We start from the raw sequence: 96,913 nt of genomic DNA on the forward strand, positions 1-96,913 counted from the left end.
ACCGAGACTCCTGTCGCGGTCGTCGGTATCGGGGCCGACGGCTGGGGCGGGCTCGGAGAACTGAGCCGCAGCGCGATCGCGGACGCGGAGGTGATCTTGGGTTCGGCGCGGCAGCTGGCACTGGTGCCGGAAGAGGTGAGCCAGCCCCGGCGACGGGCGTGGCCGTCGCCGCTACTGCCCGCACTGCCGGAACTGCTTGCGGCGCATCGCGGTTCGCGGGTGTGCGTGCTCGCCAGCGGGGATCCCATGTTCTACGGGATCGGGGTGACACTCGCGAAACTGGTGGGACCGCAGGCACTTCGGGTGCTGCCGCAGCCGTCGTCGGCGACGCTGGCCTGTGCGCGACTGGGCTGGCCCGTCGCGGAAACCCCCGTGGTCAGCGTGGTGGGGCGGCGACTGCAGACGGTGCTGCCGGAGCTGGTGGACGGCCGCCGGGTCCTGGTGCTAGCGCCCGACGAGTCGTCCCCGGCGCGGCTCGCGGAGCTGCTGGCGCGCAACGGCTTCGGTGGATCCACCCTGACGGTGCTGGAACAACTGGGCGGGCCGGGTGAGCGGGCGGTCTCCGGAACCGCCGGGACGTGGGCCGAACCGCCCGGGGACCCGCTGAACATCGTCGCTCTCGAATGCGTCGCCGATCCGGGCACCTCGCGGCTGACCCGGATGCCCGGGCTGGCCGACGGGGAGTACGGCGGCGACGGCCAGCTCACGAAGGCGGAGGTGCGGACGCTGGCCCTCGCGGCCCTCGCCCCGTCGCCGGGCGAACTACTGTGGGACGTCGGCGGCGGTTCGGGCACCATCGCCATCGAATGGTGCCGCACGCATCCCTCCTGCCGCGCCGTCGGCTTCGAGCGAGCCGAGTCGCGGCGACAGCAGATCGCCGAGAACGCAACGACATTGGGGGTGCCCGGCATCGATATCCGGGGCGAAGTGCCCGCCGCACTGCGCGAGGGCGATCTCGCCGATCCCGACGCCGTCTTCCTGGGCGGCGGACTGACCCACCCCGGTGTATTCGAAACCTGTTGGGCCCGATTGCGATCCGGTGGCAGGCTGGTCGCGAACGCGGTGACGGCGGAATCGGAGGCGCTACTGCTGGGGTGGGCTGCCGAGCACGGGGGCGCGCTGCGAAAATTTCAGGTCTATCGCGCCGAACCGCTGGGCGGTTTCACCACGTGGCGGCCACAGCTGCCGGTCACCCAGTGGTCGGTCACCAAAATCGTTCCTGATCGGGGAGATAAATGAAGTACACGAAGTGCGCCGCCGCCGCGGCCGAGTCCGTGCTCCCCGCGGTCACGGACGTCTCCGCGCCGACCGACGCCGGTGCGGTGCATTCGAGCGGGCAGGGGTCCTGAAAGCCCTGATTCTCGGCGGCACCGGGGAAGCCAGGGAGCTCGCTGAGACCGCCACCGGCGAGCCAGGTTTCGAGATCGTGTCGTCGCTCGCCGGACGAGTTCGTGCGCCCGTACTGCCCGCGGGCGCTGTGCGCGTCGGGGGTTTCGGAGGAACCGACGGCCTGCGGACCTGGCTGTCGGACAACGACATCCAGGCCGTCGTGGACGCCACCCATCCGTTCGCCGGGACCATGACCGAGCATGCGGCGTCAGCGGGTGCGAGTCTCGGGATACCGGTGGTGCACCTGCGCCGCCCCGGTTGGCGGGAGGAGCCGGGCGACCGATGGATGCGCGTGCCCGACCTGGCGGCCGCCGCGGAAACGGTGGCGCGCACCGGGACTCGGGTATTTCTGACGATCGGACGCCAGGGCGTGGGCGCGTTCGCGCATCTCACCGAGCGGTGGTTCCTGATCCGCGCCATCGACCCACCGTCCGGGCAACTGCCGCCGGACCACGAATTACTGCTGGCCCGAGGGCCTTTCACCGTCGCGGACGAGACGCGCCTGCTGACCGGTCGCGGGATCGACGTGCTGGTCACCAAGGACAGCGGGGGCGAGCTGACCGCGGCCAAGCTGACCGCCGCCCGAGACCTGCGCCTGCCGGTGGTGATGGTGGATCGGCCCCCGCTGCCCGCGGGTGCGCGGACGGTGGAAACCGCCGGGGCGGCATGGGATTGGCTGCGCGCTCAGGCGTGATCGGCGACCGGGCGGTCCAGCAACTCGGGCAGCAGATCGAACCACTCCAGGACCGCGCGCTCGTAGCGGATTCCGAAATCGAGCGTGGCTCGCTCGCCGCGGGACCGCTCGTCGCCTCGGCTGTCGAGATATCCGGCCAGGCGCTGCTCGTGGATCTCCCGGTTGGCGGCGATGATCCGGTCGAGTCGCTCGGGTTCCACGAATTCCCCGAACGACAACGTCAGCAGCAGCGGCACCCGGATGGTCTCGGCCCCCGGATCGCGGGCGATCCAATCGGCGAAGGCATCCCGGCCGGCGTCGGTGAGGTGGTACGGCGTCCGCTCCCGCGCCCCCGTCTCGCCCTTGCGCACCAGCCCGGCCTTATCCATCGTCCCGAGTTCCCGATACACCTGGCTCTGCGTGATCGTCCAGAAATCCCCGATCCGATCCTGCGCGAGATTCACCAGATCCCACCCCGACATCGGCCCCTCGTGCAGAAACCCCAGCAGCGACGCCGCGGTCGAGTTCAACCCCCGCTTCGATGAGCCCTCGGCCACACCTGCCCCTTCCCACACATTAACCCTCTACATTGGAATATTAGCGGTGGGTACGCCCGAAGGCAGGACTCCCGCGCACAGTCAGTGTGTGTACCCGCCGCGAGGGGCCCGGAATCCGTGCCGTGGGCGCCTGGTAGCTCGGCCGGCGTTCACCGCGTGGCATAGCGCCGCGAGGTGTACACGCGGATGCCGGTGGGGGTGTCGAACGCCGTCGTGGTCGACGCGCCGATGATGAGCAGCGTGCGCATGTCGACGGCGGCGGGGTCGAGGTCGGCGAGCGTGGTCACGCGGACCGACTCGGTGGGCCCGCCGACGTCGCGGCCGAGGACGACCGGGGTGTCCGGCTTGCGGTGCTCGAGCATCAAATCGCGCATGGCGGCCACCTGCCAGGTGCGCTGCGAGGACGCCGGATTGTACACGGCGACGGCCATATCGGCCGCGGCCACCGCCGCCAGCCGCTGCGCCACCACCTCCCACGGCTTGAGCCGATCCGACAGCGAGATCATCGCGAAGTCGTGGCCGAGAGGCGCGCCGACGCGGGAGGCGACCGCGCTCGCCGCCGTCATGCCCGGCAGCACCCGAACCCCCACATCGCGCCACTGCGGATCCGCCGACTCCTCGACGACCGCCGCGGCCATGGCGAACACGCCGGGATCCCCGGAGGACACGACGACCACCCGTCCGCCGCGCCGGGCGAGATCCAGTGCCATGGCGGCCCGCTCGGACTCCACCCGGTTGTCGCTGGCATGCCGCCGCTGCCCGGGCGTGATCGGCACCCGGTCGATGTAGGTGGAGTAGCCGACGATATCGGTAGCCGCCGCCAGCGCCCGATTCACCTCCGGAGTGGTCCAGTCGGGCGCGCCCGGCCCCAGCCCCACGACCACGACTTCGCCGGTCGCACCGGAAAATGCTTGCGGCGCATCGGTTTCACCGTCCGCGGACTCCGTCGCGACCTTGTTGTGGTCGAACCCGTCGTCAGTGGCCGGTGCCGAGTCGAATGACTGCACCGTAGGACCGGATGGGGCGCGGCCCACCGTGGCTGCGGGGTGCGGGGGGCGCAGGTCCTGCCGCGGCGTGCGTGCTTCCGGTTGCCGTCCGGAGGGAGCGACGGCCGGAACCCCTTGCGGCCCATCGGATACCTGGTTCGTGGCGACCGGTGTGGAGGTCCGTGTTCCGGTGCGGGCCGCCGCCGACTCGGACAACGAGTGGGCAGGTGCACTCGTGGTCGCTCCGGCGCGGAGGTTGTCCTCGCCGCCGCGGGTCAGCGGGATGTCGGTGGTCGGCTCCGGGCCGGGCACCACGGTGATGGCGAAGTACGGCACCTCGTTGTCGTCGACGTCGGCGGCGCGCAGTACGCGCTGGCGGCCGGTGCTGGCCCGTTCGACGTAATAGGCGTCGTCGAGGCGGCCGGAATCCGAAAGTGCCCGGCGCACATCGGGATAGGTGCGTCCCAGCTTCATGACGGCGGCCGCGTCGGTGTCGGCGAGCCGACGCGCCAGCTGGTCGGCGGGCATGGTGCCGGGCAGCACGGTGAGCACCTGCTCGCCCTCGACCAGCGGGGTGCCCAGCGCGGCCGCGGCGGCGCTGACCGAGGTGATGCCGGGGACGATCTCGGCCTCGAAGCGGTCGGCCAGCCGACGGTGCATATGCATGTAGGAGCTGTAGAACAGGGGGTCACCGGCGGCCAGCAGGGCCACCGTGCGCCCCGCCTCCAGATGCTCGGCGAGCGTGGCGGCCGCCCGCTCGTAGAACTCGTCGATGGCTCCCTGATATCCGCCCGGATGCTCGGTGGTCTCGGTGGTGACCGGATAGACCAGGTGCTCCTCCCGCTGTCCCGGCCGCATGTACGGGGCGGCGATGCCGCGGGAGATGCTGCGGCCGTGCCGGGCGCTGTGGAAGGCGATCACATCGGCCGCGCCGATCAGCCGCGCGGCCTTGACGGTCACCAGTTCCGGATCGCCGGGGCCGAGCCCGATGCCCCACAGCTTCCCGCGCCGAGTCGCGGCCGCACCAGAATCGATCATTCCTGTTCGCTCGCAATCGCATTCAGTGCCGCCGCGGTGATGGCGCTGCCACCGCGCCGCCCGTGCACCGTCAGATACTCGACGCCGCCGTATTCGGCGAGCGCCTGCTTGGATTCGGCGGCGCCGACGAATCCGACCGGAATCCCGAGTACCGCGGCGGGCCGGGGCGCGCCCGCGTCTAGCATGTCGAGCAGATGGAACAGCGCGGTGGGGGCATTGCCGACTGCGACCACCGCACCGTCCAGGCGGTCGCGCCAAAGTTCGAGTGCCGCAGCCGATCTCGTGTTCCCCATGGACTGCGCCAGCTCCGGCACCCGGGGGTCGGCCAGCAGGCACAGCACGTCGTTGTCGGCGGGGAGCCTGCGGCGGGTCACGCCCGCGGCCACCATGGTGGCGTCGCAGAGGATCGGCGCCCCACCGCGCAACGCGGCGCGCGCCTTCGCGATCACATCGGGGCTGTTGTCCACGTCGGCGGCGAGATCGACCTGCCCGCACGCGTGGATCATGCGCACCACCACCTGCGCGACATCGGCCGGGAACCGGTCCAATTCGGCCTCGGCGCGGATGGTCGCGAACGAGCGCCGATAGATCTCGGGCCCGTCGGTGAGGTAGCTGGTGCGTACGTCGGACATGGCATCCACCCTAAGCGGCGGCCCGCACACCCCCGTGCGCCGCCCTGGCCGCATCGGCCCGCGCGCGATCAGGTGCGCGGCCGCTCGAGCAGCCGCGACATCACGATGCTGCTGCGGGTGCGCCCGACGCGGGCGTTCTCCCGGATCCGCTCGACGGTCGACTCGATCTCGGCCATATCGGTCGCCATCACGTGCACCAGCGCATCGGCCTCGCCCGCGATCGTCCACACCCCGACGACCTGGGGAATCGGTTCCAGGCTGCGGCGCAGTTCGGCAGGGGAGATGTTGTCGCGGTAGTAGACCTCGACGTAGGCCTCCGTCTTCCAGCCCAGCGCCGCGGGGTTGACCAGTGCGGTGAATCCGGTGATCTGACCACCGGCGACCATCTTGTCGACCCGGCGCTTCACGGCCGGGGCCGACAGTCCGACCTCCGCGCCGATGTCCTGGAACGAGGCGCGGGCCTGCCGCAGCAGGTGGGCGAGTATGCGGCGGTCGAGCTCGTCCACTTCCGCTCCTCTCTGCGCAATGATTCGCCGAGAAAGACTCATTGCACGCAACGAATCGATATTCCGAGCGCAACAGTACGCCCCTTATCGTCGTTTCAACGTCGCGTGATCGCCGACCCCGAGGAGTCCCGTTGACCTCCGTCACCGCCCTGCACGCGCCCGAACCCGCCGACGCCCGCCGCGCCACACCCCGCCGATACCTGATGTGCCGCCCCGACCATTTCGACGTGCGCTACGCGATCAATCCGTGGATGGACCTCGCCGCCCCGGTGGATCGCGCCCACGCCCTCGCGCAGTGGGAGACGCTGCGCGCGGCGTTCGAGCGGTGCGGTCACCGCGTCGACGTGATCGCGGGGGAGCCGGATCTGCCCGATATGGTGTTCGCCGCCAACGGCGGACTGGTGATCGGCGACAGGGCCTTGTCGGCACGGTTCGCGAATGCGGAGCGGGTCGGGGAGGGCCCGGCGTATCACCGCTGGCTGAGCGAACAGGGGCTGTCCCGGGTCGCTGCGGCCAGCGAAATCAACGAGGGCGAGGGCGATTTCGCGGTGGTCGGCGAACGGGTGCTGGCCGGGACCGGGTTCCGCAGTTCCCGGGCGGCGCATCGGGAGGTGGAGGCGTTCTTCGACCTGCCGGTCGTATCGCTGCGCCTGGTCGATCCGCACTTCTACCATCTCGACACCGCCCTGATGGTGCTCGACGGCACCATCGCCTACTACCCGCGGGCCTTCGACGCGGCGAGCGCGCGGGTGCTGGCGCGGCTGTACCCGGACGCGATCGTGGCCACCGCGGCCGACGCGCACGTGCTCGGTCTCAACGGTGTCTGCGACGGTCACCGCGTATTCCTCAGCGACCGCGCCACGGCGCTGGCCGACCAGCTGCGCGCCCGCGGTTACGAACCGATCGGTATCGACCTCTCGGAATTGCTGAAGGCCGGTGGCAGCGTCAAGTGCTGCACGCTGGAACTGCATGCGGAGCGAGCGGCGAGGGCGGAGGCGGCGGCCGGTTGACCACCCGGATTCCGGTGTCTCCGACAGGCATTCACCGATGTTGGTCGGCGACCTCCATGGCCCACGCGTAGAACGCTGCCGGATCGCCGAGGCCCGCCCGCAACTCCGCCGCGACGATGGGGCCGGTCGCCGCGTGGAGCAGACTCCACAGGCCCAGATGCACCCATTCCCAGACCACGACGTTGTAGGCGGTCATCACCGGCGTGACGCGCTCACGGATGGCGGTGATCTCGGCCGCGGACAACCCGGCATCGGACAGCCGACGCAGGGTCCGCTGCTGGTCCTCGGGATCGAACCAGGTGTCGAGGAACGGCTCCAGCAGATCCGCCCAGATATCGGGCCGGGCGACGCGGTCGATGCTGTTGCGGCGACAGAACGATGCGAGCTCGGACTCGAATTCGGCGGGGATGAACAGGGTTTCGCCGTCGACCGTCCGGATTTCCGGTGGCCAGGCCCTCCAATCGACATCGCGGATCCGGTCGAGGGTGACAGGCCCACCGGGATGCACACTGGCGCCGGGGAAGGGATAGTCCGCGAAATCTATGGCATCCGTGGTGAAGCTGACCATCGATCCATGGTGCGGCACCGGCGGGAGCGCGCAAAGGTGGTCAGGTCGTGATATCGGTCGCGCTGTACTGCGGCGCGGATGCCGCGAAAGCGAACGACGGCGACCGTCAGGGCTTTTCGTGGTGCGGCGGGGTGACGCGGTAGCCGTCCGGCTCGGCGACGATATCGGTGAGTGCGCCGCGGGGGCGGCCGCAGCGGCGGTCACAGCCCGACCAGTGCTGGCGGCCCGCTACCTCGATATCGACGGCCTCGAGTCCGGTGCGCGCGCCGGTGGCGTCGACGTTGTTCGAACCGGGCGGTTCGCTGTCCGGAGACCGAGGCTCGGGAGCACCGGCGGTCGTGACCCGTCCCGCGCCCACCGCTGCGGCGGCATCCGCGCGAACATCGGTGCGGGACTTGGCGCATCCGGGTTTTCCCGCGCACGCGGTGACCAGCAGCCACGGTGAGTGCGCGTCGAAGATCAGCCCCATCGGCGCGAGCACGCGCACCACCTGCTCGGCGGGCGACTCGCCGAGATCAGCGACGACCAGGCTGCGCCACGGCGTCACCAGTATCGGATGTTCGATGGCGGCAACGAATTCGGCGGTCCGCGCCGGGAGGCTGCCCAGCGGGACGCCCGCGCCCAGCGCCACCCGGCCGTCGGACTGGGTCAGCCAGCCGATCGGAATATCGTGGACCGCACCGAATTCCAGCGGCTCGGCGGCGGCGTCGAGGCCGAGCCGCGCGGCGACCCGGGCGGGCCCGTCCTCGATCTCGTGCAGGCGCCACCGGTCACCGCGCAGCTCCTGGAACGCGTGTGCCGTCGCGATCAGCACATCGAGAACCTCCGTGCCCGGCAACCGAATACCGGTATCGCGGCCGCCCAGGACCAGGGCGTAGTCGTCGTCTCCGACGGCGTGCACACCGATGTCGCCGCCGAGGCCGCTGACATCCCCGCGCCCGTCGTCGAGGGTGAACAGCACCCGGCCCGGCAGCTCCGCCAGCCCCGGAGCCGACCGCAGCCGCTCATCCAGCGCCGGGACCAGGGCGTGCACATCGGTCCAGCCGCCCACCCGGCCCGACAGCGGCGAGGCGACGATATTGCGCACCCGCTCGTGCGTCGGGCTGGGCAGCAGGCCGACGGCATCGAGCCGGGCCGCCAGGGCGTCGGCGTCGTGCATCTGCCGCAGTTGCACATTGCCGCGCGAGGTGAGTTCGATATCGCCGTTACCGAGCTCGCGGGCCGCCGCGGCGAGGGCCCGCAGCTGGTCGGGTCGCAGCGCACCGCCGGGCAGCCGGATGCGCGTCAACGGCCCGTCGGCGGCCTGATGCAGCCGCAGGACGCCAGGGCAGGAATCGGGCGCGGAGCGAGTCATGATGCCCTCAGCCTACGATTCGCCCCGCGACTCGGAACCGCCGCGGCGCACCAGCCAGCTCTCCGAATCCGCCACCGGCCAGCGGGCAGCGGGCAGCGGGCAGCGGGCAGCGGGCACCGGCCACCGGGCAGCGGGCACCAGCCAGCGGGCACCAGCCAGCGGGCAGCGGGCAGCGTGTAGCGGGGTAGTGGGCAGCAGGCGGCACAGGCGGGGTCGCATCTGTCGGGCCGCTTATCTTCTGCCGTGGGCTGTGCTGTCGTCGGGCCGGGTTCAGAGCAGGTGTGGCGGCTTGTGTCCCTCGACGTGGTCGCGGTGCACGGTGGTGCCCACGATCCCGATGCCCAGGCCGACGGCGATCAGGAAGACCACGCCCCACAGGATCGCCCAGCCGTCGTCGGCGCGCCCGGCCGAGGTGAGGCCGATCCCGAGCGAGGCGAAGGCCAGCAGCAGGCAGAAGTACCCGGCCCAGGCCGCGAACCGATTGCGCTTGACCCACCTCGGCGCCGGTCCGGTGTGGTGCGGTGCGGTGGACACGGGCTCAGCCCTCCGATCCGGTCGCCCGCGCGGTGGAACTCCGACGGTGGGCGAAGCCAGGGGTGTGTTCCCAGCAATCATTGAGCAGACTTGGCACCGCGTGCTGATCGGCATGATCGCGGTGCACCGTGGTGCCGTACAGGGTGAGCCCGATGATCACCGTCGCGGCGCAGATACCGCCGGACAGCAGCGCCCAGCCCTGGTGGCCGCTGCCCGCGGCGGTCAGCGCCATGGCGAGCGTCGCGAAGGTCAGCAGTACGCCGAAGTAGCTCAACCAGGCGACGAAGCGATTACGTCGGACCCAGCTCGGGGTTGCCGGCATACGATCAGCGTCCTCTCTCGTCGGCCTCGCCGCGGGTATGGCCCTTCCACGGCGGGATCGGAACGTAGCTGTCGTCCAACAGATGTGGCCGTTCGTGGTGGTCGGCGCGATCGCGGCGGTTGGTCGTCTGGAAGACGAGCAGACCGAAGATCGCGACCGCCGCACACACGCCCGCGGCGATCAGCAACAGATCGCTGCGGTTTCCGGCAGCTGCCGCCAGCGCCATAGCCAGCAACGCAACGGCAACCATCATGCAAACAATTCCTGACCAGGCGGCGAAGCGATTCCGCCTGGCCCATCCTGGGGAGTTCGGCATATTCCGAGCGTACGCCGCTGTGCCGGACGGGAAAATGGTGAAACAGCAGGTCGTTGTCAGTTCGATGCATAGTTCCCGACGGCGGACACCGGATCCGGGCGCGGGCCGGGGTGCGGGTGGCGGACAACCAGCGCGGTAGCATCCGGGGGCTCGCGCAGCACGAGGAAACCGGTGCAATTCCGGTGCGGTCGCGCCACTGTGACAGTCAGACCCTCCTGGCGAGCGCCAACTCCCTGATGGGCGCGTCACCCGAGGAAGGCCGAACCGTGATTCTGCTGCTGTCCACCTCCGATACCGACCTGCTGTCCGCCCGCGCCAGCGGCGCCGACTACCGGCTGGCCAACCCCGCCCGGCTGCTGCCCGACGATCTGCCGGGCGTGCTGGAGGGCGCCGACCTGGTGGTGGTCCGCATCCTCGGGGGCCGCCGCGCGTGGGAGGAAGGGCTCGATACGCTGCGCGGCAGCGGAATTCCGGTGGTGGCCCTCGGCGGTGAGATGGCGCCCGACGCCGAACTGATGGAATGCTCCACGGTGCCCGGCGGCGTCGCGGCCGACGCGCACAACTACCTGGCCGCGGGCGGCCCGGTGAATCTGCGCCAGCTGCACAACTTCCTGTCCGATACGGTGCTGCTCACCGGGCACGGCTTCGAGCCGCCCGTGCAGTTGCCCAACTGGGGTGAGCTGGAGCGGGACGCGCGCGAGGTGGACGGCCCGCGCGTGGCCGTGCTGTATTACCGGGCCCAGCACCTGGCCGGGAACACCGCCTACGTCGACGCGCTGTGCACCGCGATCGAGGACGCCGGCGCGCTGCCGCTGCCGCTCTACTGCGCCTCGCTGCGCACGGCGGAGCCGGAACTGATCGAAACCCTGCGCGGCGCCGACGCGCTCGTGGTGACCGTCCTCGCGGCCGGTGGCACCAAACCGGCGACCGCGTCGGCGGGTGGCGACGACGAGGCCTGGGACATCGGCGCGCTGGCCGATCTGGATGTGCCGATCCTGCAGGGCTTGTGCCTGACCAGCGGCCGGGCGCAGTGGGAGGCCAACGACGACGGGCTGTCGCCGCTGGACGTGGCCACCCAGGTCGCGGTGCCGGAATTCGACGGACGCATCATCACGGTGCCGTTCTCGTTCAAGGAGTTCGACGCCGACGGCCTGTCGGCCTACGTTCCGGATCCGGAGCGCGCGGCGCGGGTGGCGGGCCTCGCGGTGCGGCACGCGCGGCTGCGGCACCTGCCCACGGCACAGCGGCGCATCGCGCTGATGCTGTCCGCCTATCCCACCAAGCATGCGCGCATCGGCAATGCCGTCGGCCTGGACACCCCGGCCAGCGCCATTCGGCTGCTCACCGAGATGCGTTCGGCCGGTTACGATCTCGGCGCCCCGGGCGAAATCCCCGGACTGGACGAGCGCGACGGCGACGCGCTGATCCACGCGCTCATCGCCGCCGGTGGCCAGGACCCGGACTGGCTGACCGCGGAACAGCTGGAGGGCAACCCGATTCGCATCGGCGCGGCTCGGTACACGGAATGGTTCGAGACGCTGCCCGAGGAACTGGTCACGGCGGTGATCGAGGCGTGGGGGCCGCCACCGGGTGAGCTGTATGTCGATCGCTCCGCCGACCCGGCCGGTGAGATCGTCATCGCCGCACTGCGTTTCGGCAATGTGGTGCTGATGGTGCAGCCGCCGCGCGGATTCGGCGAGAACCCGGTGGCCATCTACCACGACCCCGATCTGCCCCCGAGCCACCACTATCTGGCGGCCTACCGGTGGATTTCGGCGCCCGACGGTTTCGCGGCCGACGCCATGGTGCATCTGGGCAAGCACGGCAATCTGGAGTGGCTGCCCGGTAAGACCCTCGGAATGTCGGCCGCCTGCGCCACCGACGCGGCGCTCGGCGACCTGCCGTTGATCTACCCGTTCCTGGTCAACGACCCGGGCGAGGGTACGCAGGCCAAGCGGCGCGCGCACGCGACCCTGGTCGACCACCTGATCCCGCCGATGGCGCGCGCCGAAACCTACGGCGACATCTCGCGTCTGGAGCAGCTGCTCGACGAGCACGCCAATATCTCCGCGCTCGATCCGGCGAAGCTGCCCGCCATCCGGCAGCAGATCTGGACGCTGATGCGGGCCGCGAAGATGGACCACGACCTGGGCCTCGAGGAGCGACCGGACGAGGATGTCTTCGACGACATGCTGCTGCACGTCGACGGCTGGCTGTGTGAGATCAAGGATGTCCAGATCCGCGACGGCCTGCATGTACTGGGCCAGGCGCCGGTGGGGGAGGGTGAGCTGGATCTGGTGCTGGCCATGCTGCGCGCCCGGCAGCTGTGGGGCGGCGAGCACGCCGTCCCCGGGCTGCGAGAAGCCCTGGGGCTCAGCGAATCCGGGGACGAATCACGGGAGCGGGTGGACGCGGTCGAGACACGCGCCCGGACGCTGCTGGCCGCGCTGCAGGCCGCGGACTGGGCCGTCGACGCCGTCGACGAGGTGGTCGACCGGTACGTGACGACGGGTGACCCCGGTGCGTCGATCGGAGAGCCTGCCGACCGGGCGGCAGGCGCCGCCATCGTTCTCCCGGCCGATCGGATCGACACGCTGCGTGCCGTATTGCGTTTCGCGGCAACCGAAGTCGTTCCGCGGCTGCGGCAGACCGGGGTGGAGATCGAGCGGATCCTGCACGCGCTGGACGGCGGTTTCATTCCGGCCGGGCCGAGCGGTTCGCCGCTGCGCGGGCTGATCAACGTGCTGCCCACGGGCCGCAACTTCTACTCCGTCGATCCGAAGGCGGTGCCGTCGCGGCTGGCCTGGGAAACCGGTCAGGCCATGGCGGAGTCGCTGCTGCAGCGGTATCTGGCCGACCACGGCGACTATCCGCGCTCGGTGGGGCTGTCGGTGTGGGGCACCTCGGCCATGCGGACCTCCGGCGACGATATCGCCGAAGTGCTTGCGCTGCTGGGGGTTCGTCCCGTGTGGGACGAGGCGAGCCGCCGCGTGACGACGCTGGAGCCGATCTCGCTCGACGAACTGGGCCGCCCGCGTATCGACGTCACGGTGCGCATCTCCGGATTCTTCCGCGACGCGTTCCCGCACGTGCTGGCGCTGCTGGACGATGCCGTGCGCATGGTGGCGGAGCTGGACGAGCCGGACGAGTCCAATAACGTGCGGGCACATGCCGAGTCGGACCTGGCCGGGCACGGCGACCGGCGTCGCGCGACGACCCGGATCTTCGGTTCCAAGCCGGGTACCTACGGCGCGGGCCTGCTGCAACTGATCGACTCCAAGAGCTGGCGCACCGACGACGACCTGGCGCAGGTGTACACGGCGTGGGGCGGCTTCGCCTACGGCCGCGACCTCGACGGCGCCCCCGCGGCCGACGATATGCGCACGGCCTACCGGCGAATCGCGGTGGCGGCGAAGAACACCGACACCCGCGAGCACGATATCGCCGACTCCGACGACTACTTCCAGTACCACGGCGGCATGGTCGCGGCGGTCCGGGCGCTGACCGGCAGCAACCCGGAGGCCTACATCGGCGACAGCACCCGGCCCGATGCCGTGCGCACCCGCACGCTGTCGGAGGAGACCACCCGCGTGTTCCGCGCGCGCGTGGTGAATCCGCGCTGGCTCGAGGCGATGCGGCGGCACGGCTACAAGGGCGCGTTCGAGATGGCGGCCACCGTCGACTACCTGTTCGGCTACGACGCCACCACCAATGTGGTCGCCGACTGGATGTATGAAAAGCTCTCGGAGAGTTACGTATTCGACGATGTGAACCGCAAGTTCATGGAGCAGTCGAATCCGTGGGCGCTGCACGGCATCGCCGAACGGCTGCTGGAGGCCGCCGACCGCAAGCTGTGGGAGCATCCGGAACCGGAGACCCTCGAACGGCTGCGCCAGGTGTATTTGGAGACCGAGGGCGAGCTGGAGTAGCGAGATCGGCGATCCCGCGCGAATCCGGACAACCAATTCACATCGTGTCCGGATTACGCGGGGATCACGATCAATTCGACTGTGCGGTAACGATTTCGCAGCGGACAATCGGTGCCGATGCCCCATAAAACCTGGGGCTTGGTCTGAGCAGCCGGTAAGAGCAGCATAAGAAATGTCGCGACGACCGTCCGGACAAGCGCCGGACGGTGGAAAACGTTATCCCGAAGAACAATTCGACCACGAATCCGATTCGCAGGGCGGGCGAGTTCTATGATCTTGCTCGGAATATCGTGCGGCCGTTTGCGAATGGATTCTCCAGGCACAGGGATTGATCATGAGAATAGCCAAATTCGCTGCCACAGCTGTTCTGTCCGCCGCCGCGCTGGGAATCACGGGTGTCACCGCGAACGGTCAGGGCGCCGTGGCCGGGCCGTCGTTCAGCGGCGCCGATCAGGGCGTGGCCTACACCACGACATTGGCCGAGGACCGGTCCGCGGTCAGCACGACGCTGGCGGCCGGTAGGTTCGAGATGGCCCCGGGCGCGGATGCCGTGGCGGTGTTCGCACCGAACGGCGCACCGGTCGCCACGGTACCGCTGGTATACGAGGCCGCCGGTCAGGTGAAACGCGTCGCCGCCGAACTCGACGGCAGCGCAACGACATTGACCGTGCGGCCGGAGAACGCGGCCGATATCAGCGCACCGACGCCGCAGACGGAGGCGCTGAAGAATATCGGGAGCCCGGGCCAGATCGCCGGCGGTGCGGCGCTCGGCTGTGTGATCGGTATCGTGATCGGCATCTGGTTCTTCGGCGTCGGCGCGATCCTGGGCTGCATCGTCGGTGGTCTGATCGGCGGTGCGATCGGAGCGAACCAGCCGTGACGGGACACGCCGCCTGAGCTACGTCACGCGGCGTATCGGCGATATGCGCCTCGGGACCGATGTGTCCCGGGGCGCAGCCTTATACGGTTCACCTATGACCTGGGACGAGTTGGCACAGACGAAGTACGCGCGATTGACGACCTACAAGAAGGACGGCACCGCGGTCGGCACGCCCGTGTGGGTGGCGCCGGACGGGGACCGCATCGTGGTGTGGACGAATCCGAAGACCTGGAAGGTCAAGCGGATCCGGCGCAATCCGGCGGTCACGCTGCAGGAGTGCGACAACCGCGGGCGCACGGCGGGCGGGGAGACGCTGTCCGGCACCGCCGAGGTGCTCGATGCCGCGGGCACCGAACGGGTGCGGGGCCTGGTCGGACGCAAGTACGGGATGATCGGCACGCTCCTCATCCGGGCGCACAAGCTGTTCCGGGGCAAGGACGGTTCGGTCGGTCTGGCGATCACCCGCGCGAACCCGGCCGAGTAGTCCGCCCGCGCGGGATCAGCGCCCGGCGGCGATCTCGATGCCGACGGTGCCCTGCCGCCCGCGCCGCAGCACGCTGCCGGTGACGATCAGCCAGCCCTGCACCGAGTACTTGCGCTTGATCAGGCCGCGTACCCGCTCGCTGCCCGCGGCGTCGAGAACGCGTGCGGTGCCGTCGATCACCGCGCCGCGCGGCTTTCCGGTGGCGTTGCACGGTTGCAGGGTCACGGCGGGATCGCGGCGGATCCGCTTGACCTTCCAGCTGTCGGTCACCGTCCACACGTAGAGCTTGCCGTCGTCGAGTGCCGCCCAGACCGGGGTGGCCACCGGGCTGCCGTTCTTGCGAAACGTGGTCAGCATAACGTAATTCGCGGTGCCGGCGGGGCCGAAGGGGTTGTCCACCGTCGCAGCCTAACTGCGGGCGCCGCCGATGCACAGCGCGATCGTCAGGTCCGCGGGCCGTCGTCGGCCATGTGGTATTCACCGCCCTCGAGGCGGGTCAGCAGCCGCCCCGTCCAGCCGGAGAAGTTGTCGAAGACACCGCTCCACAGCTCGAGCAGGTCGGGGGAGTGGGGCGCGTCGTAGCGGCCGGGGAATTCGGGCACCATGGCCAGCAGATCGTCGCGGATCTCGGTGGCGTAGCGGCGCTGCGCGGTCAGCAGTTCGATCACCCGTGCGCGCGGCAGGGCCTGCATAAACGCGATTCCGGCGCCGTGCTCCTCCATATCGACGCTGGCGAGCGCGGCCTCCAGGCGTTCGAAGAACTCCTGCTCGCCCGCTGCCGTCAGTTCGAACAGCGTGCGCCCGGGGCCCTGGCTGCTGTCCTCGGTGCGCACCGCGCGGAGCTTGTCCTCGGCGGTGAGCTGCTTGAGCGCGTGATAGATCGACCCCGGTTTCACATTGGTCCACGTTTCGGCCCGCCACGACAGCAACTCCTGCCGCACCGCGTACCCATAGGTCGGCTGATGCCTCCGGATCACTCCGAGTACGAGCAGTCGCACGGCGGACAAAGGCACTCCTTTCGCGGGGGTCGGACACCATGCTATTCAAATTTGACTTCCGCGGTCCAATCGCCCTACGCTGGGCTAGTCAAATTTGATTACCAGGTGACGCGAAGGAGTGGACGCTATGGGCGCCACCTCGATCCCTCTGTTGTGGAGCGGCGACCTTCCGGTCACGCTCGACTTCTACCGGGCGCTCGGCTACACGGTGACCGACGAGCAGACCCGGCCCTACGCCTACGCCGTGGTGGTACGCGACGGATACCAGGTGCATTTCGGTCCCACGCCCAAGGGCGCGGGCAGTGCCGAGGAGGCCCACGTGGGCTGTCTGGTGCTGATCGATGACGCCGAACGCTGGCACAAGGAGTTCAGTGCGGGGCTGCGCGAGCGCTACGGCCGGGTTCCGGGCCGCGGGGCGCCGCGCATCACCCGCTTCCGGCCCGGTCAGTCGCGCTTCACGGTCGTCGACCCGGCCGGAAATTCGATCATCTACATCGAGCAGGATGAACCCGATTTCGAATACGGCGGTTCCCGGGATCTGCCCGGGCTAGCGCGGGTGCTCGACAACGCGCGGATTCTGCGGGACTTCAAGACCGACGAGGCCAAGGCGGTGAAGGTGCTCGAGGTCGGCCTGCGCCGGTTCGCGCTACTCGCGTCCCCGCTCGAGCGCGGGCGCGCGCTGGCGATGCTCGCCGAAATGCATGCGGCGGCAGGCGATTCGGAGCACGCCGCGAAGCGGCGGGCGGAGCTCGCGGCACTGGAGTTGTCGCAGGAGGATCGCGACCTCATCGCCCACGAATACCCGGGCGTCGTGGAGACCTGAGTTCACGCGGCCAGGGTCAGGACCTTCGGGCCGTCCTCGGTGACCGCGACGGTGTGCTCGGAATGTGCGGTGCGGGAGCCGTCGGCCGAGCGCAGCGTCCAGCCGTCCGGATCGACGACGATGCGGTCGGTGGTGCGGGCGAACCACGGCTCGAGGGCGATGGTCAGGCCCGGCCGCAGCTTCAGGCCGCGGCCGGGCCTGCCGTCGTTGGACACGTGCGGATCCTCGTGCATGGTGCGGCCCAGGCCGTGGCCGCCGAATTCGGTGTTGATCGGATAGCCGTAGGAGTGCGCGACGGCGGCGATGGCCGCGGAGATATCGCCGATGCGGTTGTCCGGCACGGCCGCCGCGATGGCCGCGGCCAGCGCCTCCTCGGTCGCGCGCACCAGGCGGCGGTCCTGCTCGTCGGCCGTACCGACGATGACCGTGGTCGCCGAGTCGGCCACCCAGCCGTCGATGCCGACGGCGAGGTCCGCGGTGAGCACGTCGCCGTCGCGCAGCGCGTAGTCGAACGGCAGGCCGTGTAGGACGGCGTCGTTCACCGACAGGCAGACGGTGTTGCGGAACGGGCCACGGCCGAACGAGGGCGCGTAGTCCCAGTAGCAGGAGACGGCGCCACGTTCGCGAATCCGTTGGCGGACATGCAGTTCCAGATCCAGCAGATTCACGCCCACCTGGGCGCGCTCCCGCAGTTCGCCCAGGACCTCGGCGACGAACTGCCCGGTGACGCGCATCCGCTCGATCTCGGCGGGCGTCTTCAACTCGACCACGTGCTACCTCCTGTTGGTATTTTAATACCGACCGTAGCAGTTGCGGTATTTGTATACCAGTCGTAGTGTGACCGCATGGTTCGACTACCCCTCACGCCGGCCCAGGTCGAGGCCGGTCGCCGCCTCGGCACCCACCTGCGTGCCGCGCGGGGCGAGCGGGATCTGGCGGTGGTGGCGCGCGATGCGGGCATCTCGCCGGAGACGCTGCGCAAGATCGAATCGGGCCGCCTGCCCAGCCCCGCCTTCGGCACCGTGGTCGGGCTGAGCCGCGCACTGGACGTCCCCCTCCAGGAACTGGCCGATATCTGGCAGTCGGCGACCCTGACCCGGTCGGCCTGACGAAAGCCCGGATCAGTCGGTGGTGAGTTCGATGGGGACGGCCAGGACGTCGACCATGGCGCCGTTGCGGAGCACCGTGACCGGTAGCGAGCGGCCGATGGCGTCGGCGAACAGGTGGCGTTGAATGCCTTGGGCGTCACGGATTTCCGCGCGGTTCACGCTCAGGATCAGGTCGCCGCGCCGCAGTCCGGCCCGTTCGGCGGGGCCGTCCCGCACGACCTCGACGATGCGCAGGGCGGCGGGGCGGCCGGTCCGGGCGGCGACGGCGGCGGGCAGTGGCGCGGGCACGCCGACGACGCCGAGGTAGGCGCGGCGCACCCGCCCGTCGGCCAGCAGGGTGCTGATGATGCGGCGCGAGGTGGCGTTGATCGGGATCGCCAGTCCCACGCCGATTCCGGCGACCGCGGTGTTCACGCCGACCACCCGCCCGGCCGAATCCGACAGTGCCCCACCGGAATTGCCGGGATTGAGCGCGGCATCGGTCTGGATGACGTCCTCGATCACCCGCGCCGTGCGGCGGGTGCCGACCGGTACGGAGCGGCCCAGCGCGCTCACCACGCCCGCGGTCACCGATCCGGCCAGCCCGAGGGGGCTGCCCACCGCCACCACCAGCTGGCCCACGACCAGCCCGTCGGCGTCGCCGAGCGTCGCGGCCTGCGGCGCGCCGCCCCGCGAGCGCAGTACGGCGAGATCCGACAGCGGGTCGACGCCGACCACATCGAACCGGGCCTCGCTGCCGTCGGCGAAGACGACGGTTCCCGAGCGTGCCGATCCGACCACGTGCGCGTTGGTCAGCAGGAATCCGTCGTCGGTGAAGATCACCGCCGACCCGCCGCCGCGCCGGCTCTGCACGCTCGCGACGTGGGGCGTGACCGCCCGCGCGACGGCGATCACGGTCCTCGAATACGCGTCGAGGGCGCCGGAGTCCGCGGGGACGCCCAAGAGGTCGTCGGTCCCGCGCCGCACCTCGCGGTCGGCCTCCGGCTCGGCCTGCCCGGCACCCGAATCCGCCGATTCGGCGCCCCCGTTCCCGAGTCGCGCGATCAGTTCGTCGTCCACGGCGATCACCCGCTTACATGATTACAACGCTGCCTCCAGCATGCGCCCGCAATAGCCGGAGCACCGATAATGTTCGCCCCCAGCGCAATCGCCGTGATGTCGACGCGGAGGCGTTCGATCGGTCGTGTCCCGGAGTGCTCATGTGGCCTCGGCTCGGAGGGCGGGGCCGAGGAGGAGTCCGCCGTCGATGACGTATTCCGACCCCGTGATGAACGAGGCGTCCGATGAGGTCAGGAACAGCAGCAGCTGGGTGACGTCGGCGGGTTCTCCGAGCCGGGGGATGGCGAACGGCTCGGGTGAGTAGAAGTCGGCGATCGCCGCGGTGGCGCCGACCGCTGGTTCGTGGATGAAGGGGGTCGCGATCACGCCGGGGTGGATGGTGTTCACCCGGATGTGGTCTCGGCCGAGTTCGAGTGCCGCGGTTCGGGTGAGTCCTCGGACGGCCCACTTGCTGGCGACGTACGGCGCGTAGTGCGCAGTGCCGCCCAGGCCCATGGTCGAGGCGATATTGACGATGGCTCCCCCTGCCGCGCGGCGCAGGGCGGGGGCCGCGGCCTTGATGCCGAGGAAGGTCCCGGTGAGGTTGATGTCGAGGATGCGCGACCAGGTGGCCTGGTCCGTGGTTTCGATCGTTGCGGGCGGGTTCTGCACGCCCGCGTTGTTCACGAGCACGTTGAGGGCACCGAAGGCGTTCTCGGTGGCCAGTACGGCGGCGGACCACGACTTTTCGTCGGTGACGTCCAGGCGGGTGAAGCGAGCGCGGGGTCCGAGTTCGTCGGCGAGGGCGGCGCCGCGTTCGGTGTCGAGGCCGCCGATCACCACGTTCGCTCCCGCCGCGTGAAAGGCGCGCACGTGGCTCGAGCCCTGACCACCGGCTCCGCCGGTCACGAGCACTGTCTGGTTGTCGAAGCGAGGCATCGGATGTTCCTTCGGTATATGGGTGCATGACCGGGATCGGTGATGAACGGCGGCCAGTGGTGAGTCGGGCGACTCACCACTGTTCCGACGGTAGATCGGTGGCAGTGGTGAGTCAAGCCACTCACCTCATATACTCGGCCCATGAGCAGGGTCGCTACGACGTACCACCAGCGCGTCGCCCAGGAGAAGCGCGCGCTGATCGTGACGGCCGCGACCGCACTGTTCCTCGAGTTGGGCTACGACCGGACGTCACTGGCGCGGATCGCGGAGTGCTCGGGCGTTTCCCGGGCCACCCTGTTCAAGCAGTTTCCGAGCAAAGCCGCCCTGTTCGACGCCATCGTGACCGAGTCCTGGTCGACCGCCGACGAGCAGGACCCTCCGCCGGCGGGCAATGTCGTCGACGGGCTCGGCATCATCGGCCGCCGTTACGCCGAGCTGTTGAGGCGCCCCCAGATGGCCGACCTGTTCAGGATCGTCATCGCCGAACTGCCGCGGTTCCCCGAGCTGGCCCATGCGCAGTTCTCGCACGGGAAGATGCCCTACTTCGAGACCGTACGCAGCTACCTCCTGGCCGAGCACGAGGCGGGAACGGTGCGGATCGAGGACGCGGATCTCGCGGCCACCCAGTTCCTGGGCATGATCTCCAACTACGTCTTCTGGCCGACACTCCTGGTGCCGGGCTGGGAGGTGAGCGCCGAACGCGTCGCTCAGGTAGTCGACGAGGCCGTCCGAACCATCGCCGCCCGGTACGCCGCGACCAGACGAGGGCCGTCCACCAACGACTGAGTCCCGCCGCCGGTTGGGGTTGCCGCTAGGGGCGGATGTGCGGCGCCGCCGGGTTGGGTGGGGCGTCCACGACCCGTTGATGGGCTAATTCGCCCAGATCCTCTACGTACTCGCGGTATTCGAGGAGGGCGTGGTCGAGCAGGCGGGTGATCGCGCCGCGGACCGAGGCGGAGTCGACGGGGCGGACGGTGAGGGTGCGGCTGCCGGTCTCCATGTAGCGGCCGTCGTCGTCGATGTCGTACCAGCGCATCGTGCCGACCTTGCGGGGCGACCGGTGGCCCTGGCGGCGCGGACCGCGAAACACCGTGATCACCCCGGCACCGGCGGCGGGCCGGCGCACCAGGCGGCGATATCGCTGCAGCGGTGTGGATTCGCCGGTGTAGCGGAGGATCGGCTGCCGTTCGGGATACAGGTCGGCGGCCGCGAACGCCTCGGCGGGCCGGGTGCCGGGGGACTGCTCCGGCAGCAGCATCGCGAGCCGGTCGGGCAGCCGGTCGGCGGCCGTGATCGACACCTCGATCCGCGACCGCCGCGTGAACTGCATGGCGAGGGCGGCATGCCGGTCGTGCCGGGCGGCGGCGACCCGGATCGGCCCCGCCTGTTCCGACACCCCGTGGATCTCGGCCCAGACCTCCGGATCGGTCAGCACCGTGAAGGCCCGGCGCAACAGGTCCGCCTCGTTCCATCTCAGGCGGCCCTGTTCGGAGTATTCCTGCCGGATCTGAGCCCAGTGGCGGTCGCGTTCGTTGACGTGACCGAACTGGGACAGATAGTGCAGGGGGTACAGCATGCGGTCGTTCGCGGGCCCGTACCACAGGGCCGCGAATTGCTCTTCGTCGAACGACCAGGACGCCATTATGCACCTATCACGGGCGGGACGTTTCGGTACCGGTCCGGGCCGGGCGCGGGAGTGTCGGGCCGGGAACCGGTTGTGTCCGAGGCGGTTTCGGGGGCGTCGTGCACCGGGTCCGTGGCTTCGGTTCCGGACGGTGCGCTCGCGGAACCGGCGGCCGGACGGGGCTCGGCCGTGGTCTGCGTTCCGCCATCGGCGTAGGATCCGGCGACACCGGTTCGGACCTCGCCGCCGATGGGTGACGGACTCTCGCCATGTGGCGGTTCAGGTGCGCCGCTGTCCGGCGCGGTGGTGTCGAAACCGTGGGCGCCGGTGGTGGATTCGTGGTGGCCGACATGTGACGGTGCGGCCTCCGCCGGGCCGATAGTGCCGGTGAGGAACGGGCTCTCGCCGCTACGAGATTCGGCGAGTCCGGTATGGGACCGGGCGGCGCCACCGGTCAGGCCGTGCTCGATGCCATCCGGATTCTCGACGGTGTGGCCCTCGAGTTCGGCGTTGCTATCGGGCGGGCCGCCCACAATGGCGTCCGGATTCTCGCTCAGGTCCGATTCGTCTGTGTCGGTGCGGGATTCGTGATGCTGGTCGAATCTCATGCCCCGGCGGTCCGAGTCGCCCTGGTACCGCATGCGCACTCGGGGGCGTGGGGCCGGTGTGTCGGGTGTATCGGCGAGGGCGTCGGCGGCCGCGGCGCCGATGGCGGTGCCGCCCGCGGTGGTGAAGGGTGTCAGGTCGGGCGGGACCGGGTTCGGCGCGGGCGGGACGAACATCGGTGCCCGCGGCGCCGGTGCGCTCGGCATGGGAGGCGGGGCAGGAGGGTTCGGTGTCGGCGCGGGTGCTTGCGGAACGGGCCCGGGCGGTACGGAGGGCGCGGGCTTGAGCAGGGGCGCGGTGGGGCTCGGGGTTGGGGTTGCCGGATTCGACGCGCCGGGGGCCGGTGTGCTCGGAGCCGGTGCGGCGGGCGCCGGTGTTCCTGGACCGGGTGCGAGTCCACCGGCACCTGGTGGCGGCACGGCAGGTGGTGCGGCCGGAACCGGCGAGAGCCCGCCGATACCTGGTGGCGGTACGACCGGTGCGGCCGGAATCGGTGGGTGCGGTGCTGGGAGTGGCGTACCCGGAACCGGTGGCGGGACCGGCGCGCTCGGAACCGGTGCGGCGGGCGCCGGAGCGGGCGGTGCGCTCGGAACCGATGCGGGTGGGGGCGCACTCGGCGCCGGTGAATTCGCGGGCGGCGCGGGCGAATTCGACGGCGGAGTGCCGCCGGTCGCTCCGGTCCCGCTCGTGGTGGCGGAATGCGCGCCGGACGATGTGGTGGCCTCGCCCTGGGGCGTGGTGTCGGGCACGAAGTGAGTGTCGGGCACGGCCTTCGAGATCTCCGGAACCGGGCGCGGCGAATCCGGCACGGTGGGCACGGGATTCGTCTCGGCGGTCGGCGACGATGCCGACGGATCGGGTCGAGTCGGCACCGGGTTGCCGGAACTGGGTCGATCGGGCCGCGGGCGCGGCGAGTCGTCGTCGCCGGTCCCGGTGACGGTCGGGACCGCCGGCGTGAGGCTGCTCGGCCTGGTGGTGCGGGGCACGCCGAACAGCGAATTCGTGGTCGATGTACCGGTTGTGGAGGTCGACGCCCCGTAGACCGAGGAGGAAGGATCCGTCTCGGACCGGCTGGTGAGGGGAAGCCCGCCGAACAGCGAGTTGCTCGTGGACCCGGCGGGCGTCGTGAGCGAACTGCCGTTGAGCGGCGTATCGGACAGCGCGGCGGTGAGGGTCGCCGGAATGTCGGTGCCCGAGAATCCGGCGCTCGCCAGCAGGGTTTCGATACTTCCACCCGAGCCGACGTCGGAGGCCGGGGATATCGCGGGCGGAAAGACCGGGATGCGCGCGTCCTGGTCGAGGATCGGGATGAGGTAGCGCTGCTGCATCACCTGGCGGGCGTCGTCCTGGGCCTGCTGGGCGGCGCGCGACTGACCATCGAAGCCGGTGGGGTCCTGCGTCTGGTCGGCCGTGACCGGAACCGGTTTGGGGACATAGGCTTTGGTCGTCACGGCGGCCAGCGCCGTATTCGCGACCGCCTGCCCGGCCTGGTCGAACAGCTCCGACAGCTGCCCGGCCTGCGTGCCGTAGCCGACCAGCGCCTGCACCGCGGCGTCGGCGGACGCGCCCGTCCAGCGGCCGTCGACCGCGGTGCGGACGGCCTGGACCATCTCCGTCGTGGAGTCGCGCCACTGGTCGCGGGTCTGCTGCCAGGACGTGACCACCTGCGCGGTGCGGTCGTCCACGGTCTGGAACGCGTCGTAGATCTGCTGGTGGGTCAGGGAGTCGACATTCTCCGGATCGGTGATTCCGGGGGAGGCGTAGGAGGTCACTGCGCACCCCCGGTGCCCGGCGCGAGCGCGCGGATCCGATCGGCGAACTCGGCGTCGGTCTGCTCCAGCCGCTCGCGGATCGTGCGGAACAGGCTCTGGATCTGGTCGGCTACCTGCCAGTGCCCCTCCAGCGCCTCGTAGGCACTGCTCTGGCCGCCGGCGCCCGCCTCGCGGAAGCGCCGCACGATCGTCTGGGCCGAGGTGAGCACCGCGGACTGCTCCCCGACACCCCACGACTCGTGCCGGCCGACCTGCTGCATCAACTGCTGCATGGTGCGAATGTCGGTCTTGCGCTTGTCCATCGCCTGATCGAGCGCCAGGAATGCCTGCGGATCCACCTGTAGCGACACCCCGCCGGTCTTGGCCTGTTCGATCAGCGGGCCGAAGAGCTGCCGACCACTGTCATCTACCATGCTGCCCCCGTTGCGACTGCGTGCGTATCTGTTATCGATTGGACGCATCCGGCGCCGCCCAGGTTCCCGCGACGATGCGGAAATTCGCCGCCTCGGATATCGCGAGGCCGAATCTGCATGTATACCAGCCGGATTCGCTGGGGACGCCGCATTGCGTCCGTGCCGGGATCGAGCCCTGCGGCACCGGCTGTCCGGTTGTGCTGGATCACGAGCTCCTCCCGGGCCCGAGTGTGCGGCGGCCGACCGTGACCACGGTCGAACCGACCGGTGCGGTGGGGCGATTCTGCCACACGGGAGGCGCGTGCGGGGGCCGGAATGTGGCGCCGCTAGGTGGCCCGGCTGACCGACGACATGTGGAAGTCGGGAATCCGCAACGGCGGCATGGCGGTTCGGGTGAACCAGTCCTTCCATTCGCGCGGCAGGGTGATCTCGGTGGCGCCCGCCTCGGAGACCCGGCGCAGCAGATCGAGGGGGCTCTCGTTGAAGCGGAAGTTGTTCACCGCCGCGGTGACCTCGCCGTCCTCGACCAGGTAGACGCCGTCGCGGGTGAGTCCGGTGAGCAGCAGCGTGGCCGGATCGACCTCGCGGATGTACCACAGGCAGGTGAGCAGCAGCCCGCGTTCGGTGCGCGCGATCATCTCGGTGAGCGCCGCCTCGGATCCGCCTGTCATGAGCAGGTTCTCGCCGGGCACCGTGACGGGCGCGTCGAATTCGGCGGCGGTCGCGCGCGGGTAGACCAGCGATTCGACGACGCCGTCGCGCACCCAGTCGGCGCGGCGCGCGGTGAGGCCGTTGTCGAAGACCGACAGTGCCTCCGAGGAGGCCGGGGTGGCGACGAACGGGCGGTATTCGAGCCCGGCGGCGCTCGGATCGGAGTACAGCGTGAGCGGAATGTCGTTGAGCCGCTCACCGATTCGGGTGCCGCCCGCGCGCGAGAACGCGGTGTGACCCTCGTGCGCGCCGCGGCCCTCCATCGTCCACATCATGTAGATCATGAGGTCGGCGACCGCGGACGGCGGCAGCAACGTCTCGTAGCGGCCGGCGGGCAGGTCCACCCGGCGCCGCGACCAGTCCAGCCGCCTCGACAGTTCCGACAGCAGCGCGGGCACGTCGACATCGGTGAAATCGGTGGTGCCGGTGCCGACCCACGCGCTGGCCAGTTCCGCGCCGTCGCCGCGCTTGCCGTTGATCTCCACCGATCCCGTGGGCTGCACCCAGCGGCGGCGCACCCCGGTGGAGGTGCCCAGCCAGGTCGAGTGCATCTGGTGGTGGGCGAAGCCGTACAGCCGGTCGGTGCCGTCGAATCCGGTGGCGAGTTCGCGGGCCAGCCCGGCGAATACGCCGATATCGGTGGCGGCGGGGGAGCCCTCCCAGGACAGTTCGCGATCCGGCACGCCGGGGTCGACGAGATCCGGATCCAGCAGCGGCACGGCGTCGCGGGCGGGTTCGGCCGTGCGGGCCGCCTCCTCGCTGGCGCGCACCACGGCCTCGATATCGGCGGGGTCGACGCTGGTGGAGCCGACGCTGCCGACCCGCGCGGCGTGCGGGCCGTCGCGGAAGATCGAGATCACCGCCCAGTCCCGCGAGATCGAGGAACCGTTGGTGGTCATGGAGTTTCCGGCCCATCGCAGCGAGGTGTCGTAGGCGTCGGTGACCAGGACGATCGCCTCGTCGGCGCGCGAGACCCGCAGCGCGCGCTCGACGACCTCGGGCGAGGGCAGCACGTGGCCGCCAGGATTCTCGGTGCTCACTGACCCGCCTCCGCGCGCGTATTGAGTATGTCGACCCCGCGCACCAGGACCGACGGGCAGCCGTGACTGACCGACGCCACCTGGCCCGGCTGGGCCTTGCCGCAGTTGAACGCGCCGCCCAGCACCCAGGTCGAGGGACCGCCGACCGCCTCCATCGCGCCCCAGAAGTCGGTGGTGGTGGCCTGGTAGGCGACGTCGCGCAGCTGACCCGCCAGGCGGCCGTTGCGGATCCGGAAGAACCGCTGCCCGGTGAACTGGAAGTTGTAGCGCTGCATATCAATCGACCAGGACTTGTCGCCGACGATGTAGATGCCGTCGTCGACGCGGGAGATGAGGTCCTCGGTCGTGGTGTCGCGCTCGGGATCCGGCTGCAGCGACACGTTCGCCATCCGCTGGATCGGCACGTGGTGCGGGGAGTCGGCGTAGGAGCAGCCGTTGGAGCGTGCCAGGCCCAGGCGCGGGGCGAAGACCCGGTCCAGCTGGTAGCCCACCAGGACGCCGTCGCGGATCAGGTCCCAGCGCTGCCCCGCGACACCCTCGTCGTCGTAGCCGACGGTCGCCAGCCCGTGCTGCTCGGTGCGGTCGCCGGTGACGTGCATGACCGGGGTGCCGTAGCGCAGCGTGCCGAGCTGGTCGGGGGTGGCGAAGGAGGTTCCGGCGTAGGCGGATTCGTAGCCGATAGCGCGGTCGTATTCGGTGGCGTGCCCGATCGACTCGTGGATGGTCAGCCACAGGTTGGTCGGATCGATCACCAGATCGGCCGGGCCCGCGGTGACGCTGGGGGCCTTCACCTTCTCGGCCAGCCAGGCCGGGATCCGGGCCAGCTCGTCGTCCCAGTCCCAGCGGCCGTCGGCGCCGGTGACGTACTCCCAGCCGCGCCCGGCCGGGGCGGCCACGGTGCGCATGGTCTCGAACACTCCGGCGGCGGCGTCCACGGTGATCGCCTCGAACTGCGGATGCAGCCGCACCCGCTGCTGGGTGATCGATGAACCCGCGGTGTCGGCGTAATAGGTCTGCTCCTTGACCTGTAGCACCGACGCGGTCACATGGTCCACGCCGTCGGCGGCCGACAGCCGCTGCGAATAGTCCTGCAGCAGCGCCACCTTCTCCGGCGTCGGCACCGAGAACGGATCGATCTCGTACGCCGACACCCACTGCGCCGCGGGGTAGGCCGGTTCCGGGGCGAGCTCCACCCGTTCGCGGTTCAGCTCGCGCAGCGCGGTCGCCACCTGCACCGCGCGGCGGGCCACGTCGGCGGCCGTCGCGGGGGACAGCTCGGCGTGCGAGGCGAACCCCCAGGTGCCGTCGACGATCACGCGCACCGCGAAGCCGAGATCGGTGGTGTTGCCGATGGATTCGACCCGTCCGTCGCGCAACCGGATCGACTGGGTGACCAGGCGGTGCACGCGCAGGTCCGCGTGGGTGGCGCCGGCGGCACGGGCCGCCGACAGTGCGGCGTCGGCCAGCGCGGCCAGCGGCAGGGCGCGGAATTCCTCGTCCACCACCCGGGTCGGTATCGTCACGGCCCATACGCTAATTGGTTGCGGACCGCTCGTTCAACAGCGGCCGGGCCGGGGACTCGGAATGCGTTGCCCCCCAGGGCGACACGCCGTGCAATCTTGCACCGGATGCAAACGCGCACGAAATGCGGGCTGGCACAGTGGGAAACAAACGCGCCGACACGCGGCCTGCCGGGTGTTTCGTGATCAATGCCGTACTGTCTGCCCGCGTGCCGCCATCCGCTCTCCGTGACCGCAAGCGGGAACGCACCCGCCGTGCCCTCCTCGAGGCCGCCGTCGAACTGTTCGAAAGCCGTGGCTACGAGGCGACCACCGTCGCCGATATAGCCGCCGCCGCCGAGGTGGGCACCCGGACGTTCTTCAATTATTTCGAGAGCAAGGAGGAACTGCTCTTCCCCGAGCCCGACGAGCGGGTGCGCTCCGCAGTGCACGCGATCGCCACGCGGCGCTCGGACGAACGGCCCGTCGAGGTGCTGTTACGGGCCTTACGCGCGGCGGGGGACAACCCGGGCGACCATCTCGGGGACGATCTCGCCGCTCGCATCTCGGTGCTGCGCGCCCAGGTGTCGCGCACGGTGCCCGCGGTGAGCGGCCGGGCCGCGCACGCGCAGCTGGCCGCCCAGCAGGAGATCGCCCGGCAGCTACGCGGAGCCTTCCCGGAGGAGCTCGACGAGGTCGGCGCGGCCGCACTGGTCGGCGCGGTCGTCGGCGCGGTATCGGGCGCACTGACGGTGCTGTTCTCGGGCCGCCACGCCCTCGAGGACGGCGAGCGCCTACACCACAAGATCCGGGAGACCACCTCGAAGGTGCTGGCCCCCTGGCTGGCCGAGCCCGCCCCGCAGACGACCCGCCCGATCCGGCACATGATGGCCGAGGTTCGCTGCTGACGGTCCCGGCGAATGTCCGTCGCGCTCAGCCGAACTGCTGCCAGCCCAGGCGGATCACCATGCCGATCACGACCACCAGCAGTACCGCGCGCACGAATCCCGCACCGCGGGCCAGTGCCATGCGCGACCCGACGACCGAGCCGGCGATATTGGCGGCCGCCATCGCCAGGCCGAGCGTCCAGATGACATGGCCGGTGCTGCCGAGGAAGATCAGCGCGCCCAGATTCGAGCCGCAGTTGATCACCTTCGCCATCGCGGCCGCGCGCACGAACTCGGTGCCCAGCATGGTGGCGAAGGTGATGATGAGGAACGTCCCGGTGCCCGGGCCGAGCAGGCCGTCGTAGGCCCCGATCAGCCCGGCGGCCAGCGCGACGACCAGGATCGTCTTACGCCGGGTGGGCGGATCGGTCGCCATGGTGACGCCGATCGAGGGCCGCGCGGTCACGAAGATCGCCACCCCGATCAGCACCGCCATCACGATCGGGATGAAGTACTCGCGGTCGATCAGGGCGACCGCCGCCGACCCCGCCGCCGCGGTGACCGCGGCGATCGCCGCGCCCGGCAGCAGCAGGCGCCAGCGCATCGGCACCTTGCGCGCGAAGGTGACGACGGCGGCGCTGGTGCCGGAGAAGGCGGCAATCTTGTTGGTGCCCAACGCCGTCTGCGGCGCGATCGTCGGCGCCACCAGCAACAGGGTCGGCAGGATGATCAGTCCGCCGCCGCCCACGACGGCATCCACCCAGCCTGCCGCGGTCGCCGCGGTGAGCAGGGCCGCCCAGTCTGCGAGATCCACCGGCCGAAGACAACCAGACGTCGGATGATCGGGCAAATCGTCGTCGTCCGGCAGCGGCAGCGCAGATGTGGCAGTTCGCGGCGCATAGGCTGGGCGGGTGCGTCGATTCAGTCTGTGGCTGCGCGGCAAGCCCCTGGTGGCCGATTCGATGCTGGCGTTCGGGCTGCTGGTGGCCGATATGGCGACGATCGGCGACCACCGCCACGTCGCCGCGTACCTGGTGATGTCGGTACTGATCCCGCTTCCGATGGTCTTCCGGCGCATGTACCCGCGCGCGAGCGCCGCCGCCCTGCTGACACTGGCGGTGGTCAATACCGCGATCGGTTACCTCACGCACGAGATCGCCAGCCACATCGCGCTGCTGGGGCTGGGCCTCATGCTCTACACGCTGGTCAAATACGTGGGACGGCGCGAGGGCCTCGTCTATCTGGTCGGGCTCATCGCCGACGGCGCACTATCGATCACGCTGCTCGACGAGCCGTACCTGTCGACGGCGTCGTTCATGACGATGTACTACGCGCTGTGCTGGCTGGTGGCCGAATTCCTCGGGGCCCGGCACGCCTACGACGCCGAGGTCGCCGCCCGCCTGGCCGTCGCCGACTACGACCGGGAGCGCAGTGCGCACGAGGCGGTCGCGATCGAGCGCACCCGCATCGCCCGGGAACTGCACGACGTGGTGGCGCACGCGGTCAGCGTGATCATCGTGCAGGCCGACGGCGCCAAGTACGCGCTGCGCCGCGACCCGGACGCCGCCGAGCAGGCGCTGAACACCATCGCGGGCACCGGCCGGGAGGCGTTGCGCGAGTTGCGCCGGACCGTCGCCCTGCTGCGCACCGAGCACGCGCCCGAACAGTTGCCGCAGCACGGCACGGCGGGCCTGGCGAAGGTGGTGGGAATGATGCGCAACGCGGGCCTGGCCGTGGAACTCGAGCTGACCGGCGAACTCGACGACGTCACCCCCGAGGTGAGCCTCGGCGTGCACCGCATCGTGCAGGAGTCGCTGACCAACACCTTCCGCCACGCCGGTCCCGACCCGAAGGCGTGGGTGCGGGTGCGCCGCCGCGACGACGACGTTCTCGTCGAGGTCGACGATCTCGGTCACGCGGCCGGTACGGCGAGCTCCGCGGACCACAACGCGCGCACCGGGATCGTCGGCAGCGGTCTCGGCCTGGTCGGCATGCGCGAACGCGTAGCGGTCCTGGGCGGAACGCTCGAGGCGGGCCGCTGGCCGGAGGGCGGCTGGCGGGTGCGCGCCGTCATCCCGCTCGACCGGGACGGGGTGGAATGACGCGTTCCCGTTAGATTGGGGCCGTGCCTATCACCGTTCTCGTCGTGGACGACCAGGAGCTCATGCGCGCCGGGCTGAAGATGGTGCTCGGCGCCCACCCCGATGTGGAGGTGGTGGGGGAGGCCGACAACGGCGCCACCGCGGTGACGCGGGCCCGGGAACTGCGCCCCGACGTGGTGCTGATGGATGTGCGCATGCCGGTCGTCGACGGCGTCACCGCCACCGGGCAGATCCTCGAATCGGGCTGCGGCAGCAAGGTTCTGGTGATGACCACCTTCGACGTCGACGAGCACGCGCTCGGTGCGCTGCGGGCCGGGGCGAGCGGGTTCCTGCTCAAGGACACCCCGCCCGAGGATCTGATCTCCGCGATCCGCAGCGTGGCGGGCGGGGATGCGGTGGTGTCGCCGAAGGTGACCAAGCGGCTGCTCGATCGCCTCATCGCCGATGACCCCGCCCGCATGCGCGACCCGTCGGTGCTCGACGTGCTCACCGCGCGCGAGCGCGAGGTGCTCGAGCAGATCGCGGCGGGGCGCTCCAATGCCGAGATCGCCGCCGCGCTGTTCCTGTCCGAGGCGACGGTGAAGACCCACGTCGGCCGGGTGCTGACCAAGCTGAACCTGCGCGACCGGGTGCAGGCGGTGGTGCTCGCCTACGAGACCGGGCTGGTCCGGCCGGGCGCGTGAGACGATTTCTCAGCAGGAACTCAGCCGCGGTCGGGAGAAAATCCGGCGTCCCGGGCGTTGGATGTGGTAGATCGTCCTCGAAAGGATCGTCATGCCTGCCCTGTTGTTCGCCCTCTACCTGGTCGTCGAGATCGCCGCGCTGGTCGTGGTCGGTCACCTGATCGGTGCCGTGGCCACGATTCTGCTGCTCATCGCCGGTTCCGGCCTGGGCCTGATCCTGGTGCGCTCGCAGGGCCGCCGGGTATTCGACCAGTTCCGTCGCGCGCGTCTCGGCGAGGTCGCACCGGGCACCGCGGTCGCCGACGGCGCGCTGGTCGCGCTCGGCGGCGTGCTGATGTTCGTCCCCGGCCTGGTCACCTCGCTGTTCGGCCTGCTCCTGCTGCTGCCCACGCGCGCCCTGCTGCGGCCGGTGGTGTCGGCCTTCGCCACCCGCCGGATCGACCGGCTGTCGATGGCCACCGGCTACCACGGCGTGGTGGTCGAGCCGAGCGGCGACGTGGTCGACGGGGTCGTGGTGCAGGAGTACTACGACGACGGACAGGGCAACTCCCGGCCGATGCTCGACGGCCGCTGACCGCCCCCGCCGCCGATGAGCGGGCGACCGGTGAGGCACACTGGGACGTCGTGAGTACCCAGTTGCTGGTCGGCGGTCGCCTCTACAGTTCGAGTTCCCCCGATGCCACGGCGATGGCGGTGACCGACGGCACGGTGGTGTGGCTGGGGGCCGACCGGCCGGGGCGGGCGCTGTATCCCGATGCCGAAATCATCGAACTGGACGGCGCTTTCGTGGCCCCGGCGTTCGTCGACCCGCATGTGCACGTGACCGCGCTGGGCCTGCAGCTGACCGGACTGGACCTGTCCCAGGCCACCTCGCTGACTCACTGCCTGGAGCTGGTCCGCAATTACGCGCTCGCGCATCCGGGCTCGGTGCTCGGCGACGGCTGGGACGAGACCCGCTGGCCGGAGGGGCGGCCGCCGTCGGTCGAGGAGATCGACGCCGCCGCCGGACCGGGCCGCGCGGTGTATCTGGTTCGCGTGGACGCGCATTCGGCCGTGGTGTCCTCGGCACTGCTGGACGCCGTCCCCGGAGTCACCGCGGCCGCCGGATACACCACCGGTGAACCGCTGCGCGCCGATGCCCACCACCTGGTGCGAGCCGCCGCGCTGAACGGCCTGGACCGCACCCAGCGCGACGAAGCCCGGCGCGCGGCCCTCGACCACGCCGCCGCGAACGGCATCGTCGCCGTCCACGAATGCGCCGGGCCGCAGATCTCGGGCCGGGCGGACGTGACCGAACTGCTGGAATTCACGCACGGCGTGGAGGTGCGCGCGTACTGGGGCGAGGCGGTCACCTCCGCGGAGCGGGCCCGCGCCCTGATCGGCGAACTCGGCGTGCACGGACTGGCCGGGGACCTGTTCGCCGACGGCTCGATCGGCTCGCATACCGCCCGGCTGCGGTCGCCCTACGCCGACCGGGATACCACCGGCGTCGGCTACCTGGACGCCGACGCGGTCGCCGCGCACGTGCGCGCCTGCACCGAGGCCGGGATCCAGGCCGGATTCCACGCGATCGGCGACGGCGCGCTCGACGCTGTGGTGCAAGGCTTTTCGCGGGTCGCCGCGGAGCTCGGCACCCCGGCGGTCGCGGCCCGCGGACACCGGGTCGAACATGCCGAACTGCTCGACGCCGGGCAGATCGCCGAGCTCGCGGCCTGCGGTGTCATCGCCAGCGTGCAGCCGGGATTCGATGCCGCGTGGGGCGGTCCGGACGGGATGTACGCGGCCCGGCTGGGCGCCGACCGCGCCGCCGCCCTGAACCCGTTCGCCGCCATGGCCGCCGCCGGGATCTCCCTGGCCATCGGCTCCGACGCGCCCGTCACCGCCCTGAATCCGTGGGAGGCCGTGCGCGCCGCGGCCCACCACCGCACCCCCGGGCACCAGATCTCCCCGCGCGCCGCCTTTTCCGCGGCCACCCGCGGCGCCTGGCGCGCGGGCGGAGTCCGCGACGGCGTCGCCGGCACCCTGGTCCCCGGCGCCCCCGCCTCCTACGCGATCTGGGATGCGACCGAGCTGGTGGTCGCGGCCGCCTCGGACAAGGTGCAGCGCTGGTCCACCGACCCCCGCTCCCGCGTCCCCGGCCTGCCCCCGCTCGACCCGGGCACCAAACTCCCGCGCTGCCTGCGCACCGTGCACCGGGGCAGTGTTATCCACGAGGCGTGAACGCCCGGCGGCCTGCGACGGATGCGTCATAAACGAGGCGCGGACGGCCGCAGCCTGTGGCCGTGTAGTTCGAGGATGTCGCCACCGCCCGGCATGGGGTCCGACCGTCGCATGCGGATACCGCACACGACGTCGCCGCGAAACCCGCGGGTGGCGTCGGCACCGGGTGTCCGTAGCATCGACCCGGTGTTGAGCTGGATGCCGCCCGCAGCGCCGCGATCATGTAAGGCCACGGCCGACCTGCGACGGCATCGGTTCGGCGGGGACAGCTGGTCCGGCGGCGCACTTCCGGGGCACATCTCCGACCACCCGGCGGTAGCCATCGAGGCGCGACTGTGAGTAAGGAATCCACACACTCCGTCGCGGCCGGGTCCGGAGGGACGCCCGATTCGTCAGAGGGGCATGGCGGTTCGGCCGCGGCGCGGGTGGAGGACGTATCCGCCGTGCGGGGTGCACAGCCCGAGGGCGCGGCGTCGGTGACCGGGCTCGCGTCGATGAGCCGACGTGCCCGTGGTCTGCTGGAGCGATATCCCGTGTGGTGCCGGGTCTTCGGCGCGATCCTGGCGGGGCTGCTTATATACGCCAGCTTTCCGCCGCGGGCCTCCTGGTATCTCGCGCCGCTGGGGATCGCGCTGCTGACGCTGGTGGTGCGCGGGGACGGCAGGCTGCGTGGTGGATTCGGGTACGGGCTGCTGGCCGGGCTGGCGTTTTTCGTGCCGCTGCTGCCGTGGACAGGGATATATGTCGGGCCGGTGCCGTGGCTGGCGCTGTCCCTGGCGTGCGCGATCTACGTCGGACTGTTCGGGATGCTCGCGCGCCTGGTGGGGGCGCTGCCCGGCTGGCCGCTGTGGGTGGCCGCGATGTGGACGCTCACCGAGTGGGGCCGGTCGAACTTCCCGTTCGGCGGGTTCCCGTGGGGGCGTTTGGCGTTCGGGCAGGGTGACGGCTGGTATCTGCCGATCGCCGTGCTCGCGGGCGCGCCGGGGGTGAGCTTCGCGGTCGCCCTCACCGGAACGGCGCTGGCGGCCTTCCTGCTTCGACTCGGCGACCGGCGAAAGCCCAGGTGGCTGCCCGGAATTATCACTGTCGCAACGATTGTGGCTATCATCCCGTGTACCGGAGTGATCCTCCGGACCGCGCTGCCCGCCCCGGACGACGGCGACCGGCCGATCACGGTTGCCGCGATCCAGGGCAGCGTGCCGCGGCTCGGACTGGACTTCAACGCCCAGCGTCGCGCGGTCCTGGACAATCACGTCCGCCGCACCGAGGAACTGGCCCGCGCCGTCGCCGCCGGGCAGGCCGCCCAGCCGGATGTGGTGATCTGGCCGGAGAATTCGTCCGATATCGATCCGCTGCGCAATGCCGACGCCGCCGCCGAGATCGCCGCCGCGTCCACCGCGATCCACGCGCCGATCCTGGTCGGGGCGGTGCTGGTGAACTCCGACGACACCACCACGAACTCGGTGATCGTCTGGAACGGTGACGCCGGGCCGGGGGAGCGGCACGACAAGAAGATCATCCAGCCGTTCGGTGAGTATCTGCCGCTGCGCGGGTTCTTCCGGCACTTCTCGGACTATGCCGACCGCGCAGGGTATTTCGTGCCGGGGACCGGCGACGGGGTCGTGCACACGCAACCGGCGGGCGGCGGCCCGGAGGTCGCCATCGGCGTCGCCACCTGCTACGAGGTCGCCTTCGATCGCGCCTTCTCCGATTCCCTGCGGGCCGGGGCGCAACTGCTCACGGTGCCGACCAACAACGCCACCTTCGGCGACAGCGAGATGACCTATCAGCAGCTGGCCATGTCGCGTATTCGCGCCGTGGAGCACGGGCGGGCGCTGGTCGTGGCCGCCACCAGCGGCGTCAGCGCGATCATCACCGCCGACGGCGCGGTGGCGCGGCAGACCCCGAAATTCGTCCCGGCCGCGCTGGAGTCGACGCTGCCGCTGCGCAGCGCGACGACACCCGCAACGCGGATGGGACCGTGGCCCGAGCGAGTGTTGTGTATCCTTGCCGCGGCTGTTGTTGTGGCTGTGGCTATTCGGCGGCGAATTTCGCCGCCGGGACATCCGGGTGATGAGGACGCCGTCGGCGGCCGGATGCGGCACTAGCCGCGCGCGCAGTCTCCCCCGAAAAGCGAACACCCCGAACACGGCAGGGCCGGTGCGACCGCGAGGCATCGGCCCGCGCCGCCGCGTACAGTTCGCCAGAACGTTGCGCGGTCTCAGTTATAGGCACTGCTCTACCTGTCTTGATCAGCGTTTTCTGTGCAAGATCCGGTTAAATCGCGAGGTTTGCGAAGAGATTGCCAACTAAAAGCTCTCTCCGCCAACGTCGTTCGAAGTGAAACATCTCGAGATCGCTACCGATCCGCCCGACCCGATGCTCCGAATCATAGGGCGTGGATCACGTCCTACGGCGGGCGCGTGCGCGCGTCCGCCGCAGTGTCGTTCTCGTGGGCTCGGGGAGATGCGTCAACAGCGGCAGAACGGAGTGATTGATGAGTTCATTGGCCACGGATCGTGTCGACCAATGCTCTTCCGGCGAATTCTCAGCACAACCCTTCGCCCTGTCGCCCGCGCAGACCGCCATCTGGTACGCGCAGCGGATCCGGCCGGACGTACCGCTGACGATCGCGCAGTATGTCGAGATCCACGGCGACCTCGACGTCGGCCGCCTGCTCTACGCGATCGAGCGATTCGGGGCCGAGGCTCAGGTGGGCCACGTGCGGCTGGTCGAGATCGACGGCATTCCGCATCAGGTGGTGGATCCCGCGCGGCGGCCGGGCTGGGCCCGCGTCGACCTGCGGCACGAGGCGGATCCGCGCGCGGCGGCGCTGCGCTGGATGAACGAGCACGCCAGCAAGCCCCTCGACCTGGAGCGCGATCCGCTGACGACCAATGTCGTCCTGCGCACCGGTGACAGCGACTACATCTGGTACTGCCGCGGCCACCACATAGTCATCGACGGCTACGGGGCGATGAACGCCCTCACCCGCACCGCGGAGATCTATACAGCCCTGGAGAACCACACCGAGCCCGTCGCCTCGCGCGCCACCCCGCTGTCCGAGCTCTACGCGGGGGAGTCGAGCTACCGCGAGACCAGCCGCTTCCGGGCCGACCGGGAGTACTGGACGGAGCAGCTGTCCGGCGTCGGCGCGCCGATGAGCCTGTCCACCACCGGGATCGCCGCCGCGCTGCCCGACGCGGGCCGCCGCATCGCCGCCGCCGTCCTCGAACCCGAGGTCGAGGCCGATCTCTCCGGCGCCACCGATACCTTCGACACGCAGAATTCGACGCTGTTCGTGGCCGCGCTGGCCTGCTACGTGCGCGCCGCCACCGGCAATTCCGATGTGGTGCTGAGCCTGCCGATGTCGGCGCGCACCACGGTCGCGCTGCGCCGTTCGGCCGGTGTCGTATCCAATGTGGTGCCGATCCGGATCCGTTTCGACGACACCACCACCGTGCGCGATGTGGTCAAGGCGGCCGAACTGCAGATCACCGGCGCCCTGCGGCATCAGCGCTACCGCCACGACGACATCCGGCGCGACTGTGGCTATTCGCGCGACGCCCGCGGGTTCTTCGGCCCGATGGTCAACATCATGCTGTTCCACAGCGAGCTGAGCTTCGGCAGTCTCGCCGGTTCGCTGAACGTGCTGTCCACGGGCCCGGTCGAGGATCTGTCGATCAACCTCTACAACGGCGCGGGCAACCGTATCCACATCGACTTCGAGGCCAATCCACAGCTGTACTCCGAGGCGGAGCTGACCCGCCATCACGGCCGCTTCCTGCACTTCCTGGCGCAGCTGCTGGCGGCCGACCCGGACACCGCGGCCGCCGCCGTGCCGGTGATCACCGACGCCGAGCGCGATCTGGTACTGCGCGAATGGAATTCGACGGCGGTGGCCCGCCAGGAGGGCACGCTCGCCGGGCTGTTCGCGGACCGGGCCGCCGCGAGCCCGCAGGCCGTAGCGCTCGAATTCGGCGACGAGACAGTGCATTACGGCGAACTGCACGAGCGGGCCAACCGGCTCGCGCGGGCGCTGATCGCGCGCGGCGCCGGTCCGGATGTCGTGGTGGGCCTGGCGATCCGGCGCAGTATCGACCTCCTCGTCGGCATGTACGCGATCGTGCAGGCGGGCGCCGCGTACCTGCCGATCGATCCGGATCACCCCGCCGAGCGGACCGAGCGGATCCTCGATCAGGCGCGCCCACTGTGCGTCCTCACCGCCTCCGGCACGGATATCGCCGTGCCGGAGGAGACCGGGCGGCTCGACATCGACACGCTGGACCTGTCCGGGTTCGACGGCGGCGCGGTCACCGACGGCGACCGCCGCACACCGCTGCGGCCCGAGCACCTGGCCTACGTGATCTTCACCTCGGGTTCCACCGGAAAGCCCAAGGGCGTGGGCGTTTCGCACTCCGCGATCGTGAACCGGCTCCGCTGGATGCAGCACGAATACCCGCTCGACGACACCGACGTGGTGCTGCAGAAGACGCCCGCCACCTTCGACGTGTCGGTGTGGGAGTTCTTCTGGCCCTTGCAGATCGGCGCCCGGCTGGTGATCGCCGCCCCCGAGGGGCACAAGGATCCGGCGTACCTGGCCGGCGTGATCGCCGAACACGGCGTCACCACAGCGCATTTCGTGCCCTCGATGCTGTCGGTCTTCGTCACCGACACCGACGTTCCCCGTCCGAGCGGTCAGGGCCCGGAGGAGGCAGCCTGCGTAACCACGCAGGGTCCCCGCTCGGGCGGCATCGGGCACTGCTGCACGAGCCTGCGCCGCGTGTTCTGCAGCGGGGAGGCGCTGCCCGCGGCCACGGTGCGCGATTTCCACGCGGCGCTGTCGCGGCCGGGCGGGGCGCCGGAGCTGCACAATCTGTACGGCCCCACCGAGGCCGCCGTGGATGTCACCTCCTGGCGATGCGCCCCGGACCAGGACAGCGTGCCGATCGGCGCACCCGTGTGGAACACCCGGACCTACGTGCTCGACGAGCGGCTGCGGCCGGTGCCGCCCGGCGTCGTGGGCGAACTCTATCTGGCGGGCGTGCAACTGGCGCGCGGTTACCTCGGCCGCCCGGCCCTGAGCGCCGAACGGTTCGTCGCCGACCCCTTCGCGACCGACGACGCGGGCCGCATGTACCGCACCGGCGACCTGGTGCGCTGGCGGGGCGACGGTACCCCCGGCGTGCTGGAGTACCTGGGCCGCACCGACTTCCAGGTCAAGATCCGCGGCCTGCGCATCGAGCTCGGCGAGGTCGAGGCGGCGCTGCTGGCCGACGACCGGGTCGCCCGCGCGGTGTGCGTCGCGCATACCGCGCCGGGCGGCGACGAACTGGTCGCCTACGCGGTGGCGGCCCCCGGCGCCACCCTCGAGCCGTCGGAGGTGCTGGACGGTCTGCGCCGCATCCTGCCCGGATACATGGTTCCGGCCCACCTGACCGTGCTCGCCGAGCTACCGCTGAGCGCGAACGGCAAGGTCGACCGAAAGGCCCTGCCCGCACCGGAATCCGGCGCGCGGCGGGCGTCGCGGTCGGCCACCGGACCGCGCACCGAGGTGGAACGGCGGCTGTCGGGCATCTTCGCCGAGGTGCTCGGCGCGGGTGAGATCGGTGTCGAGGACAGCTTTTTCGACCTCGGCGGCAACTCGCTGTCCGCGGCCCGCGTGGTGGCCCGGGTCAACGCCGGGTTCGGTGCCGGACTCACCATCCGGGACCTGTTCGAGTCGTCCACGATCGCGTCCCTGGCCGCCCGCTTCGACGCCCACAACCCCGACGCCTCCTCGCCGAAACTTGTTGCCGCGCAACGCCCGGAGCGGATTCCGCTGTCGCTGGCCCAGCAGCGGCTGTGGATCCTGAACCGATTCGCCGAACACGCCTCGTCCTACAACATGCCGCTGGCGGTCGAGCTCACCGGGCCGCTGGATCTCGCCGCCCTGCGGGCCGGGCTGATCGATGTGCTGGAGCGGCACGAGAGCCTGCGCACCACCTTCCCCGATGCGCCGGTATCCGATTCGCATACGCCGGCCCCGGGCCCGATGCAGGTCGTGCACCCGGCCGCGGAGATCCCGCTGACCCTGGACCCCATCGACGCCGCCGGTGCCGATGCGCTGGAACTGGCCACCGAATACGCCCGGTACGGATTCGATCTGCGCAGCCAGGCCCCGATCCGGGTGGCGCTGTACACCACCGGCCCGGACACGCACCTGTTTCTCGTTGTGCTGCACCACATCTGCGGTGACGGCTGGTCGGTGGCCCCGCTGGCCCGGGATCTGATGGGCGCGATCGCCGCCCGTGCCGCCGGCGCCGCGCCGCGGTGGTCGCCGCTGCCGGTGCAGTACGCCGACTACGTGCTGTGGCAGCGCGAATTACTCGGCGACGAGAGCGATCCCGCGAGCGCGCTGTCGCGGCAGCTGGCGTACTGGCGTTCCGCGCTGGCCGACCTGCCCGATCAGCTGGACCTGCCGACGGACCGCCCGCGGCCCGCGCGACGCACGGCCGAGGGCGGCACGGTGGAGTTCACCATCCCCGCCACCACGCGGCGGGCCATCGCCGCGCTGGCCGCCGACCGCGGCGTCAGTACCTTCATGGTGCTGCACGCGGCACTGGCCACCCTGCTGTCGCGGCTGTGCAACACCGGCGATATCGCGATCGGTACGCCGATCGCGGGCCGCTCCGATCCGGCGCTGGACGACCTGGTCGGCATGTTCGTCAACACCCTGGTGCTGCGCACCCGGGTGGACCCGGCCGCCGGATTCGATCGCATGCTGGATCGGGTGCGCGAGACCGATCTCGACGCCTTCGCCAACTCCGACGTGCCGTTCGAGCGGCTGGTCGAGATGGTCAATCCGGCCCGCGACGCCGGTCGGCATCCGCTGTTCCAGGTGATGCTGTCCTACGAGAACGTGCCGGAGCTGCGCATCGATCTGCCGGAGGTCAGCGCGCGGGTGCTGCCGATGGATGTCGGCGTCGCCAAGTTCGACCTGCAACTGACCGTGCACGAGCCGGGCGGCGGGCACGGGCCCGGATCCGGCGCGGCCGGGGACGAGGGGCCGCTGACCGCCGAATTCGGTTATGCCACAGATGTCTTCGACGCCGCGACGGTGGAGGCGATGGCGAAGCGGTTCGTGCGCCTGGTGACCGCGGCGGTGGCCGCCCCCAGCGTGCCGGTGGGCGACCTGAGCGTCCTCGACGCGCGCGAGACCGGGAACCTGGTCCCGATCCAGGGCGCGCCGGGCGAACCCGCGATCACCCTGGCCCGCCTGCTGACCGAGACGGCCGAACGGCTGCCCGACGCGGTCGCGGTGCGCTACCAAGGCCGCGACACCACCTATCGGGAGCTCGACGAAACGTCGAACCGGTTGGCGCGCGTGCTGATCGAGCACGGCGCGGGGCCCGAGGTGGTGGTGGCGATCGCGCTGCCGCGCGGTCTGGACTCGATCACCGCCGTCTGGGCGGTCGCCAAGACGGGTGCGGCCTATGTGCCGATCGACCCGGACTATCCGGCCGACCGCATCGCGCACATGCTGTCGGACTCCGGCGCCATGCTCGGCCTGACCGATGCGGAATGCCATGCGGCCATGCCGGATTGGCCGGTGCGCCGCGGCCGCCATCGCAAGCAGTACGTCGACTGGCTGCTCATGGACTCGCCCGCCCTGCGGACCGCGGTCGAGCAGTTCCCGGATACGGCGGTGACCGACGCCGACCGGCACCATCCGCTGCGCACCGCCCATCCCGGCTACCTCATCTACACCTCGGGGTCGACCGGTATGCCGAAGGCGGTCGTGGTGACCCACGCCGGGCTGTCCTCGCTCGCGAACGAGCAGGTGCACCTGTTCGGGGTCACGGATTCCGCACGCACCCTGCACTTCTCGTCGCCCTCCTTCGACGCCTCGGTGCTGGAGCTGCTGCTCGGTTTCGCGGCGGGCGCCACCATCGTGGTCGCCCCGGCGGGCCTGTACGGCGGCGCCGAACTGGCGCGGCTGCTGCGCGAGGAGCGGGTCACCCATGCCTTCGTCACCCCGGCCGCGCTGGGCACGGTGCCGCCCGAGGGGCTCGACGACCTGGAGGCCGTGATCGTCGGCGGCGACGCCTGCCCGGAGGAACTGGTGCAGACGTGGACCGCCGGCCACCGCATGCACAACATGTACGGCCCGTCGGAGGCCACGGTCGCCGCCACCGCGACCGGACCGATGGCGGCCGGTCGGCCGGTGCCGATCGGCCTGCCCGTGCGCGGGATGCGGCTGTTCGTGCTCGACGGCCGCCTGCATCCGGTGCCGCCGGGCGTCCCGGGCGAGCTGTACCTGTCCGGTCCCGGCCTCGCCCGCGGCTACCTGGGCCGCCGCGGCCTGACCGCGCAGCGGTTCCCGGCCAATCCGCACGGCCGCCGCGGCGAACGCATGTACCGCACCGGCGATCTGGTGGTGGCCGACGCCACCGGGCAGCTGCGGTTCCTCGGGCGCGCCGACGACCAGGTCAAGATCCGCGGCTTCCGGATCGAGCTCCGGGAGATCGACCATGTGCTGCGCGAGCATCCCGGCGTCCGGTTCGCGCTCACCGTCGTGCACACCGGAGAGCACGGAAACGCCCGGCTCGCTTCGTATCTCACCGCGGACGGCGAGATCGATCCGCTGTCGGTGCTGGAGACCGCGCGGCAGCGGCTGCCCGCCTATATGGTTCCGGCCGCGATCACGGTGCTCGACGAGGTGCCGATCGGTCCGTCGGGCAAGCTCGACCGCAAGGCCCTGCCGGAACCGGAATTCGTCACCGCGGGCCCGTCGCGGGCGCCGGAGTCGGAGCTGGAGCAGCAGGTCGCGCAGGTCTTCGGCGCCGTCCTCGGGCACCGGGTGCCCGGCGCCGAGGACAGCTTCTTCGACGCGGGCGGCAACTCCTTGCTCGCCACCCGGCTCACTTCCGCGCTGCAGGCCGAATTCGGTGTCGACCTGCCGGTGCGGGTGATCTTCGAGGCGCCGACGGTGGCCGGGGTGGCCGCGCGGCTGGCCGACGCACCCCGGACGCGGCAGGTCGCGCTCGCGGTGCGCACCCCGCGCCCGGAGCGTGTCCCGCTGTCGCTGCCGCAGCAGCGGGTGTGGTTCCTCAACCGCTATTCGCCCGAATCCAGTGCCTACAACATCGCTTTCGTGATCCGCGTCGACGGCGATCTGGACGTGGGCGCGCTGCGGGCGGCCCTCGGCGATCTGATGGTGCGGCACGAGGTGCTGCGCACGATATTCCCCGAGGCTCCGTCCTCGGAGGGCGCGGGCTCCGCAACCACGGGCGCCTATCAGCAAGTCCTCGACGCGGACCGCTGCCTGCCCATGCTGGAGCCGATCGCCACCGACGAGTCGGGTGCCGGACCGCAGCTGCGCGCGCTGGCCCAGCGCGGCTTCGACCTCACCCGCGAGATCCCGCTGCGCATGACGCTGCTGCGCACCGGCCCGCGCTGCCACCTGCTGGGCATCGTGCTGCATCACATCGCCGCCGACGGGTGGTCGCTGGCGCCGCTGACCCGCGACCTGGGCGTGGCCTACGCCGCGCGCCGGGGCGGGGTGGCACCGGCCTGGCCGCCGCTGCCCGTGCAGTACGCGGATTTCAGTCTGTGGCAACGCGATTGCCTGGGCGCGGAATCCGACCCGGACAGCCCCGCCGCCATCCAGCTGCGCTTCTGGCGGGAGACGCTGGGCGACCTGCCGGACGAACTGCCGCTGCCCTACGACCGGCCCCGCCCGGCACAGCCGACCCAGCGCGCCGGAACGATCCCGTTCGAGATGCCCGCCGACCTGCAGCGCGGCCTGGAGGCGCTGGCCCGCGCCCAGGGCGTGAGCCTGTTCATGGTGCTGCGGTCGTCCCTGGCGGTGCTGCTGCGCATCGTCACCGGCGGCCGCGACGTGGTGATCGGCACGCCCGTGGCCGGTCGCACCGACGCCCAGCTCGACGAGCTGGTCGGCATGTTCGTCAACACCCTGGCGCTGCGCTCCGACGTGGACCCCGACCGCAGCTTCACCGAGCAGCTGCAGGTCGACCGCGACGGCGAACTGGCCGCGATGGCGCACGCGGAGCTGCCGTTCGACCGGATCGTGCAGGAGCTGTCGCGCGGTGACGACGACCGGTCCCGCACCCCGTCGCGGCCCCTGCTGCAGGTGGCGCTGACCGTCGAGGAGAACGCGGTCCCCGCGCTGGAACTGCCGGGGTTACGGCTGCGGGCCGACGAACTGGATATCGCGCTGGCCAAGTTCGACCTGGAGCTGCGCGTGCTGCCCGAACGCGACGGCGCGGGCCGCGGGTTCGAATTCGTCTACGCCGCCGAGCTTTTCGATGCCGAGACGGTACGCACCCTGGCCGATCGGCTCCTCATGGTGTGCGCCGCGGTCACGGCCGAACCGCGGGTACGGGTGCGCGATATCGACGCCCGGACCGAAGGCGAGCGGACGCTGCTCACCCCGGCCTACGGGGCGGTGCCGACCCCGCAGTGCAGCCTGGCGAACTACTTCATCGCCACCGCGCACCTGCACCCGGACCGCGTCGCCATGCGTTTCGGCGAGGTCGAGCTGACCTACGGGGAGGTGGACCAGTACTCGAACCGCCTGGCGCGGGCGCTGATCCGCCGCGGCCTCGGGGCGGGCGACCGGGTGGCGATGGGCCTGACCCGCTCCATCGAATCGGTGGTCACCATGCTGGCGGTGGCCAAATGCGGCGCGGCCTTCGTACCGATCGATCCGAACTACCCGACCGACCGGGTGCGGCACATGCTCACCGACTCCGGCTGCTGGAGCGGCATCACATTGTCGGCCCACCGGGATCGGCTGCGGCAGGCGGCCGTCGGCGGCTACGACACCCGGTGGCTGCTGCTCGATGATCCGGACCTGATGGCCGAGGTCGAGAGCCTGGACGCGGCCACGGTCACCGACGCCGACCGGGTGCGTTCGGTGTGGACCTCCGACCTGGCCTACCTGGTCTACACCTCCGGCTCCACCGGCAAGCCCAAGGGCGTGGCGGTCACGCACGCGGGCCTGTCGAACTTCGCCGACGAGATCCGCGACCGCATGTGCGTCGAACGGGATTCGCGCACACTGCATTTCGCCACCCCGAGCTTCGACGCCGCGATCTTCGACCTGCTGCTGGCGGTCGGCGTGGGCGCCACCATGATCATCTGCCCGCCCGATATCTACGGCGGCGACGAACTCGCGGAACTGATGGACCGCGAACGGGTCAGCCACACCTTCATGACCCCCGCCGCGCTGGCCACCATCGACCACGAGCGCTGGCCGCTGCCGCACCTGAAGTCGCTGGTGGTCGGTGGCGAGGCCCTCGGCTCGGAACTGGTGGCGCGCTGGGCGCCGGACCGCATGCTGTTCAACGGCTACGGCCCGACCGAGACCACCGTGGTCATCACGATGACGGCCCCGCTCACCGTGGGCGAGCCGATCACCATCGGCACGCTGGTGCGCGGCGCCCGCGCGCTGGTGCTCGACGAGCGGCTGCGCCCGGTTCCGGTGGGCGTGCCCGGCGAGCTGTACCTGGGCGGGCAGGGGCTGGCCCGCGGCTACTTCGACCGATTCGGGCTCACCGCGGCACGTTTCGTCGCCGACCCCCACGGTCCCGAGGGCGCGCGCATGTACCGCACCGGCGACGTGGTGCGCTGGAACGACCGCGGCGAGATCGTGTACCTGGGCCGGACCGATCACCAGGTGAAGATGCGCGGGTTCCGCATCGAGCTGGGCGAGATCAGTGAGGTGCTCACCACCCATTCGGCGATCCGCTTCGCCCACACCGAGGTTCGCGAGATCGCGGGCACCGACCGCATCGTCTCCTATGTGCAACCGGCGGACGCGTCCGGCGAGGTGGACCTCGAGCTGGTGCGCGGCCATGTGGCCGAACGCCTTCCGGCGCATATGGTTCCGAGCAGTCTCACGGTGCTCGACACCATTCCGCTGACGCCGGTCGGCAAGCTGGACCGCGCCGCGCTGCCGCAGCCGCAGCTGATCGCGACCGTGGCCCGCGAGCCGGAGACCGACACCGAGCGCCTGGTGGCGCAGGTGATGGGGGAGCTGGTCGGGGCCGAGGCCGTCGGCGCCGACGACAGCTTCTTCGAGGTGGGCGGAAATTCGCTGCTGGCAACGCAATTGGTGGCCCGGCTGGCCGCCGCGACCGGCACCCGGCTCGAGGTGCGCACCGTCTTCGCGTCGCCTACGGTGGCCGCGCTGGCCGCCCGGCTGGACAGTGGCGGCGGTCCCGACAGCACCCCGGAACTGGTGCGGCGCTCGCGACCGCGTCGGGTCCCGCTGTCGGCGGCGCAGCGGCGGCTGTGGTTCCTCAACCGCTTCAACGAATCCGGCGACGGCACGGCGGGCGGCGAGACCGCGGGCGCCTACAACGTCCCGGTGGCGCTGCGGCTGCACGGCGCGCTCGACGTCGAGGCCCTGCGGGCGGCCCTGCACGCGATTCAGGAGCGGCACGAGACCCTGCGCACGGTATTCCCCGAACTGGAGGGCGAGCCGTACCAGCGGATCCTCGACCCCGCCGGGGCCGCGGCCCCGCTGACCGTCGCCGAGGTCGCCGAGGCGGAGGTCGAGTCGGAGGTGAAGCGCTTCGCCGCAACGGGATTCGACCTGACCAATACGGTGCCGGTGCGCGCCGCGCTGCTGCGGCTCGGTCTGGACGATCACGTCCTGGTGCTGGTCGTGCACCACATCGCGATGGACGGCTGGTCGCTGGAGCCGCTGGCCGCCGACGTCGCCGAGGCCTACCGGGCGCATGCCGCGAGCGAGGCCCCGCGGTGGTCGGAGCTGCCCGTCCAGTACGCGGATTACACACTGTGGCAACGGGAGTCGTTAGGCAGCGAGGACGACCCCGACTCGACGGCGAGCCGCCAGCTCGACTACTGGCGGCGCGCCCTGGACGGCCTGCCGGAACTGCTGGCCGTGCCCACCGACCACCCGCGCCCGCCGGTGCCGAGCTACCGCGGCGGCACCGTCGACTGCGAGATCGACGCCCTGACCCACCGCGAACTGCGCGCGGTGGCGGGCCGCCACGGCGTGACCATGTTCATGGTGCTGCACGCGGCGCTGGCGACCCTGCTGCACCGGCTCACCGCCGGCGACGACATCCCCGTCGGCACCCCGATCGCCGGGCGCGGGCATCCGGCGCTGGACCCGATGGTCGGCATGTTCGTCGGCACCCTGGTGTTGCGCACCCGCGTCGACGGCGGCACCTCCTTCGCGGATCTGCTGCACGCGGTGCGCGATACCGACCTGGAGGCGTTCGCGCACGCCGACGTGCCGTTCGAGCGGCTCGTCGAGGTGCTCAATCCGGCACGCTCGCAATCGCATCACCCGATGTTCCAGGTGATGCTCTCGGTGCGGAACGAGCCGGTGCGGGTGCTGGAGCTGCCCGGCCTGCGGATCGAGGCGGGCGATGCCGACCCGGGGATCGCCAAGTTCGATCTGCAGTTCACGCTGACCGAATCGTGGTCGGCGGGCGCCGGGGGGCCGCGGGAACCGGCGGGGATCACCCTGTCGGTGAACTTCGCCCGCGACCTGTTCGACGAGGCGACCGCGGCGCGGCTGGGCGACCGGTTCGTGCGCCTGCTGACCGCGGCGGCGGCGAATCCGGTACTGCCCGTGGGAGATCTGGAGCTGCTGGCCGCCGCGGAGTGGTCGAGCCTCGCCCCGGTGCGCGGTGCCGCCGCGGACCGGCCCGTCACCTTCCCGGAGGTGTTCGCGGCGGCGGTGGCGGTGAATCCGCGGGCGGTGGCCGTGCGCTCCGGCGACACACAGGTCAGCTACGACGCCCTCGACCGCTGGACCAACCGCCTGGCACGCGTGCTGATCGGGCTGGGCGTCGGGCCGGAAACGCTGGTGGCCCTGGGTATTCCGCGTTCGGCCGAGTCGGTGGCGGTGACCCTGGCCGTCGCCAAGGCGGGCGCGGCATTCGTCCCGGTCGACCCGAACTACCCCGAGCAGCGGATCCGGCATATGCTCACCGATTCCGGTGCGGCCCTGGGAATTACGCTGTCGTCGTTCCGGGAGCGGATGCCCGACGGCGCGAGCTGGACCGTGCTCGACGCGCCCTCGTTCCGGCGACGGGTGCTGGCCACCTCGGACGCGCCGATCGATCCGGCCGAGCGGCTCGGCGCGCTGCGCACCGACAACCCGGCCTACGTCATCTACACCTCCGGATCCACCGGCACCCCGAAGGGCGTGGTCGTCACCCACGGCGGCCTGTCCAATTTCGCGGCCGAGACGGCGCAGCGGTTCGACGTGGGGCCCGGCTGCCGCGTCCTGCACTTCGCCACGCCGAGTTTCGACGCGGCGATGCTGGATCTGCTGCTCGCCCTGGGCGGCGCGGCCACCCTGGTGGTCACCCCGCCGGGGGTGTACGGCGGGGCGGATCTGACCCGGGTGCTGATCGAGGAGGGCATCACCCACGCCTTCATCACCACCTCGGCACTGGGCACTGCCGATCCGGCGGGCGTCACCGAACTGCGGCACGTGCTCGTCGGCGGCGAGGCGCTGCCGCCGGAACTGGTGAGCCGCTGGGGAATCGACCGCGGCCTGCACAACGTGTACGGCCCGACCGAGACCACCATCGTCACGGTGATCTCCGAGCCGATGCGGCCCGGCGACCCGATCACTATCGGCAGCCCGATCCGCGGCGTCACGGCGGTCGTGCTGGACCCGCGCCTGCATCCGACGCCCGTCGGCGTCACCGGCGAGCTGTACCTGGCCGGTCCGGCGCTGGCGCGCGGCTACCTGCACCGGTCCGGCCTCAGCGCGCAGCGGTTCCTGGCCAACCCGTTCGGCAAGCCGGGCGAGCGCATGTACCGCACCGGCGACCTGGTGCGCTGGGTGGAACGCGGCGGCCACCGCGACCTGGAGTACGTCGGCCGCACCGACCATCAGGTGAAGATCCGCGGATTCCGCATCGAACTGGGCGAGATCGACGCGGCGCTGGCCCGGAATCCGGCGGTGGAGTTCTCCACCACGATCGGGCACCGCACTCCGGCGGGGGCGACGGCGCTGGTGTCGTACGTGAAGCCGCACCCGGGCACCGCGCCGACGGCGCAGGAACTGCACGCGCATCTCGCCGAACTGGTGCCGAATTACATGGTGCCGCAGTCGATCATGCTCCTGGACACGCTGCCGCTCACGCCGGTCGGCAAGCTGGACCGGAAGGCGTTGCCGGAGCCGGTGTTCGGCAACCGGAGCGGGTACCGGGCACCGGCCACGGCGGCGGAGACGGCGCTGTGCGCGGCCTTCGCCGAGGTGCTGGGCGTGGAGACGGTGGGCGCCGACGACGGTTTCTTCGAACTGGGCGGCAACTCGCTGCTGGCCACCAAGGTGGTGGCGCACGTGCGGGCCGCCGGGATCGAACTGCCGGTGCAGGTGATGTTCGGCGAGTCCACGCCGGCCGCCATCGCCCGGCGGCTGGAGGCGTCCGCCGGTGATGCGCTGGCGCTCGCCCTGGAACCGATACTCCCGATCCGGCCCGCCACCGAAGCCGGTGCGGCGCCGCTGTTCTGCGTGCATCCGGCGATCGGGCTGGCGTGGTGCTATTCCGGCCTGCTCGCGCACCTGCCCGCCGACCGCCCGGTCTACGGGTTGCAGGCACCGCATGTCAGTGGCGGTGGCGATGACGACAGCTCGATCATCGAAGCCGCGAAACACTATGTGGCCCAGATCAAGTCGGTGCAGCCGGAGGGCCCCTACCACCTGCTCGGCTGGTCGCTGGGCGGGCTGATCGCGCACGAGATGGCGGTCCAGCTGCAGCAGGCGGGGGAGCGGGTGGCGATGCTGGCCATGATGGACAGCTACCAGCTGTCCGACGAATGGCTGGAGCACGCCATCCCGGGCGTCGCCGACATCATCGGCGAGTTCGGCAGCGACCTGCTCGGCGGCGACCACGCGGTGGATCCCCGGCTGACCCTGCGGGACGCGGCGGAACTGCTGCGCGGCCGTCCGGGGCCGTTCGCGGCGCTGACCGTCGAGCATCTGCAGCGGCTCTACACCGGCTACGCCAACGGCGCGGTGCTGGCGCACGGCTTCCGGCCCCGCGTCTTCGAGGGCGATCTGCTGTTCTTCACCGCCGCCGACGACGAGATCAACCGGGCCGACCCGACGCGGCGCGCCGAATCCTGGGAACCGTTCGTCACCGGCGACATCCAGGACCAGAAGGTGCGCTGCCGCCACTCCGGGATGACCACGCCCGAATCGCTCGCCGTGATCGGGCCCGTGCTGCGAGAACACCTGGACAATGCGAAGGAGGCGCGGGCATGAGCCTGGCGGTGGAGGTCGAGGGCCTGGTCAAGCACTACGGACGCATACGCGTCCTGGACGGGATCGATCTGGACATACCCTCCGGCACGGTGATGGGCCTGCTCGGGCCGAACGGCGCCGGGAAGACCACGACCGTGCGCATCGTCACCACACTGCTCAAGCCCACCAAGGGTGAGGTCCGCGTGGCGGGAGTGGACGTGCTCCGCGATCCGGCCCGCGCCCGCACCCGCATCGGCCTGTCGGGGCAGTACGCGGCCGTCGACGCCAACCTGTCCGGATTCGAGAACCTGCGCATGGTGTCGCGGCTGTACGGCATGACGCAGAAGCAGGCGTCCGTGCGCGCCACGGAACTGCTGTCGGCGCTGGGCCTGGACCATGCCGCGGACCGGCGCGCGGGTACCTATTCGGGCGGGATGGCGCGGCGACTGGACCTCGCGGGCGCGCTGGTGGCACGGCCCGCGGTCGTCGTCCTGGACGAGCCGACCACGGGCCTGGACCCGCGCGGCCGGATGGATATGTGGCGGGTCATCGGTGACCTCGTCGACGACGGCACCACCGTGCTGCTCACCACGCAGTATCTGGAGGAGGCCGACCTGCTCGCCGACCGCATCACGGTCATCGACCGCGGCCGGGTGATCGCCCGCGGCTCCGCCGACGAGCTGAAGACCTCCATCGGCGGTGACCGCCTCACCGTGACGTTGGCCGCCGGGCAGGATCCGGCCCCGGCGCTGGCGGTACTGGCGCAGGTGGGGGTGGGAGAACCGATGCACGAGACCGGGACCGAAGAGGTGTCGGTCGTGGTCGGCGACGGCTCCCGGACCATGGTCGAGGCACTGCGCCGACTGGACGACGCGGGCGTCTGCGTGGTGGATGCCGCCGTGCACCGGCCCAGCCTCGACGACGTATTCCTGTCGCTCACCGGCACCCCCGCCACGCCGGCCGCCGATTCCGAAAAAGACGAGGTAGCAGAGGAGATCATGTCGTGAAGACCGCCGAGCGAGCGGACGCGGGTTCCGTTGCGGTGCAGGAGAAGTCGGCGACGGACCAGGGGATGCCCGAGGCGGCGGCGGTGGCCGACATCGCCGCGCCCGTGCGGGTGTTCCGCGACAGCGCCATCGTCGCCTACCGCAATCTGCTGACCATTCTGCGGGTGCCGACCCTGCTGGTGACGGCCACGATCCAGCCGCTGATGTTCGTCTTCCTGTTCGCCTACATCTTCGGTGCCTCGCTGGGCGGCAATCAGTACCGGGAGTTCCTGCTGGCCGGCATCTTCACCCAGACCGTCGCCTTCAATGCCGCGTTCACCACGGTGGGCCTGGCCAACGACCTGCAGAAGGGCATCATCGACCGGATGCGGACGCTGCCGATGTCGCGGCTGGCGGTGCTGATGGGCCGCACCCTGTCGGATCTGGTGGTGAACATCCTGGCGCTGGCCGTGATGGTCGGCTGCGGTTACATCGTCGGCTGGCGCATCCACGGCGGCCTGGTCGACGCCGCGCTGGCCTTCGGCGTGATCCTGCTGTTCGCCTTCGCGATGTCGTGGGTGGGCGCGCTGACCGGGCTGCTGTCGCCGAGCGTGGAGGTGGCCCAGAGCGCGGGCCTGATCTGGCTGTTCCCGCTGACCTTCATTTCCTCGGCGTTCATCTCGAGCGAGACGCTGCCCGGACCGCTGCGCGCGGTCGCGGCCTGGAATCCGATCACGGCGGTCTCGGCGGCCGGGCGCAAGCTGTTCGACAACGGCGCGCCGCCGTCGTTCACCCCGGCGCGCGGCTGGCCCGCCGACCACTGCATCGAATACGCCGTGCTGTGTTCGCTGGCGATCCTGGCGGTGGCGGTGCCGCTGGCCCTGCTGCAGTACCGCAAGGTGGCCAGCCACTAGCCGAGAGGCCGTCGTCCGCTGTGGCTGCGGGCACGAAAGCCCCCTTCGTCGTAGACGAAGGGGGCTTCGGCGATCCGGGGGACCTACCGGCCGCGGCGGGTCTTGAGCAGGTCGAGACGCTCCTGCAGGAGTTCCTCGAGCTCCTCCTTGGAGCGGCGCTCCAGCAGCATGTCCCAGTGGGTGCGCGGGGGCTTGGTCTTCTTCGGCTCCTGTGTGGTGCCCTCGATCAGGATGCCCTCCTGGCCGTTGCGGCACAGCCAGGTCGGCGGGATCTCCGCATCGTCGGCGAAGGGAACTTCGAACTCCTCGCCGTTGTCGGTCCGGTACCGCGCCATCCGACGCGGCGCCAGGTCGTGGTCGCGGTCGGTCTCGTAGCTCACCGCTCCGAGCCGGCTGCCTCGGAGTACGCGATCTGCCATGGTGTGCGGTCCTCTCTAGCCTGTCGGCAACGCTCCAACACAAAGATGAACGCGCCTCGGCTTACTTCAGTTCCCGGCGACGGTCAACCCTGTCATTCTAGTAGTTTGCGCCGGGAGGCGTCGCCGCGGTCTCGGGTCGCCGCCGTTTCCGGGCCCGGCGACACTCGGACTATCCGCTGTACGACGGCCCGAGCGGCGGTCCGACTCGATCATGGGCGCATGACGAGGACACCCATCGGTCCCGCGGTGGTCGCCGCCGTCCTGGCGTCCGCGCTGGTGGGATCGGTGCCCGCCGTGGGTTCGGCGTCGACGGAGCATCCGTCCGGGGATATCGACATCGAACGCATGGTTCCCGGCGAGGGGACGTTCGAGCTGTCGATCTCCTACGAGTGCCGCGGGCTGAGGTATCCGTGGCTGCTCGGCTCCGTCGAGCCGCTCGGGTTCGAGAAGCTGGCGGGATGGGTGGCGAGCGTGCGCGTCGTCTGCGACGGCGAGCCGCACGAGGCGGAGTTCGTCATGACCCTCGATCCGTCCCGGATTCGCCGGTTCAGCCAGGCGAAGGGCGAGATCGGCGTGCAGCTGCTCGACGGGGACACCGTGATCGCGGAGGAGCGGCAAAACTACTGACCGAATACGGCTTCGGCGTGGCGTCGCCCGACACCCGGCGGGGTCGTTTGCGTTCGGTCCACGTGCGGTTAGGGTGTGCGGCGTGCTTTGTTCGCCCAGGTCAGGCCATAGTGCCCCGAATCGCCGTGTGTCCTGCCAATGGTGCGGACGGGAGATCGCCGAATCGGAGGTGGGGCGCCGCCGCCGGTACTGCCGGCAGTCGTGCCGTCAGCGGGCCTACGAGCACCGGAAGGGCTTGGAGGGCACCGGAATTCCGGAGGATTCGGTGGTGCTGAGCGCCCAGGAGGCCGCGGATCTGGCCGACCGCTGGTTCGCGGCCCGCTGCGCCGCCGAGGATGTCGCCACCGCCGTGTCCGAGGGCGCCGACGCGCGCGAACTGGCCGACCTCACGGCGACGCTGGTGGCCCTGACCAAGGACGCCGAGCGCCTGCGCTGAGATCGGCGGCGGCTGCCCGCCGGATGCGGCACTGTGCCCAGCCGCGGCCACCCGCACTGGGCAGTTGGACGAATTCCGTTCAACCCCAATAACTCCCGCCGACCGTGCCCTAGATTCCTGCGCACCACATCGCCCGTGGTGCCGTTCGATTCAGGAATACTCATGCATGCTCGCACAGTCCTCGCCCGTCTCCTCGTCGCGTTCGGGGCGCTGGGTCTCGGCCTCGCCGCCGCGGCCCCCGCCTCGGCCGCGGGAAATATCGACTTCGCTCCCAAGGTGGATTCGCCGTCCGGCGGACAGTTCCCGTCCTGGGGGCCGGGCCCGTCGCCGACCGGTATGGTCGGCGCCGATTTCACCGGTGACGGGATCGTCGACATCGTGGCCGCCGACTTCCAGGGTGCGGGGCCGATCATGATGGCGGGCAACGGCAATGGCACATTCCGGGCGGGCGCCCGCGTCGGCAGCGTGGGCAACGGGTTCGGTGCCGTCGCCGCCGGGGACCTGACCGGCGACGGCAAGCCGGACGTCGTCGCGCAGGCGTGGACGACGCTCGTGGTGTTCGTGAACAACGGCGACGGCACCTTTCGGGTGGGGTCCAGGTACGCGACGCTGGAGGGCGCGCAGCAGGAGGCCGAGGTCGTCGATGTGAACGGCGACGGCCGGGCCGATGTGCTGAGCCTGATTCCGAACGGCGTGCAGACCTGGTTCGGCGCCGGTGACGGCACGCTGCGCCCGGGGCCGTCGGCGACGCTCGCGGGCGTGGCGGCCGCGTTCACGACCGGTAGGTTCACCGGCGACGGCACCGTCGATCTCGCCGTCAACAACGATGTGCTGCAACAGGTCGAGGTGTTCTCCGGCACCGGCGACGGCGGCTTCACCCGGACGGGCGGCAGCACCAGCGGATTGATCACCGAGGACGTGCGCGCCGCCGACTTCGACGGCGACGGGATCGACGACGTGATCACCGCCGACTCGTTCTCCTTCAGCACCACCGTGTTGATCTCCGACGGCCGCGGCGGCTTCGCGAAGACCAACCGGGTGGGCCTGTCGGGCGCCGGGCCCACCAGTATCGCGGTCGCGGACTTCGACGGCGACGGCAACCGCGACGCCGCGATGTCGGCGGTGCTCAGCTCGACCATGGTGATCCTGCGGGGAGCGGGCGACGGCACCGTCGCCAAGGCGGGCGAGCACTCGGTCACCGCCCAGCCACAGACCCCCGTCCTGGCCGACTTCGACCGCGACGGCAAGGTCGATGTCGCGGTGGCGGGCAGCGCGAATGCGGTGTCGTTCTTGAAGAACCGGTCGTCCTGATCCGTGACCGCCATTTCTGTAACTTGTTCTAGTTCCGTGTGATAGCGTGGCCGCCCGGCAACCCGGCGTCGGCAGGGTCCGGGGCGTGTCGCGGAGCCGGAACGGAGAGTCTGATGGGGTTTGTCCAGCCCGATCTGCCCGTGGTCGATATGGAGCAGTGGAGCAGGGGAACGCGCAGCGAGCGGATCCGGCCGATGGCCCGGCACTGGGCCGAGGTCGGATTCGGTACGCCGGTGGTGCTGCATCTGTTCTACGTCGTGAAGATCTTCCTCTACATCCTCGGCGGCTGGCTGTGCGCGCTGGCCACGGAGGGCATCGACGGCTTCACCCGGGTGGGTTCCTGGTGGTCGGAGCCGATCGTGTTCGAGAAGGTCGTGCTGTTCACGATGCTGTTCGAGGTGGTCGGCCTCGGGTGCGGATTCGGCCCGCTGAACAATCGGTTCTTCCCGCCGCTGGGCTCGATCCTGTACTGGTTGCGGCCCAAGACGATTCGGCTGCCGCCCTGGCCGCGCCTCGTGCCCCTCACGAAGGGCGACGATCGCACGCCGGTGGACGTCGTGTTGTACGCGGCGCTGCTCGTGCTGCTGGTGTGGGCGCTGGTGTCGGACGGCACCGGCCCGATACCGGAGCTGGACACCGTCGTCGGCCTGCTGCCGGTGTGGCAGATCGCCGCGATACTCGCGGTGCTGGCGGTGCTCGGGCTGCGCGACAAAGTGATCTTCCTGGCCGCCCGCGGTGAGGTCTACGCGAGCCTGACGGTCGCCTTCCTGTTCTCCGGGGCCGATGTCCTCGTCGCCGCCAAGCTCGTCTTCGTCGTCATCTGGATGGGCGCGGCGACGTCGAAACTCAACCGGCACTTCCCCTTCGTGATCTCCACGATGATGTCCAACAGCCCGCTGGTCCGGCCGCGGTCGATCAAGCGCAGATTCTTCGAGAGCTTCCCCGACGACCTGCGGCCGGGCCGGTTGTCCCGGATCGTCGCGCACGCAAGCACATTCGTGGAGATGTGCGTGCCGCCGGTGCTGTTCTTCTCCGGCGGCGGCTGGCCGACGACCGTGGCGGCGGTCGTGATGGTGCTGTTCCACCTCGGGATCCTGACCGCGATCCCGATGGGCGTACCGCTGGAGTGGAACGTCTTCATGATCTTCGGCATGGCGTCGCTGTTCGTCGCGCACGCCGACCTCGGGCTCGGCGATGTGCAACACCCGGTGCCGGTGGCGCTGCTGTTCGTGGTCGTCGCGGGAATCGTGCTCGCGGGCAACGTGTTTCCGAACAAGATCTCCTTCCTGCCGGGGATGCGCTACTACGCCGGAAACTGGGACACCACGCTGTGGTGCGTCAAGCCGTCCGCGGCGGCGAAGATCGGCGAGGGCATCGTCGCGATCGCGAGCATGCCGCAGGCGCAGCTGGAGCGGTACTACGGCAAGGACCGCGCGCAGATCCCGCTCTATCTCGGATATGCCTTCCGCGCCATGAACACCCACGGCCGCGCGCTGTTCACCCTCGCGCACCGCGCCATGCCCGCGGGCCGCGAGGACGAGTACACCCTCACCGACGGCGAGCGCATCTGCAGCACCGCGATCGGCTGGAACTTCGGCGACGGCCATATGCACAACGAACAGCTCATCGCGGCCATGCAGCGGCGCTGCGGGTTCGAACCCGGCGAGGTGCGCGTGGTTCTGCTAGACGCGCAGCCGATCCATCGGCAGGAGCAGCGGTACCGCCTGGTCGACGCGGCCACCGGGGAATTCGAGCGGGGCGTGGTGCGGGTGGCGGATATGGTGAACCGGCAGCCCTGGGCCGACGATCTCCCGGTCCACGTCGCCGATCCGCGATGAGGCCGGTGCCCACACTTCGGGACGGCCGTACCGATCTGTTGTTCGAGGATCGATCGGCTGTTATGTTCGGACAGGTGTCCAATGAGGTGTCCCAACGGGTCGCGCGGAGTTGCCGCCGCATACCCCGGTGATCGTCGGCGTCGGCCAGGTCTCCGAGCGCATCGGCGAACCCGGGTATCGAGGAATGTCGGCCGCCGATCTGGCGGCCGCGGCGGTGCGGGCCGCGGTGGCCGATAGCGGCGGCGACGCCGAGGCCGTGATCGCCGCGCTCGACACGGTCGTCGCGATTCGCGCGTTCGACGATTCGAGCGCGTTCGCCCGTCCCGCGCTGGGCGCGCCGGACAATGTGGCGCGGGCCGTTGCCGGGCGGGTCGGCGCGCATCCGCGCCGGGCGGTCCTCGGGCCGACCGGCGGCCAGGGCCCGCAGCAGCTCGTCACCGAGCTGTGCGGGGCTATCGCCGACGAAAAGTGCGATGCCGCGGTGCTTTTCGGCGCGGAGGCGATCTCCACCGTCCGCGATCTGGCGGGCCGCCCGGCCGCCGACCGGCCCGATTTCGGCGAGCGTGTCGAGGGTTCGCTGGAGGACCGCGGGTACGGGATCGAGGGGATGACCCCGGCGCAGGCCGTCCTGCATCAGATGGTGGAGCCGCTGGTGTCGTACTCGGTGCTGGAGAACGCGCGCCGCGCTCGAGTGGGCGCCTCGCGGCCGGAGTACGCCCGGGCGATGGCCGCGCTGTTCAGCCGGTTCAGCGCGGTCGCCGCCCGCAACCCGCACGCGGCGGCGCCGGTGGCGCGCGATGCCGCGGAACTGATCGAGGAGAACGATCGCAATCGCCGGGTCACCGATGTCTACACGCGGCTGCTGATCGCCCGCGAACAGGTGAATCAGGGTGCCGCGGTTCTGATCATGTCGCTGGCGACCGCGCGGCGGCTCGGGGTGCCCGGCGAGCGCATGGTGTTCCTCGCGGGCCACGCCGACCTGACCGAGCGCGAACTGCTCGTGCGGCCCGACCTCAGCCGCAGCCCGGCGGCCGTCGCGGCGGTCCGGTCCGCGCTCGACATGGCCGGGGTTACCGTCGACCGCCTGTCGGCGATGGACCTGTACAGCTGCTTTCCGATCGCCGTCTTCAACATCTGCGACGGCCTGGGCCTGGACCCGGACGATCCGCGCGGGTTGACGGCCACCGGGGGCCTGCCGTACTTCGGCGGTCCAGGCAACAACTATTCGACCCACGCGATCGCGGAAATCGTTGCGCGAGTGCGTGATCGGCCGGGAAGCCACGGCATGGTGGTAGCCAACGGCGGGGTGCTCAGCAAGCATTCGGTCGGCATCTACACCACCACGCCCGCCACCTGGGAGCGGTCGCGCGCGTCGACGGTGCAGGCCGAGCTGGACGACGTGCCGGGGGTGCCGGTGGCGGTCCACGCCGACGGCTGGGGCACCGTCGAAAGCTTCGTCGTGCGGTTCGACCGCGACGGGTCCCGGGTCGGCATCGTGCTCGGCAGGCTCGACGACGGCCGCCGATTCCTCGCCAACACCCTCGAGCGCGACGGCGGCCTGATGGACGCGCTGACCGGGGACGGACAGCCGATCGGGGAGCGGGTGTTCGTCAGATCCACCGACGCGGGCAACCGTGTCACCGTCGATCGCGAGCGGATGGACGAGTTGCTGGGGCGCACGGTTCCCGCGTTCCGCGACGACTACTCCCATGCGCTCGTCACGCGGTCCGGTCATGTACTGGAGGTGACGATCGACCGGCCCGAGACCGGCAATGCGCTGAACGCCGCGGCGCAGCGCGAACTCGACGAGATCTTCACCGCCTTCCAGCACGACGACGATCTGTGGGTCGCCGTCCTGTGCGGTGCGGGGGAGGAGGCGTTCTGCGTCGGGCACGACCTCGGCGAGATGGCGTCGCCGATGCAGCTGCTGGGCCGGCCGCGCAGCGGATTCGGCGGACTGGTGGCCCGCGAGCTGACCAAGCCGGTGATCGCGGCGGTCAACGGCCGCGCCGACGGTGGCGGGCTCGAGCTCGTCCTCGCCTGCCACCTGGTCGTCGCCGACGACGCGGCGTCGTTCGCGTTGCCCGACACCGGAATCGGGCAGTCGCCCGGCCCCGGGGTGCTGATTCGACTGCCCCGCACCGTCGGTCGCGCCCTGGCGCACGACATGATCGTCACCGGACGCCGGATCGACGCGACCGAGGCCGTCGCCGCGGGCCTGGTGGCGCGCCTGGCCCCGACCGGCAAGGCGCTCGCCGCCGCGCGCGAGATGGCCGCCGACGTCGTCGCCCGCTCGCCCGTCGCCATCCGCGCGGCCCTGTCCTTCCTGGCCCGCACGGACCACGCCGCCGACCCCGAGGGCCCCATCGGCCGCCCCGCCGACCTCCTCGACGACCTCATTCCCCACCGCGACCCGGTGGAAGGACTGACCGCCCTCCGCGAGGGGCGAAAACCACAGTGGCACACCAGATTCCAGTGAGTCGACGTGACGACGGACCTTGCCCGTCCGTCGCGATCGCAGGACATACTCGTCCGGCGGGCCTCGCCTTCGTGAAATCCGGCGTCACCGACTGCGACAGTCGGAGGCTCGACTGAGCCCGCCGCCCGGCTGCGCCGCAGCACGTGTGCTTCCACCAGCGACTTCCTGTGCGCCGCACTCACGTCGGTGTGATCCGGTCAGCGCGTGGGCGCGGTGTCGCCGAGCGGTGGGGTCGGCACGCGAAAGACCGTGGGGCCGGGGAGTTCCGTGGCGCGGCGGGCTCGCTGGACGATTAGCGCGGCGGCGGCGAGGGTGATGGCGGCGAGGGCTGCTGCTGTCAGGGCTGTCGTACCGTCCGGGCGGAGCAGTGGTTGTGCCCGCAACGCCTGGCGCAGTAGCAGGGCGAGCATTCCGGCGTACCCGACGGCCAGGACACCGATCAGGCGGGCGCGGACGCGCTCGGTCAGCCACGGGTGGCGGTGCGCGAGCCAGGCCAGGGCGACGGCGGCGGCCAGCAGCACCTGGATGCCGTGCAGCCCGGCGAAATGCGGGACCCGCAGGTCACCGCCCGCGGTGCTCCAGTGCGTGATCGGCATCGTGTCCACGCCGTCGCGGACCGGCGGCGTCGATTGCATGACGGTGTGCCCGGCCGACAGCGGCAGCGAACGCCCGTCGGTATCGCGGACGGTCTGCTCTCCGGTGAAACCCATCAGATAGCCGAGCGCCATCCCCGCCACGGCGAGGGCCAGTCCGGCGTGGATGGCGCGGGAGGTCGGCCGATCCAGCAGTCGCTGCCACGAAAGGATCAGCACGATCAGCAGATTCGCGAAGAACAGCCCGGGCACGCCGGAGGCGAACACCATCTGCCCGATCTCGTTCACCCGATCGGTGCTGTCGGCGTTGAAATGGCTGAAGGTGCCGCGGGCCGCCTGCACGACGACGAATCCGACATCGACGAACCCGGTGACCGCGAAGACGGTGCCCAGCCACCACGTGATCCGGGAACCCTTGTGCGGCAACGACAGCAGCCACGCCAGCGTCCCGGCATACAGCAGGAACGCCAGGCCGAACTTGAACGGCTTGAGCCAGACCGATTCGCCCAGCAGCTGCCGCTGGTCGACAACCATGGCGCCCAGCGAGAACAGGACCAGGGCACCCATCGCGGCGCTGCAGGCCAGCAGCGGGCGGTGCAGGCGCCGGAGGGTGGCGGAGGGAACAGCGGTGGTGGTCATGGGCCCGACGCTAGGAGCGGCGGACCGGCCCACACGTCCCCCGTTGGTGCTGATCGCACCCGATACTCCGGTATCAGACGGCGGGGGATTCCGGCCGAAAGTGGAGGCGCTGCCGTGGCTCGGAACCTGCCGGGGAGGGCCTGGGCGTGCACTTTCGACCCCGAATGACCGGCCGGTGACCGACCGCGCGGGCGGGCCGACCGGCGTGCACGCCCAAGCCCACCCCGGCAGCTTCCTGCCGGACCTCAGTCCTGCATCGGCCCCACATCGATACCGCGGGCCGCGAGCCACGGAATCGGGTCCATCTTTTCGCCGTTGTCGTGCGCCCACACCTCGTAGTGCAGGTGCGGCCCGGTGGAGAAGCCGCGATCGCCGACCGTGGCGATGATGTCGCCGGCGCGCACGTGCTGGCCGACCGTGACGAGAATGTCGTTGACGTGCCCGTAGACGCCGACGGTGCCGTCGTCCTGCTGCACCCGGACCCACATTCCGAAGCCGGACGCGGGCCCGGCCTCGATGATCGTGCCGTCGGTGACCGAGGCGATCGGGCTGCCGAGCGGCTCGGCGAAGTCGATACCGGCGTGCAGCGCACCCCAGCGCATGCCGAACAGCGAGCTGAGCACGCCGGCGACCGGCCGCACCGCGGGCGGGCGGATCTCCATGGCGGCCTTGTTCATCGGCATCGGCGGCAGGTCGGGAACCTCGTGGGCGGCCACCGCGGTCATCGTGTGCGGTTCGTCGGCGGCGGGTGGTGCGGGAGGCAGGGTGTGCTGCAGGGCGGCGAGGCCGGGGGCGTCGCTGTCGCCGTGGCGGTCGGCGGCGGACAGCGCGCCCACCGAGGCGCCGACGACCGCGGTGATCGCCACGGCCTGGGCGGCGGCCCGCCGGGCGCGGCGCGAAGGTAACGGAACGATCACGGGCATGGCTGCGAACCTACGACAGATCCCGTGTGGTTCCGCAATCGTGTTGTGACCATCACAGCGCGGCAAAGTACCAGTTGAGCGATTACGGCCGGATAACGACACGCAGGTAAAACGCTGCCGACCGGGAGCGATTTCGGCGGCTCGAGCCTTGACCGGCGTGTCGGTGAACGGGCAGTCTGTTTTAGTGGCCACTAATGGAGTCAGAGCCCTGGTTGCCCTGGCGGATCCGACTCGACGAGCGATTTTCGAGGCGCTGCCGCAGGCGCCGCGGGCGGTCGGGGAGTTGGCGGCCGCGGTCGGGGTGAGTAGCTCGGCGGTATCGCAGCATCTGCGCGTGCTCCGCGAGGCACGGCTGGTGATGGTGCGCCCGCACGGCAACCGCCGGCTCTACGCGTTGGATCCGCGCGGCCTGGCCGACGCCCGCGACTACCTGGAGCAGTTCTGGCCCAGTGCCCTGGCGGCGTACGCGGCGGCCATCTCCGAGGCAGGGTCCGCGCACGTCTGAGCGCGACGGACCTTCGGCGCTGAAGATGCTGAAGATTCAGCCGACGCGGCGGTAGGCGGCCTGGCGGCGCTGGTCGACGTTCGCGCCCGGCCACGGCCGCTTGTGCAACTGCTTGTCGATGGCGTCGACCACCTCGGCGACGCTGATCTCGAGCAGTCCCGGATCGGGGGTGTCCGCGTGGCGATCGCCGGTGCGCCCGGCCCACAGCACCACGTGGCGGCCGAGCAGATGCGGTGGCGGCCCGGTGTGGTCGGGGGAGGTGGGCCCGAAGAGCAGGACCGTCCGCGTGCCGAAGGCGGTGGCCAGGTGCGCGACGCCGGTATCGCCGCACACCACGAGCGCCGCCTCGGCGACGGTGGCGGACAGTTCGACGAGGTTCTGCTGACCGGCGAGCACGTGCCGATGCGGCAACCCGGCGCGCGCGGCGATGTTCAGCGCGATCTCGCGTTCGAATTCGTCACCGGTCAGCACCACCTCGCGGCCCTGGACGAGCAGGTGGCGCACCACGGCGGCGAAGCGTTCCGGCGGCCAGCGCCGGGCGGGCGAGCCCGCGCCGATGTGGACGACGACGCAGTCGCGGTGGCTGGTGGTGGACACCGGCGGCACCAGGCCGAGATTGCGGCGGTCGGCGGCGATGCCGTCGGATTCCAGCAGGTGGCACCAGCGGTCGACGTCGTGCATGTCCTGTTGCCAGTCCGGCCCGTCGAGGTCGGGGAAGGCGTGGTTGCGGTAGGTGAGAATCCGGTCCGGATTGGTCTTGCTCAGCTCCACGATGCCCTCGGCCCCGGCGCCGTGCAGGTTGACCGCCAGCGCGGGCGGCTCCCCGTCGTAGCGCAGGCTCTCCGGATCCGGAGTCGGCACCATCTCGTCGACCGAGGCGATCATGTCCACGATCGGTTTCAGCCGGTGCGGGGCGGCCAGCGCGATGTGGTCATGGGGCCTGGCCCGGCGCAGCGCACGAAGTGCCGGGACTGCGGTGAGGAGATCACCCAGCCCACGTGCGCGCAGCACGAGTACAACCGCCACCCTCTTCTCCTAGCCATCCACCATGCGACCCACGACAACCCGACCCACTGCGCCCCCGCACCTGGACGGCACGGCATGGACTGAGAGAGCCACTTGGAGAGGACTACCCGGGGTCTCCGGAACCGAAACTCGTAATCGCAGCGATATCCGTCGCATCCGATCGGCCACCGGGATAGCCTCCAGATGCGACTGCGACAAGACCCCTCAGGAGGGTTTCCCATGGCGTCTCGACTCAATCCTTATATCGGTTTTGCGGATAACGCCCGTGCGGCGCTCGAGTTCTATCGGGAGGTCTTCGGCGGCACCCTGACCCTGTCCACCTTCGGCGAGTTCGGTGACGAGCAGGCGCCGGGTGCGGACCTGATCATGCACGGGCTGCTGGAGACTCCGGACGGCTTCACCCTGATGGCCGCCGATACGCCGCCCGGCATGGAATACCAGCCGGGCAGCGCAATTTCGATCAGCCTCAGCGGCGACGACGCGGAGCAACTGCGCGGCTGGTGGGACGGGCTGAGCGCGGGCGGCGCCGTGGCCGTGCCGCTGGAGAAGCAGATGTGGGGCGACGAGTTCGGGATGTGCTCGGACCGGTTCGGCGTCGCCTGGATGGTGAATATCGCGGCTCCGTCGGAGTAGCCGCGCGGATTTCTACTACCGAATGTCGTACACGGCCGGGTCGATCAACTACTCTCTGTAGTCATGACATTCGTCTACAACCTGGTGATCGCGGCGCACGTGCTCGGCCTCGCCGCGGTCATCGGCGGCTACGCATCCGGTCGGCCGCGGGTGAACGAGGTGATGGTCTGGGGTGCCCGGGCGCAGATCATCACCGGGGTGGTGCTGGTCGGCATGGCCGAGAGTATCGACTCCCTCGACAAGAACCTGGTCATGGCGAAGGTGATCGTGAAGCTGGTGATCGCGGTCGCGGTGGCCGGATTCGCTGAGGTCGCGCACGCGGATGCCAAGCGGGGCAAGGCCGTTGCGTGGATGTCGGATGCCGCGGGCGGGCTGGCGATCGTCAATGTGCTGGTCGCCGTGCTGTGGACGTGAGCCCGAGGGATCAGCGGCGCGAGAACGCGGCGTGCAGCGGCCGCCGCGGATCCAGGTCGACGCCGTTGCGGCGCGCGGAACTCTGGGCGAGCGCCGCGATGATCGACGCCAGGTAGCCGACGAACTCCTCGATCGGCATCGGACGCTCGTGTAGCCGGTGCGCGCCGATCCACCAGTCCGTCGCGGAGGCGACCGCGCCGAAGGTGGAGAAGACGATCAGCTCGGTGCCGTCGATATCGATCTCGCGATCCTCGGAGTCGGATACGGACCCGCCGACCGCCTCGGCGAGCAGGAGGGCGGCCCGCCGCGCGGACTGCCGCGCGGACTGCAGGGCGCGGTCGGAGTCGTCGGACCGCTGGGTGAAATGGCCGTGCATCAGGAACCGGAACACGTTGGGGTGCTCGCTCACCACCAGGGCGTACTCGGTCGCCGCGCGGCGGACCAGTTCGGCCGCCGGATCGTGGGTGAGGTCGATGCTGGATGTGATGCGCTCCCACAGGATCTCGGCCATCCGGTCGGTGACGGCGTCGTAGAGATCGATCTTGTCGGCGAAGTGCCGGTAGAGCTTGGGCTTGGCGGCGCCGGCGGTCTTGGCGATATCGCCCATGCTCACCTCGGGGCCGTGCTCGTCGAGGGCGCGCAGCGCGGCGTCGACGAACTGGGCGCGGACACGGCGCCGATGGTCGCGCCAGCGTTCGCTGCGGGCGTCGACCCGGGGGCCGTTCGCGGTGTGCATCTGCCTGCTGCCTGCTACCACTTCGGTGATGCTACAAGCCGGATTCGGGGCCGCGTCGCAAATGCCGGGCACGGCAACGATTTCCGGGGCGGTCGACGCCGGGGTGGCCGGTGTGGTGATCGCGGATGTGCAGCGTTGACATCGGGTGAGACGGCGCTCACACTCGTCAATATACTCGGAACCGGCGGTACTGGATACCCGCCGGTTCGTGGTGCTCGGCGAAAGTTCGTGAGGGACAACGATGTCCGGCGGTGGCTACGATTCTCCTCCCGTTCCCGCGATGCCACGGGCGCCGGCGCGGCGCTGGTTCGGTGCGCGGAGAGCCGTGCCCTGCGGGTTCGCGGGTCCGGCCGCCGAGCTGGATCGTTTTCCGCGGCATCGAATTTCGCCGCACGCGCGGTGGCTGTGGTGGCGGTTGGACCAGACGCAGCGGCGTGACCTGGGCCGCCGAGAGCTGGTGCGGCTGCTGAACGCGGGCATGTGCGCGCAGTCGGTGCTGTCGATGCTGCGCGCCGCCGAATCGGCGGCGGGCGGCCGCGGCGAGGACCTGACCGGGCTGACCGTGGTGCTGCTCGAGGGTTCCGACCACAATTCGACGATGTTCGTGCGCCTCGTCGCGGCGACCGGTCTGGTGCCGTACCGGCCGCCGCTGCGGGTGCGGCTGATCGCGCGGGCGGCGCCGTGGCTCCCGGCCGCGCCGGTCGATCACGGGCTGGCCGGACTGATCGATCAGCTGACGGCACAGCTGGCGGGCGCGCTCGCCGACGATCCGGGACGGCAGACGCAGGTCCGTCGCGCGGCGCGGCTGCGCCTCCTGACCGGTGTGCTGCATCTGGAGCGCACCCGCGAGGACCTGATCGTCGCCGTGGGATCGCGTGCGCCGCTATCGCTCCCGCTGCGCCGGTGGGCGCTGGCGGCGGCGCTCGCCGCGGCGCACGCGGTGGTGATCCACCCCGAGGTCTACCGCGCGCCCGAAGTCGGCACGGCCCTCGCCCTGGCGGACGGCGCCCACCGCAGCGAGTGCGGCCCGGTCGTCCGATGCGGCCGAACGGCATGGCGCCGCGTACGCGGCCGCCCCGCCCGCGTCCACGAACTACGCGCCGATCCCGTCCTACCCCCTGCAGGCACCGACCGGGACGGGCCGGGCCGCCGCGGCGCATGCTGAGACGGCGTGTCCCCGGCCTGTGTCGCGCACGTTTGTTCCCCGCCCGCGCCGCGTACACCATTTCCCCACTCTCACGGCCCCTGGGCCGTGAGAGTGGGGAGGTTGCGATGCCGTCGGAATGCTCAGTGGAGTGGTAGCTCGACCTCGCGCTCGTCGGCGGGGCGGGGGCCGAAGATGCGGCGCTCGGTCTCGGCGATTCGGGTGTCGTTGATGCTGGCCTCGCGGCGGCGCATCAGGCCGGAGTCGTCGAACTCCCACAGTTCGTTGCCGTAGCTGCGCCACCACTGTCCGTCGGCGTCGTGCCACTCGTACTGGAAGCGCACGGCCATGCGGTGGCCGCGGAATCCCCACAGCTCCTTGCGCAGGGCGTAGTCGAGTTCGCGGTCCCACTTGCGGGTGAGGAAGGCGACGATTTCGTCTCGGCCGGTGACGAATTCGCCACGGTTGCGCCACACCGAATCGGGCGTGTACGCGAGCGCGACGCGCTGCGGATCCCGGGTGTTCCAGGCGTCCTCGGCCAACTGAACCTTCTCGCGGGCGGCGGTCTCGTCGGTGAACGGCGGCAGGGGCGGTCGGGTCACGGGGAGGTCCTTCCGGTCGGAGTTCTCGATGCTGTCGACGAAGTTCGAACGGCCTTCACAGTGCCGAAGGTGCCGCGCCACCCGCCGTGTCCTTTCGGACATGAAGCCCACACATACGGACACGTCGGGTTGCTAGTGTCACGGCATGAACAGACAGGTGGCCGTGCTGGCGTTCGAGGGCGTGCGCCTGCTGGACACCACGGCGGTGCTGGAGGTGTTCAGCACCGCGAACACGCTGGGCGGGCGATACGAGGTCACGCTGTGCTCGCCGACCGGGGCGCCGGTGACCACCGCATCGGGCACCCGACTGCTGGTGGACACCTCGTATGCCGCACTGGCGCGGCCGCATACGGTGATCGTGCCGGGCGGCCCCGGGCTACCTCTCGCACCCGCACCGCCCGAACTCGTCGCGGCGATCGACGGCCTGGCGGACCCCGCGCGGCGGGTGGCGTCGGTGTGCACGGGCGCGTTCGCCTTGGCGCAGGCCGGACTGCTGACGGGCCGCCGCGCGACCACCCATTGGCGGCACGCCGGGCGCCTGGCCCGGGCCTATCCCGCGGTCACCGTCGAGCCGGACGCCATCTACGTCCGCGACGGCGCCGTGCTGACCTCGGCCGGGGTGAGCGCCGGGCTGGATCTGGCGCTGGCGCTGGTGGAGGAGGACGAGGGCGCGAGCCTCGCCCGCGAGGTGGCCCGCGACCTGGTGGTGTTCCTGCAGCGTCCCGGCGGCCAATCGCAGTTCTCGGTGGCCTCGCGCACCCTGCGCCCGCGCCGCGACGGCCTGCGGACGGTCCTCGACGCGGTACTGGCCGATCCGGCGGGCGACCATTCCCCGACCGCCATGGCCGCGCGCGCCGCCGTCAGCACCCGGCACCTGACCCGCCTGTTCCGTGACGAATTGGCCACCACCCCTGCGGCTTTCGTCGAGTCGGCGCGCCTGGAGGCGGCTCAGGCCATGCTCGAATCCGGCGAATCGGTGACCGCCGCGGCCCGCCGCTCGGGCCTGGGCAGCGACGAATCCCTGCGCCGCGCCTTCCTCCGCCACCTCGGCATCACCCCGTCGGCCTACCGATCTCGTTTCCGCACCACGGCTCGATGATCGCGAGGTGAGACCTCAGCGCAGGGCGTAGCGGGCGGCCAGGGCGGGGATGGCGGCGATCTTGTCCGGGGGCAGCGACTCCCACTGCAGGCCCGGCGGGCGGTGCGGTTCGTCGCAGCGGATCACCGACTCCGGGGTGACGATCAGTTCGACCCGGCAGTCGTGCTCGGCCTCGGGCAGTTCGTCGTCGACGACCTGGAGGCCGTGCACGGTGGTGGCGATGGTGGTGTGCTCGTCGATCAGCCCGACCTCCTGCAGCAGGGCGATCTCGATATCGGAGTATCCGGCGCCCTTGCCGAGCCGGACGCCGCGGCGGTTCACCGCGACACTGCCGAGCACGATCAAGTCGATCGGCAGCATCTCGTCGACCTCCACATTGCGGGCCACCCGCACGGCGGTGTCCTTGCGTGCGGCCTCGGCGGCCGGGACCGGCAGGTGCACCGGATCGAGCAGATAGAACGGCTTCGGCGCGGCGAGCCGCGGGCAGGCCATGTAGATCAGCTTGCCCGCGCCCAGTGCCAGACGCCGCACCGGTAGCTGTGCGGTATCGGGCACGGTGGTGACGACCCGCGCGGCCCGCCATTCGGGTACACCGGCGAGCCGGTCGGCGGCGGCCGCGGCGCCGACGAATTCGGGAATGTTGCAGGGCGCGTCGTCCGGCACCGCGTGCTCGTCCGCCAGCAACGACCAGATGCGTTCCCGCACCGCCTGTTTCGCCTGATCGACACTCACTGCGCCACTCCTCGTCTGGTTGCCGTCGACACCGGTGCCCCCGCGCCGGTCCGCTGATCGATCGGACGAGCCGCAGCGGAGCGAGGTGCTCAGCCCGCGCGCCGTGCGGGATGCAGGCGGGACAGGGCCATGCGGGCCTCGGCGCGGGAGATGAGCTGGTCGTCGTCGAGTTCGGCGATGGCGGACTCGAGCCATTCGCGCACCAGCGTGGACAGGCCGATCCCGCGCTCGGCGGCGAGCTGTTTGAGTCGGGTGTGCAGGCGCAGCGGCAGTCGGATCGAGCTGGTGATCATGATGTCCTCGTCCGGCTGCAGCGGCGGCGGTACCTGCTCCGGGGGCACCGGGCCGTCGCTGAATGTCAGCCGGTCCAGGAATGCCGTCACCTCCTGCGGGGTGGACGGTATCTCCTTGTCGCTCATCGCCGGTTCTCCTGTTCCCACTGTTCGAACACCGTCAGCTCGTCGCCGCGCATCTCACGGGCGCCGATGATCAGCCACGTCCAGCTGTCCTGCCGGCGGGCGGCGACGATGAGCGGCCGCCCGGCGTCGGTGCGCGCCCACAGGGTGAGCACGGCGACGTTGCCGTCGTCGGCCAGCCGCGGCCACCGCCGCCTGCTCGCGAGGATCTGCCGAACCTCGGAGGTCTCGATGCCGATCAGGTGAGCGAGCGCCCAATCCGGCCACTCGAAACCCATGCACTCATACTACGCGCGTAGTAACTGCTGCTGGCAGCGTTTTGCGAGCAGTACCGGACGGCCGGTTGCCCGGGGATGCACCCGAGCCCGCTGCCCGGCCGCGCACCGATCGACGCGGCCGGGCCCGGGGGTCATCCCTCGAACAACTGCTGTCCGACGTATCCGCCCGGCCCGGAGGCGCCGGGCGGGATCGCGAACACCGCGGATCCGACCGGCGTCGTCCAGGTGTTGAGCGCGTCGAACTCCGCCAGCCGCGCCTGCACGGGGAGGAACTGGGTGTCGACGTCGCGCTGGTAGGCGGCGAACAGCAGCCCCGAATTCGAGGTGGCGCCCGGTGCGGGGGCGTCGTCGTAGTTGTATCCGCGCCGCAGGAACCGTTCGCCGTCGGTGGTGTGGTGGGCGCGGGCGATATGCGACGACGGCGGGATGACCGGTATGCCGTGGCGGTCGACGGCCGCGAAATCCGGGTCGTCGAATTCGCGGGTGCCGGTCAGCGGCGCGCCGGTGGCGATGCGCCGCCCCACCGTGAGCTCCCGGCCGTCGGCGTCGAGTTCGTCCCAGGTGTCGAGGTTCATCTCGATCCGGCGCAGCACCAGCGAGGTGCCGCCCGCCAGCCAGGGCCGGGTGCCGCCGTCGTCCCAGACCAACCGGTCGAACTCGCCCGGTTCGATGTTCACGGTGCCGTCGACCTGACCCATCAGGTTGCGCATCGTCTGCCCGCGGGCCGCATTGCGGAAGCCGCGCTGTACCCATCGCACCGACACCAGCGAGGTCACGCTCTTGCACAGTGCCCGCACCGCGTGCGACACCGCCGTCGCCTCGTCCGCGCAGACCTGCAGCAGCAGATCCGCGTCCCCGTATGCGGGGTCGAGACGGTCGATCGGAAAGGCGGGCAGCGGCCGCAGCCAGTCCGGGCGTGCCGATTCCACTCCGGCGACGGTGAACAGTCGCGGCCCGAATCCGACGGTGACGGTGAGCCGCGCGGGCCGGGCCGCCAGTTCGGGTTCGGTGTCGGCGAGCGCGGCCCGGCCCTGGGTGAGCCGGGCGGCGTCGCCGGACCAGAGCTTCAGCACACCGGCGATATCGTCGCGGCCGGTGCCGGGCTTCAGGTCCAGTCCGACGAACGTCGCGTGCTGCTGCGGTGCGGTGGCGATGCCGCCCTGATGGCTCCCGTAGAACGGCTCGATCGCCTGTGCCGGATCGGGATCGTGTCCGGGATGCGCGAATCTGTCCGCGCCCCAGGCGATTCCGGCGGCACCGGCGACCCCGGCCGCGGCGGCGCCCCCGCCGAGCAGGCGCCGGCGGGACAGCCGCGGCTCAGCCACCGTGTGCGGCGGGGGACTCGCCGGCGGGAGCGTAGTTCTCCTTGTTACCGGGGAAGTCGCGCACCTGGGCGTTGAAGGTGGTGCTGGAGCCGTCGGCGAACTTCAGCGTGATCGGGACCTCGGAGCCGGTGCGCAGCGGGGCCTTCAGATCCATGAACATCAGGTGGTCGGCACCCGGCTGCAGCGTCGCGCTGCCGTGCGCCGGGACGGGCATGCCTCCGGCCTTGGGGCGCATGGTCTTCGAGCCGTTGGCGTCGACGGTCTCGTGGATCTCCATCCGGCCCGAGGCGGGGCTGGTGGCGTCGACGATGCGGACCTCGCGGTCCGACGAGTTGTCGAATTCGGCGAAGGCGGCAGACATGCCGTGATCGGCCGCCTTGATCCACTGGTCGGCGACCTCGACCGCATCGGCCTGGGTGGCCGCCGCCGTATCGCCGCCCGAGGAGCACCCGGTGAGCACGACCGGGACGGCGAGAACCGCGGCGGCCAGGCCTGCCAGGCGGACGGGAGTGAACGTGGACATGGGGGACTCCGTTTCTCAGAGATGGGGGACACCACCGTTGGGATCCGCCGCGGCGAACAATGCGCACGAGACAGTCGCGACGACCCACGGCGCGAACCGACGCCCAAGGTTGAATGCGCACGGCCTCAGCGCGCCGGTCTCGGTACGCCCATGCGCCCGCTTTCGACCGTGACGTCGCGCCGATCGACGGCGCGCAGCCTCTGCCGATCGACGGCAGGGGACCGGTCACCGGGCCCGACGCGTCCCGGGCGGGTTTACGCGATTGCGAGATCCGCCGAACGGTGGAGGAAGAAGGAGAAGTCGCGATGCCATGGTGGCCCGCGCCGCCCGATCCCGGAACTGACCAGCAGCCGCCGTGGCGTCGCGACCTGACCGCGGCGGGGAATCAGAGGCGACCCGGACGGCGCGGGCACGGTCCGTACGAGCGCGACGACGGCGCGCCGCACGCTCGACAGGACGCGCCCGAGCGCGACCTCGGCGCCGCGAACGAGCAAGGCGCCCACCGGAATCGCCACCAGGTGCGCGGTGAGCATCGCCGAGCTGAACATCGCCGCGTGGCAGTGCTCCGGCGACATCGACAGCGCCGCATGCCCGATCGCCTGGCCCGCCGCCAGCATCAGCATCAGCCGCGGCAGCCCCGTGCCGACCGCGGCGACGAGGACTCCGGTGAGCGTGCACGCGGTGACGAGCAGGGTGAGGGCGGTGGATCCGAGCGTGATCGCGCCACCGCCGAGCGCATGTGCGGCAATGCTCACGGCCCCCGACGCCGCGCCGACGGAAGCACCGCGCAAACGCGCCGCAGGATCCGCCGATGACCGCACCCGGACATCGTACGGTTCACGCAGATCCACATCGATGCCCAGGTCGGGTGGCGCCCGCCACAGCCGGATCGAGGAAATTGCGATTGTCGGCCAGCCGCGACTCGGCCGAATCCGCCGTCACCGTATGGGATACGGCGTGCGGGATTCCCCGTCAGTCGGCGATCGGCAGCAACTGCGGTCGCTTGGCGGTGATATGCGTGCCGGTGGACACCCCGCGCAGTCGGCGGCCGATCCACGGCGCCATATGCAGTGCCGCCCACCGCAATTCGGCCGTGACCAGTTCGGCGACACCGCGCCGGTGCGGCGGCAGCGGCTGCCGCCAGCTGTCGTCGGCGCCCGGGAGGCCGAGGGTGTCGGCGACCGCGCGGGCGACGAGATCATGGCCCAGCGGATTGAGGTGCAGGCGATCCTCCGCCCACACCCGCGGATCGGTGGTTGCGGCGACCGGCTCGAAATCGACCAGGACGATCCCGGGCCGCCGGGCGAGTTCGCGGAGCCGGGCGTTCATCGCCCGCACGCGCGCCGACAGCGGCCGCACGATCGGGGCCACGCCGCCGATGTCCGGGTAGGTGAACGTCACCACCCGCGCCCCGGCGGCGGTGAGCTCGGCGAACATGGCGTCGATGTCGGCGAGCACCGCGTGCTGGTCGAATCGCGGCCGGATCAGGTCGTTCATCCCGGCCACCACGGACGCGAGATCGGGTTTCAGCGCGAGTGCGGGCCCGAGCTGCTCGGCGCGGATGGCGCCCGCCCGCCGCCCACGCACGGCCAGGTTGGCGTATGTCGATCGGGGATTGGCCGCAGCCAGCTGATCGGCCAGGCGGTCGGCCCAGCCGCGGTGGCCGCCCCGGCCGTCGGGGTCGCCGACGCCCTCGGTCTGGCTGTCACCGAGCGCGACGTACCGCGTGATCGGCCGCGCTGCTGCGTCTTCCGTTGTCACCTGCACCTCCACGGAGCCACTCCGGAGAGCACATAGTACGTCGCGGTGGGAAACGCCCCGGAAACAGCAATCGGCAACATTCCACCGGTTGCGGCGCGGGCCCGGAAATCAGGACACGGCGCGCTGCTCGGCCAGCAAGGTGGCGATGCGCCCGATCAGCTCGTACGGAACCGGTTGCGACAGGGGGAACTTCAGCGTTCCCTTACCGGCCCGGTACGGCGCGATCGCCTCGGTGAAGCCGGGGTCGCCCGCGGGAATCGGGTACACGCTGACGTGCTGCTGCCAGCCCGCGTAGTAGACGACCGCCTTGCCGTCGAGCTGCACCGCGGGTACCTGGTAGCTGATCGTCTCGGCGCCCCCGGGAATCGCCTCCGACACCGTGCGCCGAACCTGCCGGAGCACGGACTGCACGGCATCGGGGAAGGTGGCGATGTAGTCGTCGACCGTCTCGTACCGGGACATACGTCCTCCTCCGGCGAGGTTTGTCCGTTTTCGGGCAGGCCTCACACGCTACCGCCGCACCCTCGGTGAGGGCGGGCAGCCGCGGGTGGTCGCGCGTGTTCTCCCGAGTCAGGCGGCTCCGGTGCCGCCCGCGTCGATCCGATGATGGATGGTCTCGACGAGGCCGCTCATCGCCGCCAGCGACGACTCGTCCTGATAGGTGATCCCGGGGTACTGGTCGGTGGACGCGACGAAAGTGCGATCGGGTGCGGACCATTGCACTCGGATCGCGGAGAGCTGTACGTGCCGGTCGATGTCGTCCATCGCGGGCTTTCACATCGTCGTGCCGACCAGGGTCGAGTGCAGCATGACATACCGCGCCGCCGGGCGGAAGCGGCCGATTTCACCACGGGTGACCGGTCGGGTGACGCACGACAGTCAGCGGCGCGGCGCGGCGACGGCGAGGTGGGCGAGGACGAGATCGGCGGCCGCGGCCATCCCCGCGGCGGTGGGGTGGCAGGGGGCGCCGGGGTAGGAGCGGCCGGGGACCGGGATGTAGAAGTCGACGGTCCAGGCGCCGGGAGATCCGGCGGGGTGGTCGAGACTGGGCGAGCGAACGTCGACGAGGTCGGCCCCGGCGCGCGCGGCCGCCGCGGCGGTGTGGGCGGCGAGCGCCTCGGCGAAGTGCCGGTAGTTGCGGTCGACGGGGGAATCGTCCGGCGTCGCGGGACCGAGCACCGACAGGTAGTTCACCACCAGCACCCGGGCGTGCGGCGCGCGCTCGCCGATGCCCTCGAGGACCTCGGTGATGCGCCGCTCGACGGTGTGCAGGCGATGATTGACCGCCGTCTCGTCGCCGAGTTCGGCGAACTTCGGCAGCAGCCGCATCGGCCGGGGCATCCGGCGCGCGATCAGATAGGGCGTCAGCCCGATATCGTTGCCGCCGATCGTGACCGTGACCAGGTCGGCGTCCGCACCGACGGCCTCGAGCTGCGGCGGCTGCCCGAACTGCCGCTCGCGCAGGATGTGCTCGCAGGTGGCGCCGCTGCTGGTGACGTCGGTCAGCCGCAGCCCGGCCGCCGTGGCGACCCGGTGCGGATAGTTGTTGTGCGAGCGCCCCGCCAGCCGCGGGGCCTGCCGCACGCGCGGCGCGATTCCGGGCCCGGAGGCGTACGAACTGCCCAGCGCCACATAGCCGCGGCCGCGCCACCGATCCAGCCCCGCCGCGGATTCGCTGTGCTCGAGCATTCCGCTCATCTCCCTCGCTCGGGCACCGGTGTGTCGATCAGAGCAGTTCGTATTCGGCGGCGGGGCGCAGGTCGTCGGGAAAGACGAAGCGGCGCAGCGCCCAGAACCGGAATCCCATCGCCAGCACCACGCCGAGGATCTGCCCGGTCACGAAGTTGGCCACCGCCTGGGTCGGCGCGCTGACGTGCGGGACCCGGATATCGAACAGGTACAGCGAGATCGCCTGCGGGATCAGGGTGACGCCGATGGCCAGCGCACTCACCGCGAAGAACAGCGCGGCCTCATGGTGGCGCTGGCGGCCGCCGCGGGTGTTGAACGACCACTCCCGGTTCAGGATGTAGGACACGATGGTGGCGATCAGTACCCCGAACGCCCGCGCGGTGAGCGGCTTGTCCTGCAGCACGGTGAGTTTCAGGGCATACACGACGCCGGTATCGACGAACCAGGTGATCGCGCCGACCACCGCGAACTTCATCAGCTCCTGATGCTGAACGAGTTTGGCGCGGTAGGTTTCCGGCAGCCGATCGAGGACGGGTTGCACCAGCGACACGGGACCCACAATAACCGGGCGCGCCGCCGACGGCATGCGCTGCGAAAAGGGCGGGAGCACCAAAATACATGCAGACATGTGCATGTATTGATGCTATCGTCGGTGTTATGAGAGCAGCAGCGAATAATCGGCTACCTGAGAACGGCACCGGCCGACGCCCCGACTCCGACCCGCACGACCACGGAAACCGTTGGCTGGGACCGCGGATGGAGATGATCTTCGCCCTGGCCTCGGGCCTCACCTATGTGCTGGGCATGATCGCCCGATATGTGCTGCACACCCCCGACTCGATCTCGACGACCGCGTTCGTGGCCACCTGTTTCTTCGGCGGCTTCTTCACCATCCGCACCGCCTGGCGCTCGCTGCGCCGCGGCCGGTTCGAGGTCGATTTCCTCATGCTCGTCGCCGCCGCGGGCGCCGCCGCGGTCGGCAAATGGGCCGAGGGCTCGGTCCTGCTGTTCCTGTTCAGCCTCGGGCACGCACTCGAGGAATACGCCATGAGACGAGCCCAGCGCTCCATCGAGGCACTCGGCGAACTCGCCCCGCGCACCGCCCTCGTGCGCCGCGACGGCCGCGTCGACGAACTCCCCGTCGACGACCTGCGCCTCGGCGATACCGTTGTGGTACTGCCCAATTCGCGGCTCAGCGCCGACGGCATCGTGCTCGCCGGGCGCAGCGCCGTCGACGAATCCTCGGTCACCGGCGAGAGCATCCCGGTCGACAAACATCCCGTCGACGACCGGCAGGCCGCCCTGGCCGCTACCACCGTGCCCGAATCCCAGCGCGTCTTCGCGGGCACCCTCAACGGCTCCGGCGCACTCGAGATCATGGTCACCCGCCGCGCCGAGGACTCCACCCTGGCCCGCGTCATCGCGCTGGTCCGCGACGCCGACGCCGGAAAATCACCCACCCAGCGGTTCATCGACCGCTTCCAGCTCCTCTACGTCCCCGCCGTCCTGCTCGGCGTGCTCGCCGTCGTCATCCTCGGCATCGCGCTGGCGAACGAGCCGTTCACCGAGAGCTTCTACCGCGGCATGGTCGTCCTCGTCGCCGCCAGCCCCTGCGCCCTGGCCATCGCGACCCCCAGCGCCGTCCTCGCCGGGGTCGCCCGTGCCGCGCAGGCCGGAGTGCTCGCCAAGGGCGGCGGCCCGCTCGAATCTCTCGGCCGCGTCCGCTCGATCGCCTTCGACAAGACCGGGACCCTCACCTGGGGGCAGCCCCGGGTCACCGACATCGTCCCCGCGACGCCCGCCCTGCGCGACGAACTGATCACCACCGGCCACGCCGTGGAGTCCTTCAGCGACCACCCGCTGGCCACCGCCATCACCCGTGACCTCGCCCCGCAGCTTCCCACCGGCACCGAAACCGTTGCGGAACAAGTGCATTCGGTTACCGGCCGCGGCGTCACCGCACTGGTCGACGGCGAGCCCACCGAGATCGGCAACACCGCCATGTTCACCGAACTCGATCCCGACGGCCTGCCCGCACCGATCGCCGCCATCGTCGACGATCTGCACAACCGCGGCCGCACCACCATGATCGTCCGCCGCCGCGGCCGCTACCTCGGCGTCATCGGCGTCATGGACACCCCGCGCGCCGAAGCGGCGCCGGTCATGAATCACCTACGCGCCCTGGGCATCGCGAACCTCGTGGTGATCTCCGGCGACCACCAGCGCGTCGCCACCGCCGTCGCCGACGGACTCGGCCTCGACGGCGCGCACGGCAACCTGATGCCCGAGGACAAGGTCACCATGATCGGCCGCCTCGACAGCGGCGGCGGTACCGCGATGGTCGGTGACGGCGTCAACGACGCGCCCGCCATGGTCAACGCCTCCGTCGGAATCGCCATGGGCGCGGGCGGATCCGCGGTCGCACTGGAAACCGCCGACGTCGCCCTGATGAGCGACGACCTGGGCCGCCTGCCCTTCGCCGTCGCGCTGGGCCGCCGCACCGCCGCGATCATCCGGCAGAACCTGACCGTCGCCCTCGTCATCGTCGCCGGACTCGTCCCCGCCACCCTGCTCAGCCTGCCCATCGGGCCCGCGGTCTTCATCCACGAGGGCTCGACCCTGCTGGTGGTCGCCAACGCCCTACGGCTGCTGCGCTTCCGGCGCGGCGCCGAACACGACGGCATCGACCACGAACCTCGCCCGCGATAGAGCTACTGCGGGCGCGACGGCTCCGACAGTCCGACCAGGTCCGCGCACACCTCGGTCAGCCGGTCTCCCAGCGCGTCGTCCTGGGCAACCCGCGAGGGGGCCTTGACACGGTCCTTCTGGAAATAGCACCCGGTGACCGCACCCAGGTCGGCATCGGTCGCCAACGAGGCCAGCCGGCGGCCGCCCTCCTCGGCGGGCACCATGAAGATCCGCTTCACCGCCCCCATCACCGGTTTCGTGAACCACGGCAGGAAATCCCAGATCCCGGTCGACACCGCGCCCGGATGAAAGGCGTTGGCGGCCACGCCCGTACCCGCCAGCCGTCGCGACAACTCCCGCGCGTACAGCACATTCGCCAGCTTCGACCGGCTGTAGGCTTTCTGCCCGGAATACCCACGCGCACAACCGAGGTCGTCGAGATCGAGGGTCGCGCCGTAGTGCATCACCGACGACGTGAACACGATGCGCGACGGCGCGCTCTGCACCAGCCGCTCCAGCAGCAACTCGGTCAGCAGGAACCCGCCCAGATGATTGGTCGCGAACGTCGATTCCACCCCGTCCGCGGTTTCGCCGCGGCCGAAGAAGAATCCGCCCGCATTATTGGCCAGCACGTCGAGCCGGGGATAATCCGCACGCACCGTGCTCGCCAGCCGCCGCACCGAATCCTGCGATGCCACATCGCATTCCACGGTGTCCACCGCACCCGCTCCCGCCGCGCGCACCTCGGCGGCCGCCGTCGCGAGCTTGTCCGGATTGCGTCCCACCAGCACCAGCCGATCGCCCCCTGCGGCGATCTGCCGCGCTGCCGCCAGCCCGATGCCTGATGTCGCCCCCGTAATCAGGATCGTCTTCATACCCCATCACCATGCCAGATCCGCCCGCCCCTGTCCTGCCACTGCGAGACCACCCCTACCCGCCGCGAAACGCCTTTGGTGCCAATCGGTAACCGGTACCGTGAACGGATGGAGCCGGTACTCGTGACAGGCGCCGCCGGGGGACTGCAGGGCTCCACGGGCCGCCACCTCACCGCCCTGCTACTGGGTCGCGGCATCCCCGTCCGCGCCTTCGTCCACACCGAGGACGATCGCGCCGCCCCGCTGCGTGCGCTGGGTGCGGAGGTCGTCGTCGGCGACCTGCGCGATATCGCCATCACCCGCGCCGCGCTCGACGGCGTCCGCCGCGCCTACTTCACCTATCCGGTCATCGACGGACTGGTCGACGCCGCGGGCGCATTCGCCGTCGCCGCCCGCGAGGCCGGACTGCAGCGAGTCGTCTCGGTCTCGCAGCTGGCAGCCGGTCCGCAGGCGCTCACGCCGCGCATGCGCCAGCACTGGGTGGCCGAACAGGTCCTGGACTGGGCCGATATCGGCGCCGTCCACCTGCGCGCCGCCGTCTTCCACGAGAATCTCGCCCTGATCGCGGACACCGGCGACGGCACCCGCCTGCCGCTGCCGATGGGCCCGGAAACCACGGTGCTGCCCCTGATCGCCGCCGTCGATGTCGCCCGCGTCGCCGCCGGTCTGCTCGCCGCCGCCGACCGCCCCGCCGAGCCGGTGCTGCTGCTGACCGGCGATGTGCTGCCCATCGGAGAGGCCGCGCGCCTGCTCGGCCGCACCTACACCGATATCGCGCCGCCGCAATGGCATCAGTGGGCTCTGGACTTCTACGGTTCCGCCCACGCCGCGGAGCATCTGTCCAAGTTGTGGGAGATCTTCCGCCTGCTCGGCGAGGGCACCGGCCTGTACCAGGTCACCCCCGACATCGAGAAGTACGGCGGCCACCCGCCCACCTCCCTCGCGCAATTCGCCGCCCACCGATCCCGATAGCGGCGCCGTAGGGTCGAGGCCATGCAGATCGACCTGGTCACACTCGTCGTCGAGGATTACGACCGCGCCCTCGCCTTCTTCGTCGACCTGCTCGGCTTCGACCTGGTGGACGACACCCCGGCGCAGACCAATGACGGCCGCCCCAAACGGTGGGTGGTGGTCCGCCCGCCCGGAGCGCACACCGGCCTCCTGCTCGCACGCGCCGACGGCCCGGAGCAATCCGCCGCAATCGGGCAGCAGACCGGCGGCCGCGTCGGATTCTTCCTGCGCGTCGACGACTTCGACGGCGTCTACCGGCGCATGACCGACGGCGGCGTCCGATTCCACACCGCCCCGCGCGACGAACCCTACGGACGCGTCGCCGTCTTCGCCGATATCTCGGGTAACCGGTGGGACCTCCTCGGTCCGGACCCGCGCGCATTACCTGCCGGGTAATCGGCCCGCCGCACGGATCTTCGTACGATCGAACACGTGCAAACCCAGACCGCAGGTGACCTGCTCCGGCACTGGCGGGTCACCCGCCGTCTCAGCCAGCTGGAGTTGGCGGGCCGCGCCGAAACCTCCGCCCGCCACCTCAGCTTCATCGAGACCGGCCGCGCCACCCCGAGCCGCCAGATGATCCTGCACCTGTCCGAGGAACTGGAAATCCCGCTGCGCGAACGCAACCGGGTGCTGCTGGCGGCGGGATTCGCCCCCGTCTACGCCGAACCCGGATTGGACAGCCCCCAGATGCAACCCGTCCGCACCGCCATGCGCCAGATCCTGGTCGGCCACGAACCGTTCCCCGCCCTGGCGGTCGATATGCACTGGACCATGGTCGACGCGAACGCCAGCGCCGGGCTGTTCCTGCAGGGCATTCCGGCCGAGCTGCAGACTCCGCCGGTCAACGCGCTGCGGCTGAGCCTGCATCCGCGGGGCCTGGCGCCCCGCATCGCCAACCTGGCGGAATGGCGCGGCCACCTGTTCGAACGGCTGCAACGCCAGATCGAGATCACCGGCTCCGCACAGCTGAGCGCGCTCCTGACCGAGCTGCGCGACTACCCCGGCGGCGAACAGGAGCCCGGATTGCCCGAACCCGAACAGGCGGTGGTCCCACTGCGCCTGCGCCACAACGGAACCGAACTGACCTTCATCAGTGCCATGACGGTCTTCGGAACACCCATGAACGTCACGGTCGCCGAACTGGCCATCGAATCGTTCTTCCCCGCCGACCCCGCCACCTCGGAATTTCTCCGCAGCGGGCCGCACGGGGCGTAACCGCGCCCGGGCTCGGTGTGGACAATCGAGGCCATGAGCCAAGCCGCCGCCCTGCGCGACCTGCTCGGTGTCCCGGTCTCGACGATGTCGGACCTCGGCCGCAGCCACGCGTGGACACTGCACCGCGCCCGTCTCGCCGACGGCCGCGACGTCTTCGTGAAAGCGGCCGACGGCGCCCGGAATTCGGAGATGGGATCTGCCTTGCACGCCGAGGCCGCCGGACTGCGCTGGCTGGGGGAGGGCGATCCGGCCGAGCTGGTGCCCGCGGTGCTGGGGGCGGACGAGCGGACGCTCGTGCTGCCGTGGCTGCAGCCGACCACACCCACGCCGAGGGCGGCCGAGGCCTTCGGTCGCGCGCTGGCATCCCTGCACGCGACCGGCCCCGGCGAGTACGGCGCGTCCTGGCCGGGTTTCATCGCCACACTGCCGCAGGACAATACGCCGACGGCGGGGGAGTGGGGGCCCTGGTACGCCGAGCGGCGGCTGGCGCCCCTGCTGTCGGCCGCGGCACCGCAGCTCGGCACCGCGGGCGTACACCTGATCGAGCGGGTCATGAACGAGATCGATTCTCTCGCAGGACCTTCCGAACCTCCCAGTCGTATCCACGGCGATCTGTGGTCGGGCAACCTGGTGTGGACCGCGGAGGGGGCGAAAGTGATCGATCCCGCCGCGCACGGCGGCCACCGGGAGTCCGACCTGGCCATGCTGGCGCTGTTCGGCGCACCCCACCTCGATCGCACGACGGCGGCCTACCACGAGGCCCATCCACTGAATCCCGGCTGGCGGCAACGTGTTCCGCTGCATCAGCTGTATCCACTGCTCGTACATGTAGTACTCTTCGGCGGCTCGTATCGGAGCATGACCATCGACGCGGCGGAATCCGCGCTGCGCGGTTAGCGGGCGATCGGGATTGCCATCCGACCATATTTCAATACCTTTACTGAAATATGCGCATCTATGCATGTAGTGACGGCTTGTCCGGCGCAGTAGCCGAGAACGCTCACCATCTACCGAAAAGCCCAGATGGGAGAGGGGAGCGCCGATCCGGGGGACGGGTGGTGGACTAACGTCTGGGTGATGGAACTGCGGCGGATCCACCACGCGGCGATCATCGCCTCCGACTACGGCAGGTCGAAGGCGTTCTATACCGAGGTGCTGGGGTTGCGGGTGGTGGCCGAGAACTACCGGGCCGAACGACGTTCGTACAAGCTGGATCTCGCGTTGCCGGACGGGGCGCAGCTGGAGCTGTTCTCGTTTCCGGACCCGCCGGCGCGGCCGTCGCGGCCGGAGGCGTGCGGGCTGCGGCACCTGGCCTTCGCGGTATCCGATGTGCCGTCGGCGGTCGAGGAGCTGCGGGGCAGGGGAGTGCGGACCGAAGAGGTGCGGGTCGACGAGTTCACGGGGCGCCGGTTCTCCTTCTTCTTCGATCCGGACGACCTGCCGCTGGAGTTGTACGAGAGCTGAAGGCCCCAGTTCTTCGACTGCCGAGGCTTCTCAGTAAGCGCGGCCGAAGATCACCCGCTTGCCGTAGGCGGAGTCGGCGCCGCAGCGGACGCAGGTGCCGGTGGCCGGGTCGGCGGCCAGGGGGATGCAGCGAGGGGTGGCGGCGGTGACGGATTTGATGTCGTCCTCGCAGGCCGGGGTGCCGCAGTGGAGGGTCGAGGCCCAGCCGGTGGAGACCGCGGCGGCGAAATCGGTCCAGGTGTCGACCGTCCGGGTGTGGGTGTCGCGGAATTCGGTGGCGCGGGCCAGCAGGAAGGCCTGGAAGTCGTCCAGGATGGTCGGCATCGCCTCCGGCAGGGAGTCGATGGGCAGGGACTGTTTACCCTCGTCGCCGAGGCGTTTCACCATCATCGCGGTGCCCGCCTCGAGGTCCCGGGGGCCGAGTTCGAGCCGGATCGGGACGCCGCGCATCTCCCATTCGTTGTATTTGAATCCGGGGCTGAGCTGCGGGCGGTTGTCGACGTGGGTGCGCACCCCGGCCGATCGCAACCGCCGCGCCAGAGCGTCGGCGGCCTCCTCGACCGCAGTGTTGCCGCCGCGCGTGATGGGCACGATCACCACCTGGTACGGCGCCAGCCGGGGCGGGAACACCAGGCCCTTGTCGTCGCCGTGGGTCATGACTATGCCGCCGATCATCCGGGTGCTCATGCCCCAGGATGTGGTGTGGCACAACTCGTCTCGGCCCGTCTCGCCGGTGTAGCGGATGTCGAAGGCGGTGGCGAAGTTGGTGCCCATGTAGTGCGAGGTGCCCGCCTGCAGGGCGCGGCCGTCGCGCATCATGCCCTCGATGGTGAAGGTGGCGACCGCCCCGGCGAAGCGCTCGCCGGGCGTCTTCTCGCCGGGAACGACCGGCATCGCGGCCAGGTCTCGCGCCACCTCGTGATAGATGTCGAGACCGAGTTCGGTTTCACGGCGCGCATCGGCCTCGTCGGCGTGCGCCGTGTGGCCTTCCTGCCACAGGAACTCGGTGGTGCGCAGGAACATGCGCGGCCGCATCTCCCACCGCACCACATTCGACCACTGATTGAGCAGCATCGGCAGGTCGCGGTGCGAGCTGATCCACTTGCTCATCATCTCGCCGATGACCGTCTCCGACGTCGGCCGCACCACCAGCGACTCCTCGAGCTCCTTGCCACCGGCATGGGTGACGACCGCCAGCTCCGGCGAAAACCCTTCGACGTGTTCGGCTTCGCGGCTGAGGTAGCTTTCCGGGATCAGCAGCGGAAAGTAGGCGTTCTCGTGGCCGGTCTCTTTGATGCGGCGGTCGAGTTCGGACTGCAACTGCTCCCACAGCCGGTATCCGTACGGTCGGATGACCATCGTGCCCTTGGCCGGGCCGCGGTCGACGAGGCCGGCCTTGAAGACCACCTCGTTGTACCAGGCAGCGAAGTCCTCACTCTGGGCGGTCACACCGCGTTCGTCCCGTGCCATGTGCAAAGAGATTACTGGGCCGCCACCGTATTACCGAAAAGGCACCTGCTCCGGCGTGCCCGCCAGCAACCCGTTCAGCTGCTGCGCGAATTCGACTGCGTCGGCACGCATCCCATTGTGTGCCCCGGGGAACTCGGTGAGCGGCAGTCCCAGTCGATCGGCAATCGCCGCGATGGGACGGTAGGGGAGATGTCCGCGTGACTCGCGGCCCGCGGCGGGGATCAGGCGCTCCCGGGTGGCCTCCAGGGCCGCGTAATCCGGTATGTAGGAGGTGAATTCGCGTAGTTCGTGGGCCATCATGATCGGCCCGTTGGCGGCCAGCCGGGCCCACATCTCGGCGGTGCGCGGCGACAGCTCCGACACCTCGGGCGCGGCCTTCATGGTGCCGCCGATCGCCGCGACGAAGCGGGCGGACGCGGTCGCGGGGCCTTCGGTGCGGAACAGCGTGTACACCTCGTCGATCATGGCGCGGTGGTCGGCGGCATCGGGAAGTACCGCGAAGCACGGTGGTTCGTGGGCGACGAGGGTGCGCACCCGGTCGGGGTGGCGCGCCAGCAGGTCGAGACCGACGATGGCGCCGTTGCTGCTGCCGACAACGTAAGCCGGTTCGTCGGTGAGGTGCGCCAGCAGCCGGTGGGCGTCGTCGCTCTGCACCGCGACGTGCTGGTCCTCCGGCGCACCACTGTCGAGGGTGCTGCGGGAGTAGCCGCGCGGGTCCATCGCGACGACGGTGAAATGCCGTGCGAGCGATTCGGCCATGCCGTCGAAGATTCCCGCATCGCCGCCACCGCCGGGAATCAGCAGCAGAACCGGTCCGCTGCCGCGAGTTTCGTAATACAGCCGGGCCCCCGGTACACGCAGCGTCTCGGGTCGCGGTATCGGTTCATATCTCGAGGCGGGTTCGGATCTCACCGGGGTTCGCCTTGCTCGGTCGAATTCGACGGCCACCGTGACAACGTCAGGTGCAGGGCGTCGAGGATGTTTCTCCAGCTGGTGCCGGTCGGGCGCGAATGCGCGAATCCGCCGGATCCCTCGAGGGTGGCGAAACCGTGAAAGGTGCTGCGCAGCAGGCGGCCTGCGTCGGTCAGCTCCGGTTCGGAGAGGCCGTAGGCGCGGAGTACGGCGCCGGTGAGTTCGATGCTGCGCAGCAGGGCGGGCTCGTTGCCGACCTCGGCGGGATCCATGCGGATCTGGGTGGCCGCATATCGGCCCGGATGCTCGAGCGCGTAGGCGCGGTAGGCGTCGGCGAAGGCGATCAGCGCGTCCTTCCCGGCCCGGCCCGCGACCGCGGCGCCGATGCGGTCGTTGAGTTCGGCGCCCGCGAGCAGCGCCACTCGCACCCGCAGATCGTGCAGGTTGCGCACGTGCGAGTACAGGCTGGGGTCCTTCACGCCGAACTTGCGCGCGACGGCCGACAGCGTGACGTTGTCGAATCCGATCTCGTCGGCGAGTTCGGCGGCGGTCCGGGTGATCCGGTCCGCGGTCAATCCGGCACGGGGTGACATTCCCTCACCTCCTTCCTACCTATATTAGGTTATACCCTAATATAGGTAGGAACAAGCTGGGTCGTCCGAGAATGCCGATCAGTCCAGGTCGTAGGCGGTCTCATGGCGAGGCTGATACAGCCCGATCTCACCGGCGCCCGGTACCGCGAGCGAGGTCAGCATGCCCCAGCCCGCTTCGGTGATGTCGCTGGTGAATTCGACGCCGCGGGCCTTCAGTTCCTCGATCGTCGCGGGCAGGTCGTCGCACATCAGGTAGAGCTCGATGCGGCCCGCGGCGGGACCGTCGGCGGGGTGCACCGCCAGCTCGGCGGGCGGCGACTTGAAGATCAGCCAGCCGTTGCCGGCGTCGACGTTCGACAGGCCCAGGACATCACGGAAGAACGCCCGGGCCCGGTCGGCGTCGGTGGCGTAGAGGATGGTGTGCGCACCGTTGATCATGGGCAAAAGCTATCACTCGGCCACGGCTTGCGAACCGGGGTGCAAGGACGGCACCTACTCGCGCACGGCGGCCAGGCAGCGATTGCCCAGGGCGCGAACGGCTTCGACCAGCTCGGGCGGTCCGGTGACGGTGAAATCGACGTCCAGCGACGTGATCATCCAGGTCAGCGACCATGGCGTATCCGCCCCGATATGCAGCAGGCAGCGGGTGTCGTCGACGGCCTCCAGCACGCCCATGCCCGGCCAGATGCTCTCGGCGAGTTCGGCGGCGGGGCGGTGCAGGGCGACCGTCGCCCGCCACGACCACGCCTCGTCCGACAGCCGGTTCGACAGGTAGGCGACGACATCGCCGCCGGGTAGCTCGCGCGGTGTGAACCGCGGGCCCGTCGGGATCTTCGGGTGCAGCCGATCGATCCGGAACGACCGCCAGTCGTCGCGTTCGACATCCCAGGCGACCAGATACCAGTGCCTGCTGAAGTTGACGACCGCCATCGGCTCGGTATCGCGAATCGATTGCCGCCCACCGTGATCGGTGTAATCGAACCGCAGTCGCTCGTGCCGGTCGCAGGCCTCGGAGATGGCGATCAGCACGTCGGGATCGACGCGCGGAGCGGTCCCGCCCACGCGCACCATCGAGCGCTGCAGCGTGGTCAGCCGATGGCGCAGGCGGGACGGCAGCACCTGCTCGAGCTTCGCGAGCGAGCGGAGCGAGGCCTGTTCGATCCCGGCCACCGTCCCGCCCGCGACGGTGCGCAGCCCCACGGCGACCGCGAGCGCCTCCTCGTCGTCGAGCAGCAGCGGCGGCAGCGCGGATCCGGCGCCGAGCCGGTATCCGGCGATACCGCGCACGGCGTGCACCGGATAACCCAGCTCCCGCAGCCGGTCGATATCGCGCCGCACCGTGCGGACGGTGACGCCCAGCCGCTCGGCGAGGTCGGCGCCCGGCCAGTCGCGGTGTTCCTGCAGTAGCGACAGGACGCGCAGCAGGCGCGCGGAGGTCTCCAACATGACTCTCAGAATGCCATTCGCTTAGGACCGGACCTGACCTAACTGGTTCGTAGGTTCGAGGCATGACGAATTTCGAGCCCTTCCGCATCGACATCCCGCAGCACGACATCGACGACCTCGGCGCCCGCCTGGCCGCCGCCCGCTGGCCCGCCGAACTGCCGGGCGTCGGCTGGGACTACGGCATTCCGACCGACTACGTGCGCCGGCTGGCCGAGTACTGGCGCACCGAATACGACTGGCGGCGGCACGAGGCCGAGATGAACGCGCTGCCGCAGTACCTGGCCGAAATCGAGGGGCAGCGCCTGCATTTCACGCACGTGCGATCGGCGGAATCCGGTGCGCTGCCGCTCGTGCTGGTGCACGGCTGGCCGTTCGAGGACTTCCGCGAGGTGATCGGCCCGCTGACCGATCCCGTCGCGCACGGCGGCGACGCGGCCGACGCGTTCGACCTCGTGATTCCGACCCTGCCCGGGTTCGGGTTCTCCGGGCCGACCCGGGCGCCGGGGGAGGCCGCCACCGAGCGGTCGGCCGAGCTGATCGCGAAGCTGATGGCGCGGCTGGGCTATGAGCGCTACGGCGCACAGGGCGGCGACGCGGGGTCGTTCATCGCGCCGCAGCTGGGCCGCATCGACGGCGATCACGTCGCGGGCGTGCACCTCAACGACCCGATCACCATTCCGTCGTGGGACGACGACGGATCCGGTTACAGCGCAGGCGATCAGGAGAAACTCGCGCGGCTGCAGGACTGGAGCAGCCAGGACACCTCCGGATACGCGGGCATCCACTCCACCCGGCCGCAGACGCTGGCTCCGGCGGTGAACGACTCCCCGGCGGGCCTGCTGGCATGGGTGCTCGACGTCGTGCACACGTACATGAATCCGGACAAGGAACTGCCCGACGACGCGATCGATCGCGATATGCTGCTCACCGACCTGAGCGTGCTGTGGTTCACCGGTACGATCGGCTCATCGATGTTGCTGTACAAGGAATCTCAGCAGTGGGGCGCCGATCTGGCGAACTCCGGCGTGCCCACCGGAGTGGCGGTGTTCCCGGGCGGTGGGACCATCCGCGGTCTCGCCGATAAACAGCACAATGTCGTGCACTGGTCGGAGTTCGATCGTGGTGGGCACTTCGCCGCGATGGAGGCGCCGGATCTGCTGGTCGCCGATCTGCGCGAGTTCTTCCGCAAGCTGCGGTAGGAAATCGCCGCGGCACCGATGAGTTTCGGGGACCGGCGCAGTCGAAACAGGCGACCAGTTCGTGCCGAACCCTGGAGGATCTATGACCTCGCCCGTCCCCGTCACCGCCGGTACGCTTTCCGCACCCGGCGTGCGCCTGTACTACGAGGTCCGCGGCAGTGGGCCGCTGGTGGCCTTCGTCGGCGCACCGATGCATTCGGCGTCGTTCGCCCCGATCGCCGATCTGCTGGCGGCCGACCACACCGTGCTCACCACCGATCCGCGCGGTCATTTCGGCAGCGTCCTCGATGATCCGGAGCAGGATTCCACGCCGGAACTGCGGGCCGGGGATCTGGCGCGGCTCATCCGGCATCTCGGCGCCGGGCCCGCCGTGGTGATCGGCTCCAGCGGCGGTGCGATCACCGGATTGGCTCTGGCACAAGCCGATCCGGAGGTCGCGAGCACCGTCATCGCCCACGAGCCGCCGCTCGGCGAACTGCTCGACGGCCGGGACGAGCGCCGGGCCGCCACCGAGGAGATGGTCGCGACCTATCTCGCGGGCGACGAACTCGGGGCCTGGCGGCAATTCATCGCGTTCACGGGGATGGAGCTGCCGGAGGAGATGTTCCAGCAGATGTTCGCCGGCGAGAAGGACCCGGAAGAGCATGCCAGCCAACGGTATTGGTTCGCCCACGAGCTGCGGAAGACCTCGGGCTGGGTACCCGACCTCGACGCCCTGCGCGCCACCCCGACCCGATTGGTCATCGGCATCGGCGACGCCTCCGCGGGCCAGTTCTGCGATCTCACCTCCCGCACGCTGGCCGCGGAACTCGACCTCGAGCCGACCTTGTTCCCGGGCGGGCACACCGGATTCATGGAGGACCCCGTGAAGTTCGCCGAGCGACTGCGCGAGGTCATCGGCTGAGGCCGGTCCTGTGCGTCCCGGCATCGCCTGGCGACCACGGCGAAGTTGAAGGGGACGCGGGGTCCGAATACACGTGTGCCCCGGGCGCGGCGGCACCCGGGGCACACGATCGGTTCAGCGGACGAAAACCGTTGCCCCGTCCGCCATGTCGAGCAGCGGCTGCGGCAGGATGCCGAGCACTACGGTGGCCGCGGCGGTGACGGTGATGACCGCGGTCGTGATCGGCGGGGTGACGATCTGCGGGGCGTCCTCGGGCGGATCGGTGAAGAACATCTGCACGATGATGCGGACGTAGAAGAACGCCGCGACCGCGCTGGCGAGGACGCCGACGATCACCAGGGGAGCGGCACCGCCGGACGCCGCCGCCTCGAACACCGCGAACTTGGCGACGAAGCCGCTGGTGAGCGGAATTCCGGCCATCGACAGCAGGAACAGCGCGAAAATCGTTGCCAGCCACGGTGACCGGCGGCCCAGACCGGCCCACGCCGACAGCGCGGTGGCCTCGTTCCCCACCCCGTCGCGCACCAGCGTCACCGCCGCGAAGGCGCCGATCGTGCCGATGCCGTAGACGGTCAGATAGAACAGGACCGACGACACACCCGCGGGGTTCGCGGCCACGAGCGCGGTGAGGATGAACCCGGCATGCGCCACCGAGGAGTACGCCAGCACGCGCTTCACATCGGTCTGCGTGAGCGCCATGATCGCGCCGACCACCATGGTGGCGATGGAGACCGCCGCCAGGATCGGCCGCCAGTCGTCACGCAGTCCGGGCAGCGCCACCTGCAGGATGCGCAGCAGCGCACCGACCGCGGCGATCTTGGTACCGGCCGCCATGAAGGCCGTCACCGGGGTCGGCGCGCCCTGGTAGACATCGGGCACCCAGGACTGGAACGGCACCGCGCCGATCTTGAACAGCAGACCGACCGCGAGCATCGCCAAGCCCAGCACCGCAAGGGTTTTCGAGCCGGTATCGCGAGCCACCACATCGGCGATGCCGCCGAAGGTGACGGTGCCCGCGTACCCGTACAGCAGCGCCATGCCGTAGAGGAAGAACGCCGAGGAGAACGCGCCGAGCAGGAAGTACTTCAGCGCCGCCTCCTGCGACAGCAGCCGGCGCCGACGCGCCAGCCCGCACAGCAGATACAGCGGCAGCGACAGCACCTCCAGCGCGATGAACATGGTCAGCAGGTCGTTGGAGGCGGGAAACAGCATCAGCCCGCCGACCACGAACATGGCCAGCGGGAACACCTCGGTGGTGGTGATTCCCGCTCGCGCGGCGGCGATCTCGTCGGGGCTCCCGGGCATCGCCGCGGCCTGCGGGGTGAACGCGTCCACGGGGACGGTGGCGCCCGAGGGCTGCGCGGCGGCGCGGCTCCACGTGCCCGGGCCCTCGCGGCGGACCCGCTGCAGCAGTGGTTCGATACCGCGCTCGGCCATGAGCAGCAGTCCGAGGATCGACACCACCAGAATGGCGCCCTGGAAGAACAGCGCCACATTGTCGACGGCCACCGCGTCGACGACCGCGGTGGTGCTCGTGCCCGCCAGGCCGATCACCGCACCCAGAGCCACGCCGAGCCCCGCGAAGCCGAGCACGAGCTGCAGCCAGTACCGCCAGGCGCGCGGCGCGAAGGCCTCGGCGATCACCCCCGCGACCGCGGCGCCGAACACGATGAGCATCGGGGAGAGCGCGCCGTACTCGATGGAGGGTGCCGGAATCGTTGCTGCGAGAACGTCGTTCACAGGTCTGTACCTCCGCTGAGGGGATCCCGGCTCATTTGTGCGCACCTCCGGTCGGGGTGGCGGCGGCCTCCTGGTGGGGCACCGTCGGTGCGGGGTCGTGTTTGCCGATGGTGGTGAGGGTGGTGGCGACCGCGGGGTTGATGCGGTCCAGGACCGGTTTGGGGTAGGCGCCCAGGAACAGCAGCGCGGCCAGTAGCGGTGCCACGACGACCAGTTCGCGGGGCAGGAGGTCGTAGAGGCGTTCGTTGCCCTTCTTGACCGGGCCGGTCATCATCCGCTGGTACAGCCACAGCACGTACACCGCCGCCAGCACCAGGGCGCTGGTGGCGCAGATCGCCGCGACCGGATAACGGGTGAATGTGCCTGCCAGCACCAGGAATTCACTGACGAATGGTGCCAGCCCAGGCAGTGACAGGGTGGCGAGACCGGCGATGAAGAAGGTGCCCGCCAGGATCGGCGCCACCTTCTGCACCCCGCCGAAGTCGGCGATCACCCGGGTTCCGCGGCGCGACACCAGGAATCCGGCGATCAGGAACAGCGCCGCGGTGGAGATGCCGTGGTTGATCATGTACAGCGTCGCCCCGGCCCCGCCCTGGTTCGTCATGGCGAAGATGCCCAGGATGATGAATCCGAAGTGCGAGATCGAGGTGTAGGCGATGAGCCGCATCACGTCGGTCTGCCCGATCGCCAGCAGCGCCCCGTAGATGATGCCGATCACCGCCAGTGTGCTGATCATCGGCGCGTAGGTGGACGAGGCGGAGGGGAACAGCAGCAGGCAGTAGCGCAGCATGCCGAACGTGCCGACCTTGTCGACCACCGCCATCATGAGCACCGCGCTGGCGGGGGTGGCGGAGACGGCGGCGCCGGGCAGCCAGGTGTGCAGCGGCCACAGCGGCGCCTTCACCGCGAAGGCGAACATGAAGCCGAGGAACAGGGCATTGAGAACCGCGGGGCCCGCGCCCAATTCACCGGAGTTGGCGGCCGCCATGACGGCACGGAAGTCGAACGTGCCGCCGCCGTCGGCGCCGAGCTGCTCCCGCGCGGTGAGCACGTACAGCCCGATCACCGCGGCCAGCATGATCAGCCCGCCGAACAGGTTGTACAGCAGGAACTTCACCGCCGCGCGGGAACGCTGCTGCCGCAGCGCGAGATCCTCGGTGCGCGGCCCGAACCCGCCGATCAGGAAGTACATCGGGATCAGCATGACCTCGAAGAACACGTAGAACAGCAGGATGTCCAGCGAGGTGAACGAGATCAGCACCATCGATTCGACGATCAGCGTCAACGCCACGTAGATGTGCGCGACCCGCGGTCCGGTGCCGACCTCCCGCTCGTCCTTCCACCCCGCGAGCAGCAGCAGCGGTATCAGGCCCGCGGTCAGCAGCACCAGCACCAGGGCGATGCCGTCGACGCCGAGGGTGTATCCGGCCCCGAAAGCCGGTATCCACGTGTGCGATTCGACGAACTGGAACTGAGCGCCGCCGGGTTCGAACCGGACCGCGACGATGATCCCGACCACTAGGGTGGCCACCGCGATCACCAACCCGGTCGAGCGGGCCGCCGTGCGCCACGCGCTGGGCAGCACCAACACCAGGATCGCTCCGACGAGGGGCAGCACCCACAGCGTCGTCAGCCAGGGGAACTCACTCACAGCAACCTCACCGCCAGCAGGGCGGCGACCACGAGGGCCGCGCCGGTGAACATGGACAGGGCGTAGGAGCGCACGAAACCTGTTTGCACGCGCCGGATTCGGGCCGACAGGCCGCCGATGACGGCGGCCGTGGTGTTGACCAGGCCGTCGATGCCGCGGTTGTCGACGAACACCAGCGAACGGGTCAGGTGCTGGCCGGGGCGCATGAACGCCGCCTCGTTGACGGCGTCGCCGTAGAGGTCGCGGCGGGCCGCGCGGGTCAGCGGCGATCCGGCCGGGGCCGTCTCGGGCACGGTGCGCGCGTACTCGTCGTAGGCGACCCAGATCCCGGCCGCCACGACGACCAGCGCGAAGAGCGTGATCGCCCAGGCCGGAATCGGGGAGTCGCCGTGGTGGACGCCCACCACCGGCGCCAGCCAGTCCTGCAGCGAGGAGCCGAGCACCAGCAGCCCTCCGGCGGCGACGGATCCGAGGGCCAGCACGATCATCGGGCCGGTCATCGAGGCGGGCGATTCGTGCGGATGGGCGTCCTCGCGCCAGCGGCGTTCGCCGAAGAAGGTCATCAGCATCACCCGCGTCATGTAGAACGCGGTGATCCCGGCGCCCGCCAGCGCGACCACGCCGGTGAGGATGCCGCCGAAACCGCCGAAGGCGAAGGCGGACTCGATGATTCGATCCTTGGAGAAGAATCCGGAGAACGGCGGCACCCCGATGATCGCGAGATAGCCCAGGCCGAAGGTGACGTAGGTGATCGGCATGACCTTGCGCAGCCCGCCGTAACGCCGCATATCGGTCTCGTCGTTCATCCCGTGCATCACCGATCCGGCGCCGAGGAACAGCCCGGCCTTGAAGAAGCCGTGGGTGAGCAGGTGCATGATCGCGGCCGCGTAGCCGATCGGCCCGAGGCCCGCCGCCAGCACCATGTACCCGATCTGGCTCATGGTGGAGGCGGCCAGGGCCTTCTTGATGTCGTCCTTCGCGCAACCGATGATCGCGCCGAACAGCAGCGTCACGGCGCCCACCGCCATGACCCCGGCGCGGGCGCCGGGCGCGAGATCGAAGATCGGCCCGGAGCGGGCGATCAGGTAGACACCGGCGGTCACCATGGTCGCGGCGTGGATGAGCGCCGACACGGGCGTCGGGCCCTCCATCGCGTCCCCGAGCCAGGACTGCAGCGGCACCTGCGCGGACTTACCGCACGCGCCCAGCAGCAACAGCAGCCCGATCGCGGTCAGCGTGCCCTCGCCCGCCTGCGTGGCCCCGGCGAACACCTGCCCGAAGTCGACCGACCCGAAGGTGGCGAACATGACGAACAGCGCGATCGCCAGCCCCATGTCGCCGACCCGGTTCACCACGAACGCCTTCTTGGCCGCCGTTGCGGCGGACGGCTTTTCGTGCCAGAACCCGATCAGCAGGTAGGACGCCAGGCCGACACCCTCCCAGCCCAGATACAGCACCAGGTAGTTGTCCGCCATCACCAGCACCAGCATCGCGGCCAGGAACAGGTTGAGGTAGGCGAAGAACCGGCGCCGCGCGGGATCGTGCGACATGTAGCCGACCGAGTAGATGTGGATCAGCGAGCCGACCCCGGTGATCAGCAACGCGAAGCACATCGACAGCTGATCGAGTTGGAGTGCGAAGTCGGCCTGGAGCCCGGCCACCGGCACCCAGCTGAACAAGCTGTGCTCGATCGGCCGGTCGGTGAGGGAACGCCCGAGCATGTCGAAGAATGCCCAACCGGCCACCCCGAACGACGCGAGGGCCGTGAGGCAGCCGAGCCAATGCCCCCAGCGGTTGCCGAAACGGCCGACGAGCAACAGGATCACGGCTCCGGTCAGCGGCAGTGCCGGCAGCAACCAGAGCGTCGCCGTGGTACCCACGTCAGTACTTCAGCAGGTTGGCGTCGTCGACCGAGGTCGAGCGACGGGCGCGGAAGATGGTCATGATGATGGCCAGGCCGACGACGACCTCGGCGGCGGCGACCACCATCGTGAAGAACGCGTACACCTGGCCGTCGAGGTTCGCGCGCTCCCGCGCGAAGGTGACGAAGGCCAGGTTCACCGCGTTCAGCATCAGCTCGATGCACATGAACACCACGATCGCGTTGCGCCGCACCAGAACACCGGCCGCGCCGATGGTGAACAGCAGCGCGGACAGGTACAGGTAGTTGTCCGGATTCACCGCAGAGCCTTTCTAGTCAGCCGTGCCGACGGTCGCCCGGATGAGAGGCGCTGTCGCTGTCGGAAGGAGTTGTGGCGGAACCGTTGTTCCCGTTCGCGGCGCCCACGCCGATGGCGGCCGCCTCGGTGTGCGCGCGGTCGCGGCGGTGGCGCAGGATGGTACTGACGGAGTCTTCGGCGAACGAGCCGTCCGGCAGCCGGGCCGGGGTGTCGACCGCGTTGTGCCGGGCGTACACGCCGGGCACGGGCAGCGGGGTGACCCGATGTCCCTCCCGCACTCGGCGTTTGGACATCTCCTTCTGATCGGTCTTGGGACCGAACCGCTCGCGGTGCGCCAGCACCATGGCGCCGATGGTGGCGGTGATGAGCAGGGCGCCGGTCAGCTCGAACGCCCATACGTAGCGAATGAAGATCAGCTCGGCCAGCGCGGCGATGGTGTCCTCGCCGAAGCCCGGCCCGACGGGGGCGACGGCGTCGTCGTGCACGCCGCGGGCGATCGCCCCGATGAGCAGTGCCCCGAACCCGAGGCCGACCACGATCACGCCGATCCGGTGGCCGCGCAGCGTTTCCCGCAGCGATTCGGCCGAGTCGACGCCGACGAGCATCAGCACGAACAGGAACAGCATCATGACCGCGCCGGTGTAGACCACGATCTGCACCACGCCCAGGAACAGGGCCTTCTGGGCGATGTAGAACATCGACAGCGCGATCATGGTGGCGGCCAGGCACAGTGCCGAATGCACGGCCTTGCGCGCGCAGACCATGCCCAGCGCGCCCGCCACGGAGACCACGGCGAGGATCCAGAACATGACGGCCTCGCCGGTGGAGGTGCGGGTAACCGCCTCGGCAGCAAGGTAATTCATCGAGCACCTCCTGCTGTGCCGGAGGGACGGGGTTCGGCACGGCGAATCATTGCGGGGCTCCTTCCGCGCCGACCGCGGCGGGCTCCCGGTCGGAGTCGGACTGCTCTACGGCTGGTTCGACGTCGCCGTTCTCGCGCAATCCGGTGTCCTCGGGGGTGCCGGGGGCCGCGGGCACCTTGCCGAGGTAGTAGTCCTCGTCGTTGGTACCGGGATACATGGCGTGCGGCGGCGGGAGCATGCCCGAGCGCAGCGGCGCCAGCAACTGGTCCTTCTCGAAGATGAGGTCGCCGCGGTTGTCGTCGGCCATCTCGTACTCGTTGGTCATCGTGAGCGCCCGGGTCGGGCACGCCTCGATGCACAGGCCGCAGCCGATGCACCGCAGGTAGTTGATCTGGTAGACGCTGCCGTAACGCTCGCCGGGGGAGAAGCGTTCGGTCTCGGTGTTGTCGGCGCCTTCGACGTAGATGGCGTCGGCGGGGCAGGCCCAGGCGCACAGCTCGCAGCCGATGCATTTCTCCAGCCCGTCCGGGTGCCGGTTGAGCTGGTGGCGGCCGTGGTAGCGCGGCGCGGTCGGGACCTTCTGCTCCGGATAGAACTCGGTGTTCTTCTCCTTGAACATGGTGCCGAAGGTGACGGCGAATCCGGCGAGCGGATCGAGCAGGCCCGGCTTGGCGGTCTCGCGAACCGGCTGGGGCGGCATCGGCGGCACCGGGAAACCCGCATAGGCCTCGGCCGCGGGCGATTCGGTGGCCGCGGATTCGGCGGCGCGGTCGTCGCCCTTGTGCCCGGCGCGCAGCATGACGCCGATCAGCAGCACCGTCAGCACGATCCCGCCGATCACCATGCCCGCGGTCTGGATCTCGATCCCGTTGTCCTGCAGCACCTTCAGCGTCGCGATGACCATCACCCACAGCAGCGACACCGGAATCAGCAGCTTCCAGCCCAGATTCATGAACTGGTCGTAGCGCATCCGGGGCAGCGTGCCGCGCAGCCAGATGAACACGAACAGGAACATCCACACCTTGGCGGTGAACCAGAGCAGCGGCCACCATCCGGAGTTGGCGCCGGACCACAGGTTGAGCGGGAAGGGCGCGTGCCAGCCGCCGAAGAACAGCGTGGTCGCCAGCGCCGACACCGTCGCCATGTTGATGTACTCGGCCATCATGAACATGGCGAACTTCAGCGACGAGTACTCGGTGTGGAAGCCGCCGACCAGCTCGCCCTCGGCCTCGGGCAGGTCGAATGGGGCACGGTTGGTCTCGCCGACCATCGACACCGCGTAGATCAGGAACGACGGCAGCAGCAGGAAGACATTCCAGGTGCCCCACTGGCTTTCGACGATCCCGGATGTGGACATGGTGCCCGAGAGCAGGAACACCGCGGCGAAGCAGGCGGCCATGGCGATCTCGTAGGAGATCACCTGCGCCGTCGAGCGCAGGCCACCGAGCAGCGGGTAGGTCGACCCGGAGGCCCAGCCCGCCAGCACGATTCCGTACACGCCGATCGAGGCCATCGCCAGGATGTAGAGGACGCCGACCGGCATGTCGGTGAGCTGCAGCGCGGTCCGGGTGCCGAAGATCGACACCTCCGACCCCATCGGGATGACGGCGAACGCCATCACCGCGGGAATCAGCGAGATCACCGGCGCCAGAATGTAGATCGGCTTGTCCACGATGGCGGGGACGATGTCCTCCTTGAGGAGCATCTTCACGCCGTCCGCGATGGACTGCAGCGTTCCGCGCGGGCCGACCCGGTTGGGGCCGACGCGCATCTGCATCCAGGCGACCACCTTGCGTTCGAGCAGCACGCCCAGCATCGGGATGAGCAGCAGGAAGATGAAGATGCCGATGCACTTCCCGAGTACCAGCCACCAGGGGTCGTGGCCGAACAGACTCAAATCACTCACGGTGGTCCTCCCGTCGGATACGCACGAGGTGGCCGGGGGTGGTGGCGAGCTGTTCGTGCACCACCGATCCGGGGGAATTCAGCGGCAGCCACACCACTCGGTCGGGCATGTCGGTGATCACCAGCGGCAGCACGACGGCGCCGTGGTCGGTGCTCACCCGCACCGGATCGCCGGTGGTGGCGCCGATTTCGGCGGCCGTGTCGTGCGACATCCGCACCACGGGCGGCCGCGCGGTGCCCGCCAGGTTCGGCTCGCCGTCCTGCATGCGGCCGCGGTCGATGAGCATCCGCCAGCCCGCGAGTACGGCGGTGCCGGGTGCGGGCTGCGCGGGGGGCTGCGGCGGATGTGCGGGTGCGGGGAGCCGCGGACCGTCCCAGGCGCCGAGATCGGCGAGTTCGGCTCGGGCGCAGGCGACATCGGGGACCCCGAGCCGGATGTTCATCTCGTCGGCGATGGCGTGCAGCACCCGGTGGTCGGCCAGCGGCGCGGCCTCGCGGCGCACCGTGGCATCGCCCAGCGCCGCGTCGAACTGGCGGGGGCGGCCCTCCCAGGTGAGGAACGTGCCCGCCTTCTCCATGGCCGAGGCCACCGGGAACACCACGTCGGCGCGATCGGTGACCTCGCTGCGCCGCAGCTCCAGGCTGACCACGAACCGGGCGGCGTCGAGCGCGGCGAGCGCCGCGGGCGGGTCGGGCAGGTCGGCCACCTCGACTCCGCCGATCACCAGGGCGCCCAGCTGAGCCGCGGCCGAAAGGATTTCGCCGGTGTCGCGCCCGTCGTCCGCGGGCAGGTCGTCGATGTCCCAGGCGGTGCGGAGTTGCTGGCGCGCACGGGAATCCGAGACGGGGCGGCCG

87 protein-coding genes and 1 riboswitch are annotated in these 96,913 nt (G+C 70.4%); of the genes, 36 read left to right on the forward strand and 51 right to left on the reverse strand.

All coding sequences use genetic code 11. The annotated features are described in order from the left end of the window. Together cbiE and NM1_RS16020 are read left to right on the forward strand one after the other, a co-directional pair. Positions 1-1,239, forward strand: a 1,239-nt coding sequence (gene cbiE / locus NM1_RS16015; protein ID WP_255286194.1) for a precorrin-6y C5,15-methyltransferase (decarboxylating) subunit CbiE, incomplete at its 5' end; no start/stop codon positions are given. Between the two features lie 106 nt (positions 1,240-1,345). Further along, positions 1,346-2,083: a cobalt-precorrin-6A reductase gene (locus NM1_RS16020; protein ID WP_068020435.1), complete on the forward strand. Its 738-nt coding sequence runs from the start codon at positions 1,346-1,348 to the stop codon at positions 2,081-2,083. On the opposite strand, the gene NM1_RS16025 is transcribed toward NM1_RS16020, so the two are convergent. From NM1_RS16025 to NM1_RS16040, 4 genes are all read right to left on the reverse strand, one after another. Beyond that, positions 2,074-2,619 carry a PadR family transcriptional regulator gene (locus tag NM1_RS16025; protein WP_068020289.1) on the reverse strand — a complete coding sequence of 182 codons (546 nt, stop codon included), beginning with the start codon at positions 2,617-2,619 and terminating at the stop codon, positions 2,074-2,076. The genes NM1_RS16020 and NM1_RS16025 overlap by 10 nt on opposite strands. 149 nt (positions 2,620-2,768) lie before the next feature. Continuing rightward, positions 2,769-4,643: a precorrin-2 C(20)-methyltransferase gene (locus NM1_RS16030; RefSeq protein ID WP_068020291.1), complete on the reverse strand. Its 1,875-nt coding sequence runs from the start codon at positions 4,641-4,643 to the stop codon at positions 2,769-2,771. Next, complete coding sequence (locus NM1_RS16035; protein WP_068020294.1) at positions 4,640-5,275, reverse strand: precorrin-8X methylmutase; 636 nt, start codon at positions 5,273-5,275, stop codon at positions 4,640-4,642. Before NM1_RS16035 ends, NM1_RS16030 begins: the two co-directional genes overlap by 4 nt. A gap of 68 nt (positions 5,276-5,343) precedes the next feature. Further along, complete coding sequence (locus NM1_RS16040; RefSeq protein WP_068020296.1) at positions 5,344-5,781, reverse strand: Lrp/AsnC family transcriptional regulator; 438 nt, start codon at positions 5,779-5,781, stop codon at positions 5,344-5,346. A 131-nt stretch (positions 5,782-5,912) separates the two neighbouring features. Between NM1_RS16040 and ddaH the strand changes: the two genes are divergently transcribed. Beyond that, complete coding sequence (ddaH, locus tag NM1_RS16045; protein WP_246011312.1) at positions 5,913-6,791, forward strand: dimethylargininase; 879 nt, start codon at positions 5,913-5,915, stop codon at positions 6,789-6,791. Between the two features lie 31 nt (positions 6,792-6,822). On the opposite strand, the gene NM1_RS16050 is transcribed toward ddaH, so the two are convergent. From NM1_RS16050 to NM1_RS16070, 6 genes are all read right to left on the reverse strand, one after another. Further along, a complete protein-coding gene (locus tag NM1_RS16050) occupies positions 6,823-7,359 on the reverse strand; it encodes a hypothetical protein (RefSeq protein WP_147288974.1) in 537 nt (178 codons plus the stop codon). Positions 7,360-7,465: 106 nt separating this feature from the next. After that, the gene (cobG, locus tag NM1_RS16055) at positions 7,466-8,713 is read right to left on the reverse strand and encodes a precorrin-3B synthase (RefSeq protein WP_068020300.1); all 1,248 of its coding nucleotides are present in this window, start codon (positions 8,711-8,713) and stop codon (positions 7,466-7,468) included. A 12-nt stretch (positions 8,714-8,725) separates the two neighbouring features. Further along, a complete protein-coding gene (locus NM1_RS42280) occupies positions 8,726-8,932 on the reverse strand; it encodes a hypothetical protein (RefSeq protein ID WP_157123926.1) in 207 nt (68 codons plus the stop codon). Between the two features lie 51 nt (positions 8,933-8,983). Next, positions 8,984-9,247, reverse strand: a complete 264-nt coding sequence (locus NM1_RS16060) for a hypothetical protein (protein ID WP_068020301.1) — start codon at positions 9,245-9,247, stop codon at positions 8,984-8,986. A gap of 4 nt (positions 9,248-9,251) precedes the next feature. Continuing rightward, positions 9,252-9,569 (reverse strand): hypothetical protein, encoded by a 318-nt coding sequence (locus tag NM1_RS16065; RefSeq protein WP_147288976.1) that lies wholly within the window; start codon positions 9,567-9,569, stop codon positions 9,252-9,254. 4 nt (positions 9,570-9,573) lie between these two features. Next, entirely contained in the window at positions 9,574-9,822 is a 249-nt protein-coding gene (locus NM1_RS16070) for a hypothetical protein (RefSeq protein ID WP_147288977.1), read from the reverse strand. 211 nt (positions 9,823-10,033) lie between these two features. After that, positions 10,034-10,109: riboswitch (adenosylcobalamin-variant (AdoCbl-variant) riboswitch) on the forward strand. A 42-nt stretch (positions 10,110-10,151) separates the two neighbouring features. On the opposite strand from NM1_RS16070, the gene cobN reads away from it, so the two are divergent. From cobN to NM1_RS16085, 3 genes are all read left to right on the forward strand, one after another. Continuing rightward, a complete protein-coding gene (cobN, locus tag NM1_RS16075; RefSeq protein WP_068020445.1) occupies positions 10,152-13,814 on the forward strand; it encodes a cobaltochelatase subunit CobN in 3,663 nt (1,220 codons plus the stop codon). A 334-nt stretch (positions 13,815-14,148) separates the two neighbouring features. Beyond that, positions 14,149-14,694: a DUF8020 domain-containing protein gene (locus tag NM1_RS16080; protein ID WP_068020309.1), complete on the forward strand. Its 546-nt coding sequence runs from the start codon at positions 14,149-14,151 to the stop codon at positions 14,692-14,694. A gap of 94 nt (positions 14,695-14,788) precedes the next feature. Continuing rightward, positions 14,789-15,178 (forward strand): PPOX class F420-dependent oxidoreductase, encoded by a 390-nt coding sequence (locus NM1_RS16085; protein ID WP_068020310.1) that lies wholly within the window; start codon positions 14,789-14,791, stop codon positions 15,176-15,178. Between the two features lie 15 nt (positions 15,179-15,193). Here NM1_RS16085 and NM1_RS16090 read toward each other — a convergent pair whose 3' ends face one another. After that, positions 15,194-15,577, reverse strand: a complete 384-nt coding sequence (locus NM1_RS16090) for a PPOX class F420-dependent oxidoreductase (protein WP_084519686.1) — start codon at positions 15,575-15,577, stop codon at positions 15,194-15,196. Positions 15,578-15,621: 44 nt separating this feature from the next. Further along, complete coding sequence (locus NM1_RS16095) at positions 15,622-16,176, reverse strand: PadR family transcriptional regulator (protein WP_246011341.1); 555 nt, start codon at positions 16,174-16,176, stop codon at positions 15,622-15,624. A gap of 127 nt (positions 16,177-16,303) precedes the next feature. Between NM1_RS16095 and NM1_RS16100 the strand changes: the two genes are divergently transcribed. Further along, positions 16,304-16,999, forward strand: a complete 696-nt coding sequence (locus NM1_RS16100; RefSeq protein ID WP_068020313.1) for a DUF8817 family protein — start codon at positions 16,304-16,306, stop codon at positions 16,997-16,999. A gap of 2 nt (positions 17,000-17,001) precedes the next feature. Here NM1_RS16100 and map read toward each other — a convergent pair whose 3' ends face one another. Continuing rightward, entirely contained in the window at positions 17,002-17,769 is a 768-nt protein-coding gene (gene map, locus NM1_RS16105; RefSeq protein ID WP_068020314.1) for a type I methionyl aminopeptidase, read from the reverse strand. 75 nt (positions 17,770-17,844) lie between these two features. On the opposite strand from map, the gene NM1_RS16110 reads away from it, so the two are divergent. Continuing rightward, positions 17,845-18,108, forward strand: a complete 264-nt coding sequence (locus NM1_RS16110) for a helix-turn-helix domain-containing protein (protein WP_068020315.1) — start codon at positions 17,845-17,847, stop codon at positions 18,106-18,108. A gap of 12 nt (positions 18,109-18,120) precedes the next feature. On the opposite strand, the gene NM1_RS16115 is transcribed toward NM1_RS16110, so the two are convergent. Together NM1_RS16115 and NM1_RS16120 are read right to left on the reverse strand one after the other, a co-directional pair. Next, positions 18,121-19,050: a S1C family serine protease gene (locus tag NM1_RS16115; protein ID WP_068020449.1), complete on the reverse strand. Its 930-nt coding sequence runs from the start codon at positions 19,048-19,050 to the stop codon at positions 18,121-18,123. Between the two features lie 255 nt (positions 19,051-19,305). After that, complete coding sequence (locus NM1_RS16120) at positions 19,306-20,085, reverse strand: SDR family oxidoreductase (RefSeq protein ID WP_068020317.1); 780 nt, start codon at positions 20,083-20,085, stop codon at positions 19,306-19,308. 141 nt (positions 20,086-20,226) lie between these two features. On the opposite strand from NM1_RS16120, the gene NM1_RS16125 reads away from it, so the two are divergent. Further along, complete coding sequence (locus NM1_RS16125; protein ID WP_068020324.1) at positions 20,227-20,871, forward strand: TetR/AcrR family transcriptional regulator; 645 nt, start codon at positions 20,227-20,229, stop codon at positions 20,869-20,871. A gap of 25 nt (positions 20,872-20,896) precedes the next feature. Here the strand turns inward: NM1_RS16125 and NM1_RS16130 are convergent, their stop codons facing one another. The 5 genes from NM1_RS16130 to NM1_RS16150 all read right to left on the reverse strand — a co-directional run bounded on the left by NM1_RS16130 (position 20,897) and on the right by NM1_RS16150 (position 27,774). Then, the gene (locus NM1_RS16130; protein WP_068020326.1) at positions 20,897-21,727 is read right to left on the reverse strand and encodes an ESX secretion-associated protein EspG; all 831 of its coding nucleotides are present in this window, start codon (positions 21,725-21,727) and stop codon (positions 20,897-20,899) included. Further along, positions 21,727-24,087, reverse strand: a complete 2,361-nt coding sequence (locus NM1_RS44450; protein WP_068020327.1) for a WXG100 family type VII secretion target — start codon at positions 24,085-24,087, stop codon at positions 21,727-21,729. Before NM1_RS44450 ends, NM1_RS16130 begins: the two co-directional genes overlap by 1 nt. After that, on the reverse strand, positions 24,084-24,500 hold the full coding sequence (locus NM1_RS16140) for a hypothetical protein (RefSeq protein ID WP_068020329.1): 417 nt from the start codon (positions 24,498-24,500) through the stop codon (positions 24,084-24,086). Before NM1_RS16140 ends, NM1_RS44450 begins: the two co-directional genes overlap by 4 nt. A gap of 326 nt (positions 24,501-24,826) precedes the next feature. Continuing rightward, a complete protein-coding gene (locus NM1_RS16145; RefSeq protein ID WP_068020452.1) occupies positions 24,827-26,224 on the reverse strand; it encodes a TldD/PmbA family protein in 1,398 nt (465 codons plus the stop codon). A 23-nt stretch (positions 26,225-26,247) separates the two neighbouring features. Next, positions 26,248-27,774 (reverse strand): TldD/PmbA family protein, encoded by a 1,527-nt coding sequence (locus NM1_RS16150; RefSeq protein WP_068020331.1) that lies wholly within the window; start codon positions 27,772-27,774, stop codon positions 26,248-26,250. 206 nt (positions 27,775-27,980) lie between these two features. Here NM1_RS16150 and NM1_RS16155 point away from each other — a divergent pair, with 206 nt between their 5' ends. Next, the gene (locus NM1_RS16155; protein ID WP_246011315.1) at positions 27,981-28,658 is read left to right on the forward strand and encodes a TetR/AcrR family transcriptional regulator; all 678 of its coding nucleotides are present in this window, start codon (positions 27,981-27,983) and stop codon (positions 28,656-28,658) included. A 25-nt stretch (positions 28,659-28,683) separates the two neighbouring features. Here the strand turns inward: NM1_RS16155 and NM1_RS16160 are convergent, their stop codons facing one another. After that, on the reverse strand, positions 28,684-29,451 hold the full coding sequence (locus NM1_RS16160) for a TSUP family transporter (protein ID WP_068020333.1): 768 nt from the start codon (positions 29,449-29,451) through the stop codon (positions 28,684-28,686). Positions 29,452-29,548: 97 nt separating this feature from the next. Between NM1_RS16160 and NM1_RS16165 the strand changes: the two genes are divergently transcribed. The 8 genes from NM1_RS16165 to NM1_RS16200 all read left to right on the forward strand — a co-directional run bounded on the left by NM1_RS16165 (position 29,549) and on the right by NM1_RS16200 (position 51,791). Then, positions 29,549-30,739, forward strand: coding sequence for a sensor histidine kinase (locus tag NM1_RS16165; RefSeq protein WP_068020334.1), 1,191 nt, complete (start codon positions 29,549-29,551; stop codon positions 30,737-30,739). A 23-nt stretch (positions 30,740-30,762) separates the two neighbouring features. Then, on the forward strand, positions 30,763-31,422 hold the full coding sequence (locus NM1_RS16170) for a response regulator (RefSeq protein ID WP_068020335.1): 660 nt from the start codon (positions 30,763-30,765) through the stop codon (positions 31,420-31,422). Positions 31,423-31,513: 91 nt separating this feature from the next. After that, positions 31,514-31,996 carry an FxsA family protein gene (locus NM1_RS16175; protein ID WP_068020340.1) on the forward strand — a complete coding sequence of 161 codons (483 nt, stop codon included), beginning with the start codon at positions 31,514-31,516 and terminating at the stop codon, positions 31,994-31,996. Between the two features lie 50 nt (positions 31,997-32,046). Next, positions 32,047-33,642, forward strand: a complete 1,596-nt coding sequence (locus NM1_RS16180; RefSeq protein WP_068020341.1) for an amidohydrolase — start codon at positions 32,047-32,049, stop codon at positions 33,640-33,642. A 494-nt stretch (positions 33,643-34,136) separates the two neighbouring features. Then, positions 34,137-35,750, forward strand: coding sequence for an apolipoprotein N-acyltransferase (gene lnt / locus NM1_RS16185; protein WP_084519693.1), 1,614 nt, complete (start codon positions 34,137-34,139; stop codon positions 35,748-35,750). A gap of 389 nt (positions 35,751-36,139) precedes the next feature. After that, the gene (locus NM1_RS16190; RefSeq protein ID WP_084519688.1) at positions 36,140-49,912 is read left to right on the forward strand and encodes a non-ribosomal peptide synthetase; all 13,773 of its coding nucleotides are present in this window, start codon (positions 36,140-36,142) and stop codon (positions 49,910-49,912) included. Continuing rightward, positions 49,909-50,898, forward strand: coding sequence for an ATP-binding cassette domain-containing protein (locus NM1_RS16195; RefSeq protein WP_068020342.1), 990 nt, complete (start codon positions 49,909-49,911; stop codon positions 50,896-50,898). Before NM1_RS16190 ends, NM1_RS16195 begins: the two co-directional genes overlap by 4 nt. Before the next feature lie 65 nt (positions 50,899-50,963). Next, positions 50,964-51,791, forward strand: coding sequence for an ABC transporter permease (locus tag NM1_RS16200; protein WP_174556880.1), 828 nt, complete (start codon positions 50,964-50,966; stop codon positions 51,789-51,791). Positions 51,792-51,874: 83 nt separating this feature from the next. Here the strand turns inward: NM1_RS16200 and NM1_RS16205 are convergent, their stop codons facing one another. After that, complete coding sequence (locus NM1_RS16205; protein ID WP_068020343.1) at positions 51,875-52,210, reverse strand: RNA polymerase-binding protein RbpA; 336 nt, start codon at positions 52,208-52,210, stop codon at positions 51,875-51,877. A gap of 219 nt (positions 52,211-52,429) precedes the next feature. Here NM1_RS16205 and NM1_RS16210 point away from each other — a divergent pair, with 219 nt between their 5' ends. From NM1_RS16210 to NM1_RS16230, 5 genes are all read left to right on the forward strand, one after another. Next, on the forward strand, positions 52,430-52,837 hold the full coding sequence (locus NM1_RS16210; RefSeq protein WP_068020345.1) for a hypothetical protein: 408 nt from the start codon (positions 52,430-52,432) through the stop codon (positions 52,835-52,837). A 127-nt stretch (positions 52,838-52,964) separates the two neighbouring features. Next, positions 52,965-53,273: a hypothetical protein gene (locus NM1_RS16215; RefSeq protein WP_068020347.1), complete on the forward strand. Its 309-nt coding sequence runs from the start codon at positions 52,965-52,967 to the stop codon at positions 53,271-53,273. A gap of 162 nt (positions 53,274-53,435) precedes the next feature. Next, positions 53,436-54,584, forward strand: coding sequence for an FG-GAP repeat domain-containing protein (locus NM1_RS16220; RefSeq protein WP_068020349.1), 1,149 nt, complete (start codon positions 53,436-53,438; stop codon positions 54,582-54,584). Positions 54,585-54,697: 113 nt separating this feature from the next. Further along, entirely contained in the window at positions 54,698-56,422 is a 1,725-nt protein-coding gene (locus tag NM1_RS16225; protein ID WP_068020351.1) for a DUF3556 domain-containing protein, read from the forward strand. A 109-nt stretch (positions 56,423-56,531) separates the two neighbouring features. Beyond that, positions 56,532-58,901, forward strand: a complete 2,370-nt coding sequence (locus NM1_RS16230; protein WP_068020353.1) for an acetyl-CoA acetyltransferase — start codon at positions 56,532-56,534, stop codon at positions 58,899-58,901. 197 nt (positions 58,902-59,098) lie between these two features. On the opposite strand, the gene NM1_RS16235 is transcribed toward NM1_RS16230, so the two are convergent. After that, on the reverse strand, positions 59,099-60,133 hold the full coding sequence (locus tag NM1_RS16235; protein ID WP_068020355.1) for a hypothetical protein: 1,035 nt from the start codon (positions 60,131-60,133) through the stop codon (positions 59,099-59,101). A 245-nt stretch (positions 60,134-60,378) separates the two neighbouring features. Continuing rightward, on the reverse strand, positions 60,379-61,056 hold the full coding sequence (locus NM1_RS16240; RefSeq protein WP_068020356.1) for a M23 family metallopeptidase: 678 nt from the start codon (positions 61,054-61,056) through the stop codon (positions 60,379-60,381). Between the two features lie 184 nt (positions 61,057-61,240). Here NM1_RS16240 and NM1_RS16245 point away from each other — a divergent pair, with 184 nt between their 5' ends. Beyond that, entirely contained in the window at positions 61,241-61,561 is a 321-nt protein-coding gene (locus NM1_RS16245) for an ArsR/SmtB family transcription factor (RefSeq protein ID WP_068020357.1), read from the forward strand. Positions 61,562-61,597: 36 nt separating this feature from the next. Here NM1_RS16245 and NM1_RS16250 read toward each other — a convergent pair whose 3' ends face one another. After that, positions 61,598-62,587 (reverse strand): glycosyltransferase family 9 protein, encoded by a 990-nt coding sequence (locus NM1_RS16250; RefSeq protein WP_068020359.1) that lies wholly within the window; start codon positions 62,585-62,587, stop codon positions 61,598-61,600. Positions 62,588-62,806: 219 nt separating this feature from the next. On the opposite strand from NM1_RS16250, the gene NM1_RS16255 reads away from it, so the two are divergent. Both NM1_RS16255 and NM1_RS16260 read left to right on the forward strand, forming a co-directional pair. Beyond that, positions 62,807-63,220, forward strand: a complete 414-nt coding sequence (locus tag NM1_RS16255; protein ID WP_068020361.1) for a VOC family protein — start codon at positions 62,807-62,809, stop codon at positions 63,218-63,220. Positions 63,221-63,283: 63 nt separating this feature from the next. Further along, a complete protein-coding gene (locus NM1_RS16260; RefSeq protein ID WP_068020363.1) occupies positions 63,284-63,634 on the forward strand; it encodes a hypothetical protein in 351 nt (116 codons plus the stop codon). Between the two features lie 10 nt (positions 63,635-63,644). Here NM1_RS16260 and NM1_RS16265 read toward each other — a convergent pair whose 3' ends face one another. Then, complete coding sequence (locus NM1_RS16265; RefSeq protein WP_246011316.1) at positions 63,645-64,391, reverse strand: TetR/AcrR family transcriptional regulator; 747 nt, start codon at positions 64,389-64,391, stop codon at positions 63,645-63,647. Positions 64,392-64,650: 259 nt separating this feature from the next. Here NM1_RS16265 and NM1_RS16270 point away from each other — a divergent pair, with 259 nt between their 5' ends. Beyond that, on the forward strand, positions 64,651-65,535 hold the full coding sequence (locus NM1_RS16270; RefSeq protein WP_147288978.1) for a diiron oxygenase: 885 nt from the start codon (positions 64,651-64,653) through the stop codon (positions 65,533-65,535). A 122-nt stretch (positions 65,536-65,657) separates the two neighbouring features. On the opposite strand, the gene NM1_RS16275 is transcribed toward NM1_RS16270, so the two are convergent. Beyond that, on the reverse strand, positions 65,658-66,116 hold the full coding sequence (locus NM1_RS16275) for a nuclear transport factor 2 family protein (RefSeq protein ID WP_068020462.1): 459 nt from the start codon (positions 66,114-66,116) through the stop codon (positions 65,658-65,660). A 145-nt stretch (positions 66,117-66,261) separates the two neighbouring features. Between NM1_RS16275 and NM1_RS16280 the strand changes: the two genes are divergently transcribed. Beyond that, positions 66,262-67,215, forward strand: coding sequence for a GlxA family transcriptional regulator (locus NM1_RS16280; RefSeq protein ID WP_068020370.1), 954 nt, complete (start codon positions 66,262-66,264; stop codon positions 67,213-67,215). A gap of 15 nt (positions 67,216-67,230) precedes the next feature. Here NM1_RS16280 and NM1_RS16285 read toward each other — a convergent pair whose 3' ends face one another. The 11 genes from NM1_RS16285 to NM1_RS16335 form a co-directional block, all read right to left on the reverse strand. Next, positions 67,231-67,947, reverse strand: coding sequence for a 5-formyltetrahydrofolate cyclo-ligase (locus tag NM1_RS16285; protein WP_068020372.1), 717 nt, complete (start codon positions 67,945-67,947; stop codon positions 67,231-67,233). An 89-nt stretch (positions 67,948-68,036) separates the two neighbouring features. Further along, a complete protein-coding gene (locus NM1_RS16290; RefSeq protein ID WP_068020377.1) occupies positions 68,037-68,366 on the reverse strand; it encodes a YlcI/YnfO family protein in 330 nt (109 codons plus the stop codon). Continuing rightward, positions 68,363-68,641 (reverse strand): hypothetical protein, encoded by a 279-nt coding sequence (locus tag NM1_RS16295; RefSeq protein WP_068020379.1) that lies wholly within the window; start codon positions 68,639-68,641, stop codon positions 68,363-68,365. Before NM1_RS16295 ends, NM1_RS16290 begins: the two co-directional genes overlap by 4 nt. A 131-nt stretch (positions 68,642-68,772) precedes the next feature. Next, positions 68,773-69,966 carry a Dyp-type peroxidase gene (locus tag NM1_RS16300; RefSeq protein WP_068020381.1) on the reverse strand — a complete coding sequence of 398 codons (1,194 nt, stop codon included), beginning with the start codon at positions 69,964-69,966 and terminating at the stop codon, positions 68,773-68,775. Then, positions 69,959-70,489: a copper chaperone PCu(A)C gene (locus tag NM1_RS16305; RefSeq protein ID WP_068020382.1), complete on the reverse strand. Its 531-nt coding sequence runs from the start codon at positions 70,487-70,489 to the stop codon at positions 69,959-69,961. Before NM1_RS16305 ends, NM1_RS16300 begins: the two co-directional genes overlap by 8 nt. A 254-nt stretch (positions 70,490-70,743) precedes the next feature. After that, positions 70,744-71,310 carry a hypothetical protein gene (locus NM1_RS16310; protein WP_246011317.1) on the reverse strand — a complete coding sequence of 189 codons (567 nt, stop codon included), beginning with the start codon at positions 71,308-71,310 and terminating at the stop codon, positions 70,744-70,746. 151 nt (positions 71,311-71,461) lie between these two features. After that, entirely contained in the window at positions 71,462-72,250 is a 789-nt protein-coding gene (locus NM1_RS16315) for an SGNH/GDSL hydrolase family protein (protein ID WP_246011318.1), read from the reverse strand. A gap of 108 nt (positions 72,251-72,358) precedes the next feature. Further along, on the reverse strand, positions 72,359-72,712 hold the full coding sequence (locus tag NM1_RS16320) for an iron chaperone (protein WP_068020387.1): 354 nt from the start codon (positions 72,710-72,712) through the stop codon (positions 72,359-72,361). Between the two features lie 108 nt (positions 72,713-72,820). Then, positions 72,821-73,015 carry a hypothetical protein gene (locus NM1_RS16325; protein ID WP_068020389.1) on the reverse strand — a complete coding sequence of 65 codons (195 nt, stop codon included), beginning with the start codon at positions 73,013-73,015 and terminating at the stop codon, positions 72,821-72,823. Between the two features lie 114 nt (positions 73,016-73,129). Then, a complete protein-coding gene (locus tag NM1_RS16330) occupies positions 73,130-73,939 on the reverse strand; it encodes an SGNH/GDSL hydrolase family protein (RefSeq protein WP_068020468.1) in 810 nt (269 codons plus the stop codon). A gap of 37 nt (positions 73,940-73,976) precedes the next feature. Then, a complete protein-coding gene (locus NM1_RS16335; protein WP_068020470.1) occupies positions 73,977-74,489 on the reverse strand; it encodes a GtrA family protein in 513 nt (170 codons plus the stop codon). A gap of 107 nt (positions 74,490-74,596) precedes the next feature. On the opposite strand from NM1_RS16335, the gene NM1_RS16340 reads away from it, so the two are divergent. Beyond that, complete coding sequence (locus NM1_RS16340) at positions 74,597-76,648, forward strand: heavy metal translocating P-type ATPase (protein ID WP_068020394.1); 2,052 nt, start codon at positions 74,597-74,599, stop codon at positions 76,646-76,648. Between the two features lie 2 nt (positions 76,649-76,650). Here the strand turns inward: NM1_RS16340 and NM1_RS16345 are convergent, their stop codons facing one another. Next, entirely contained in the window at positions 76,651-77,502 is an 852-nt protein-coding gene (locus NM1_RS16345) for an SDR family NAD(P)-dependent oxidoreductase (RefSeq protein WP_068020397.1), read from the reverse strand. A 108-nt stretch (positions 77,503-77,610) separates the two neighbouring features. On the opposite strand from NM1_RS16345, the gene NM1_RS16350 reads away from it, so the two are divergent. The 5 genes from NM1_RS16350 (at position 77,611) to gloA2 (ending at position 81,195) form a co-directional block, all read left to right on the forward strand. Continuing rightward, positions 77,611-78,474, forward strand: coding sequence for an NmrA family NAD(P)-binding protein (locus NM1_RS16350; protein WP_068020399.1), 864 nt, complete (start codon positions 77,611-77,613; stop codon positions 78,472-78,474). Between the two features lie 21 nt (positions 78,475-78,495). Beyond that, positions 78,496-78,909: a VOC family protein gene (locus tag NM1_RS16355; protein WP_068020401.1), complete on the forward strand. Its 414-nt coding sequence runs from the start codon at positions 78,496-78,498 to the stop codon at positions 78,907-78,909. A gap of 36 nt (positions 78,910-78,945) precedes the next feature. After that, positions 78,946-79,731: a helix-turn-helix domain-containing protein gene (locus tag NM1_RS16360; RefSeq protein ID WP_068020403.1), complete on the forward strand. Its 786-nt coding sequence runs from the start codon at positions 78,946-78,948 to the stop codon at positions 79,729-79,731. A gap of 33 nt (positions 79,732-79,764) precedes the next feature. Further along, a complete protein-coding gene (locus tag NM1_RS16365) occupies positions 79,765-80,628 on the forward strand; it encodes a fructosamine kinase family protein (RefSeq protein WP_068020405.1) in 864 nt (287 codons plus the stop codon). Between the two features lie 180 nt (positions 80,629-80,808). Beyond that, complete coding sequence (gene gloA2 / locus NM1_RS16370; RefSeq protein ID WP_068020407.1) at positions 80,809-81,195, forward strand: SMU1112c/YaeR family gloxylase I-like metalloprotein; 387 nt, start codon at positions 80,809-80,811, stop codon at positions 81,193-81,195. 30 nt (positions 81,196-81,225) lie between these two features. On the opposite strand, the gene proS is transcribed toward gloA2, so the two are convergent. The 5 genes from proS to NM1_RS16395 form a co-directional block, all read right to left on the reverse strand. Next, positions 81,226-82,665, reverse strand: a complete 1,440-nt coding sequence (gene proS / locus NM1_RS16375; protein WP_068020409.1) for a proline--tRNA ligase — start codon at positions 82,663-82,665, stop codon at positions 81,226-81,228. A 30-nt stretch (positions 82,666-82,695) separates the two neighbouring features. Beyond that, positions 82,696-83,577, reverse strand: a complete 882-nt coding sequence (locus NM1_RS16380; RefSeq protein ID WP_246011319.1) for an alpha/beta hydrolase — start codon at positions 83,575-83,577, stop codon at positions 82,696-82,698. Then, the gene (locus NM1_RS16385) at positions 83,574-84,170 is read right to left on the reverse strand and encodes a TetR/AcrR family transcriptional regulator (protein ID WP_068020410.1); all 597 of its coding nucleotides are present in this window, start codon (positions 84,168-84,170) and stop codon (positions 83,574-83,576) included. Before NM1_RS16385 ends, NM1_RS16380 begins: the two co-directional genes overlap by 4 nt. Before the next feature lie 78 nt (positions 84,171-84,248). Further along, complete coding sequence (locus NM1_RS16390) at positions 84,249-84,608, reverse strand: VOC family protein (RefSeq protein ID WP_068020412.1); 360 nt, start codon at positions 84,606-84,608, stop codon at positions 84,249-84,251. Between the two features lie 54 nt (positions 84,609-84,662). After that, the gene (locus NM1_RS16395; RefSeq protein WP_068020414.1) at positions 84,663-85,616 is read right to left on the reverse strand and encodes a helix-turn-helix transcriptional regulator; all 954 of its coding nucleotides are present in this window, start codon (positions 85,614-85,616) and stop codon (positions 84,663-84,665) included. A 62-nt stretch (positions 85,617-85,678) separates the two neighbouring features. On the opposite strand from NM1_RS16395, the gene NM1_RS16400 reads away from it, so the two are divergent. Together NM1_RS16400 and NM1_RS16405 are read left to right on the forward strand one after the other, a co-directional pair. Beyond that, entirely contained in the window at positions 85,679-86,815 is a 1,137-nt protein-coding gene (locus NM1_RS16400) for an epoxide hydrolase family protein (RefSeq protein WP_068020420.1), read from the forward strand. Between the two features lie 82 nt (positions 86,816-86,897). Continuing rightward, positions 86,898-87,719, forward strand: coding sequence for an alpha/beta fold hydrolase (locus NM1_RS16405; RefSeq protein WP_068020421.1), 822 nt, complete (start codon positions 86,898-86,900; stop codon positions 87,717-87,719). Positions 87,720-87,833: 114 nt separating this feature from the next. On the opposite strand, the gene nuoN is transcribed toward NM1_RS16405, so the two are convergent. The 7 genes from nuoN to NM1_RS16440 all read right to left on the reverse strand — a co-directional run. Further along, a complete protein-coding gene (gene nuoN, locus NM1_RS16410; protein ID WP_068020423.1) occupies positions 87,834-89,459 on the reverse strand; it encodes an NADH-quinone oxidoreductase subunit NuoN in 1,626 nt (541 codons plus the stop codon). A 31-nt stretch (positions 89,460-89,490) separates the two neighbouring features. Continuing rightward, a complete protein-coding gene (locus tag NM1_RS16415) occupies positions 89,491-91,110 on the reverse strand; it encodes an NADH-quinone oxidoreductase subunit M (protein ID WP_068020427.1) in 1,620 nt (539 codons plus the stop codon). Beyond that, positions 91,107-92,990 (reverse strand): NADH-quinone oxidoreductase subunit L, encoded by a 1,884-nt coding sequence (nuoL, locus tag NM1_RS16420; RefSeq protein WP_068020429.1) that lies wholly within the window; start codon positions 92,988-92,990, stop codon positions 91,107-91,109. Before nuoL ends, NM1_RS16415 begins: the two co-directional genes overlap by 4 nt. Position 92,991: 1 nt before the next feature. Then, on the reverse strand, positions 92,992-93,291 hold the full coding sequence (gene nuoK / locus NM1_RS16425) for an NADH-quinone oxidoreductase subunit NuoK (RefSeq protein ID WP_040748232.1): 300 nt from the start codon (positions 93,289-93,291) through the stop codon (positions 92,992-92,994). A gap of 16 nt (positions 93,292-93,307) precedes the next feature. Beyond that, the gene (locus NM1_RS16430; protein WP_084519690.1) at positions 93,308-94,153 is read right to left on the reverse strand and encodes an NADH-quinone oxidoreductase subunit J; all 846 of its coding nucleotides are present in this window, start codon (positions 94,151-94,153) and stop codon (positions 93,308-93,310) included. A 46-nt stretch (positions 94,154-94,199) separates the two neighbouring features. Continuing rightward, the gene (gene nuoH, locus NM1_RS16435; protein ID WP_068020431.1) at positions 94,200-96,059 is read right to left on the reverse strand and encodes an NADH-quinone oxidoreductase subunit NuoH; all 1,860 of its coding nucleotides are present in this window, start codon (positions 96,057-96,059) and stop codon (positions 94,200-94,202) included. Continuing rightward, positions 96,052-96,913: molybdopterin dinucleotide binding domain-containing protein (locus NM1_RS16440; RefSeq protein ID WP_157123928.1), on the reverse strand; the 862-nt coding region annotated here is incomplete at its 5' end. The genes nuoH and NM1_RS16440, both read right to left, overlap by 8 nt.

The sequence above is a fragment of the Nocardia mexicana NBRC 108244 genome (assembly GCF_001613165.1).
Lineage (GTDB): Bacteria > Actinomycetota > Actinomycetes > Mycobacteriales > Mycobacteriaceae > Nocardia > Nocardia mexicana.

What these genes read in the sequence shown, in the direction of transcription:
- NM1_RS16065 (WP_147288976.1), bottom strand. Translation starts at nt 9,569, where the DNA reads ATGCCGGCAACCCCGAGCTGGGTCCGACGTAATCGCTTCGTCGCCTGG.
- gloA2 (WP_068020407.1), top strand. Translation starts at nt 80,809, where the DNA reads ATGGAACTGCGGCGGATCCACCACGCGGCGATCATCGCCTCCGACTAC.
- NM1_RS16085 (WP_068020310.1), top strand. Translation starts at nt 14,789, where the DNA reads ATGACCTGGGACGAGTTGGCACAGACGAAGTACGCGCGATTGACGACC.
- cobG (WP_068020300.1), bottom strand. Translation starts at nt 8,713, where the DNA reads ATGACTCGCTCCGCGCCCGATTCCTGCCCTGGCGTCCTGCGGCTGCAT.
- NM1_RS16320 (WP_068020387.1), bottom strand. Translation starts at nt 72,712, where the DNA reads ATGTCCCGGTACGAGACGGTCGACGACTACATCGCCACCTTCCCCGAT.
- NM1_RS16210 (WP_068020345.1), top strand. Translation starts at nt 52,430, where the DNA reads ATGACGAGGACACCCATCGGTCCCGCGGTGGTCGCCGCCGTCCTGGCG.
- NM1_RS16100 (WP_068020313.1), top strand. Translation starts at nt 16,304, where the DNA reads ATGGGCGCCACCTCGATCCCTCTGTTGTGGAGCGGCGACCTTCCGGTC.
- NM1_RS16240 (WP_068020356.1), bottom strand. Translation starts at nt 61,056, where the DNA reads ATGCCCGTGATCGTTCCGTTACCTTCGCGCCGCGCCCGGCGGGCCGCC.
- NM1_RS16035 (WP_068020294.1), bottom strand. Translation starts at nt 5,275, where the DNA reads ATGTCCGACGTACGCACCAGCTACCTCACCGACGGGCCCGAGATCTAT.
- NM1_RS16225 (WP_068020351.1), top strand. Translation starts at nt 54,698, where the DNA reads ATGGGGTTTGTCCAGCCCGATCTGCCCGTGGTCGATATGGAGCAGTGG.
- NM1_RS16405 (WP_068020421.1), top strand. Translation starts at nt 86,898, where the DNA reads ATGACCTCGCCCGTCCCCGTCACCGCCGGTACGCTTTCCGCACCCGGC.
- NM1_RS16270 (WP_147288978.1), top strand. Translation starts at nt 64,651, where the DNA reads ATGCCACGGGCGCCGGCGCGGCGCTGGTTCGGTGCGCGGAGAGCCGTG.
- NM1_RS16340 (WP_068020394.1), top strand. Translation starts at nt 74,597, where the DNA reads ATGAGAGCAGCAGCGAATAATCGGCTACCTGAGAACGGCACCGGCCGA.
- NM1_RS16260 (WP_068020363.1), top strand. Translation starts at nt 63,284, where the DNA reads ATGACATTCGTCTACAACCTGGTGATCGCGGCGCACGTGCTCGGCCTC.
- NM1_RS16130 (WP_068020326.1), bottom strand. Translation starts at nt 21,727, where the DNA reads ATGGCGTCCTGGTCGTTCGACGAAGAGCAATTCGCGGCCCTGTGGTAC.
- NM1_RS16400 (WP_068020420.1), top strand. Translation starts at nt 85,679, where the DNA reads ATGACGAATTTCGAGCCCTTCCGCATCGACATCCCGCAGCACGACATC.
- lnt (WP_084519693.1), top strand. Translation starts at nt 34,137, where the DNA reads ATGAGCCGACGTGCCCGTGGTCTGCTGGAGCGATATCCCGTGTGGTGC.
- NM1_RS16305 (WP_068020382.1), bottom strand. Translation starts at nt 70,489, where the DNA reads ATGTCCACGTTCACTCCCGTCCGCCTGGCAGGCCTGGCCGCCGCGGTT.
- NM1_RS16220 (WP_068020349.1), top strand. Translation starts at nt 53,436, where the DNA reads ATGCATGCTCGCACAGTCCTCGCCCGTCTCCTCGTCGCGTTCGGGGCG.
- NM1_RS16195 (WP_068020342.1), top strand. Translation starts at nt 49,909, where the DNA reads ATGAGCCTGGCGGTGGAGGTCGAGGGCCTGGTCAAGCACTACGGACGC.
- NM1_RS16235 (WP_068020355.1), bottom strand. Translation starts at nt 60,133, where the DNA reads ATGACCACCACCGCTGTTCCCTCCGCCACCCTCCGGCGCCTGCACCGC.
- NM1_RS16385 (WP_068020410.1), bottom strand. Translation starts at nt 84,170, where the DNA reads ATGTCACCCCGTGCCGGATTGACCGCGGACCGGATCACCCGGACCGCC.
- NM1_RS16295 (WP_068020379.1), bottom strand. Translation starts at nt 68,641, where the DNA reads ATGGGTTTCGAGTGGCCGGATTGGGCGCTCGCTCACCTGATCGGCATC.
- NM1_RS16345 (WP_068020397.1), bottom strand. Translation starts at nt 77,502, where the DNA reads ATGAAGACGATCCTGATTACGGGGGCGACATCAGGCATCGGGCTGGCG.
- NM1_RS16110 (WP_068020315.1), top strand. Translation starts at nt 17,845, where the DNA reads ATGGTTCGACTACCCCTCACGCCGGCCCAGGTCGAGGCCGGTCGCCGC.
- NM1_RS16350 (WP_068020399.1), top strand. Translation starts at nt 77,611, where the DNA reads ATGGAGCCGGTACTCGTGACAGGCGCCGCCGGGGGACTGCAGGGCTCC.
- NM1_RS16395 (WP_068020414.1), bottom strand. Translation starts at nt 85,616, where the DNA reads ATGTTGGAGACCTCCGCGCGCCTGCTGCGCGTCCTGTCGCTACTGCAG.
- NM1_RS16390 (WP_068020412.1), bottom strand. Translation starts at nt 84,608, where the DNA reads ATGATCAACGGTGCGCACACCATCCTCTACGCCACCGACGCCGACCGG.
- NM1_RS16080 (WP_068020309.1), top strand. Translation starts at nt 14,149, where the DNA reads ATGAGAATAGCCAAATTCGCTGCCACAGCTGTTCTGTCCGCCGCCGCG.
- NM1_RS16120 (WP_068020317.1), bottom strand. Translation starts at nt 20,085, where the DNA reads ATGCCTCGCTTCGACAACCAGACAGTGCTCGTGACCGGCGGAGCCGGT.
- NM1_RS42280 (WP_157123926.1), bottom strand. Translation starts at nt 8,932, where the DNA reads ATGCGACCCCGCCTGTGCCGCCTGCTGCCCACTACCCCGCTACACGCT.
- NM1_RS16255 (WP_068020361.1), top strand. Translation starts at nt 62,807, where the DNA reads ATGGCGTCTCGACTCAATCCTTATATCGGTTTTGCGGATAACGCCCGT.
- NM1_RS16125 (WP_068020324.1), top strand. Translation starts at nt 20,227, where the DNA reads ATGAGCAGGGTCGCTACGACGTACCACCAGCGCGTCGCCCAGGAGAAG.
- NM1_RS16140 (WP_068020329.1), bottom strand. Translation starts at nt 24,500, where the DNA reads ATGGTAGATGACAGTGGTCGGCAGCTCTTCGGCCCGCTGATCGAACAG.
- NM1_RS16190 (WP_084519688.1), top strand. Translation starts at nt 36,140, where the DNA reads ATGAGTTCATTGGCCACGGATCGTGTCGACCAATGCTCTTCCGGCGAA.
- proS (WP_068020409.1), bottom strand. Translation starts at nt 82,665, where the DNA reads ATGGCACGGGACGAACGCGGTGTGACCGCCCAGAGTGAGGACTTCGCT.
- NM1_RS16175 (WP_068020340.1), top strand. Translation starts at nt 31,514, where the DNA reads ATGCCTGCCCTGTTGTTCGCCCTCTACCTGGTCGTCGAGATCGCCGCG.
- NM1_RS16050 (WP_147288974.1), bottom strand. Translation starts at nt 7,359, where the DNA reads ATGGTCAGCTTCACCACGGATGCCATAGATTTCGCGGACTATCCCTTC.
- NM1_RS16365 (WP_068020405.1), top strand. Translation starts at nt 79,765, where the DNA reads ATGAGCCAAGCCGCCGCCCTGCGCGACCTGCTCGGTGTCCCGGTCTCG.
- NM1_RS16330 (WP_068020468.1), bottom strand. Translation starts at nt 73,939, where the DNA reads ATGCTCGAGCACAGCGAATCCGCGGCGGGGCTGGATCGGTGGCGCGGC.
- NM1_RS16325 (WP_068020389.1), bottom strand. Translation starts at nt 73,015, where the DNA reads ATGGACGACATCGACCGGCACGTACAGCTCTCCGCGATCCGAGTGCAA.
- NM1_RS16290 (WP_068020377.1), bottom strand. Translation starts at nt 68,366, where the DNA reads ATGAGCGACAAGGAGATACCGTCCACCCCGCAGGAGGTGACGGCATTC.
- NM1_RS16355 (WP_068020401.1), top strand. Translation starts at nt 78,496, where the DNA reads ATGCAGATCGACCTGGTCACACTCGTCGTCGAGGATTACGACCGCGCC.
- NM1_RS16430 (WP_084519690.1), bottom strand. Translation starts at nt 94,153, where the DNA reads ATGAATTACCTTGCTGCCGAGGCGGTTACCCGCACCTCCACCGGCGAG.
- NM1_RS16205 (WP_068020343.1), bottom strand. Translation starts at nt 52,210, where the DNA reads ATGGCAGATCGCGTACTCCGAGGCAGCCGGCTCGGAGCGGTGAGCTAC.
- NM1_RS16200 (WP_174556880.1), top strand. Translation starts at nt 50,964, where the DNA reads ATGCCCGAGGCGGCGGCGGTGGCCGACATCGCCGCGCCCGTGCGGGTG.
- NM1_RS16280 (WP_068020370.1), top strand. Translation starts at nt 66,262, where the DNA reads ATGAACAGACAGGTGGCCGTGCTGGCGTTCGAGGGCGTGCGCCTGCTG.
- NM1_RS16070 (WP_147288977.1), bottom strand. Translation starts at nt 9,822, where the DNA reads ATGATGGTTGCCGTTGCGTTGCTGGCTATGGCGCTGGCGGCAGCTGCC.
- NM1_RS16030 (WP_068020291.1), bottom strand. Translation starts at nt 4,643, where the DNA reads ATGATCGATTCTGGTGCGGCCGCGACTCGGCGCGGGAAGCTGTGGGGC.